Source organism: Nocardia sp. NPDC003979 (assembly GCF_053605015.1).
In genome coordinates this window covers 1-115,343 of sequence record NZ_JBSGIJ010000011.1, presented here as the reverse complement: position 1 = coordinate 115,343, position 115,343 = coordinate 1, and the positions used below count along the sequence as shown (strand labels likewise).

Sequence of the window (115,343 nt, the reverse complement as noted above, 5' to 3'; positions counted from 1 at the left end):
AGACCCGTCTCCGTCCTGATGCTCGCCGGCGCGTCGGTGCTGCTGACCCAGCCGGTCGCGCACGCCGAGACCGGCAGCAGCCAGATCAACGTGGGCTGCATCCTGCAGTCGCTGTCCGGCGAGAGCCCGACCGCCGACTGCAACCCGTCCCCGATCCCGGTCCCCTGATCGGGAACCGTCGTGACCCGGCTTCGAGGGGTGCACGGGTCGCGACGGTCGCGAGCGAAAGATGAAGACGGGCAACGGCGGTAGTGTTCTCGGTGTGAGTGATCTGCCCCGCGCCCGGTTCGGTCATGTCGCCCGGATGGACGAGACCATGAGCCGGGCTGTGTCCCGCATTCCCGAAACCGCCATCGATCGCGGCATGCTGCGACTGACCCGCTCGGCGAACACGGGCGGGCTGTGGTTGGCCACGGCTGCGGTGCTGGCGGCCAAACCCGGTCCGCCGCGCCGGGCCGCGCTGCGCGGTGTGATCGCCCTGGCGGGCACGAGCATCGCGGTGAATCTCGTACTCAAGACGCTGATCCCCCGGCGCAGGCCACCGGCCGAGCTGATGCCGCACGGGCGCAGGCTCGTCGACGCGCCGGTGTCGTCGTCGTTCCCGTCCGGACACAGCGCCAACGCCGCCGCGTTCGCCACAGCCGTCGCGCTGGAGAGCCCGCGCACCGCGCTCGCCGTGGCTCCCGTCGCCGCCGCCGTCGCCTACTCGCGCATCCACACGGGCGCGCACTGGCCCTCCGACGTGCTGGTCGGTGCGAGCGTCGGCACCGCCGTCGCGCTCACCACCCGCCGCTGGTGGCCGATCCGCGAATCCGACGAGGCCGAGGCACACGCCGTGCAGGACGCGCCGATCCTGGCCGACGGCAAAGGCCTTGCGCTGCTCATCAATCCGCGCTCCGGTGACTCCACCTACGACCCGACCCCCGATATCGCCGAGGCCCTGCCCGCCGCGAAACTGCTGCACACCGTGCCCGGTCGCGACGCCGCCGAGGTATTGCAGGAGGCGATCGACCCGTCGGTGCTCGCGGTCGGCGCCGCCGGCGGTGACGGCACCATCGCCGCGGCCGCCGCCGTCGCGATCCGCAACGACCTGCCGCTGGTCGTCGTCCCCGCGGGCACCCTCAACCACTTCGCGCGCGACCTCGGCGTCTACGACCTGCGCGAGGTGGCCGACGCCACCGGTGCGGGCGAGGCCGTCGAAGTCGACATCGCCGCAGTCGAATTCGACACCCCAGAGGGTCCGCACACCCATCACCTCATCAACACCGCAAGCGTCGGCGCCTACCCGGAGCTGGTCCGGTTGCGGGAGAAGTGGGAGGACCGGTGGGGCAAGTGGCCCGCGTTCGCCGCGGCCCTGGTCGTCACTCTGCGCCGGGCCGAACCGATCCACATCCGCATCGACGACCGCTGGCACGACATGTGGTTCCTGTTCATCGGCAACGGCCCCTACCACCCGCACGGCGCGGTGCCCGCGTTCCGGTCCCGCCTCGACGAGGGGCTGCTCGATGTGCGCTGGCTGCGCGCCGACGTGCGGTTCTCCCGGACCCGTGCGGTGATCGCGTTGATGCTGGCCGCGATCGGGCACAGCCGGGTCTACGGCGAACGCCAGACCCATGAACTCACCATCACCTCGAAGTCCCCGATCGCGGTGGCCGCCGACGGTGAGGTGGTCGGCACGGCGAGCACCCTGCGGTTCTCGGTGGCGGGGCGGGTGACGGTGTACCGCCGCGACGAGGAGAACCCGCGCTGGGAGAACCGGGCCCGCCCGCATCACCGTCGCCCGCTGGCCTGGCTCACCGACCGGCGCCGCTGAACCGGGTTTCTCACGAACCCGTCTCACCTCGATCACCATCGCCCACAACAACCTTGCGCCACCGCGCCGGACTGTGCACATGATGGATCATGAGCTTTCCGGACGGTGGACGTCCGATCACCGCGTTCGAAGCAGACCGCCGCTGGGACCCCTGGACTCCGAGCGTGGTCGCCGCCCGTCTCACCGACTGCACGGCGCCGTGGGCGGTGGCAGGCGGGTGGGCGCTCGACCTGTTCGCCGGGACCATCTCCCGGGCCCACGCCGACATCGAAATCGCTGTTCCCCGAGCGGCTTTCCCGACAATCGCGGCGGCTTTTCCCGAGTACGAATGGGATGTCGTCGGTGACGGCACGCTGTGGTCGTTCGCGGCCGCCGCCGAGAACGCCGACCTGCACCAGACCTGGTTGCGTGATCCGTTCACCGGCGCCTACCACCTGGACGTGTTCCGCGAACCGCACGACGGCGACACCTGGATCTGCCGACGCGACCCCACCATCACGCTCACCTACCGCGACCTGATCCGCACCACCCCCACCGGTATCCCCTATCTGATCCCCGAAGCGGTCCTGCTGTTCAAGGCGAAGGCCGACCGCCCCAAGGATTCCGCCGATTTCGACCACGTACTGCCACTGCTCACCCCGGAACGCTCGAACCGGCTGCACAACTGGCTGACCCGAGTACACCCCGGCCACCGCTGGCTCGCCGAACTACCGACCCCTTCGGCTACGCAGTGACGCACCACCCCTGCCGGTAATCGATCCAATCCTGGGGCGTGGCAGCGAAATCCACATACAACGCCACCCCGAAGTTCGCGCGACCCACATCGGTGCGCGTCTGCCCTAATCGGATCCCACGCACCGCCGCCGCCACGGTCTCCGCCGCCCCGTGATGGCCGGGATCGTCGGCCCAGAACGCCGGTGCGCCCATCAGCAGATCGACCTCCGTGGGCGTCACCTCCAGCGCCAGCTCCGTCTGCTGCGCGACGTAGCCGCTGTAGAGCGCGCGCGTCGGCATCGCGGTGTCGTAGGACATCACCGCCACCTGGTCGACCCGCCGCGCCACCTCCGCGAAATACGCCTGGCTCCACCACTTCCCGTGATCGGCCACCACGATCCCCACCGCGTGCAATCCGGGCAGCGGATCGATCACCGGCGCCGACACCGACAAGGTCACCCCTGCGGCCGCGGTCATCACGCGGGTCTGCTCGAGCAGGGCCAGGTATCCCGGCGACCCCGACCGGATGGGTTCCAGGTCGTAGTGCACGCCGTCGAACCCGTAGTCGAGCACCCGCCGCGCCGAGGCGACCACCCGTTCCCGCGACGCCGCCGATTCCACGTCGAGACCGTCGAATTCGGGCAGCACGATGTCGCCGAGCCACGACTGCACCCGGATACCGGGCAGCTTCGTGTGCACCGCGTCGACGAACCACCGCGCCCTGGGTGCCAGGTCGTCGCGCAGCGACCCGTCGTGCTCCAGCGGACCCGTGTGGACGTACAGATCACGAATGCCGGTGCCCGCCAGCAACTTCGCGAGCTCATCGATATCGGCGTCGGTGCGGCGCCCGTCGACCCAGGCGTGGCCGAGCCAGAACGCGTCCTTACCCCGGCTGCGCGCCTGCTCGGATTGCTCGCCGACGTTGTACACCAGCAGCGCGGTGAGTATGCCCGCGACCGGCACCGATACCACCGCCACCAGCGCGAGCACGACGACGACGCCACGCATCCACCACGACCACGCCCGCCACTTCCCCCGCATTGTTCCTCCCCCGATCGACGACGTCCCGATACTACCGGCAGGTACCGACAGGGAAATTTCCGGCAAATCGCCCACGCGTGAAACACTGTGCGCCGCTGTACAACTGAACGGAGCACCACATGAAATTCGCCGTCACCCTCGGGTCCGCCGCTGTCGCGGCCTTCGCCTGCGCGATCGCGACCCCGCCCGTGGCCAGCGCCCAGCAGTCCTCGGACTGCCACGGCTCGTACTCCCCCTGCCTACCCATCGTCAGCGACGTCGACTGCGAGGGTGGCAGCGGCAACGGACCCGTCTACACCGGCAAGGTGAAGGTCATCGGCCCCGACGATTACGGCCTCGACCGCGACGGCGACGGTTACGGCTGCGAGTAGACAGCACGAGGGGCGTGCGATGACGGATCATCGCACGCCCCTCGGCGTAGCTCAGCGGTTCTCGGGCCTGCCCCAACCCTCGTCGTCGGGCTTGCCGAGATCGGGCCCCGAGCCTGGGCCGCCGTGGCCGCCGCCACCGGTCCCCGGGCCACCGTAACCCTGGTCACCGGAACCGGGCCCGCCGTATCCGGGCTGTTGCCCACCGAAACCGGGCTGACCATAACCGGGACCACCAGGTTGCTGACCACCGTATCCGGGCTGCTGACCACCGAAACCGGGCTGACCATAACCGGGCCCGCCGGGTTGCTGACCACCGAAGCCGGGCTCACCGTAACCACCCGCACCTGGAGCGCCGTATCCCGGCTGCTCACCGAATCCACCGGCGGAACCGCCGTACGGCGGGTAACCCGGATCCGCGACGCTCTGCCCACCGACGACCGGCCCACCGGTGATCACCCGGTAGGCGTAGGCCGTCGCCAGCACCGACAGCGGAATCGACACCAACAAACCGAGGCCACACAGCAACGCGCCGACGATATTGATGCCGAACAGCGCGAGCGCCAGCAACAGCAGCGGCCCCGCATTGGCGGAGATCGCGGAAAAACTCGACTTGATCGCGGTGATCGCGTCCTGGTTCCGGTCGAGGACGAAGTAGAGCGTGAACCAGGTGAAGAAGGCGATCACGATGCCGGGCAGGATGCACAGCACGAAGCCGATACCGGTGGCGATACCGACGAGCAGCGAAGCCACGATGACCGCGCCGACATTGGTGAACTTGAAGAATTCACCGAATCCCGGTTTGCGCCCGTCGGTTTCGTCCAGTGCGCCACGCACCATCGCCGCGGAGATCAGATAGCCGACGACGGTGCTCACCACACTGCCGATGAACTGCCAGACACCGAATCCGATGCTGAAGTTGCCGCTGTAATCGGTGTCGGCGGAATTACCGAGCCCGAAGATGAAGTTGAGCGCCACCTGGATCACGGCGAAGATCAGGACGATACCGATCCAGACGACGACGTTGTTCTTGTATTTCTCCCAGGCGTACCCGAGAGCGGCGCCTACGCTGAGATCCGGTCTCGCCGGAGGATATCCGGGTTGCTGTTGTCCATACGTCATCCGAACCGCATCTCCTCATCGTCTGCGGCGACCGCGGCCGCCGTCATGAGTCATACCGATCCGGCGTCATCGCGCTCACGCCGACATCGCCGATCATGGCATATGTCGGCGTCGCTATCAGCTCACATTCTCGCGTTTGGGCAATTTCCATCCCGGACGCGGGAAATGGCAGGTGTAGCCGTCGGGATAACGCTCCAGATAGTCCTGGTGCTCGGGCTCGGCCTCCCAGAATTCCCCCGCCGGGGTGACCTCGGTGACCACCTTGCCCGGCCACAGCCCGGAGGCGTCCACGTCGGCGATGGTGTCCAGCGCGATGCGCCGCTGCTCGTCGTCGAGATAGAAGATCGCCGATCGGTAGCTCGAGCCGATGTCGTTGCCCTGCCGGTCCTTGGTGGTCGGGTCGTGGATCTGGAAGAGGAATTCGAGCAACGCGCGGTAATCGGTCCGCTCGGGGTCGTAGACGATCTCGACGGCCTCCGCGTGACCGGGATGGTTGCGGTAGGTCGGGCGCTCGTTCTCGCCACCGGTGTAACCGACGCGAGTCGACACAACCCCCGGTTGACGGCGGATCAGGTCCTGCATACCCCAGAAGCAGCCACCGGCCAGAATCGCCTTACGGGTCTCGCTCACAGATCCTCCTCGATGAGAACTCGTGGTCGCACGTGTAGCGCACAACCGTGGGAGTAGAACGCCGGATTCATCCCCGGAATTCCGCTCAGTACAGTCTCGCCCCGAGAGTTCACGCAACACCAACCCCAGTGTTACCCACATTCGAGGAGGAATACGGCGCAATGCCACGGTTCGGGGTTTCACAGTGTTCGGCGATCGCAGTGATCGCGACAGCTCTTCTCACGGGCACGGCGGGCGGTGCCCTCGCCCATCCGGGTGGTCCCGACGACACCATCGGCCAGACCACGACCAGCTGCGAGCAGGGCGGTGAAACGCTGTACGCCGACCGGCACACCCGCGCGGCGGTCGGCCAGATCGATGCCGTGCTGGTCGCGGCGGACACGCGCGCACCGATCGCGGGTGGCAAGGTGGTGCTGATCGGCGTCGACGCCTGTGGCGATTCGATCCACCGCCACCTGTTCACCGGCAATTCCGGCCAGGCCAGTTTCCGCGGCCTGCAGCCCGGCCGCTATCAGCTCACCGCCTACACCAGCGACTCCGACGTACAGCCGATCACCTCCACCGAGGTCGCTCTCGACACCCCGAGCACCAAGACGGTCCGCTTCGTCGCAGGCTGACGGTTCGGGCCGGGCATCCGTCCGGCCCGAAAACCGTTGACGCCCAGCGCGTTCACCCCGCCCGTGATAGACATCACCCGAAGTGGAAAAGGGGTGGTTTCCTCATGGAACCGACGGCCGCACAGCGCGCGACGCTCGCAGCGATCTGCAACACGTTCATACCGGGCGACGAGACCGGACTACCCAGTGCGGCCGACCTCGGCGCGGTGGAAACCATTCTCACGATCCTCGGCCGCAACCCGCGCGAGGCCGACCGCAAGCAGTTCGCCACCCTGCTCGACCTGTGGGACACCCGTGCGTTCGGCGCGCTCACCGGTACCGGTTTCCGGCGGTTCTCCACCCTGTCACAGGTGCGGCGCGAAGCGGCCCTGCTGCGGCTCGCGGATTCCCGGCTCGCCCCGCTCCGCGCGATCTTCCAGGCCCTGAAACAGGCCTCCCTGCTGGCGTACAACGTCACCCCCGGCCCGACCGGCACGAACCCGCTGTGGGAGCGGATCGGCTACCCGGCACCGACCGGCCCCGCACCCGACGCCGCCACACCGGAGCTGAAGCCGCAGCGGTTCACCCGGCCGACCACGCTCGACTGCGATGTGGTCGTCGTCGGATCCGGCGCCGGTGGTGGCACCGCGGCCGCCGTGCTCGCGCGGGCCGGGCTCGACGTGGTCGTGCTCGAGCGCGGAAACTACTACGACGACAAGGACTTCGGCGACGGCGAACTCGCCGCGCTGACCACGCTCTACGCGGCCGGTCCCGCAACCACGGCGGAGGGCCAGCTCACGCTGGTCGCGGGGAGCTGCCTCGGCGGCGGAACCGTCGTCAACTGGAGTACCTCGCTGCCGGTTCCCGACCGTGTGCGCGCGGAATGGGCCGACCTCGGGGTCCCCCAGTTCGCCGGTGACGAGTTCGGCACAGCGCTCGATGTGGTGAGTGAGCGGATCGGCGTCACCCGCGCGAAATCGCCGATCTCGGCCCGCGACGGCATTCTCGAACGCGGCGCGCGAGCGCTCGGCTGGGACGTCGACACCCTGCCGCGCAATGTCGGCGACGCCTGCGACGCGGCGATCGAATGCGGTCGCTGCGGCTACGGCTGCCGCCTCGGCGCCAAGCAGTCGGCGACCAAGACCTGGTTGCGCGACGCCGCCGAGCACGGCGCCCGGCTGGTCGTCGACGCCGACGTCCGCACCGTCACGGTGAAAGCCGGTCGGGCGGAATCGGTATCGGCTCGCACCTCCGACGGCGTCGAGATCACGGTGCGCGCCCGCGCGGTCGTCGTCGCCGCGGGTGCCGTGCAGACGCCCGCGCTGCTGCGCCGATCGGGTCTGCGCAACCCGAACATCGGCCGCCACCTGCGCCTGCATCCCGCCGCCGCCGTGTTCGGGGTGTTCGAGGACGAGATCCGGCCCTGGGAGGGCGCGCTGCAGGCGCGGATCAGCAGGCACCACGCCGACCTCGACGGCAACGGCTTCGGCGTCATCTACGAGACCGGCCCGGTGCACCCGGGCCTGGCCACCGGGTTCATGAACTGGCGCGGCGCACGGCAGCATCGCGACGCCATGCTCGATTTCGCCCGCACCACCTCCATCGGCGTCATCACTCGCGACCGGGACCCGGGGACCGTGACGGTGGACCGCAGCGGCGAACCGGTGGTGAAATACCGGCTCTCCGACTACGACGCCGGACACCTGCACACAGGCATCGTCGGTGCGGCGGCCATGCTCGAAGCCGCGGGCGCGCAACGCATCTACTCCGGCCACCAGGCGGGCATCTCCTTCGCCCCGGGCGCCGACGGCTCGCTCGCACAGTTCGAGGCCGCCTGCGAACGGGCCGGATACGGCCCGGGGCGCTGCTCGATGGGCGCGCTGCACATCATGGGCTCGGCCCGGATGGGCGGCACGGCCGAGCAGTCCGCGACGGATCCGGACGGCGCCACCTGGGACGTCGGCAACATCGTCGTCGCCGACGGCTCCTGCTTCCCCACCGCACCCGGGGTGAACCCGATGGTGACCATCGAGGCGATCGGGTACATGAACGCGACGCGGCTCGCGGCCGAGCTCACCTAGCTGTGCGCCCCCGAGCGCCGACCACATAATCTGGGTCGATGACCGCTGTTGCAGATCGTTCACTCGGACCGGAACTGGCACGCATCGAATCCCTCACCGCGGATACCGATGTGCTGGTGATCGGCTTGACCTCCTCGGAGAACGGACCGGCCATCGCCCCGGCCGACCTGTTCGGCGACGTGCTCACCTCCGAGGTCCGCGCGGAGCTGCTCGACGCACTCGGCGCGGTCGGTGCCAAGGGCAAGCCCGAGGAACTCACCCGGGTGCCCGCGCCCGCGGCGCTGGACAACGTCACCAGCGTGCTCGCCGTGGGTCTCGGCGCGGCCGAGAAGGTCGACGCCGAGCAGGTCCGCCGCAGCGCCGGCGTCGCGGCCCGCGCGCTGTCGGGCACCGAACTCGTCGCCACCACCCTGTCCGGCATCGACCTCGGCGCCGCCGCCGAAGGCTTCTACCTGGGTGCCTACACCTTCTCCGCGTTCAAGTCGGCCAAGAGCGCGCCCAAGCCCGACGAACAGCCGGTGCTCCGCGTCGAACTGCTGGTTCCGGAACCGGAATTCGGGGTGCTGGAACTGCTGCGCGCCCAGCTGGTCGCCGAAGCCGTCGCCACCGCACGCGATTTCGTGAACACCCCGCCGAGTGCGCTGTACCCCGCCGAGTTCGCCGACCGGGCCCGCGTGCTCGCCGAAGCCGCCGGGCTCGAGGTGGAGGTGCTCGACGAGAACGCGTTGGCGGCAGCCGGTTACGGCGGCATCATCGGCGTCGGCCAGGGTTCCTCCCGCCCGCCGCGGCTGGTGCGCATCACCTATGCCGGCGGGCCGAAGAAGGTCGCGCTGGTGGGCAAGGGCATCACATTCGACACCGGCGGTATCTCGATCAAGCCCGCCGCGAACATGGAGAACATGACCTCCGATATGGCCGGTGCGGCGGCGGTCATCGCGACCGTGCTGCTCGCCGCGCGCCTCGGTCTTCCGGTCACCGTCACCGCCACCGTCCCGATGGCCGAGAACATGCCGTCGGCCACCGCGCAGCGCCCCGGCGACGTGCTCACCCAATATGGCGGCACCACCGTCGAAGTCATCAACACCGATGCCGAGGGCAGGCTCATCCTCGCCGACGCCATCGTGCGTGCCATCGAGGACGAACCCGATTACCTCATCGATGTCGCCACCCTCACCGGCGCGCAGATGGTCGCGCTCGGCACCCGCACCCCGGGCGTGATGGGCACCGACGAGTTCCGCGATCGCGTCGCCGAGATCTCGCGGTCGGTCGGCGAGAACGGCTGGGCCATGCCGCTGCCGAGCGAACTGCGCGCCGACCTCAACTCCAAGGTCGCCGACCTGGCCAATGTCACGCCGCACCGGTGGGGCGGCATGCTCGCGGCGGCGCTGTTCCTCAAGGAATTCGTGCCCGAGGGCGTGCAGTGGGCCCACCTGGACGTGGCCGGTCCGGCCTACAACACCGGCGGACCCTTCGGCTATATCGGCAAGGGCGGCACCGGTGTCCCGGTGCGCACGCTCATCGCGGTGATCGAACAGATCGGCGCGGAGTAGTCACTCCTCCAGCTCGGCTTCCCTGGCCCGCCGCTGCTCGATGCGGCGGCGGGCGTCGAAGTCGCGCATCCGCTGGGGATAGCCCGTCTTGGTCACGTCGTACACGGGAACCCGCAAGGTGTCGGCCAGGCGGCGGGCGCCGTGCTCGCCGACGATCCGGCGCGTCCATTCGCCGTCCGCCGCCACCAGGACCGCTGTGACATCGGTCACAGTAGTCTTGGGCTCGACGAACGCCTCCACTCCGTGCCGCGCCCGCGCCCACTGCGCGAGCGCGCGCACCTCCGAGGCGTTCTCACGCGCGACTGACCTGCTCCGGCCCCGCACCCCGCGGAAACGATCCAGCAAACCCACCGGCTCAGCCCTTCTGCTTTCCGACGGAATTCTGCTCACCGCCGTACATTCCATGGTGCCAGCTCCGCACGGATTGCCGCCCAGCGCCACAGACGCGGCGGGCGAGTGCAAGGATGGTTGCCGGAACAAGAACCAACGATTCCCGGGAGTCCCGCCACACGGTCGGGGTGGACACACGCCGCGACCCGCGACGTAATGCCCACTGGGGTCGAAGCACTGTTGTATTACCCGTCGAACAGTCAGAGGAGTCAGAGGACATGGCCTTCTCCGTCCAGATGCCGGCTCTTGGTGAGAGCGTCACCGAGGGAACGGTGACCAGGTGGCTGAAGCAGGAAGGAGACACGGTCGAGGTCGACGAACCGCTGCTCGAAGTCTCCACCGACAAAGTCGACACCGAGATCCCGTCGCCCACCGCCGGTGTGCTGTCGAAGATCGTCGCCCAGGAAGACGATGTCGTCGAGGTCGGCGGTGAGCTGGGCGTGATCAGCGACGCCGGCGAAGCCCCCGCTTCCACCCCCGCGCCCGCCGAGGAATCCGTGGCCGCCGAACCCGAGCCGGAACCCGAGCCCGAGCCCGCCGCGCAGGCACCGGCCCCCGAGCCCGCTGCCGCGCCCGCTCAGGCCGACGCGTCGTCCGGTACCCCCGTGAAGATGCCCGAGCTGGGCGAGTCCGTCACCGAGGGCACCGTCACCCGCTGGCTCAAGGCCGTCGGTGACGAGGTCGCCGTCGACGAGCCGCTGCTCGAGGTCTCCACCGACAAGGTCGACACCGAGATCCCCTCGCCGGTCGCGGGCACGCTGCTCGAGATCTCCGCGCAGGAGGACGACGTCGTCGCCGTCGGCGGTCAGCTCGGTGTGATCGGCAGCGGCAAGCCCGCCGCCGCCCCCGCGCCGGAACCGAAGCCCGAGCCCAAGCCCGAAGCCGCGCCGGCACCGAAGCCCGAGCCGAAGCAGGAAGCGGCACCGGCTCCGAAGCCCGAGCCTGCCCCCGCGCCGAAGCCCGCCGCCAAGCCCGCGCCCGCGCAGGCCGCGTCGGCAGGTAACGGCAGCACCCCGTACGTGACTCCGCTGGTGCGCAAGCTGGCCGAGGAGAACGGCGTCGACCTGTCGAGCCTCACCGGTTCCGGTGTGGGCGGACGCATCCGCAAGCAGGACGTGCTCGCCGCCGCCGAAGCCAAGAAGGCACCGGAGCCCGCGCCCGCCGCCGCCCCGGCACCCGCCGCGGCCCCGGCCAAGCAGACGGCGGCTCCGAAGCTGGCCGGTCTCGTGGGTTCCACGCAGAAGGCGAGCCGCATCCGGCAGATCACCGCGACCAAGACGCGTGAATCGCTGCAGACCACCGCGCAGCTGACCCAGGTCCACGAGGCCGACGTCACCAAGATCGCGCATCTGCGGCAGCTCGCGAAGGCCTCGTTCAAGAACCGCGAGGGCGTCAACCTGACGTACCTGCCGTTCTTCGCCAAGGCCGTCGTCGAGGCCCTCGGTGTGCACCCGAACGTGAACGCCTCCTACAACGAGGACACCAAGGAGATCACCTACCACGCGTCGGTGCACCTGGGTATCGCGGTCGACACCGAGCAGGGTCTGCTCTCGCCGGTCATCCACAACGCCAGCGACCTGTCGCTGGCCGGGCTGGCCCGCGCGATCGCCGACATCGCCAACCGCGCCCGCACCGGTGGGCTGAAGCCCGACGAGCTGTCGGGTGGCACCTTCACCATCACCAACATCGGTTCCGAAGGCGCGCTGTTCGACACCCCGATCCTGGTCCCGCCGCAGGCGGCCATGCTCGGTACCGGCGCGATCGTGAAGCGTCCGGTGGTCGTCACCGACGAGACCGGTGGCGAGTCCATCGGTGTGCGTTCGATGGTGTACCTGCCGCTCACCTACGATCACCGGCTCATCGACGGCGCCGACGCGGGCCGCTTCCTCACCACCATCCGGCATCGGTTGGAAGAGGCGGCGTTCGAGGCCGATCTCGGTCTGTAGCAGGTCATTTCGATGAAGGTGGTCATCGCCGGTTCGTCCGGGCTGATCGGGACGGCGCTCGTCGCGGCTCTGCGCCGCGACGGGCACGAGGTGTCCCGGCTGGTGCGCCGCGCTCCCGCGGCACCGGACGAATTCGCGTGGGATCCCGCGCGCGCCCAGCTCGACGAGCGGGCGTTGCGCGGGGCCGACGCGGTGGTGAATCTGTGCGGCGCGAGTATCGGTGCGCGCCGCTGGAACGGCAGCTACAAGCAATTGCTGCGGGACAGCCGGATCACCCCCACCGATGTCCTCGCCACGGCGGTCGCCGCCGCGGGCGTGCCGACGCTGGTGAACGCCAGTGGCGCGCAGTACTACGGCGGCACGACCGGCGACTCCATCGTCGACGAAACCGCTTCCAGCGGAACGGGTTTCCTCGCGACACTGTGTCGCGACTGGGAAGCGGCCACCGCGCCCGCCACCGATGCGGGAGTGCGCACGGTACTGGTGCGCAGCGCGGTGGTGCTCGCCCGCAACGGCGGCATGCTGAGCATGCTGCACCCGCTGTACTGGCTCGGGCTCGGTGGCCGTTTGGGCAGCGGGCGCCAGTACACGCCGTGGATCTCCCTGGACGACGAGGTGGGCGCGATCGTCTTCGCGCTCACCCAACCCGACCTGTCCGGGCCCATCAACGCCGTCGGCCCGGCTCCGGTCACCAATGCCGAATTCACCCGCGCGCTGGGTCGCGCCCTGCATCGCCCCGCCCCACTCATCGTGCCCGCGTTCGCGTTGCGGGCGGCGGTCGGTGAGCTGGCGGACGAGGCGCTGCTCACCGGTCCACGGGCCATTCCCGCCGCGCTGGAAAAGGCGGGCTACACCTTCCAGCATCCGACCATCGGTGCCGCGCTCGCCGCGACCGTCGGCCGATCATGAAGGCGCCCATGCTGATTCGCGACGCCGACAAAGCCGACCTGCCGACCGTGCTGGAGATCCACAACGCCAACATCGCCGAGTCGACCGCGATCTGGGACACCGATCAGGTGGATCTCGACGACCGGCTCACCTGGTTCGCCGACCGCGCCGCGGCGGGGATGCCGGTGCTGGTCGCCGAGATCGACGGTGAGGTGGCCGGTTACGCGTCCTATGGGCAGTGGCGGCCCAAAACCGGCTACCGGTATTCCGTCGAGAACTCCGTCTATGTCGGTGAGCGTTTCCAGCGTCGCGGCGTTGCCACCGCACTGCTCACCGAATTGATCGCTCGCGCAACCGATTCCGGGCGCGTGCACGCGATGATCGCCGCCATCGAGTCCGGCAACGCCGCATCGATCGTTCTCCACGAACGGTTCGGGTTCCGGGTCGTCGGCGAATTGCCCGAGGTTGGTCATAAATTCGGTCGCTGGATGGATCTCACGCTCATGCAGAGGTTGTTCCCTCTCGAACCGCGCTGACATTCCGCAGCCTTCACCGACGAGCCCGGAACTCCGGCAGGCCCGCAGTCACGAAACGATGCTTGAACGCTTCATCGTCTTTCCGGGGAAGGCTACAGTCGGGTCATGGGCATCGACTGTTCGAGCGTTGTCACAGCACCCCGTGCCGAGGTGTTCCGCTGGTTCGAGCGCCCCGGCGCGTTCACCCGATTGGCGCCGCCGTGGCAGCCGGTGCGGTTGCTCGCGGAATCCTCCGACCTGGCCCGTGGCGCCGCGGTTCTCGGTCTTCCCGGCGGCCTGCGCTGGATCGCCCGGCATGATCCAGAGGCCTACGATCCGCCGGCGTCTTTCGCCGACGAGGTCGCCGTCGACGGCCTTGCCTCGGCGCCCCTCGGCCGTCTGCTGCCGTGGCGGCACACCCACGAGTTCGCCGAGGTCGACCCCGAGCACACCGCGGTGATCGACCGCGTCGACACCCCGATTCCCACCCGACTGCTCCAGCCGATGTTCGACTATCGCTATCGCCAGCTCGCCGGTGATCTCGCGGCTCACCAGCGGGCCGCCGCAACAGGTTTCGCCGCCCGGACTATCGCGGTGACCGGGGCATCCGGGCTGGTCGGCACCGCCTTGTGCGCCTTCCTGTCCACGGGTGGGCACCGGGTGATCCGCCTGGTCCGCCGACCGACCAACGATCCCGCCGAACTCCACTGGAATCCCGATGATCCCGCACCGGACCTGTTGCAGGGCGTCGACGCTGTCGTCCACTTGGCGGGCGCCGGAATCGCAGGCCGCTTCACCGACGAACACCGCCACGCGATCGCCGACAGCCGCATCGGCCCCACCCGCGCCCTCGCCGAAACCGCCGCCCGCTGCGGTGTCCCCACCTTCGTCTGCGCCTCCGCCATCGGCTACTACGGCTACGACCGCGGCGACGAGGTCCTCACCGAGAACTCCACGCGCGGAGACGGTTTCCTCGCCGACGTGGTCGCTGCCTGGGAGGCGGCAACCGAACCCGCCGCACACGCGGGCGTCCGCGTGGTCCGCGTCCGCACCGGCATCGTCCAATCCCCCGCAGGCGGCACCCTGCGCCTGCTGCGCCCCCTCTTCACCGCCGGCCTCGGCGGCCGCATCGGCCCCGGAACCCAGTGGCAGTCCTGGATCGGCATCGACGACCTCCTCGACATCTACCACCGCGCACTCTGGGACACCGCACTCGTCGGTCCGGTCAACGCGGTCGCCCCGAACCCCGTCCGCAATACCGACTACACCCACACCCTGGCCCACGTCCTCCACCGCCCCGCCCTGCTACCCGTCCCCTCCTTCGGCCCCGCCCTACTCCTCGGCCGCCAGGGTGCCCGCGAACTCGCCGAAGCCGGTCAACGAGTCGCCCCCACCCGCCTCACCGCCTCCGCCCACCCGTTCCGCACCCCTGACCTCGAACAAACCCTGCGTCACTTGCTCGGCCGCTGACCCGGACCAGCCGTGCGGGCGCGCGGCCGCAGCAGGGATGCCGCTGAGCGATTACGCGCGTCGGGAGCTGATCGCGCTGGCGCGACGCAGCACGGTCGATGACGCGTTGCTCGAATTCCGTGAAGCCATGGAATGGGACCCGGGCCTGGTCATCGACATGGAGGCAGCGGCCGCGTCTGTCCGTTATGCGCGTGGTCTGTAGATGGCCGACCGGCGTCACTGTCGTTGATTCGCAGCGGCTTCGGTGTCGGCGAGTCGAGAGGAGTCGGTGCCGAGCAGGGCGACCGCTTCGGCCAGTCCGCCGACGCGCTGTACCTCGGTGGGCAGCAGCACCTCCTGCCAGCCCGGTCCGCCGACGAAGACCTGCGCCCCGGCGGCCAGGCCGGCGACCACCGCTGAGGTCAACGCGGTGGATTCTCGTTGTGACCAGAGCAGGACCGAGGTCGGTCCGCTCGGCCGTGCGTCGGCGAGGGCGACGGTCGGCACATCGGCGCCGAGCATGCGGGCGCCTACCCCCTGCTCCGCCAGGGCGGCGCGCAGCACTTCGAGAGGGAGCGAATGGGTTTCGCCACCCGTGCAGGCCAGCAGGATGGTGTGGTCGGTGCGGGTATGCGGGGTATGAGTGCGCTGCATGACCGATGTGATGCACCACGACAGCAGGTGTTCGACGTCGATACAGCCCTCGCCGCTGCTCTGACGCGCCACGACATCGGCGAAGGCGGGTCTGCACAATCCGTCCCAGATTTCCACGATGCCGACCGCGCGGACGTGCGCCTCGAGCAGTGCGATCACCCGGCCCGAGTCGAGAGCGAAGGCCGCATCGAGCAGCGGCAACCGATCGCCGGGCAGCACAGCGATGCCGCGCACGGTGGCGGCGGCACCGGCCGGGCTCGCGCCGTCACGAATCAGCGCGAGCATGCGTTCGAGCGCGGCGATGTCGGCCTCGGTGTAGAGGCGGTGCTTGCCCGGGCGATCCTGTGCGGGACCGATGTCGTAGCGCCGATTCCAGCTACGCAGGGTGGCAGTCGGAATCCCGAGCCGGTCCGCCACGGCGCGCACCGTGTAACCGGCCGCATCGGAGACAGGGGCTGAACCGGCGGACATCGCTCCATTCTTGCCGATAACCCGTTCATCCCGCCTTACCGACGTGGTTCGGGGCCTCCGTGCGGACCCGTCACTCACAAAACGCGCGCTCTCCGCTGCCCGCAGGACTCTCGCACAAGCCCAGAATCAGCATCGCCGGGGTCGATACGGCCGAAGTGGTCCGGCCGTCGACGCACCCTCTCCGCTCGATGAATCATTTGTGCATCGTTTCTTGGTACGCTATTGCTACCGACAATTTCGAGGAGCCTTTGTGCGTATCGCCCTAACATCCGCGTTCCGCCGTTCGGCGGCGACCGCCCTCGTCGCCCTTGCGATCACCGCCGTATCCTCGGCCACAGCAGCCGCGGCGCCCCCGGCTCCCGTTCCGTCCCTCGATCTGGACCGGTACCTCGGCGCCTGGCACCAGCTGGCCGCCGTACCCCAGCCGTTCAACCTCGCATGCGCGCGCGACACCACCGCCACCTACTCGCTCGACGAGCGAGGCGATGTCGCCGTGCACAACCGCTGCCACACCTGGTCGGGCGGCATCGACGAGATCCGTGGCACCGCCACCGTCACCGACCCCGCCACAAACGCCCAGCTGAACGTCTCCTTCCCCGGCGTACCCGGTCAGGACGGAGAAACCAACTACATCGTCACCGCGCTCGGCCCGGAGTACTCGTGGGCGCTGGTCACTTCGCCGAGCCGCCTGTCCGGTTTCGTCCTGTCCCGCACACCCACCCTCGACGCCGCCGCATGGGACGACATCCACACCGCGATCGAAACGGCAGGCCAGAACACCTGCCTGTACCTGACCACGCCGACCACCGGCGGGCGCGCCGACATCGCCCCGCTGTGCGCCCGATGACCGTCTCGATCGCCCTGTTCACGCGCGACCTGCGCCTGGCCGACAACCCCGTCCTCGACGCCGCCCGCCGGTCCGCCGACACGGTCGTGCCGCTGTTCGTCGTCGACGACGCCATCGTCCCCGACCGTTGCCCGCCCAACCGGGCGGCCTTCCTCGCGAGCGCCCTGACCGAACTCGACGCGGGCTTGCGCGGCATCGGCGGGCGTCTCGTCGTGCGTCGTGGTCACGTCGCTACCGAGGTCGCGCGGGTGGTCGCGGAAACCGGGGCGGAGTCGGTACACGTCGCCCAGGACGTCAGTGCCTTCGCCGCCCGACGTGAGAACGCTCTGCGCGCAGCACTGTCGACCGATGCTCACTCACCGCGAGCCACGCGCGTCGTGACGACTGCCAGACATCCGGACTGCACCGTTCACCCCCACTCGGCCGTGATCACCGCCGTCGACCCATCGGCCCTGGCGCCGGCCACCGGCCGCGACTACTACGCCGTGTTCACCCCGTACTTCCGCCGCTGGGTAGACACCCATCGACGCCGTCCACTGGCCAGCCCCCGCGCGCTCGCCGTACCCGACATCCCCAGTGCGGCAATACCTTCCGCCGCCGAGCTGTCGCCCGGACAACCATCCCCGAACTGCCCGACCGGCGGCGAGATCACCGGCCGCGCACTCCTGAGCAAGTGGCTGGCGGGCCCGATCGACGACTACGCCGACCGCAACGACGACCTCGCCGCCGATGCCACCTCGCATCTGTCGCCGTACCTGCACTTCGGCTGCCTGTCCCCGGTCGAGGTCGTGCACCGCACCGACCTGTCCACCGACGGCGGTCATGCCTTCGCCCGCCAGCTCGCATGGCGCGACTTCCACCATCAGCTGCTCGCCGCCCGCCCCGACACCGCGTCCACCAGCCTGCGCCCCGGCCCGTTCCCGGTGCGCCGAGATCCCCAGGCTGTCACCGCGTGGAAGGAGGGCCGCACCGGTTACCCGATCATCGATGCGGCGATGCGTCAGCTCGTCACCGACGGCTGGATGCCCGGCCGCGCCCGCCTCATCACCGCGTCGTTCTTCACGAAGACCCTGCGCCTGGACTGGCGGATCGGCGCCGCCCATTTCCTGCACTGGCTCGTCGACGCCGATCTGGCCAACAACCAGCTCAACTGGCAGTGGGCCGCGGGCACCGGAACCGACACACGCCCCAACCGTGTCCTCAATCCCCTCCGCCAGGCCGACCGTCACGACCCCGAGGGCACCTACGTCCGCCGCCACCTCCCCGAACTCGCCCACCTGCCGGGCGGCGCCATCCACCGGCCGTGGCGCGCGGACCTGCCCGGCTCCGACTATCCCGCCCCGCTGGTCGACGTCCCCGGCATGTGACCCCGCGTCCTCTCGGCAACCGTGCGACACGGCGGCCCGACCATCCGTTGGCGTCGTCGGTCGCCGGGCGTAACGTCAGGATCGTGAACGACACGCGCCCCTCCGCGTCCGCCCGATTCGATACGACCCCGATCGTGGTCGAGGATCTCGGACTCATCGACTACCACGCCGCCTGGGAGCTGCAACGGCAGATCGCCGACGAACGCGCCGCAGGCGAGGGCACCGACCGGCTGCTACTGCTGGAGCACCCGTCGGTCTACACCGCGGGCCGCCGCACCGAGGCCGACGATCTGCCCATCGACGGCAGCCCGGTGGTGCAGGTCGACCGGGGCGGCAAGATCACCTGGCACGGACCGGGGCAGCTCGTCGGCTACCCGATCATCCGGCTGGCCGAACCGGTCGATGTGGTGCAATACGTGCGTCGTCTCGAAGAAGCACTGATCGACGTGATCTCGGGTCTCGGTATCACCTGCGGCCGGGTCGAGGGCCGATCGGGAGTGTGGTTGCCCGCCACCGACTACTTCGCCGAACGCAAGATCGCCGCGATCGGGGTGCGCGTGCAACGCGGTGTCGCCCTGCACGGCATCTCGCTCAACTGCAACTCCGCACTCGACGGTTTCCAGGCCATCGTGCCCTGCGGCATCAAGGACGCGGGTGTCACCACCCTGACCCGCGAGCTGGGCCGCGAGGTCACCGTCGCCGAGATCAAGCCGCTCGTCGCCACCGCGATCGTTGCCGCGCTCGACGGAGAAATTCCCGTCCGCCCGCATGACATCGATCGCACCACCGGCCCCGCGCCCGAGCGGGCCCCGAGCGTAGAGTCGGTGCAGTGAGCTCCGTAGACGCCTCTGCCCCCGCCGGACGCAAGCTGCTGCGCATCGAGGCGCGCAACGCGGAAACGCCGATCGAACGCAAACCCAAGTGGATTCGCACCCGCGCCACCATGGGCCCCGAGTACAGCGAGCTCAAGGGCCTGGTGAAACGCGAAGGCCTGCATACCGTCTGCGAGGAAGCGGGCTGCCCCAACATCTTCGAATGCTGGGAAGACCGTGAGGCCACCTTCCTCATCGGCGGCGAACAGTGCACCCGCCGCTGCGACTTCTGCCAGATCGACACCGGCAAGCCCGCCGCCCTCGACCGCGACGAACCCCGCCGCGTCGCCGAAAGCGTGCAGGCCATGGGTCTGCGCTACTCCACCATCACCGGTGTGGCCCGCGACGACCTCGACGACGGCGGCGCCTGGCTCTACGCCGAAACCGTGCGCGCCATCAAGGCCCTCAACCCCGGCACCGGTGTCGAGCTGCTCATCCCCGACTTCAACGCCGACCCCGACCAGCTCGCCGAGGTGTTCTCCACCCGCCCCGAGGTGCTCGCCCACAACTTGGAAACGGTGCCGCGCATCTTCAAGCGCATCCGCCCCGCCTTCCGCTACGAGCGCTCCCTCGCCGTGATCACCGCGGCCCGCGAGGCAGGCCTGGTCACCAAGTCCAACCTCATCCTCGGCATGGGCGAAACCCCCGAAGAGGTCACCGAAGCGATGCGCGACCTGCACGAAGCCGGCTGCGACATCCTCACCATCACCCAGTACCTTCGCCCGTCGCCGCGCCACCACCCCGTGGACCGCTGGGTGAAGCCCGAGGAATTCGTCGAACACTCCAAGGTCGCCGAACAACTCGGCTTCGCAGGCGTGATGGCAGGCCCCCTCGTCCGCTCCTCCTACCGAGCCGGCCGCCTCTACGCCCAGGCCATGACCCATCACGGCCGCGAGATCCCCGAAGCCATGGCCCACCTGGCCCAGGAAGGCACCGCCTCCCAGGAAGCCAGCTCGGTCCTGGCCCGCTACGGCAGCTGACCTAGACTAAGGGTCCCCTCATCCCCCGGAAGGACCCATGTCGAAGTTCGAGAACGTCTCCGTCAGCAAGAAGGCCAATGTCTACTTCGACGGCAAATGTGTCAGCTACAGCCTCGAGCTGCCCGACGGCACCTCGAAGTCGGTGGGTGTCATCCAGCCGTCCAGCCTGACCTTCACCACCAGCGCCCCGGAGATCATGGAACTGGTCGCGGGCGAGGCGAAGGTCACCCTGGCCGGCGACTCCACCCCGATCACCTACCGCGCGGGCGAGTCGTTCATAGTCCCCGGCGACAGCTCGTTCGACATCGAGGTCGTCGACACCATGCACTACATCTGCCACTACGGCTGATCCCCCGGGGTGCCGTCACCACCGACGGCACCCCATCAGTTGTAGTCGAAATACCACCCGGGCCCGCGCTCGTAGTTGCCCTCATGGCAACCGCGCGTGATGAAATTCGCCGACCCGAGCATCACCTTGTCGAGTTCGCTCTGACACACGCGCTCATTGCCGTACGGACCGAAATGCAGCGTCGTCTTGCTCGGCGATTCCGACGGCAGCGCACCGGGGTTCGCGGACGTACCCGATGACGGCACGCTCGTGGTGGCCTGAACGGTGGTAGTCGCGACCGTCGTCGGTGCCGCAGTCGAAGCCTGCACCGTCACCGTCGACACCGGCCCCGTTCCACCCTCCCTGGAATCCGTCGAACACTGCGCCACCCCGACGAGCACCGTAGCCACCACCCCGAGCACTCCCGCCACGCTGCCCACAATCGTCCACAGGTGTGTCTGCCCACCGCCGGTCGGCTGCAGCTCACTCGACAAGGCAACTCCCCCTACGCATTCGGCCTATCGTCTGAAGAAGCAACCTAATTCAGATCCCGGCGCGGCGCAGAGTTCTCACCGAGGACCCGGCGAATCGACCGATGTCAGAAGCTTTTGTGCGGTACGCCGACGGTGAGTCCGCCGTCGACCACGAACTCCGCGCCCGTCGAATACGAGGACTCGTCGGAGGCCAGGAAGGCGACCAGCGCCGACACCTCGTCGGGCTGGGCCGCGCGAGCCAGCGGAATCTGCAGGAAGTCGGCCGGGATTCCCTCGGTCATCGGGGTGCTGATGAGTCCGGGATGAACCGAGTTGACGCGGATCCCCTGCGACGCCAGTTCCAGCGCCGCCGACTTGGTGAGCCCACGGACAGCGAACTTCGTCGCCGTGTACCCGTGCAGCCCAGGACTTCCCCGCATCCCCTCCACCGAGGAGATGTTGACGATCGACCCACCGCTGGTCATGGCGGGGACCGCCGCCTGCATCCCGAGGAAGGTGCCGGTGAGGTTGATGTCGATGATGCGCTGCCATTCCTCGAGCGCGAAGTCGACGAGCAGGTTGCCGTTGACGATCCCGGCGTTGTTCACCAGCACATGCAGCCCGCCGAACTCCTCGACCGCCGTGCGAACCGCCGCCTGCCACTGCTCGGGCTCGCGGACATCGAGGTGCTGATACCGCACCCCGAGTTCGCTTGCGAGAGCGGCACCTTCGTCGTCGAGCACGTCGCCGATCACCACCGCCGCGCCCTCGTCGACGAATCGGCGCGCGTGCGCGGCACCCATGCCCCGCGCACCGCCGCTGATCACCGCGACCTTGCCTGTCAACCGTCCCATGCCACGAATCCTTCTGCCGGCCCCTGCCGTTTACACCGTACGAGCGCAGGGGCGATTCGGGGCTATTTCACGAGGAACTCATCCTTGTACAGCCGGTTCGGCCGGGGGGCCGTCGCTTCGCTGAGCTCGACCTGGTAGTCGCTCTGGCGCACCGTCTTCGGCCGATAGCTGCCGCCGAAGGTCACCATCACCGACCCGCCGACCCCGTTCACGCCTCGCTCGGAGGTCGCTTCACGGCCCGCGTTGAACACCGTCGCCACGTCGCGTCCGTCGTTACCGACCGCGATGGTCCCGTCGTGAAAGAACTGTACGAATGTCCCGTTGTCTGCTGCCACGGTTGCGGCGACCGTGTGTCCGAGTTCGGGTGTCAGGGCGAATTCGGCATCGCAGGTCTGGCGCCGGTCCCCCGGCCCTGGCACGTCGAGTGTGCGCCCGATCCCGAGCAGTACCGTCTCGCCCAACGCGTTGTGCCGTTCGCGACCCATTTCGGACCAGAGATGAGTGGTCGACCAGACCTTCACACGCCCGTCGTCGAAAAGCGACACCCGGTCGTCGGTGCCGTTGCTGAACAAGAATTTCGCGCTGTTGGGGGCCATCCATCGATCATGGTCGATTCAGCACGCCCGTGTCGCCCGGTTCGGCCGATACGGCACGATTCCACGGCGATGGAATTCCGCGAAACCGCTGGTAGCAACCGATTTCAGCAGGAAATATTCGTGGCGCCCGAAGATTCGAACGAGATGTGCACGTGGTCATAGTGATTCTGGGTGGGGCTGCCACGGTCTTCCATGAACGACCAACCGCCGCCGTCGTTGTAGCGCTGCTTCCAGATCACGTAGGTGACGCCGAAGCGCTCTTTGTTGGCCAGCACGAATTCGGCGATCGCGTCGCCGACGCCGCCGCTGGTCATCACGTCGAGCGCGAGCCCGGCACCGTGGTCACCGTCGTAGCGGCCGTGTGCCCCGCCGATATCGCTGATGCCGAACATCTTCTGCAGCAGGTGGCTCACCTGCGCCACGTGCGGCCGCACGCCCTTCCACTCGGTGTCACACGGGGTGGTGGCATGCATCATCGACAGCGTCGCCGACTCGTCGAGGGCGGAAACCGGCGCAGGCTCGGGTTCCACGAACGCGGCCGCGGCGGCGATCGGATCGGGTTCGACTGTCGAGGTTGTCTGCGGTTCGACCGCGGCAGCCTCCTGGACCGCGGTCCCCGGCCGGATCGTCATCCACAGCATGGCCGGGACTGTCGCAGCGACACTCCACACGGCAAGCTGAGCGCGCCCACGCGGCGGCGCCGGTTTGCGATGTTGACCACGCACGATGTCGATCACCAGCTACTCGTAGAGGACAAGGTCACCGCTACATTACGAAATGGTCGCGGAAATGTCACGCCGCACGTATGACGTGCGGTCGGAAAAGCATCCCGCATGCCGGACGATCGCGCAACCAGCACGCTGTGATCTCGATCGGAGGACTTTGTCGGCACCTCACCGTTGCGTCGGTTTCGTGCCGCAACGAAGTCAGAAGACCGGGCCGATCCCCGCCCAGCCTTGCCGACAGCCCGGGTCCGCATCAGCTCGACCCGCACCCTCTGCGCCCTGCGCAACAGGCTTTTCACCCCGCTGGAGCCATCCGCCTCTTCCAGCCATGGTCGATCGAATTCCGAACTGCGGGAATCCTTTTCGAATCCTCACAAATGCCGATCTGTTCCGACCCCCAGTATCGTCACCCGCACCGACATCCGTACCGCATCGAATGGAGACGGCCTGTGCCGGACGCCCTGCACCAGCTCACGACCACGCTCGGCACCCCACCCCCACCCGAGTTCGCCACCCTCACACCCGACGAGCTCGCCACCCTGAACACCTATGTCCAGGCCGCCCTCGACCAGCGCAAAGCCGCCCTCGACGACGCACTCGACTCCGGTATGCGCCTCATCCCCCGCCTGGCCCGCCCCGCCGTGAAGAAGGTGCTCGGACTATGACCGCGTCCCACCACACCGCCGCCGAGATCGCCCGCCTGTCCGCCGCACTCGGCCGCCCCGCCGCCGACCTCGAATTCCTCGCCGCGCTCCCCCCGTCCGCCCTGCGCGCCTTCCGCGAACAGATCAGTGACCAGGTCTCGGCCCGCGAGGCCCGGCGCATGCAAAAGACTGCGGCCGCAGCGAAATTGGTGCCGCCGACCCTCGCCGCCAAGATCACCGAAGCCGCGTTCGGTCCGGTCCTGGCCGCCGCCATCGCCGGTTCCGTCGACCCGGCCCGCGCCGTAGCCATCGCCAGCGCCCTGTCGCCCGCATTCCTCGCCGATGTCGCCGTCACGCTCGACCCCCGCCGCGCCGCCGAGGTGATCGCCGAGATCCCCGACCGCATGGCCGCCGACGTCGCCCGCGAATTACTCAGCCGCCGTGACTATCTCACCATGGGCCGCCTGGCCACCTCGGTCCCCGACGACGTCCTGCGCGTAGCCCTGCCCCACGCCGCCGACATCGACCTCCTGCACGTCGGCTACCACCTCGAAGACCCCAGCGCCGCCGACCGCCTCCTGTCGCTCATCACCGACCGCCTCCCCGGCCTCATCCACGCCACCAACGCCGAAGGCCACTGGCCCGAGGCCATCGCCCTGCTCGACACCCTCGGCCCCACCCAACGCTCCCACCTGGCCGACGAAGTCGCCGCCCAGGACGTCGAAATCCTCGACGGCCTCCTCGCCGCCGTCACCGCCCTGGATGCCTGGGACACCCTGCTCCCTGTCGCCGCGGGAATGAAGACCGCCGGGCTGCGACGACTGGCCACCCGGCCACTGATGCAAGACCCCACCATCCTCACGAAGATCGCCGACCTGGCCCTCACCCACAACCTCTGGCTAGACCTCCTCCCCCTCGCCGAACACCTCGCCCCCACGCAACTCCAGCCCGTCGCCGCCCGGATCTCCACCGAACCCGACGACGTCCTCACCACCCTCATCGAACAGGCCCGCGACCACTGGGAAACCCTCTTCCCCGTAGCCCTCGCCCTCGAGCCCGAGGCCCGCCAACGCTTCGCGTCTCTTGCTGTCGTGCATCGCCCCGACACCCTCACCACCGCCGTCGCGACCGCCGCGACCCACAACCTGTGGCCCGAAGCCCTTCCGCTGCTCGACATCCTCCCCGAATCCACCCACGACACTCTCGCCGCAGCGATCAGCGACCTTCCCGACGACAGCTTCGTCGCCGCGATGGCCGCCGCCCCGGCCGCCGACTGCACCACAACCTTGGTGAAGATCGCCCTGCGTCAAGACGTCGCGTCCCGCTCACGGTCCCTCACCCTCCTCGACCAGTTCGATGACATCGAGGCCCTCGTGTACACGTTCACCTCGACGGACTCTTCGGTATGGAAAGGCTTGTGCAAGATACGAACCGAGCTTCCGGATCGGTTGCGGCAGCTGCTCGCGGTGCAGGCGAAAGAATGCGGGCAGAACGAGTTCGCCGACCTCCTGTCGGGCGAGTAATAGACGCGCCGAATATGCTGAACGAGGCCGAGCAGCCACCTGTGCGCCGGTCAGGAGGGGTTCGTGGGGGACACGGAAACAGCAGTGAGCACGGGGCCGTCCCAGTCGTTGCCGACCTTGACGCGCGACCTAGGACGCACGGCACGGTACAAAGCGCTGGCGGGAGCTGTCGGTGCCGGATTCCTGACCGGCGGAACTGCTCTCGGCCTCTTCAGCCGATTCGGCACAGCGCCGGTCGCGGTGAGGGACACGTATGCGCAAGCCGGTCACGTCGCAGGAGCCGCCGCCGCGGCCGGCGGACTGGTACTGGCCATCGTCGTCGCGGCATGGTTCGCCGGCCGCTCACGACAGGCCGACTTGTGGAGCACTTATCACCGATGGGAACTCGGCACCACCGCAACCGTCGCACTGGTACTCGTCTTCCTCGGCGCGATGTCCTGGAACGAGCATCTACCGAGCAGCTACACCACCCTGCGAACCGAGATGCCGTATTTCGAGCAACTCCCCACCTCGGTCGGCGCGCTCGCACTGGTCGCCATCGGCTCGATCCTGGTACTGCCGCTCGCTTTTCACATGGGTGTAGCAAGAACACTTCGCCGGGGCACCGTGACGGCGGCCGTGGCGATGGGGCTGGCGATCGCCGCTGCGGTGAGCGTGGTCGCCGTGCGTGCCGGCGACGACAGGCTCAACGTCGACCACCGCACCGCCGCCCCCGCCCCGGTGCCGGCAGCAGCCGACAGACTCGGCACCGAAGCATTTCGACTGCAGCTTCCGCCACTGAACAACCGGCCCGAGGCGACCGGACGTGAAGTCATCGCGGCGGGCACCGGTTTCCTCGTCATCGGCGTCGACGGCCTCCGCGCCTTCGACGGCGCGACCGGCGAACCACGCTGGCACTATCTGCGCAGGCCCCAATCCGGCACCCGCACAATGACATACGACCGCGGACCGGCCATCACGGCCGCCGACGGTGCCATCGTCACGACCCGCTGGACGGGTCGAAGCGGCACCCGACGCATCACTTTCGACGCCGTCACGGGCCAGATCCTGTGGACCTCGGACGACCACACGGATTTCACCTCGGACGACCACGACCGCCCAGCGCGCCTCCTCGAGGCCCCCGCGTCGGACACCTTGATCGTGGAAACCGACACCGCTGTCAAGGGATACGACGCCCGCACCGCAGCCCGCCGATGGGTGACACCCGTAGCCGAATCCGGCTGCCGCGCCACCGACGTCGGTACCCGCGTCACCGCCGATGCCGTCTATCGAGTGCTCCGCTGCGGCGGCTCGACATGGCGCGTTATCGCGATCGATACCACAACGGGAGGTGTGATCGGCTACCGCGACTACCCAGCCTCGCCCTCGAACAAGCCCACATTGACGCTGCTACAGAACATGACGCTCATCGACTTCTGGACTCCCGACAACCCCGCATACATGCTCGTCGAAAAACCGGACCAGCTCGCCACCACCCCACTCCGGACCTCGGGTTCACCCTTCGCCGCAGCCACCGACGGATCGGACCTTCTCGTCGGGCTCTTCGACCCGGCGGCCCGCCAGAGCCATGTCGACCTGACCACCTACGACGGCACCTCACGCACCCGAGTCCCCGAGATGTCGCCGAGTAGCCCGAACAGCGGTGCTGTCCACGTACTCGCCGAGGAGATCATCGCGCTGGAATACAACACCTCACTGCGGCTTTCGCGCTGGCCCCGCCGAAACCCGGCTTTCCCCACCGCCGTCCCCATCGATGCCACCTGCCGCCCCAAAGCGACTCAGCCGACACTCCTCCCTGTCCCCGCATCGATCCTGGTCGTTTGCCAGAACAACGAGGAAATCGGCGACGCCACCCTCGACATCATCGGCTACCGCTGAACCCTCACCCGCCGATCGGTAGCGCCTCACTCTCTGCCGATGGACGAGTCAACGCCTTTGTGCCCCAGCAAATATCGCCTGGCAATCCAACCGCCCCCAGCTAAAATCGGTCATCCAGGAGTCATTCTCCGGGGGATACACCGAAGTAGGGGTAGGGAATGAAAACCACGCTCATCGTCGCCATCGCAGCACTGTCCGCCATCACACTCACCGGCTGCTCGTCGGATGCCGACGTGGTCTCGGAGAACCTGTCCAAGGAATCCGACCAGTTCAAGATCAACCGCCGCGTGGTCTTCTTCAACGGAATCACCGACAAGTACCTGCTCTCGGTAGAGGGCAAGTGCTCCATCAAGGACGAGAACAACCAGCTCGAGGTCACCTGCAAAACCGGCGACGACGAATACAAGAAGCACTTCCTCGGCCTGTCCGACAACGTCAGCTATTTCGTGGAACAGCTCGAGCCCGCCGAGGTAGACCGCTACCACTACAAAGTCATCTTCAAGCCCGAGGTCATCCTCCCCGACGTCGACCGCCCCTGACCCAGTGACCATCACCAACGGCAGACTGCCGATCTCCCCGTCGAGATCGGCAGTCTGCCGCGATATCTGCTTCCCGCCGAGCTGTCGGACCGAAGCGTCGATGAAGTCATGGCGCTGTCAACAACTGCAGGAACTCGGCGTTGATAAACACTCTGTCACGCCCGATCTTCACGTCCCGCAGCATCCCAGCGCCGGCCAGCCCACTCAGCCAGCCGGTGGCCGTGGGACGCGATACATCGCACCTTTCCATCACCGTCGCAATCCGGCAGTACGGCTGCTCGAACAGGACAGCCTGAAACTCGGAATGTGATCCCCCCTTGCACACCGTCCGAGCCCGCTGTGCGAAATCTTCCTGCAGCAGACGGATTTTATTGATCTTGGCAACAGTGGCTTCGGAAGTCTGCGCCACTCCCGCCAGGACATACAGCAACCACGACTCCCATGCCGACTCGGCGGTCACCGCTCGCAGCCGACGGTAGTACTGGTGCTTGGTGTCGATGATGTAGCGCGACAGGTACAGCACCGGCAGACGTAGCAAACCGGCTTTCACGAGCATCAGCACGTTGAGAATGCGACCAGTCCGCCCGTTACCGTCCGCGAACGGGTGGATCGCCTCGAACTGATAGTGAGCGGCGGCCATCACGATCAACGGGTCGACGCCATCTTCCGAATGGACGAAGCGTTCCCACTCCGCGAGCTTGCCCGCGATGACATCCGGGCCTTCCGGCGGGCTGTACACAACCTCATTGGTCGTCGGGTTCCCGATCCGTGTGCCAGGCAGGTCCCGCAACCGCATCTGGCGACCTTTGATCGTGCTGCACACCTCGATCGCGGTCGACGTAGTGAGACCCCGCTCGACTGTGTGCTCATAGCCGATTCGCAACGCATGCCGATATCTCAGGGTCTCCCGCGTTGCCGCATCCGCATGGGCGTCATCGTCCACATGCCGGAACAGCGCGTCCGTCGTAGTGACGATGTTCTCGATCGCCGAGCTGGCCTGAGCTTCCAGCAACGGAATCGTGTTGATCAGCACCGTAGGGTTGGGCATCGCGAGCGCAGCCTGGTCCAACTGGGCAAGCGCCCTGTTCGCCCAGATCGCAGCTTTGAGCACGTCACGCGTCTCGAGCTGCTCGCCGGACGGAACAGGCGGAAGATCGTTGTAGGGGATCTCGGGCTGCCACTTGTTCACTGTCTAAACATGCCACACCAGCACAGGGTTATGTAAAGTTTTTTCTGATTTTTTTACACATCACAACAAGATGCGAAGTTTCTTTACATACGCAGGACCTACCGGGCGAACGGTGGCCCCGTGTGGGTCTTCCGCCCGTGCCAGCGTCTCTACTCACGTAACTGCCCATCCTCCACTGCCCAGTCTTCGCAGTTCAGACGGTCTCAACTGCCGGAGCTCCGAGACCGATGAACCGCTCGATTCGTTCCCCTGAAGCAGGCAGGTAGGGTCGATACTCCGCGACGGCGAAGACATAGGTCCAGGCCTGCAAGCGGCTCGGCGTCAGTAGCGGGTGGTGTGCGAGATCATCGAGTCGCTCGGAGATCGTGCGCGGCCCGTCCTGAATCGCCACCCACAACGCGGCTTCAGCGTTCACATCTCCGACTGCCCCCAACGGGTCGATCGTGTACCAGACATCAGGGCCTTGCAAGATGTTCTTGGCCTGCAAATCGGCATGGAGCACATGCCGGCGCCCCGTAGTGCTCAACAACTTTTCGAGCACGCGCTGCGCGGACGCAAGGTGCCGTTTGCCGTCGATACGTTCGATCGAGGCCGCGAACCTCGGATCATCGAATCGCTCTCTCGCCCAGTCCATTCGCATCTCGGCGATATCGGCCATGTCCTTCAGCACCGGCGGCTCCGGCAGGTCGGCAGCATTGAGCCTGCTGAGCAGCGTGGCAAACTTGTCCGATTCGGCCGGATCAGCACCTGGCCAAGCGACAGTGCCCGGGATGATCCGGGTCATCAGGAAGACCCCGGTCTCGGTGTCGTGCTGCAGAACGGTGGGCGCCGCACCACCGACGGCCCACCGCTCGATCATCCGCGTTTCGGTATTGCCGGCCTCCAGATCGACGGGAATCTTCAGCACGGCGGCACGACCGGTCTCGACTTCTGTACAGAAGACACAGCACGACATAGCGCCGTTTTCGGCGATGGTGTGCAACTCCAGTCCCCACCGCGCCGCGTAATCACCGAGTTGGTCGGGCAACGCACCGAGCCAGGCACGTCCGTCCTCCTCTCCGCGCAGGAAGATGATCGCCGCTTCCAGCCGTTCGGGGATTGTCGGGACGTTCATCGAGACAGCACCTCCTTGATTCGGTGGGTGACACGGTCGACGTCGTTCTCGTCGTTGTAGATATGCGTCGCCAAACGCAGCAGGCATTCTCCCTGCGCGCCTTGCCCGACCCACGCCCGGACCTCATCGCCCAGCAGCGAGTTCTTCACCTCGGCTGGGTCGGCTCCGTCCAGAACGAAAGCACGCAGCCGTGGCGGCTGAAATTCTCGTGACGCCGTGCATCGGGCGCCGACCCCGGCCAGCGAATTCTCCGCTGAGTCGGCCAATGTCCGGCACTGCTCGAGCAGGCCCTCCGTTCGCCATTCGCGCCACTGCTCGAAGGCGGTGTCGACGCAGAGGCGTGGAACGGGATCGAATGTGCCAGGCCAGGAGAACCGTTCGACGAGGTTCGCGGAATCCCATGTCAGCGACACCTCGGCCGGCCGGATGAGAGCGTCGAATTCTGGTGTGAGCCACAGGAAACCAACCGGCCTGAGGGTCGGATACCACTTGTGCAGGGTGCCGAAGACCGCCGAGGCCTTCCAATTGTCTGGTTCCAACGGAATGTGTCCGGGGCAGTGTGCTGCATCCACGACGAGGCGGCCACCACGTTGCACCACCCAATCACCGAGTTCCGCGACCGGCAGATGTATCGCGGTCGAGGAGGTGATCGCGCTGACCTGCAGGTAGTCGACTCGCTCCGGGGCTCGTGCATCGAGTGCCGACAAGAGATCAGTAGTGGACTCGAACGGCACCGGCACCGGCACCACTACGAAAGCAGCCCCGGCTTTCGAACAGGCGATCTCCCACCCACGACGGATCGACGAATACTCGACATCGAGGACGACTACTGTGCTCTTCGCGGACAGCGGAACCGAATCGATGATCGCAGCCGCACCCGAGGTTGCATTGGTGCACAGCGCCATTCGTTCTTCGGCCAACCCCTCGGCCCGAGCCACCTGCGTAGTCTGCGCCAGAAGCCGGTCGGTCAACTCAGATCCCAGGTGCACTGTCGGGTCGGATTCGATCCGACGCCGAAGACGTTCTCCTTGGTCGATCACACGCAAGGAGCTGAGCCCGTAGGAAGCGTGATTGAACTGCGTAAGCCTGGCAGCCAGTGGGAACTCCGCTGCCACAGCGGGTTTCATCGCAGTCCCGCGCGCAGTTGAGCCAAGCTCGGAACGTCGAACCGGAAGATGGCGTCGGCGGCACGTGCGTCGTCGTCGGACACCCCGAACTCGCTGATCGCATAGTGCACGGGATCCCAGATCGCCGGCCGCACCCGAAGTCCATCCACCAAACGGCGCAGCAGTTCTCGTGATTCCACCATCAGAAAGTCTTCATCGGCCGCCCTGCACAACTCGTCGAGAAAGCCGGCTGCCGCACCTGAACCGTGCAGCCACTCGATCTCGGACAGCTGACATGCCAATGTCGTCGACACACGCCCCGCCGCAGACACCTGGCTGAGATCTGTGAACACCGCAAAAGCGTTCGCGGCATTGGGAAATTCACCCAGCAGTCCGAGCACACGGCTGAGGTCGCGGACGTGCGGCGGGTTCTCGCTGGCAACCCCGGACGTCTGCGACATCTCGCGCAACTGAGCGAGTAGCTGAGCGGACCGCTCGAGTTCCATGCACGCCATCGTCTTCTTGCTGAGCCAGTGCACGGCCTCGTATTCGGCGTAGGGGTGATCGGCAGCAACCGCGACGTCGATCGCCTTCTGCAACCATTGTTCGGCTTCCATCGGCTGATACGCGGTCAGATGCGCCAGCCCTCGATGGCCGAATGCCCGCGACTGCACTTCGGGGTCCGCGGACATCACCGCTACCTGGTCGCAGAGCTCGATGCATCGTGCACTGTCCTGAACCGGACCGCACAGCGCGACCTCGGCATAGAGATTCAACGTCTCCGCGAGCAACTCGCTGGGTTCCGGGTACGCGGCAGCCAACTGGTCGAGCACGTCGACGGCCTGTGTCCAGCGGCAGGTCATTCGGAGATTGCGCGCCCACAGCAGTCGCACATGTGCCAAGGTCGACGGATCGACTGTCGTGGATTCGGTGAGGCCGAGGGCCGCTACGCAGGCATCGACCCCTGCCACATGGTCACCACCGGCGGACAAACATTCGGCGAGCAAGGCATGGGCATCGAAGCTCGGCGTGTGCTCGACCGCGATTCGGGCGAGGTCGCGCGCCTTGGAGACGGCTCCGAGCGTGAACTGCCGTCGAGCCGCCTGCAACGCCAACGACCCGGCCTTCGCGCGGTTGCGCGCTTCGACGGCGACGGCTGTCGCACGCACCCACATCTCGTCGTCCCAGTCTTGCTCGGCTTCGAGAATCTGCAGCAGTTTGGCGTGGTGGCGCCGCCACCGAGGTCCGTTCGCCACGCCACGCTCACGCAGCACCTGCGCGAACAGCGGATGATGAATCCGGTACCGGTCGTATTCGTTTCGCATTTCCGCCGGACGGACCAGATCGTGCTCGTCGAACAGCACGTGCAACCGCTCGAATACATCGTCCACATCGAGCCGGGCCAGTTCGGCAAGGTAGTCGACTTCGAAGTTGTAGCCGATCAACGCTGCCGTTTCGAGCAACCGCTGATCCTCGGCAGTGAGGTAGGAAAGGCGGTCCTCGATAACCGCTGTGATCTGTCGCGGCGGTTGATGCCCGCTACGGTGATCCACGCGCGCCAACGACTCCGCGAACAATGGATTACCCGCACTCATCCGGACGATCCTCGACACCGCGTGGGGCGCGATCCGCGGACCTGCCACTGTTCGCCGGACCAGTTCCTCGGTGTCCTCGGGCGACAAACGCGGCAAGTCGACGACCTGTGTCTCGGGCAGATATCGGCACAAGCGAAAAACTGTGCGCTGCAAGGGATGTGTCTCGTCGGTCGACTTCAATTGATCGGAGCGATACGCCAGGACGAGGACGAGCGGGCCCTTGACTCTCAGTGCGATCGTCGTCAACAGGTCGATGGTGGCCGTATCCGCCCAATGGAGATCGTCGAGGACCATCAGCAGTGGTGCATCCGTGACGATGTCCTCGATGAGCAGCAGGAGTTGGTCGAGACGGCTGTCCATCTCCGTGCGCTCGCCGCCGCCGCTCGCCGCATAGGACTGCCCCGTTCGCACGCCTGCGGCAAGCACCTGTCCGACTACCGGCACCGACTCGATCCAGTCGGGCGCATTCTCCTTGAACGACTGGGTGATTCGTTGCCAGCGAGTGGGCGATCCGGATCGCTGCGCCGAGGACGCCATCGACCTCAGGCACTCACGCACCGCCTGGAACGAGTCCGAGGCCAATGAATTCAGCATTGCCTGGCCGTAACCGGTCAGCAGGTGTGCGTTCTGGTGTCGGGCTGCCGCTTCGTGCGCGAAGCGGGTCAACAGGCTCGTCTTCCCCACCCCAGCCTCACCGCGCAGGACGATGACGCTCAGCTGACGTTCTTCGACCGACCGATCGACAGTATTCAGCAACGTCGCGAGCTCATCGATTCTGTCCACCAACGGTGCCGGTGCAGCTGTCCCCGCCAAAGCGTTCCCCTCGCTTCTGTGCCTTTGCGCAGCGCACAAGGCTGATACCTGAATCATAAGCCGCTGCATGGCCTCGATCGACGCTGTCGGGCAATCGATCCCGAGCAAAGGACAATAGTTACTGGAAAATACTGGACATCACTGGAACTTCCACTTAACCTCGGCCCCATGTCAGAAGCTGCGGAGCTGCTGGAAGCCCGCATCAACGAACTGCGCGCGGCCGTCAGACGCGCCGTCTCCGCCGGTGACCGCCTGGCTGCCCGGCAGTTGCGCAATGAGCTGCGCGCGGTCGAAACCGAGTGGGACGAAGCGGTTCTCGGTCCCGGCGAAACACCTGCCCCGGACCCCAATGTTCCGGTGCGTGAGCATGTTCACCGCGCACTCACCCTGCTCGGCGCACCGTCGGCACCGAAATTGGTAATGCAGGTCCACACCGCGTTCTTCTCCGGCGATCTGGCCCCCGCAAGGCTGACGAGCTTGCGCCGAGACGAGGAACGTTCCTTCCGCGCAGCACCTTTCGCGCGCCCTTACTACATCTGCGCAGCACTCACCACCGACCTCCTCGCTCCGGCACGCGGACTCCTCGCCCTGAGCAGCTGGACACTCCCCCAACGCATGATCGGACCCCTCAGTCCCCGAGTGAACCTGCTGACCTCGGCAATCCGACTAGCCGACCACGTCAGAGGCCAACCGGGCATTTCTCCGGACGGCATCCGCTTGATGTGGCGCCTGGCGAACTCCATCCCCGGCGTAACAGGCACCCCCGATTCCATCGATGCCGAGGACGTGAAGACCGCCGCACAACGCGAGCTCGCGGTCCACGAAGAAGACGACGCATTCCAGCGGCAACAGGCCGCGACCAGGGCGGCACAGCAGCTCGATCAGCCCGCCCAACTGTTCGGCACCCGGCTGAGCCTGGCCGCCACACGAAAAGAGATGGGATGAAAGAACTTTCGGCCCGCCTGCAGGAGCTGCGCGGTGGTGCCCCGTCGATCCGTCACAATGCCCGCACCATCGCCGCGCTCACCGCGAACCCCGGCTGCGCCCGTCGCGCACTGCTCGACGCCGCCGCCGTCGACAAGGCTGTTGTCGCCCGGGAACTCGGTCACCCGCCGCAGTACGGCCAGTCGTCGTTCGCCATCACGCGCGGCAATGCCTTCGAATCGATGGTCAAGGCGAACGGTTGCGCCGACCTGCTCGCCCTCCTGCGCGACGTCCTCGACCTGACCATCCCCGAAGTGGCCTATCACAACCTCGAGGCGGTCGCCGAGAACGCCGGAAACGCGGTGCGTTATCAGCGAACCCGGCAACTGCTCGGACAGGCGCTCGATACCGGTGAAGGCACCCTGTTCGACCACCCGATGCTGCGCCTGGACATCGCAGGCGCACTCGCCTACCTCGAGCCGGATCTGGTCGCCCTCCAGATCGAGGGCAAGTTCCACATCGTCGAGATCAAGTCGTTCCCCATGATCGACGGTCAAGCCGACCCCGCCCAGGTCGCGGCCGCGGCCCGTCAGTCCGCGGTCTACGTGATCGCATTGCGGCGTCTGCTCGAGGAATTGGGTGCAGACCCCGAAAAACTCGTGTCGCACAACGCGATCCTGGTGTGCACGAAGGACTTCTCGAACCGCCCCACCGCGACCTTCGTCGACCTGCGCAATCAGATCGCCGTCGTCTCACGCCAGTTGTCCCGCCTGACCTCGATCGAGTCGCTGATCGAATTGGTGCCGCCCGGAGCGACTTTCGAACCCGGCCCGCAGCTGGACGAGGTGATCTCCACACTCCCGGCCCGCTTCGCCCCCGAGTGCATTTCGACGTGCGAACTCGGCTTCGTCTGCCGCTCCGAAGCCCGTGCGTGCGGCTCTGTCGACGCTCTCGGCCGCGGCGTTCGCGACGAGCTCGGCGGGCTGCACAACATCGACGACGTCCTCGCCCTCGCCCGTGGTTCGCGCCCGCCGACCGAGGACCAGGCCGACATCGCCGACCTGCTCCGCACCGCCCACCGCCTGTGCCAGGAGATCGCGTGAGCGTGCTGTCGGCCCTCGCCAAGGTAGAGGCGGTCGACGCGGGCCGCGCTGTCCGAACCGCGACCGTCCGGCACTGTCACCTCGCCGAACAACCGCTTGTCCTCATTCCACTGCATCTGGCGGGCGAAGCGGCGGCACCGCTGGCAGTGCTCGTCGGCACCGACCCCGACAATCCGCGGCTCCTCGTGGTCCCGCAGCCACGCGACCGCGTCCTGCGCCTGCGATTCGCCGAGGAACTGGCGGAAATCCTGCTGCCCCACATCGGCCGATATGCCGACGACACCGAACCCGTGGTGATCGACAAGAAGACCAACGAGACCATCGACCGCTGCGTCGACGCCCCGCAGATCTGGGTCCCCAACCAGGCCGCGGTCACCTTCTTGAAGCTCCTCGGACGGTCCCTGCGTTTCCGCCGCACCGAAGGCGAAGACGCTGTCTCCCCGGCCATCCCGCTCGTCGGCCGGTGGCTCACCTGGTATTGCGACCGCGCCGAACATCCCGGATCCACCGCGCTGGCTCCCCTCACCGCACACCTGTCCACGCACTGGACCACGGGCCAATCCGCTCTGGAAGACGCCAACCTCACCGCCCTCCTCGGCTGGATCACACCGCCCGACAACCTGACCGGGCCCCAAGCCGCGGCCCGCGCCGAGGACCCGACCATCTGTCCCCCGGCCGGTCCCGCGACCGACCCCGGCTTCGACAACGTCGTCCTCGCCCCGCTCATCAACGCCTATGACACAGCTGCCGACGACATCGCCCGCACCCGTGCCGTGCAGCGACTCGAACAGGCGCTGCGAACCCAGCTGGAGCCGACGTGGAAGCTGATGTGGCAAGGCATTTCGCTCCTGCGCGCCCTCCCCGAGGGTTCGAGCGTGGTCACCCGCTGGGCCGAGGACGTGCGCTCCTTCTCCTACCACGCCGAGATCGCCGAAACCCAAGCCCAGTCACGCCGCGATTCCCCCACCTCAGCGGTCCGCCGCTTACTCGCCCGTGAACAGGCACTCGAACGCCTCACCGCCGCAATGGCTTACGACGACCCCTATGTCATGCTCGAACGCCGACTGGGAGGCGAGGCGTGTCTGGCCACCGTCATCGACTCCGAACCCACCCGAACCACGATGAGCGACAAGGGCAAAAGCGTCCTGCGCCCCTTGCTCCGCGTGTCAACGACAGACCCGTTCACCCCGATCCCCGGCGAATCACTGCACAACGCTGCGGTCAAGAACCAGCAAGGCAAGGTTCTCGAGGTCGACGAGGACGTCATCGTGCTCGAACTCAGCGGCGGAATGGGCCGCAGCACAAAGGTTCCCGCCGAAGGCACGGTAAACGTCGACGGCGACCGCATCGTCCTGGCCCGGTTCGGCCCGAACGGCAATTTCCGCGCAGCCACCCTCCCGCCCCCGGAGGAAACTCCCTGGACCCACGGCGGCCCACCGGAAACCGATGAGGAGAACTGATGTCCGCCGCCCACGCCGCTGATACCACCGTCACCAACATCCTCACCGACTTGGCCGACACCTCCCACAAGGCGATCGTCGTCGACTCACCGCCCGGCGCAGGAAAATCCACCCTCGTCGTCAAAGCCGCAGGTCAACTCGCCCAAGACGGCACCCAACGCATGATCGTCGCCCAAACCAACGAACAGGTCGACGACCTCATCGCCCGCCTGGCCGCCGCCCACCCCGACCTCCCCATCGGCCGCCTCTCCGCCCAGGACTACCGCCCCAGCGACCGCATCGCCCTCCCGAACGTCCGCGCCGCCGCCAAAGTCGACGACCTCGCCGACCGCACCATCCTCATCGGCACCGCCGCCAAATGGGCCACCCTCACCGAGGGCACCTGGGAACACGCCATCGTCGACGAGGCCTACCAGATGCGCTCCGAAATGCTCCTACGCATCGCAGGCCGCTTCGACCGCGGCCTCTTCGTCGGCGACCCCGGCCAACTAGACCCCTTCGCCACCGTCGAATCCGACCGCTGGGCAGGCCTGGACTGGGACCCCACCCGCAGCGCCGTCCCCGTCATGCTCGCCAACAACCGAGACCGCCACATCCCCATCCACCGCCTCCCCGTCTCCTGGCGCCTCCCCACCACCGCCGCCCCCGTAATCTCCGCCGCCTTCTACCCCTTCACCTCCTTCACCGCAGGCACCGCCCCCGGCACCCGCCAACTCTCCTACGTCACCCACGGCCTGCGCACTCCCCTGGACCGCTGCCTCGACGAAGCCGCCGACCACGGCTGGGCCCTCTACGAACTCCCCTCCCGCAACACCCTGCGCACCGACCGAGAAGCGGTGTCCGCCATCGCCTCCCTCGCCGTCCGCATCCTCGAACGCGGCGCCACCGCCACCTCCGAACAGGGCACCCACCCCGTCACCGCCGACCGCCTAGCCATCGGCACCGCCCACCGCGACCAAGCCGAAGCCATCCGCCTAGCTTTGCGCGGCACCCTCGCCGAACAGGTCACCGTCGACACCGCCAACCGCCTCCAGGGCCGCGAATACGACATCACCATCGTCCTGCACCCCTTGTCAGGCCGCCGCGACGCCAGCTCCTTCCACCTCGAAGCCGGCCGCCTCTGCGTCCTCACCTCCCGCCACCGCCACGCCTGCATCGTGGTCGCCCGAGCAGGCATCGCCGACCTCCTCGACGCCTACCCCTCCACAGAACCGGTCCACCTGGGCGTCCCGGTCAAATTCCCCGACGGTTGGGAAGCCAACCAATCCATCCTCAGCCACCTCGAGAGTCACCGAATCAGCTTGTAGGGCAAGCACATCACAATGGTCTGGGTGACCCGATCGGCCGGATCTCCCGACCACGGGACCCAACCCTTGCAGAGGACTCTCACACTCCGGGGATCACACGAGCACGTGTGCCCAGCAGTTCTGCCACCTCATGCGAACGATCGCTATCGTTACCGCGATGGGCTCGATGAGGATTGCGGCTTCGGCGTTGTCTCAAAACCTGCTGCCCTTGTGGCGGGCGCTGCACCACCGTCTCGGCACTGGGCGACCGGTAGCCTCGGTCAAAGTCTGCGGAATGTCCGTAGCTCAGCGGACGGCACTGGCTGACCTGTTCGGCATGGATGCGCTGCCGGGTGAAACACATACCGTCAGTTGCGCACAGCTCGATGCCGTGCTGGTCGACCTGACGGGTTTGTCCGGGCGCGAGGTGGTCGAGCAGATAGTCGGGCCGATCGAGAACCGGTCGGCAGTGCGGACGGCCAGGGCACTGGAACGAGAGGAATTGTGGGGATGGCTCGCGCGACATCCGGTCATCGAGGCACAGCCGGTGCTGGCGGACTGGGCGGCGGCGATGGAGCGAGCGGGGGTCATCGAGCAGTCGGTCACGCGGACGCGAACGATGCTGGAGCAGGCGTTGCGCGTCCTGCGCGCGATCCCCGCACAGGGGCAGCCTTTGCCGGTCTTCGCCGACCAAACGCTGGACGACCCACACGCCCTCGATGACGGAACTCGCCTGCAGGGAATGGTGATTCGGGCCCTGGCGGTGATGCACGACCGCCCTGTTCCCGCCGATTCCGGCGAGCTACGCCAACTGTGGATGTCGGCCGGCGTAGCCGATGACGAATTGTCCTCCACAGTGCTTGTCGCCGGTATGGGCGGCCTGGACCGGGGCGGAGCCCTCGGGAAGATGTTGCGGGTGTGCGCCGAAGGCGCGCTGGCGGCGTCGGTGACGTTGCAGCAACTGCGCACGGTGGCGGCCCTCGATGATGCGCCGCCGATGGTGGCGGTTGTGGAGAACCCGAGTGTGTTGGCAGTCGCGGTGCGGCGGTTCGGCCGTGCCTGTCCCCCGATCGTGTGCACCGCCGGCTGGCCGAACAGCGCCGGAATCAGGTTGCTCGACCTGCTGAGTCAGTCGGGCGCCCGACTGAACTATCACGGGGATTTCGATGGCGAAGGGCTGCGGATCGCGGCGCATGTCGTGGCCCGTGTCGGTGCCCGGCCGTGGCGGATGAGCTGCCGGGACTATCTCGCCGCAGTGACCGATGGGCCTGGCGTCGGGCGGGTCACCGGAGTGCCATGGGACGATGCGCTGGCGGTCGAGATGAATCGGCTCGGCGTATCGGTTCCGGAGGAACGCGTCATCGAAACGTTGCTCGCCGATCTCATACCGTAGTTGTCGGTGGCCGCGTCTATCGTTGCCGGCACACTGCAGGAGAGGCAACGTGATGGACCCGATTCGTGTACCGGCGGACATGTTCCGATTCACGACTGTCGACCGTTCCGGGCTCTACATGGCAGTCCTCCAGACATTCGGCGAGGCCAACGAACGTTTGGAGACCGCTCTCAGCCTCGACGACCTGCGTCGGCGGCTCGACGCGGTCGGCTTTGCGGAGGCGATCGCCGACGACGACCTGGCCGCTTCGCTCGAGCGGATGCGTCAATGGAACCTGATCGATGTCGTTCAGAACCATTCCGAGAATTATCGGACCGCACTGGATTACGAACGCCGCAACCTGCTCTATTCGCTGACCAAACAGGGCGAGGCCGCCTTTGCCGGTGTCGTGCACGCGATGTCGGTGCTGACCTCCTCCGGTGCGTTGCAGACCGCAGTGCTCGACGCCATCGGTGACCGGTTGGCCGACCTCGTTCGCGAACTCGACAGCGGTTCGGACAAACGAGTTTTCACCGTCGCGTTCGAACTCGAATCACATCTGGAAGGGCTGCGAACCAATACCAAGCAGTTCAATGGTGAGTTGCAGCGGCTGTTGCGTGCAGAAGGCGTCGACTTGGCGGTTTTCCATGAGGTGAAAGCGGCTACAGTCGCCTACCTGCAGGAGTTTCTCAACGACATCGATCGTCGCAGTCATGTCATCGCGAACCGCATCCAGGCCGTCGAGGACTTCGGGGTTTCCCGCATGCACCAGCGTGCACTGCGTGGCGCGGAACTGCCGACCCTCGGCGGAACCGATCCCGCCCCGGCCTGGCTCGAACAGCGCCGAGCCCGGTGGGAGGGACTGCGGGCGTGGTTTCTGCCGATCGATGATTCGCCACCCCGAATCGACCAACTGCGTCAGGTCGGGCGGCGCGCGATCATCACCTTGCTTCAAGTACTCGACCGGCTTACCGAGTCTCGTCGACGCGCCAGCAGCGCGGTGGCCGACTTTCGCGAGCTGGCACGCTGGTTCACGGTGTTGCCCGAGGAAGACGACCTGCACCGGTTGTGGTCGACGGCGTTCGGCCTCGGCTCGGCGAGGCATGCCCATCTGACCCACCCCGATCCCGAGCTGGTCAGCTACTCCGCGACCTGGGCGAGCGCACCGCCGGTCGAGGTGTCTCCCCTGCTACGCAGCGCCGGGCGAACGGAACGAATGGGGCGCACGGGGTCCGTGCCCGATGTGTCCGCGCTCCGAAAGGAGCGGGCGGTTAAAGCCGCTTCCGAGCGGGCAGAGCTGCTGGCAGCGTGGGACCTGCTCGACACCGGCGGGCAGACACGTACTTTGGGACAGTTCGTCGACCTCGATCACGCGATGTTCGAACGACTGCTCGACCTGCTCGGTCGGGCGCTCGGTGCCGCCCCCGATTCGGCCGGTGTGCGCCGATCGATGACATCAGACGGCCGGGTCGAGATATCGCTGTCCGCCGGCGATCCGGGTGCGGTAGCCGAATTGCGCGCACCCCGAGGAGTTTTCCGCGGTCCCGACTACCGGGTCCGGATCCGTACGGTGGGATCGAGACGGTCATGAGCGAATTGACCAACCAGCTGGCGATCGCCGAACGAGAGGAAGTCGGTCGAGGTATCCGGTATCTGCTGGCGCAGCCGATGCTCACGGAGGCGGCAGCGCCGGACCGTTTCGATGTGGTCAGGCGTCGCCGTGACCCGATCACCAAGTGGTTCGACTACTACTGCGGTTGGTCGGTGGTCGTCGAACCACGGCTCGGCTATGCCCGATTGACCAAGGTACGCACAGCCCCCGACGCGACGCGACCCGCAAAACGGGTGCGAACCCAACGCACCGCGTTCGATCGGCGTCGGTACGTTCTGCTGTGTGTCGTCGCGGCCGAACTCTGCACGACGCCCGTCACGACGATCGGTCTGCTCGCGGGCAAGGTCCACGCCGCCACCGTCAACGATCCGGTGCTCGTCGGATTCGATACCGCCAACCGCGCGGAGCGGCGGGCTTTCGTCGACGCGCTGCGGCTTCTCGAATCGTATGGCGTGCTCGACCCGGTGGACGGGACGGCCGATGCCTACGTCGACTCCGAGCAGGCGAAAGTGCTATTCCGCGTGGATGTCACGCGGCTACTGCGGATGTTCGCCATCACGGTCGGCCCTTCACAACTGAACGTGCCGGTCGCCGAGGTCGCTCTTCGGCTCCCGACCATGCTGGGTGAACTCACGCGGGAATCCCGGTACGGTGACGCGGCTGGGCCGCTCGGCCGACACGCGGATGCGGTATCGAGTACGCAACGCAATCTGTGGTTGCGGCACAGTGTGTTTCGGCGGGTCGTCGATGATCCGGTCCTGTATTTCGATGATCTCGATGCGGACGAGCTGGGCTACCTGACGTCGATCACGGGCCGCAGGTTCCTGCGCGAAGCCGCGGAGCTCGGTGGATTCGTCCTCGAGGAACGTGCCGAGGGCGTCATGTTCATCGATCCGGACGCGATCGCGACAGACACGAAATTCCCCGACGACGCGAGCACCGCCAAACTCGCCGGACTGTTGCTGCTCGACGAGATGGTCGGCCCGACCACCGTCGAACAGTTGCGTCGCCGCGCGATGAATCTGCTCGAACGATTTCCGCGCTGGGCGAAGACCTACCAGGCAGCCGACGGCCCCGCGCGATTGGTCACCGACGCACTCATCGCACTCACCGAATTCCAGCTGATCCGCACCACCACCGCCGGTTTGGTCATCCCCCTGCCCGCTACCGCCCGCTACCGCGTGCGCGGAGTCCGAACCACCACCGACGACGAGGAGCTCTGATGGTCGAGCCCGTCGAGCGCTGGATGCCGAGCCGCGCGGGGATTCTCAATGTGTGGCGCTATTACGACGAGGTCCTCGAATTCCACGACGGTCGGCTGCTCCTGCGGGGCGCGAACGGTAGCGGCAAATCGAAGGCGTTGGAACTGCTGTTGCCCTTCCTCTTCGACGCCAGTCTGCGCGCCAATCGCTTGTCGACCTTCGGGACCAGCGAGCGGACGATGCATTGGAACATGATGGGAGAAGGCACTACGGGCGTGACCCGGGTCGGCTACGTCTGGCTGGAATTCCAGCGTGGCGGTCCGGCGGCTGAGTGGCTGACCTGTGGTGCGCGGCTACAAGCGACATCACGGACGCCGAGTGTGCAGGCGGACTACTTCACCACAACCCAGCGTGTCGGCGCCGTCGGCGAAGACGGCGTGCTGGTACTGACGGAAGCTGACCGCCCGATCACCCGTAAGGAGCTCGATACCCGTATCGGGTCCGCGGGCACGGTCCACGACACCGGCGGTGATTACCGAGATGCCGTGCGAACAACACTGTTTCCCGGTCTGTCCGAACAGCGCTACGACGCATTGATCACGGCCCTGTTGCAGCTTCGTATGCCGAAGTTGTCGCAACGACTCGACCCCGGATTGCTCTCCGGCCTGCTCTCCAAGGCACTTCCTCCACTCGGGCAGGACGAGATCGCCGACCTGGCAGAGGGTTTCGAACGACTCGATGCTCAACGGGAACGGCTCGAGCGGCTGGCGATCGAAGCGGCGGCGGTCGGCAAACTCGCGCGCCAGCAGCGCACCTACGCGCAGCAGGTAATGCGTGCGCAAGCCGGTGAGCTCGTGAGCGCGACGACGGACCTATCGAGCTGCTCGGAAGCGGAAAAACGATCCGCCACCCAGCTCGTGGAAACCAGAGATCTGCTCGCGCGCACCGACCAGAGGATTCTCGACCTGCGCCGGGAGTCGGCTCGGCTGACCTCTCACCGCGAGGGTCTGATGAAGTCCGAGGCCTACAAGGTCGGCTCGACTCTCGACGAACTGCGGAACACCCGCCGCGGCGCACAGCGCCGAGCCGATGCCGCAGCAGCTGCGGCTGCGCATGATGATCAGGTCGCATCGGCGGCCGCGTCTGCCCGATCGGCCACCGCTGATGCCGTGCGAACCCGGATACAACTCACCGATCGGAGTGCGGAGGAAGCTCGGCAGTGCGCACAGCGCTGCGGGATGATCGCGGTGCTGGACGAGGTCGCCACCGATCCCACATCCGGCAAGGCGCGCACGGTGATTCGGAATTCTGTGCAAGCCAGAGAAGACCAGCTGCGCCGGATGGAAGCCGAGATACAAGCCCATCAACAGGCGTGCTCGGCCCGGGCTTCCGCCGAAGCCGCCGTGGAGGCGGCTCGGCACGACTTCAGTTCGGCTGATGCAGCGCTGATCAGCTCAACCGAGCGTAGAGAAGTTGCGCTCGACGACTTGCGCACAGAGATCAGATGCTGGGCGAGCGGCTGCCACGAACTGGCGCTCGATCCCGACACACTTGTCGCCGCCGCCGACAACGAACCGCGATTCGCCGCGCGAGTAAGCCAGGCAGTCACCGCGGCTGCTGAATCGGTAGCGTCGGCCTCGTCGGATTGCCGACGTGAGCACACAAATGCCACAGCCGCGCGAAAGGACCTCGAGGACGAACGCGCTCGTGTCGCGGCCCAACCTGATATCGCACCTGCCGCGCCCGCATGGCGAAGCACGGACAGATCAGCGTTGGCGGGTGCCCCGCTGTGGCGACTGGTCGACTTCGCCGACGGAATCTCCACCGCTACAGCGGTGGGGGTGGAAGCAGCGCTCCAGTCGGCAGGGTTGCTGGATGCCTGGATCGGCCCACGAGGCGAGATCCTCGGCCACGACGTTTTCGCCGTACCCGACGCGCTCGAACCGATTTCAGGACCGTCGCTGGCGGACGTGCTGGTCGCGGTCGACGGGACCGCGGTGCCGACGGGCCGGGTGAATCGACTGCTGGCGTCCATCGCGTTCGGCGAGTCTGCTCCCGAATCGGGGATGGTCGCGGTTGGTGCCGACGGGCGGTGGCGGGTCGCGAATATGGTCGGCAGCTGGACGAAGCAGGAGCCCGAATTCATCGGCGCCGAGATCCAGGCGCGCAAGCGGACACAAACACTGGCAGACCTCGACCGCCGGATCGGCGAGCTCGACGCAGTGCTCGACCGACTCGAGGAGCGCATCCGGGAACTGGCGCGTCGGCGCGCCAGAATCGACGACGAATTCGATACGCGCCCCGACAGAAGCTCACTGGCACAGGCGGATTCAGCAGTGCTGGCGGCACAGGCCGCGGTCACCGCCGCCGATCGTGCCGTGCACAACACCACCGACCGGTTGCGTACGGCCGAGTCGGCGGTACGGTCCGCGCTGCAATCGCTCACCGCGTTCAGCGCCAACACCGGGCTCCCGAGCGATCAGCACAGAATCGATGCTGTGCGCTCGGCCCTGCGCGCGTTCGACGGTCAGGCTGCCACTTGGCTGGACCACGTCCGCGATCTCGAGCACGCGCGCCAGACCGAGCGGTCCGCTGCCGAGGCCGCTGATCGGGCGGATGCCGCCGCAGCGCGCTCCCGAGACGCGGCGAGCGGCGCACTGGCGGAACTGGTCGACCTCACCGGCCAGCTGCAGGCAATCGAAGACGCGGTCGGTCGCGAGTACCGCGTGGTGCTCACCGAGATCGCAGCATCGAGAGAGGAACTCATCCGAACCGACGACGAGCTCGAAAAGGCCTGGGCGCGTTCTGGGGATTTGCGAACCGAGGTCGGCAAGTGGGAGGCCCGAACGGCCAACGACCGTCGGGCCCACCTCGCCGCGATCGAGAACAGAGATGCGGCAGCACAACGCTTCAGAGCCTTGGCGAGCACGACGCTTCCCGCTGACACCGAACTCGCCGACCTGGATCAGTTCCGCGAAACCCTCGATGGGTCCGATGGTGTGCGAGCCGCGCTCGACGCGGCCAGGATGCTCACCGCGGCATGGCCGACAGTTCCGCATACCCCCACAAGCGTCGGAAATGCGTTCAACCGACTGTCCAGCTCGGTCCACGAGTGCCGCGCGGTGCTCAGCGCTCGAGCCGACCTGGAACTCGAAAACACCGGAGAGGTCCAGGTGTTCACGGCCGTGATCGACGGAGTTCGCGTCGGCGCCGCGGAACTGAAACGGATCCTGCACACCGAAGCCGAGCAGAGCCGCAACGACATCACCGAGCACGAGCGCACCCTGTTCGACAAGACACTCACTGGCGACACTCGCAGGCATCTCGCCGCGCGCATCCGCCAGGCCAACGAGCTGGTCAAGACGATGAACGACCGGTTGGCCCAGGTGCGCACCGCGTCGGAGGTCGCTGTGCGATTGGTGTGGCGAGTCGGCAAGGACCTACCCGCGGGCACGAAGGCCGCCCGCGAACTACTGCTGAAAGATCCGGTCCGCATCGACGAGGCGGAACGCGAAGCGCTGCACCGGTTCCTGCGTGAACGCATCGACGAAGCCAAGGCCGACGACAGTGCGAATACCTGGGAACAGCAACTGTCACGCGTCTTCGACTACACGAGCTGGCACCAGTTCGTCGTCGAGATCGATCGGGGTAAAGGAGAGGACTTCCAGGAACTCACCAAGCGGCTACACGGTGCGCTCTCCGGCGGAGAGAAGGCCATCGCCCTCCATCTGCCGCTGTTCGCCGCCGTTGCCGCACATTACGAAGCGACGCCGACCGCACCACGGCTGATCATGCTCGATGAAGTATTCGTCGGCGTGGACACAGTGAATCGTGGCCAGATCTTCGCGTTGCTCAGCGCCCTGGACCTCGACCTCGTACTCACGTCGGACCACGAATGGGGCATGTACGCCGAACTCCCCGGAATCGCTATTCACCAGATCGTCACAGGAGATGGCAACGACGCCGTCACCACGGCCCGGTTCACCTGGAATGGAAAGAAGCTGGAAGCAGCGTAATCACCCTTTTTCGCCGGTCATCGACTCCCAGCTCGGATCTGAGCGATCATCTCAGCCAACTGGCCCACCCTCGGATCATCCTCCCCATGCCAAGCAGCCAACTGCTCGTGCAACCGTCGCAATCGAGTCAACGCCGCACGCACCTGCCCGTTGTGCACCTGACAGTTCGCCATTTGCCGCTGACAGAACATCACCTGATCGTCGTAGGGTCCCCGTTCGGCGGTGAGGTCGTCTATCAGTTCGCTGTAGTGAGCGATGGCCTGCTTGTAATCCCCTGCCTCCATGCACAGATCAGCCAACCGAACCCGAGCGTCGACGACATCGGCATCCCGCGCACCGAGTTGCGGCACTGCAACTTCGAGCACAGTGTTCAGCTCACCGATGGCCGGCACGTACCGTGATTCGTCGGCGAGATCGCGCGCCTGCCGAACGGCCCGCTCGAGGTCGCCCCGAGTGAAGTCCGACTCAGCCGGGGACTTCGGGGGACGATGATGGTGGGCAGCTGCCGTCCTCGTCGATGCCGAAGCGCCGACCGCTGTGGCGTACAACCGAGTAGGACTGGCGGGATCGGGGTTTTCATGCAGCCCGTCCAAGGCGCCGACATAACGCATCACCACCGAGTACACGGCGGTCGCATCGGCCGGACGGTGCGTGTGATCTTTGGCGAGCATGCTCGTGATCAGCACGCTCAGTTCCTCGGGTACGTCACCACGCACGTGGTGGACCACCGGCGGGTCCGCATTGATCTGGTTGATCATGGTGTCGATCTCCGAAGCACCGAGCATGGCTCGCACCCCGGTGAGCAGCTCGTACATGACCAGCCCGAGCGAATACAGATCAGTCTGCGGCACAACGGTTTTCCCTCGCACCTGCTCCGGTGCCATGTACTCGGGCGTCCCGATCCCCGATCCGGTTCTGGTCAGCCGGGTCTGGTTCGCGTCCATCGCGACGGCGATCCCGAAGTCCAGAACCTTCACCGTCCCATCGGGACAGAGCATCAGATTCGACGGCTTGAGATCGCGATGGAAGATGCTGTGGCTGTGAGCCTCCGCAAGCACCGCGGCGGTTTGCGCGGCAATCGATGCGACCGCCCCGGTGGACAGGCTCCCCCGCTTGGCCAGAACGCTGTCGAGCGTAATCCCCTCGATGTATTCCATGATCAGGAACGGCTGCTCCGGGGGGCCGTCGTCGATACCCGCATCGAAGACGGTTGGCATCCCGGGATGACTCATACGCGCCATCAATTCGGCTTCCCTGACGAACCGCCGCTCCCACTCTTCGCTCTCGGCCAGACCGGGATGGATGAACTTCACCGCGATCCGTCGTTTGAGCTGCCGGTCGAATCCTCGATAGACCTGCCCCATCCCACCTCGACCGATGATTTCGATCAGTTCGTATCGCCCAGCGACGATGCGGGGTGTCATGTTGTCTGCCCCGGTGACAGCCGGCCTCCGGCGAGCCCGGCGATTCCCTCGCGAACCAGCCGCTCGACTGCGGACCGCTGACGCCGCCACGCGTCGTCGAGCGCCATCAGCTCCACAACGCTGTCGCCTGTCAGGCGTTGCTCGGCGAGCGGCATGCGGGGAAAGCCCACGGCGAACAGATCCGACAGCTTGCCGTCGTCATTGTCCGCTGCGGCCTGTAGTACACCGGCGAGAAATCGGTGGTCGACTACTGCCGGGTTGGCCCGCACCAGCGCCACTCGCGGCGCAAGCAGGGCTGAAACCGCGCATACCCGAACGATTGTCGGGCCACTGCCGGTGACCACAAGGACGTCGCCGGGACGGGTGGTGACTGCGCCGGGAACACTGGGGTCGCCCGATGTGGACGGCGTCCTGTCGACCCGAATATCCTTGGCGCTCAACATCGGACTTCCGGTGTCGACGGGGAGGAGCGTGGGCGGTGATTCCAGTACCTCCACGGTGCCCGCTCCGACGAGCTCACCGATCGTCACTGCGGGCAGCACACGAGGGCGGTGCTCGAGCTCGGGTACCGACGGGGTGGAGAACGCAACAACATCGGCGCGACGAGCGACATAGGAGTTGTCGCCAGCCTCGGTCGGCGCGCTGGCCGAGTCTCTAACCACCGATCGCTCACCTTCCTTTGGATGCACAACGGTAGCAGCACCAGGTGCGTCTGGCGGGCGTCGGCCACGTCGGATGAATGCGAATACTTTGCCATGCTGTCGATTGACATAGTTTTCACCGCCACGTACCGTAGCTACCAGCAACGCCTCCACCAGCCAAATCCCACATAACGCGAACCTAAACATGCAGAACGGCGAATTACTCCCGAATGGGTACTAAATTGAACCGTTCTACCGTCGACCACCAGGAGTACCCCTGATGACCAACGCCGTCGAGCCTCGCCCGCTCAACGTCGCCCCCGGCTCGATCGTCGTGGTCCGTGACGAGGAGTGGCTGGTCACCTCAGCGGAACAGGGCTCCGACGGTTGGCTGCTGCGCGTGCGCGGCCTGTCCGAACTCGTCGCCGACACCACGGCGACGTTCTACAACAGCCTCGACGAGATCGAAGTCCTCGACCCGGCTCGAGCACGGGTGATCGCCGACGGGTCCTCGGGATACCGGGATTCCCGCCTCTGGCTCGAAGCATTGCTGCGCAAGACCCCCTTCCCCTACGGCGACCAAACCCTCACCGTTTCGACCCGGATGCTCGCCGATTCACTCGGCTACCAGCGCGCCGCGGTAGCCAAAGCCCTTGACCCCCAACACATTCGTCCACGCATCCTGCTCGCCGACGCGGTCGGTCTCGGCAAGACCCTCGAGATCGGCATGATCCTGTCCGAGCTGGTGCGCCGCGGCCGCGGCGAGCGCATCCTGATCGTCACCCCCAAACACGTGCTCGACCAGATGCAGCACGAACTGTGGTGCCGCTTCGCCCTGCCGTTCGTGCGCCTCGATTCGACGGGCATCCAGAAGGTCCGCCAGAAGCTGCCCGCCACCCGCAACCCGTTCACCTATTACAAGCGGGCGATCATCTCGATCGACACCCTCAAGAGCCCCCGCTACAAGGCCCACCTGGCTCGCCAGCACTGGGACGCGGTGGTGATCGACGAGTCGCACAACCTCACCAATGTCGGCACCCAGAACAACGAGCTGGCCCGCGTGCTCGCCCCCAATACCGAGGCCCTCATTCTCGCCTCGGCGACCCCGCACAACGGTCGCGAGGAGTCCTTCGCCGAACTGCTTCGCCTGCTCGACCCCACCGCCGTGGCCGCCGATGGTTCGTTCACTAAAGACGATGTGCAGAACCTGCTGATCCGCCGCCACCGGCACCACGACGAGGTCGCCGCCGAGGTGGGTAGCGACTGGGCCGAACGCGCGGAACCGGTCCACAAACTCGTCACTCCCTCGCCCGCCGAAGACGCTGTCGCCCGGGAACTTTCGCAGGTCTGGCTGCACCCCGAGAACGGCAGCCCGTACTCCGGTGAGACCAAGGGCCTGTTCCCGTGGACGCTGGCCAAAGCCTTCCTGTCCTCCCCTGCCGCCCTGCGCGAGTCGATCGACCAGCGCCGCGCCAAACTGCGCGACGGCACCCCGGAGCAGCTCGTCGAATTGGAAGCGCTGAACACTCTCGCCGACCTCAACGACAAGGCGTTCACCGAATCAGCCGGCAAGCAAGCGGCATTGGTAGATCGGCTGCGTGAGATCGGTGTCGGTCCGAAGTCCGCGATGCGCGCCGTGGTGTTCGCCGAGCGGGTCGCAACGCTGAAATGGCTCACCGAATCCCTCCCCGCCGCACTGGGTTTGAAGCCGGAGAACATCGCCATGCTGCACGGCGGCCTGTCCGACGTGGAGCAGCAGGAGATCGTCGAGAGCTTCAAACTGGAGACCTCCCCGATTCGCGCGCTCGTCACCGGCGATGTCGCCTCGGAGGGTGTGAACCTGCACGCCCAGTGCCACCACCTGATCCACTACGACATCCCGTGGTCGCTGATCCGAATCGAACAGCGCAACGGACGCGTCGACCGCTACGGCCAGAAGTTCCCGCCGGTGATCTCCTCGCTCATTCTCGAGCCGTCGGACCCGGAGTTCTCCGGCGACCTGCGGGTGCTGTCACGCCTGCTGGAACGCGAGAACCAGGCCCACACCACCCTCGGCGACGTGGCCTCGCTGATGGGCAAACACAGTGTGACCGAGGAGGAATCGGCGATCCGGGACGTCCTCGCGGGCAAGGCCGAACTCGACGCGCAGGTCCGAACCATCGACGACGTCCTCGACGGCGACGATTTCGATTCCTTCTTCGCCCAGCTCGACACCGACTTCACCCCTGCCCTCCCCGAGCTCCCCCGCCAGAGCCTCTACCCCGACGACGTGAGCTACCTCGACGAGGCACTGCGTGCCGCGTTCGACGATGTCCCCCAGGCCGAACCCGGCAAGGGCGGCGTCGGCTGGACCGTGCACGCCAATCACGGTATCGCCGAGCTGATTCCCCCCAAGGACCTTCGCCAGCGTCTGTCCCAGCTCCCGCAGAACTACCGCGAGAAGGGCCAGATCGACAAGCGCCTCAAGCTCGCCACCTCCACCCAGGTCGGTGACGCCCAACTGCGCGCCGCCCGCCAGGGTAAAGGCATCAACGACACCACCTGGCCCGAGGCCCACTACCTCGGCCCGCTGCACCCCGTACTCGACTGGGCAAGCGACCGCGCCCTGTCGGCCCTCGGCCGCAATCAGATCTTCGCCATCCGCGGCGAGGTCGACGCCGTCACCGTCGTGCTCATGGGCACCCTGATGAACCGCCGCGGCCAGCTCGTGTCCCGCGTGTTCTCCACCGTCGAGTTCCCAGACCCCGCCCGGCCGAATTTCGCGATCGCCAGTCCGCTGGAGAGCCTCGACTTCTTGCTCACCGAGACCGGTTTGAAGCCGAACACCGCCAACCCCGGTCCGATTCCCGAGCCGGACCGCTTCCAGCACCTGATCCCGGTCGCCGTCGACAAGGCCACCCAGTCGATGAAACTCGTCCTCGACCAGCAGGAACGCTCCGCCAACGAGCGTCTGGCCCAGTGGCGCCAACGCGCCGACCGCTGGTATTCCGGCGCCGAACAACTCGAACTGTTCGGCAGCCAGAAGAAGAAGGTCGACACCTACGCCCGCCGCATCGCCGAGGAACAGCGCCTCGCCGAATCGCTCGCCCCCACCCAGCAGCTGGTGCGCCCGCTGCTGGTGATCGTCGCAGACAAGGACCAGTGATCATGGCCTCTTTCGATTCCATCGTCGTCGGCGAGGATTGGATCAGCGAGCACTACTTCACCACCGATTCGGTGAAGGAGTCGTTCCACGGCAAGGTGATGGAGTTGCGCAAGGGTTGGGACGCCGAGGCCAAAGAGGGACGCAAGACCGTGCGCAGTTCCCTGCTGGCCAGCGCAGGCGAACTGCACACAGCACTGGGCGCGCTCGCCGAGAACCCCGACTCCGCCCCGAAGGCACACGCACAGGTGCGCGCCGTATTCGGTTTCGACGGCGAACTCACCCCCTTCGCCGCCGAACGCGCCGGTTCGGAACTGCTGATCCCCGACGCTCAACTCGCTAGCGCGCCGAATGTGCTCTTCTTGCAGGCGAACCCCGTCGAATCGATCGAAGACTTCCTCGGCACCGGCACCCTGATCGCCGAAGCCACCGAAGACGGCAAACCCCTCGAATCGGCCTCGAAAACGGTCTCGGCCGCCTTCCGTTCCGACACCCCACCTGCCTTCGTCGTCGTCCAGGCCGGCCGCTGGCTCCTGCTCGCCGAAGCCGAACGCTGGGCCGAAGGCCGCTACCTCGCCATGGACCTACTGGTCGTCGTCGAACGCCGCCACGAGGCGCGCGGCGGCGAAATCGACCGCGCCGCAGCCATCTTCGGCCACCAGTCCCTGCGCCCCGACGCCGACGGCAACATCTGGTGGACCGGCGTGCTCGAAGACTCGGTGAAACACACCGTCGGCGTCTCCAAGGACCTGCGCGAAGGCATCCGCCTGTCCATCGAAATCATCGCCAACGAGGTCGTGCGCCGCCGCCACGACCGCAGCCTGACGATGGACGGCATCGACGGCAACGAACTCGCCAAACACTCCCTGCGTTTCCTGTACCGAATCCTGTTCCTGCTCTACGCCGAAGCATCACCGGAAATGCAGGTATTGCCCACCGGCGCAGCCGAATACGAAGAGGGCTACGGCCTCGACCGCCTCCGCGAACTCACCCTCACCGAGCTCGTCTCCCACCACGCCCGCACCGGCACCCACCTGTACGAGTCGCTGAAACGCCTGTTCGACCTGGTCGACCAGGGCCACAAACCCGCCGTCCGCGAGAACGTCACCGACGACCCCGCTCCCGGCCTCGAGTTCAACCCCCTGCGCGCAGACCTCTTCTCCCCCAAGGCGACCGCCCTCATCGACGAAGTCGGCCTCGGCAACGAAGCCACCCAACAGGTCCTCGCCCACCTGCTGCTCACCAAGGAGAGCAAGTCCCGCAAGGGCGCCGACCGCGGCTTCATCAGCTACGCCGAACTCGGCATCAACCAGCTCGGCGCCGTGTACGAGGGCCTGATGTCCTACACCGGCTTCTTCGCCGAGGAAGACCTCTACGAAGTTGCTAAAGACGGCAACCCCGAAAAGGGCTCCTGGGTGGTCCCGGTTCACCGCGCCGACCACCTCTCCGAATCCGACTTCGTCCGCGCCGAAGACCCGACCACCGGCGAACTCAAACCAGTCCTGCACCCCAAGGGCACCTTCGTCTTCCGCCTCGCCGGCCGCGAACGCCAGCAATCAGCCTCGTACTACACCCCCGAAGTCCTGACGAAGTTCGTCGTCTCCCAGGCCCTCGAGGAACTCCTCGACCAAAACGGCCACCGCACCACCCCCGACGAAATCCTGTCCCTGACCATCTGCGAGCCCGCCCTCGGCTCCGGCGCCTTCGCCATCGAGGCCGTCCGCCAACTCGCCGCCGAATACCTCAAGCGCAAACAGGAAGACGTCGGCGAACTGATCGACGCCGACCAATACACCATCGAACTCCAAAAGGTGAAGGCCCACATAGCCCTCCACCAGGTCTACGGCGTCGACCTCAACGCCACTGCTGTCGAACTAGCCGAAATCTCCCTCTGGCTCGACACCATGGTCGCAGGCCTCCAAGCCCCCTGGTTCGGCCTGCACCTCCGCCGAGGAAACTCGCTGATCGGCGCCCGTCGCGCCGTGTACGCGCCTTCTGATCTCACCAAGAAGGCATGGCTGACCACGGTCCCCAAGGACGTCCCGCTCGGCGAGGGCATCGGCGCGGGAATCCACCACTTCCTCCTGCCCGCCCAGGGGTGGGGCGCGATCGTCGACACGGCCGAGGCCAAAACCTACGCCCCCGAGGCACGCGAACAACTCCGCTTGTGGCGCAACGAGATCCGCAAGTCTCCCTCGAAACCGCTGGCCAAGCGCCTCGCCGCCCTCGCCGAACGAGTCGAAACCCTCTGGAACTTCACCCTCCGCCGCCTCACCATCGCCGAATCCGAAATCCGTCGCGACCTTCATCTGTGGCGCAGCGACCCTGTAGACCACGTTCCGGCGGTGACTCGCGAACAGATCGAGACAGTTCTCAACGACGAGAACGGGTCCTACCAGCGTTTGCGGCGCGTAATGGACGCCTGGTGCGCGCTCTGGTCTTGGCCGGTCACCACCGACATCCCCGCTCCCGACTGGGACCAGTGGGTCGGCGCCCTCGAAGCCCTGCTCGGCAACACTCCCAAAGCGGGCAAGTTCGAGAGGTACGGCCAAACCAGCTTCGCCTCTGACCTCGACTGGACCGAACTCGATATTGCCGAAGACCATGATCGAGTCTTTGCACAGGCCAAATCCATCAGTGTGGCGACCAATGAGTTCCCCTGGCTTACTGTGGCTTCCCAGATTTCCCGCGCGCAAGGTTTCCACCACTGGCAGCTAGACTTCGCATCAGTATTCGAACGCGGCGGATTTAGCTTGCAAGTCGGAAATCCGCCATGGGTCCAGCCTGATTGGAACTTCGAAGCAGTCCTCGCCGAATATGACCCGTGGTGGCAACTCTCCAACAATACCGATAACCAGATAGCTTCCATTAGATTAGAAACGGCGATGAACCATTCGAATATCAGCCGAATGGTTCTCGATGTTCGCGCACCCCAGTCAGGGGTATCGGAATTTCTCAAATGCCCAAACTTGCACCCCGATCTCGACGGTTCTGACACAAATCTATACCGATCATTCGTCACTCATTCCTGGCGCATCTCCGAACTGAACGGGGTAGTCGGGCTCATACACCCGGCCGCACATTTCTCCGATACGCATGCACGGAGGCTAAGGAGCGAATCTTACCGACGGCTACGTAGACACTGGGACTTCAGGAATCAATTGAAGCTATTCCCAGAAATCGGCAATACTCGTCAATATAGCGTGAATGTGTACTCCAAGCGCTTAATGTCACCTTCATTTATTCAAGCATCGTTCATATTTCATCCAACAACTATTCTTCGCTCGTTACGTCATGATGGCTCCGGTCCAGCCCCCACCGTCAAGTCCAACTCCGACGAATGGTGCATCGATCCGCACTTGGATAGGATCTTGCATATAGATATCGAGTCCATTCGAGCTTGGCGGGATGTTCTTGAGCGTCCAGAGACTCCCGAACTAGAGAGTCGAATGATCTATATGGTCAACTCTCGTAGCCTGTCGACTCTCCGGAAGCTTGTAAATGCACCGCGAACCGCACTTTCTGACGTCTTAACAGCTACAGGCTGGATGGAAAAAAGCCAGGTAGACAACGGGCTGGTCCGCATCGATCCACTTGTCCCGCCGTCATGGCACGAAGTCTTACTCCAAGGCCCAAACTTGTCGGTGGCAAACCCAATCAGCCAACAAGTAAATCCGTCCGCCCGCAATCATCGCGACTACAGCAAGATCGACCTGACAAATATCAATGGAGAGTTCATCCCGCGAACCAAATACCAAATGAATGTCGTTCGAGAAAACTTCCTGTGCGAGGTCCCCCATTGGGATAACGTACCCAGCACTAGTTATTTCAGGCTTATATGGCGCCGTCGACTGGATGGGAACATGGAGCGCACATTGCTGTCAGCGATAGTCCCTCCCGGTCCATTTCATTTCGATCAAGTAATGACCGCAGCGTTTTCGAATCATCGACTACTAGCGATAACTGCAGGATTTTGGTCGTCGATACCCGTGGATTTCCTACTTAAATCAGCAGGGTTCTCAGATCTCCGAAAAGGAGCGCTTGCGACGCTTCTCTTCACCTCGAACTCACACACGCTTGATTCGTCCCTAATCCTAAGAACCCTTCGTTTAAATTGCCTGCTGACGTCACACGGCCCGCTCTGGGAAAGCTTGTATGATCCGATTTGGCAGCTTGAAGAGTGGGTGCCACGAGTCGGGATCAAGATTAATGATTACCCAGAACTGGGGGAGGTCAGCAAGACCTGGAGTAGCCGCACAGCGCTGCGGTCGGATTTCGCCCGGCGCCAAGCCCTCATCGAAATAGACGCCATCGTCGCCGTAATGCTCAACATCACCGCCGAAGAACTCCTAACCATCTACCGCACCCAATTCCCCGTCCTCCAAAAATACGAACGCGAAGCCCTCTACGACGCCACTGGCCGCCAACTCCCGACCAAACTAGCCTCCGAGTACCGCAACAAGAAATCGCTCCGCCCATCTGACCTCACTATCGACGGCACTACATACGTGGAGCCTTTCATCGCAGTCAGCCGAGAGCGTGAGATGAAAATGGCACACGACCACTTCACCAAGCTCACACTCGAAGCCATGACCTAACGTGGCCATACAGATTCTGCACTTGTGAGCGGGTGGCGCTACCAACGGAGTGGGTCGTTCGTCGTTCCTGGCTCAGTGAGGATGAGGATCGGAGCCGTCTGGCAGTACCGGAGTTGGGGTTCGGGACCGTACCGGCGGCTCATGGCTCCCGATCGCTCGGCGTTGATCTATCTTGTCTTGTATGACAGACAACCACGCGAACTCAGCTGGTTCCGACGCCCCAGACGAGGCGCTGACTCCCGAAGAGGACGAAGCGCTGACTCCCGAAGAAGTTGAAGATGTCACCAGCGCTGAGGCCGATTCTGAGCCAGTCGCCTACACAGGCACCGATTTCGATGTTGAAGGTCTGGTACGCAGACTGAAGAGGGGCGACATTACAATCCCGACCTTTGGGCACGGGGACAGCTCGCTTGAGGTGGCTGGATTCCAAAGAGGTTTTGTATGGCGGCGACCCCAAATGGACCGATTTATAGAGTCACTATTGATGGGATATCCTATACCCGGTATTATGCTTGTTCAACAAGTCGACCGCAGATATCTAGTCCTTGATGGACAGCAGAGGCTGCGAACGCTTGAGGCTTTTTACCAGGGCGTCCATGCCGGAAAAGAGTTCACGCTGGAGAATGTGGCAGATGAATTCAAGGGGCTGAACTACCGCAGCCTCTCCCCGGAGCAGCGGCGCCAGCTCGACAACACTTTTATTCAAGCAACGATTGTCAAGACCGACGGAACAAACCGGTCACTTGAAGCCATCTACCAGGTGTTCGAACGCCTCAATTCTGGCGGAACGCAGCTTACCCCGCACGAAATTAGGATTGCCCTGTACCCAGGCGCACTGGTGGACTTTCTAGAAGAATTGAACAAGCTACCTGCATGGCGATTCCTCTATGGGTCAAGATCTCTTAGACTTCGCGACCAGGAATTGATACTCCGAATAATCGCGCTGTACTATTCATCTTCGAATTATTTTCGTCCACAGAAGAAATTTCTTAACGAATTTCTTGGCGAGCACCGGAATCTGCAGGGAATTGATCGAGCAAAGGTCTTGGAGCTCTTTACAACTTGTTCAGACCTTCTAATCGAAGGCCCAGGCAGGGCCGCGCTGAGATACCAGAGCTCTCAAGTAAACGCCGCCCTCACCGAAGCTCTATATGTCGGTCTCATGCGCAGGCTAACTGTCGGCGCAACCCCCTCACCGAACGAGGTTTCGACGGCAGTTCAAACGTTCACAAGAAATCCGGAAACCGCTGCAACTATCTCGGGGTCAACTGCGACGGAAGAATACGTTCGAAAGCGCCTTGAAATGGCAACTCACGCGTTCTCGTCAAAATAAAGGGGAGATTGTGTCCTCGTCATGGCCTCCGAGGAGCCTGATATCTCTGCGCCAGTCCCTGGATTCCATCGCCGACTGGGTCGAACATCCGCCAGAGAAAAGCACCGATGATGAACGTATCTGGATCGTAAGATTTTTCGTGGTTAGGACGTGCGGCTATCTTGAGCAAGTCATTTATGAGGCCGTGCGCGCATATCTCGACGCAAAAGCAGGCGGTCCCGTGCGAGCCTACGCCCAGTCATGGGTCTCTAGAAGCAAGAACCCGTCACCAGACAGCATGTTGGAAATAGCTGGCCGATTCGGGGGGCAGTTCGAGGAAGATTTCCGAAAGCTCCTAGACGATGACGACCAGCGCCTGAATCGAGAAATTTCACTCTTAGTAGACCGGCGCCACAAGATTGCCCATGGCCTAAACGAAGGACTGACAGGAACCAAGGCGATCAGTCTGTACAAATGCGCAATAGAAATATCAGAATGGTTTCTGGAAAAATTCAATCCAGACAACAGTCAAACATGGCCGAAGAGATGATCGGCTAGCGGAAATATTCAGACTTGGCAGGGTCTATGAGATTCCGCCCATAGACTTAATCGGACTGACGAATCGGCGACGCGGTTCAATACCCGCCGCCGATCAGCACCTTAAACATCGTGCATGAGCAGCTGTCAAGGAGTTGACATGGTCGATGGACGGTCCGGCACACATCGCCGACCTCAGCTAGAACAGCTCCTATCCTCATACCCCCGGGGGCAGGCTGGCAATGGATCTCTAGAAAGGGCGTTATGACATTGCAAACTGGTATCGAGTTCGCGCGATGCGGACGGCCGCCCTTCGGCTCACCAAGACAGAATTCGCGGAGCGACTCGGGTTCATTGAAACGGTTGTCCGGAAGCGGGAAAGGCGTGGCGCGACAATCACTCTCACTGGCCAGCGAACGGCAGCGATGGACACCCTCTTACAACGTCGGCGAGGACCAGCGCATTCGGCTCGAAAATGCCCGCGGGGTGAGCCAGCCGATGACGCAAGTCGCCGTCGGATTCGAGCAGACCGATGCAATTGTTGGACACCAAACTTTGGCAGACGTCCGCAGCGACGTTGAGCTCGTGGGCGCGCTCAGTCTCGCCGTCGACAGCATCGTCGTCCGCTATGAGGCCGAGGCCCACGCAATTTAGCCGGTACGACACGGGAGCTGCGCGCCGACACCGCTAATGGTGACATGGAGGGCATCAAGCGGCACTGGGTCGAAACGATCGATGGCAAAGCACGCCTGGACTCTGCGGCGAGATCCATCAACTCCGGATGGCCGAAAGTCAGGTACAGCTGTAGCCCGTCCGACCCGGCGCCCAAGATTTGACTGTCCAGTGGTCTCGAAGCTGTCCGATCCCGGAGAACGCGTCCCACTCGTTACGGGTGTTGGCATCCGGGTCCGATGTCGACTCCGGCGAGTGCACGGTAAACGGGCCGTTTTGCGTCATCCTGGATTCGTCTGCCTTTCGCTGTCGAGCCGTTTCGTGCAGCTTATGGAGCGCCTTCGGCCGGCCGCACCGTTGCTGTGATGTGCCCGGCCGCTCGGTCACATACGTTGCGGTGCTGCGATCCCCAGTTGCCCCAAACCGAGTTCGAGCGTCCGGGCAGTCAACTGACACAGCGCGATTCGGTTGGTACGAATCGGCTCCTCCGCGGCGACGACGGGGCACGCGTCGTAGAACGCGGTGTAGCTACGCGCCAGTTCGTAGAGGTAGCCCGCCAGCCGGTGCGGTTCGAGGGAGTCAGCGACTTCTGTGAGAACATCTGCGTATCCGTCGAGCATCAGAGAAAGCTCGCGCTCGGCCGGTTCCAGCGCGACGCCGGTGTCAATCTAAGGCAGGGTTGTCGAACCGACTTTGCGCAGAATCGAACGGACACGCGCGTGCGCGTACTGCAGGTAGACACCGGTGTTGCCGTTGAGCGAGGTCATCCGCACGGGGTCGAAGGTGTAGTCCTTGACCCGCGAAGTCGACAGATCCGCGTACTTCACCGCTCCGATGCCGGCTTGTTCGGCGATGGTGTCGAGTTCCGCCGACGGCAAGTCCGGGTTCTTCTCCGTGACCACCGCGCGCACGCGAGCGACGGCTTCATCCAGCAGATCCATCAACCGAACTGTGCCGCCCGCACGGGTTTTGAACGGCCGACCGTCCGGCCCGAGGATCGTGCCGTAGGCAACATGGTCGACCTGGATTGCCTCGGTAAGCCAACCGACCCGACGTGCGGCCTCGAATATCAGCTGAAAGTGCAGTGCTTGGCGGGAGTCCGTGACGTATAGCAGACGATCCGCATGGAGCGTGGAAATCCGGTACCGGATCGTGGCCAGGTCTGTGCTGTCGTAACCGTAGCCACCGTCCCGTTTGCGGGCCATCAGGACGGCGGGCTTGCCGTCAGGGCCGTTGACCTGCTCGGACAAGACGACGACTGCGCCGTCACTGTCGATCGCCACTCCTTTGTCGACCAGTTCGGTCACCGTGTCGGCCAGCAGATCGTTGTAGAACGACTCGCCGACGTAGTCGTCAGGGGTGAGCAGGACCCCGAGGCGGTTGTAGATCGCTCCGAACGCCTTCTCCGATTCGGTCACGATCTCGCGCCACCGTGCAACCGTCGCTGGATCGCCCGCCTGAAGCGCAACCACCCTGGTCCGTGCTCGGTCCGCGAATTCCTTGTCGGCATCGAATTGCGCGCGGGCGGCCTTGTACAGGCTGTCCAGCGCCGACACCGAGCTTGTGTCGGGATCGAGTTCCTCTGTGTGCCAGGGCGATTCGGTGTGCTCATCGATGTATTGGATGAGCATCCCGAACTGGGTTCCCCAGTCGCCGAGGTGATTAGCTCGCACCACGTCGGCACTGAGAAATCCGAAGACCCGGGCGAGGCTGTCACCGATGATGGTGGTGCGCAGGTGTCCCACGTGCATTTCCTTGGCCACGTTCGGCGCCGAGTAGTCGATGACCACCCGACGCCCTTCCTCTGTGGCCGGTACGCCGAGCCGATCGTCGGCCAGCCGCGCAGCGACCGATTCCCAGATCGCCGAGTCGGTCAGCGTGATGTTGAGAAATCCGGGACCTGAGACCTGCACGTCGGCAATCACGTTATCGGTCCGCTCGACATCGGCAGCGATCTCACTACCGAGCTGAGCAGGCGGCATACCGAGCCTCTTGGCCAGCGGTAACGCGGCGTTGGACTGAAAATCAGCGCGGTCGGATCGTCGCACTACCGGGTCCGCATCCGTCACTTCAGGACGGACTCGGACGATCGCCTCCGACACAGCGGCAGCGACACGTCCGAGCAGCGGTACAACACCGGCAGAGCTCACCTTGGTTCCTTTCGAATGAGGGACTGTGCGGCCATTGTCGCAGTGCCCGATGCCTTTCGACACCACGACCGCCAGTCGGTCGGGCGCACGACCCAGCCCAGCCTCCCCGCGGCAGCCGTGTCATGGAATACGCTGTCCGTGTGGTCTTTGTCGTAACACTCAGTGACAGAGCGCTTTTGGCGGAGCAGTCGCAGTTGCGGACGACGCAGCGGCTGACCAAGGCCTTCGCGAAAAACACGGCCGAACCCCGGCACTACTCGCGTCTGGCCATGATTCTCCGCGAAGACGACAGCGGCAACCGTCACCTGGCCTGGCTCGGGGTGGTCGCACAGCAAGGAGCATCAGGACGATTCGACAGAACGATCACCATCGACCCGCTACGCGAGGTCTTCGATGATATTCCTGTCAGTGGTCATGCCGGCATTCTGAAAGACGCGGCTCCAGCGCTGCAGCGAGAGTTTCAGTCTGCCTGCAGGATCGGTGGTGTAGGCGTGATCAGCAATCACACGTGGGCTGCCGTACGTGCAGAAATAACACGTCGAAGCGCAGGACTCGAGGTCCTCGTGGGCTGGTTGATGGCGGTCGCAAACCCTGTGATTCTGGACAGCCGCAATGAAGCTGAAGCTCGGTGGCAGGAAGAACGTGATGCACTCGGTATGACGGCGCGCATTGTCGGCATCCAGCCGACCGAACTCGCGGGGCGGCAACGTCCTGCGTCGAACGATGAGCCCTATCTCGCCGGCCTGATTCCAGCCCCTGTCGAGCACAGCTTGATCGACCATGATTCCCGAGTGTTTTTCGGCAATGCCGTTTTTCATGACTGGACCCAATCATCTTCGACACGCTGCGACATCCACGTATTCGCCGATGCATCGGGCCGACGGGTAGAGATCGCCAATGTCAATGCGACCCCTGTAGAAGCCCGCCTCGGCACCGACCTCATCTACTATCACGAGCAAACCGCGAGCTTCGTTCTCGTGCAATACAAGCGCCTCGACCCCGACCGTTCTCTTTCGGTGGACGACCGTCTCATGGAGCAGCTGACGAGGCTCGAACAGGTGCGCACACTCAGTCGGACCGCTCAGGAGCCCGACGACTGGCGCCTGAGCCACGACCCGTGCTTCGTGAAGCTGGCGCATTGGCCTGTCGGACCGTCACCATGCCCGGCAGACGAACTCGTCCCAGGAATGTATGTCCCGGTCTCGTATGTTCGTCTGCTGCTATCGCATGAGTCGACCCTCAGCGGTCGCACCCACCAGGATGGCATAGCCGGCCGGTTGCTCGGCTACAAACAAATTGATCGATACCTGAACAACACTCAATTTATAGACCTCGTCAAGAATGGTCTGACCGGCACAGTGGGAGTTGCAGCAGAACAGTTGCGGGAACTGGTGAGGAGTCGACTCGAAGCCGGAAACGGCGCTGTCGTCGCTGTCGAGCGGGGGAACGAGACGACGCGTGAGCGCCAGACCAGGATCAGACGGCGTTCGAGCACTTCTGGCGGGCGTAACCGGTTGCACCGCATGGAGAGTCCAATGAGCGACTGAATCACCAAGCTGTTCAGAAACCCTAATCGCCTCAGTCTCAGCGACTGATCGTCGACCGGAGTCCGGACGACGATCTCCAGACCGCTGATAGCAGGCGAAGACTGAGCCTGTCAGCGACCGCCGTCAGTCAGTGGAGGGCAAAGCCCACCATTCCCAGGAAGTCGGGACATAGTCGTCCTGCGGCCAGGCGGCATCGGACTCGTCCGCCGGATCGCCCCACGCGGCGATTGAGTCCATGGGCTCCGAATCGGCAGTGTCACGATCGGCCTGGCCTACGTCACTCATCTGCGCGGCAATGACCCGATCGACTTCCGGTGAAGTCCGATCCGCGACGTCAGTGAATTCCGAATCGACGAGCGGGCTTCGGTCGGTGCCACTTACGTGCGGTTCGGAGTTCTTCACATGACGACTGGCCGTCGGAAGGAATGTGACCGGGTCGAACGGGGAAACCGAGCTCGTCCAGGTGCCAGTGCGACTTGGTAGCCGCGATTCCGGTGCGGTGCGAGATGCCGAGGGGGACGGTGGTCGTACCAACCCGGGCCCGCCTTTGCGATCGTGGTCAAAGCCTCTGTCCTGCGTCAGCCCGGGCAGGGAGACCCGCTGCGGTGACGCAGACCTGGTGTTCTCCGCTGCCCAATCGTTCGGTGGAACAGCCGGGGCGGAGGGCGCCGCGTGGCTGGAGCCTTCATTCGGCGATGGTGGCCGGGCCAGCTGGTCGACAATCTCTTGACGGTCTTCCCGCAAACGGGGGTCGCTACTCAGCGAAGCAACAGCGTCGCGCACCGATGCCGCCGCGTCGACAGTGGCTTGTCGATGTAGTTCGACGATCGTCTCGACCAACCGCCGCGGTTCGAGATCCTCTCCACCAACGCCCAATTCGATACGGTGCAACGTACCGTTCGCGCCGACTTCCACCCGCACTGTTCCGTCGGCACTGGTCGCCGTACCGCGGGCATCGGTGAGGGCGCGTTGGAGCCTTTCGATCTGCCCCGAGACCGGGTCGACATCCCCCATACAGCAACCTTCTCTAGCTACTCCACCGCTGAGCCTACCGCTTCCGCACCGACGCGGGGCGGGCTGAGATGATCACCACGAGTTGAGTGTTCGTGTTTGTCGGCCTGATCCGTCAACTGTTGCGACGGCGTTGAGCAGCGGATAGCGTAGCCGCCGACCGGGGAACGTGCGAAGGGGGGAATCGTGTCTGATTCAAAGGGTCTGGATCTCGATCCGGTACGAACACAGGAGCTCGCGGCAACTCTTGCCAAGGCCGAGTCGGAGATAACGGCAGTGTTCAGCGGGGACACCGAGAATACGGCGCTGATGTTTCCCGGCACAAAGATCCCAGATGCGGCGACCACAGCGCTCGGCAAAATCGCACAGGCAGCGCAGTCGTTGGTCATTGAGTACGCGGCATTGTCGACAGCTACCTCGACCGCAGTCACGGAGTTCCAGAGCAAGGACACCCAGAACGCCGGCAACATTGCAGCAGCACAGTCGGCGCTGTCGTGACGACACTTGGCACCACCGAGCAGCAGGCAGTCGCCGAGGCCACCGGGTTGACGGTTGCGCAGGTGCTCGCGTGGGACACCGCAACTTTGACCGCGCGGGCCGATGCCTGGTCCGCCCAGGCGACGAAGCTGCTCACCTTCGACGACAACCAAGATCGCGCTGTCGATGCGGGACGAGATTTCTGGGCCGGAACCGCGGCAGAAGCAATGCGAACCAAGCACGATGAGATCCGCACATCAGCCAGGACCTTCATAGCGGCCCTACAGGACGGCGCGGCGGCGGCCCAGTCGGGTGCGAGCAGCTTGGAGTCGGCCAAATCTGCCGTCGTGAACGCGGTGAAAACCGCAGAGGCAAACGGCTATGAGGTCGCTGACGACGGCACAGTGACGATCTCGGCCAGTACACACCAGACGTTGCTGTCGCAGTTGCCGGACGCGTCGTCGTACTCGACCGCAGCCGGAGCACTCCAGGTGGACGCGGATGCGTCGACAGTCACGGTGAAACAAGCACTGACGCAGGCACGCTCGGCTGCGGCAGCCGTCGCCGAAGCGATCACAACAGCGTTCACGAATCTGCCCGACGCGTCGCCGATCATTGCTACCGGCGCACCGCAGTCGATAAACCGGGACATCTGGGATACCACGTCCGATGAGCAAGGCCGCGCGATCCTGGCGCGATACCTGACCGGTGGCGGGGATTGGTACATCAACAGCGACCCCAAGTGGTCGGAATACATGATGAACAACCAACTGCTCCGCAGCCAGCTCGAAGAACCGGTCACGACAGCTGCGGCGGCAGCACTGCAAGGGTATTTGCAGAATGGCAACGCATCCCAGGCAGGCACACCACAACGACTCCAAATGGAGATCGAGAATGGTGAGCAGATCATCGGATACCAGTATCTCCATGGCACCAACGACGACGTCGGCGGCTTCACATTCGTTCCTAATTCCACCGTCCGCGACAGAGGCGACGGCACGTACGAAGTGACGATGTTCAACAGCTACACCTGGAACGACACGATCGATGCAAACAAGCAGTACGAGTCCGACCAGGACAAGAACAGAGTTGCAGAAGCGATCAGCCTCAAACAGGCGGATCCGTACGACATCCACATCAATTGGAATGCCAACACGACCCTGATCATGGACGCTTCGGAGCGGGTAATCAGCCAGACCGGGTACCCGAAATGAGTAGATTTCGGCTGATCGCCTCGTTGTTGGTGCTCGCCACGGTGAGTGCGACTGCGTGTGCAGGCCCGGATCATTCGCGAGCCAACAGTGTTGAGACGACGACAGCGACGCCTCTGCACAGCATTTTTGCGCAGCCAGGCAAACCCGCGGTGTCGCCGAGTGGGCGGTTTCAGGCCGAGGTGAACCCGAGTGAGCCGCTCTCGATGTTCGTGTCCATCACCGACACTGGAACCGGTCAGATCGTCTTCCGTGACACTGACCGGTACAGCACCAGTCGGCATCACCGCTATGTCGTCGGCTGGCTTTCGAGCGAACCCGAGCAGCTGTGGGTCTATTCAGGAGACGTGGGGACCTCCCGATTCGATCGTCAGGCCGATGGCAACTGGCTTAAGATCCGTAGTCCGCAGCGCATTCCGGCTGAGATCGACAGCTGGTAGCACGTGATACCCAGGTGTAGGCCACAAGGTGTCTACGCTCTCGATCAGCGCCACCCACGACGGTTTTGCTCCTCGAAGTAACGATCCTCGTCTTCCTCGGTCCACGTTGGTGCAGGACTTTTCGAGTTCGCGCGCACAAATGCCGAGACCGATTCGAATTGGGGGTCAGCCATGATCTCGCGGGTCGCTTCTGCGATCCTCGGTTGCTGGTCTGCGACGGCTGCGCTGTAGGCAGCGATGATCGCATCGGTGGTGTCCAGATCAAGCCCTGGAACGAACACGTCGAGAAGTTTGTTGTTTGCGTCGACAACAACTCGAACCTTCCCAGAGGTGCCCACGCCGCGAATCTCGGCCAACGCCTCTTGGGCTCGGCGAACCTTTAATCCGAGTTGGTCCTCGCTCCCTGGCACACTCATTGCTCCTCCTTCAGTCCACTGTGTCGATGAGGAGCGTCTGCCCATCAGCTTGTAAGTACACGCTGGACTTCCATCCATTCACGCTGAATGCAGAATTTATTTCAGGGCCGGACACATAACTCACCGATGGCACACTCGGTTCCAGCGCGGGCTCGAACGGCTTCGGTTGCGAGGAGGAGAGTTTGAACGTCGATCGCATCTCGTCGGCAATCTCGGGTCGCAACTCTACGACAGCTTGGATCCAGTAGGTAGTCGGGCCAGGCACACGACCCCGCTCGTTGTTCCAAGTGATCCAGCTGACCGATACAGGTTCATCTATCAACGGGAACCGCTTCGTCAGCGGCTCTTGGTCATGACGAACCTCGGCGGAGGGCTCAGATGATTCCGAGGCCGGTGAGCTACAACCCATTGCAGCCAAGAGCATCGCCGCCAGAAGCGGAATGAGGTGTCGTGCAGTCATTTTCGCGGCCTTCCCGATTCGTCGTTGTTCTCGACCGGCGTTCGGGGTCCACTAGAGTCACGGTTGTCTACTCGATCTTCTCGCCCCGGATTACGCTCTGTCACGGATGTTTCCGACACGGTCGCAGTCGACGGAGGTTGACCAAGCTCCCATGACACGGTCCTCGTCACCTTGCCATTGGTCTCGAAATCGTGAGCCCATCCCAGCTCGGCAAATCTACCGTTCTCATTATCGGATGCTCCGGTCGCCAGGTCCGCAGCACCTTGATTGAAATTGTAGTAGTCCATCGCTTCGACCGTAACATCCATTACCACACGGTCGCCTTCCACCCGCACATTGGAATGACTCCATTGCTGATAGGCCCCGATCGTCTTCTGCCAATTCTCAGTGGCCGGATAGTCTCCCCCAGCGCCCCCGATGTCTGCCGCAGTGCCGGTCATTTGAAAGTTGGTGTTTCCCTCGCGCGCAAGAGCATCAGCTGCCATCGCAGCACGAGTGATCTCGCTGTCTACCGCCGCTTTGATGTTCGGGTCCTCACGGTATGCCTCCTCATAGTCGAATTCGAACGGTGTGCCGCCACCTTCCCAGTAGTGGCGGTAAGCTGCAGTAGAGTCATCCAAGTCCGAGCGGCCCAGCTCCCCACCATTCAACATCGCCTTCCATTTGGCCGCTGAAATATAGTCGCCGATCCCAGGCGTTGCCGAGCCAGGAACGAACCCTTGGTCGGTCGATAGATGTGGCGTCTCAGGCAGCCCAATCTTGTACGTCTGACCATCCACTACTACCGTAGGTGGTTCAGGGATAGGGGCTGCGGGTGACTTTGCCAACACTTGCAGAGCGCTCACCTCAATTTGGATCGCCTGTACGGCACCCAACTCTGCCAGGCCAAAGTCGTGAAGTAGTTCCTTTATGCGCGTCTGATATCCTGCGGCTTGGCCATCAAGTCGCATCTGCAGGATTAACGTCGTGGTATCTGCGGCACTGCCCGGTACCGTCGGAGCAGTGACAGTGCCGTCGTCGGAAACGGTCATGCCCGCCTGCGGAACCTCATCGTCGACGATCCGGAGCAACGCGGCCCGAATGCCTTCCATATTGCCGCCGAAGCTTTTGTAGTGGCCGACCAGCCGCGTGGTTACCTCATCGATGTTAGTGGCAGACAGCTTGTCTGCTACAGCACGTCCAGACGCCGCGGCAGCGGCGTCACCTTGCCATCCGTCCATCGCCGAGTCGACATCTCGCTCAACCTGCTCAGCAACCTGTGCGAAGAAAGTGTTCTGCGCAGCCAGGTGTGAGCCATAGGTCACCATACTGAGAGGCTGGCAGGCGCGAACATGACTGATCGTCGCCATCACTGTCCGCTATCGAGAGCACGGACTTGATCAGCAAACCACCCATCGACATTCTCATATGGGGCTGCTGCAGGGGTAGGTGACAACCGAGATGGCTGGCCAGGAGGCCAGCCTGAGAGGATGACGATGTCGTTCGGGTCGCCCGCAACCGCGACGGCGGCGTGACGTTGGATCAGATCGCAGCCGATTTCGGGGTCCATCCGATGACGTTGTCGAAATGGATGCGACAAGCCGAGATCGACGAGGGGAACAAGCCCGGGACCACTCGCACTGAGTCGGTCGAGCTACGGGATGCTCGCCGCCGGATCCGGTTGCTCGAGCAGGAGAACGAGGTCCTGCGCCGCGCCGCGGCGTATCTGTCACAGGCTCAGATCCCGGGAAAAGGCTCTACCCGCTCGTGAAAGAGCTTGCCGCCGAAGGGATCCCTGTGGCGGTGACGTGCCGGGTGCTGCAGCTCGCTCGCCAACCCTACTATCGGTGGCTGGCCAATCCGGTCTCGGTCGGCGAGGTCGCCGAGGCGTACCGGGCCAACGCGTTGTTCGACGCCCACCGCGACGACCCTGAATTCGGCTACCGGTTCCTGGCCGATGAGGCCCGCGAAGCCGGTGAATCGATGGCCGAGCGGACGGCGTGGCGGATCTGCTCGAGCAATCGGTGGTGGAGCACGTTCGGCAAGCCCCGGCGCGGCAAGAACAGCAAACCCGGGCCGCCGGTCCATGACGATCTGGTTCAGCGGAGCTTTACCGCTGATGGCCCGAATCGTTTGTGGCTCAGCGATATCACCGAACACTGGACCGGTGAAGGGAAGTTGTATTTGTGTGCGGTCAAGGACGTGTTCTCCAACCGGATCATCGGTTACTCGATCGATTCGCGGATGAAGTCTCGGCTGGCGGTGGCCGCGGTGAACAATGCCGTCGCCCGGCGAGGAGATGTCGCCGGTTGCATTCTGCACACCGACCGCGGAAGTCAGTTTCGCTCGAGGAGATTCGTCGGCGCGCTCAATCGCCATCGAATGGTCGGATCCATGGGCCGCGTCGGTGCGGCCGTTGACAACGCGGCCATGGAGAGCTTCTTCAGCCTGCTGCAACGCAACGTCCTGGACCGGCAGCGCTGGGACACCCGCGATCAACTGCGGATCGCGATCGTCACCTGGATCGAACGCACCTACCACCGCCGGCGTCGACAGGCCCGCCTCGGGCGGTTGACCCCGATCGAATTCGAAACCATCATGTCCCCAGCAGTCCGACAGGCTGCTTAACCGCTGTCACCTGATCCTGCAGCAGCCCCTATGAATTGGCGGCGACATGCGTGACCTCAGCCATATGCCTGATATTCGACGATAGCGCACGGTATGCACCAAGAACCGCCTGCTTGGCGGCAACCTCGACCTGAACAATAGGAGACCCCGGCATGATCAATTCGAGTGAAATGCCTATTCCATCGATCGCGGTCGCATGCGCCTCGAGCGCTGTGCTCATCGTACTCAGCGCGGTGATATCCGCCTGCAACATCTCTGTCAATTCGCCCCCAAGAGACAGTTGTACTTGGCCGACACGATAGCATCCGGTTGCCCAGAGGACACTCGCGCCGAGGACGGCGAACACCAGCTCTGGTGAACAGCGGTATGACTACCGCAATGTCGACGCCGAGGCTCAGGCCACCTGTGTGGTGACGCAGCGCCGCTGTGCCCCGCAGCCCCGGTGTACGCCGTTCGTCCATCTCCTTGCGCTCAGCTAGAGTCGCTGTCCAACAGCACCTTTCGACGCCCCGAGGGACGGCAGAGGAAGCGATCGATCAACGTCGACGGCGATCGCGGTATCATCCTCAGGGGTCGGGGCGCGGCTGCGTCCAGGTGACGAGCTGGGGGTGGTTCGGGTGATCAACGCAGGCAACCGGTTTCGCAGCGAGATACGGCACGGGACCATTCAGGAGCTCGCGGGGAAGGTTACGAAGGAAAGCTATGGGCAGTATCTGCGCAAGCTCACGCTCGCAAAGGTCCGTGGCTTCAGCAACATCGAGGTGAGTTTCGACTTCCCGGTTACCGCGGTTGTCGGGCCCAACGGCGGCGGCAAGTCGACCATCCTCGGCGCTGCCGGCCTTCCCTACAGCTCGGTGCCGCCGAGCCGGTTCTTTGCCAAGAGCGGCAAGTACGACGACAGCATGCAGAACTGGTCGATCGAGTATCAGCTCATCGAGAAGGGGCTGAATCGGAAGCTTCCGGTCCTGCGAACAGCGAGTTTCAAACGCCTCAAGTGGAATCGGACCGCAGTCGACCGGAGAGTCCTCATCTTCGGGGTGGAGCGGACGGTCCCCGCCAGTGAACGGCAGAACCTACGGCGAGCCGTTGGCAGTGCCTTCGAAGCCGTTCGTGAGACCTGCCTTCCTGATCACGTCATCGATCAAGCCGAGAAGGTACTCGCCAAACCATTGGCCGGCTTCCGGCAACTCTTCCTCGATGACATCGATCGGCTGAGCATCTTCTCCGGCGTCACCGCGCTGGGCGACGGCTATTCCGAATTCCACTTCGGCGCCGGCGAGGCCAGCGTCATCAGAATCATCGCGGAAGTCGAAGCCGCAGAGGAGAACAGCCTCATCCTGATCGAAGAGATCGAGAACGGGCTGCATCCGGTGGCAACACAACGGATGGTCGAATATCTGATCGATGTCGCCCACCGCCGCAAGTGCCAGGTGGTGTTCACCACCCACTCCAACGATGCCTTGGCTCCGCTACCGCCGGAGGCCATCTGGGCTGCGCTCGGTGATCGGGTGATCCAGGGCAAGCTCGATGTGCGATCGCTTCGAGCCATTACCGGGCAGGTCGAAGCGGACGTGGTGATCTTCGTCGAGGACAAGTTCGCCCGGGACCTGGTGGCGACCGCGTTGCGCAGGGACGGCGGTGTGGAACTGGACATGATCGAGATCCATGCGATGAGCGGCGCCGCGGTAGCGAAGAACGCTACCCTGCACCACAATTCGATTCCCACGACGTGGCAGCCGGCGCTCTGCTTTCTGGACGGCGACCAAGGCGAGCTGGCCGACGAGGACAAACAGATTCATCTCCTGCCGGGAAATTCGGACCCGGAACGCACCGTTCTCGACGATATCTGTTCCAACCTGGATGAGCTCGCGGCCAAACTGACACTGTCGCTGCGACTGCCGTTGGATCGACAGCAGCAGGTCGTCTCGGTGATTCGCACCCGCAGGACCACGAACCGCGACGTCCACCTGATCTTTCAACAGATCGGCGAAGACCTCGGATTCTTGTCGGCGCACGACGTCGCGCATGCGTTCCTTGCCTTGTGGGCGAACGAGTTTCCCGAGCCGACCAAGATGATCGTCGATCTGATCCGCCAGGCACAGCAGCGCGGGCGACCGACTCCGGCATCGGCGTGACCGGGCGGGTGCGATAGTGGCGAGGATCGTCCTCACCTCCACCGCTGCGGCACAATCACACGACCCGGCACTCAGACGACGGGTGTTCGACCTGCTGTCGCTGTTCCAGGGCGATCTACACGACGAACCATGGACCGAGCGGGTGCCGGGCGCGAAGGATTCGCGGGTGCGCACTGCGTACGTGGACGGCACGCATCGCGCTGTGGTTTTTCGCGTCGACCCAGAGGGTGGTGAGACCACCTACATCTATATGGGCACGTGGGCAGCGAACGAAGCCCGCCGACAGGCGACCAGAGCGACCTTGCGGGTGAATCCGGTGTCCGGCGCCCTGGAGGGTACGGTCGGCCAACTGCCGCTCGTGAGCCACCGACCAAGAACCCCCGCTCACCCTCTCCTCGAACGTGCCGGGCACTCGCCGGCCGAACTCGCCGCCGATCTGGGACTCGATCGCACAGTCACCGAACGCGCCTACCTCATCACCGATCGCACCGAATTCTTTCGGTTCGCCGGGGAAGTCACCGCGAAGCTGGGGTGGCAAGGCCAAGCGTTGCTGCAGCTCCTCGACGGGGCGTCGCCGGAACTGATCCGCGAGCAGCTGGAACTGCACACGCCGCCCGAGACAGCCGCGGACGAGGACGACCGGATCATCGCGGCCCTCGACCGCCCCGCTTCCCGCCTGCTGTTCACCTATGCCGACGATTCAGCCGAGTTGCGCCGTGTGATCGACAGCGGCGATGCCAACGCGTGGCGGACGTTCTTGCATCCGGAACAACGACGCTTTGCCGAGCAGAGCTATCCCGGCTCGTTCCGCGTCTCGGGTGGGTCCGGCACCGGCAAGTCGGTGATTCTGGTCCATCGGGCACGTAATCTCATCCGTCGCAACCCGGATGCGCGCGTGGTGCTGACGACTTTCACCAAGGAACTGGCGACTATTCTCGAACAGAACCTGCGCGTCCTCGACCCGGATGTCGCCTTCGCAACGAAGCTCGGGCAACCGGGAATCTATGTCGGCGGCATCGACAGCCTCGCCGTCCAGGTCTTGCAACAAAGCTCAGCAGAAGTCGAAGTGGCGTCACAGGATGTTCTGGGCCACCGGAAGTTCCAATGGCGAGGGCATCGACCGGACCGTTACGTCTGGCCACGGATCGCCGCCGAGGTCGACCATCGCCTGCCGCCGCACCTGACCACACCGTGGTTCTTGGAGAACGAATACGTCGCGGTAGTACTCGCACGACGCATCCGAACGGTCCGCGAATACGCCACGGTGGAACGGCGCGGACGCCGGATCCGGCTGGACAGAGCAATGAGGGTCGCGCTCTGGAAAATCTTCGACGCTTACCGGACGTTCTGCGCCAGGTTCAACTGGTACAGCTATCAAGAGGTCGCGGCCGTGGCTGGACGTCACCTCACGCATGCTGCCGCTGCAGGTGAGGCCGCACTCGCGGACCACGTACTGGTGGATGAGGGCCAAGACCTGCACGCAGTCCATTGGCGATTCGTCCGCGCGCTCGTCGACGAAGGCCCCGATGACATCTTCATCGCCGACGACCCCCACCAGCGCATCTTCAACGAACGAATTGCGCTCTCGGATCACAATATTGCGCTCAGTGGCCGATCACGTCGACTGACGTTGAACTACCGGACCACAGCCGAGAACCTCGATTTCGCCCTCGGCTTCCTGCTGGGCACCGAGTTCCGGGACCTCGAAGACCGGATCGAGCCGGGGTCCGGCTACCGATCTGCCCGTCTCGGCCCCGAACCGAGCCTCGTGCCGTGCACCAACGAGAAGACGATGCTGAACTGCGTCGTCGACACGGTGCGCGAATGGCAGCGGTCGGGCACATCGGTGACCACAATCGCGGTACTCACCTTCGACAACGGTACGGCTAGCACGATCCGCTCCCGCCTCAGGGCTGCGGATTGCCCGGTCGACGATGACCAGTGCGGCGATTCGCGGATGCCGGTTGCAGTCCGGACGATGTCCGGCGCCAAGGGTCTCGAGTACACGAACGTGATCGTCGCCGGCGTCGACCCGAGCCAGCCGCCCATAGCCGCACTCGACCAGCAAGGCTCCCCCTACGAAACCGCGGACGCGAAGCAGCGTGCCAAGGCGCTTGCCTACGTCGCGGCCACGCGCGCACGGGATCGGCTTGCATTCATCTGGCATTGAGAACCGTTAACGCGATGGCAAGGTTTCACGGCACCTTCCGATTGACATAGCTTTCAGTCTGCCGTAGCTTGGACGACATCATCACAAGGTAGCTACTGGATCAGCCAGAACCCCAGAGCTCCAACACTTTCCGTCGCCATCTCGGCGCCGCACCATCGCCTTATCAGAGGGAACCCATGCGTCACTCACGTGTCATCTCCGCCTTGCTCGCTGCGGGCACCGCCACCGCCGTCACCGCACTCGCCCCGCAAGTTGAGGCGAAGCCGGCGACCGGCTCGTCCAGCGGCTCGTCGGAAACCTGCGCAGCCCGCAGCAACGCGGATCGAATGTTCCTGCGGCGTGCCGATTTCGACGACGAACCGTGCCGAACCCAAGACGCCGCAATCCGGTTGGCGTTGTCCAACTGCCAGTGGCTGGCCACTCATGGGCACAGCGCGTCCAAGCACATCGAATTGGCGGAGATCAACCGCGCCTCAGTGCGCTACCCGTACACCTTCCTCGACGCCGCTGTCACCAGCTACTGTCCGCAATACGACATCTGATCCACTCGATCCATGGCCCGCCCCGGCGGTGGCCGAATCACGAAATCGCCTCGAAAACAAGACATTTCAAGCCTTCTCCTGCCACACTGTTCGCCGTGCCGGCAGCTCCGATTCGCTGTCAGTTCGAGACGATCCCACTTGTCGTCGCTACGCCGTTCACTCGGTCCACACCTCGCCTCTTCCGAATGAAGAAAGCCACATCACTTGAACTCGCCATCGTTGCCCCTTCCTCCACGCCGCAGGAACCTTCAGATGCTGAAGACCGCCATGTCGGCGCTGACTCCCGGCAAGCCTGCCGCCGCGACGTTCCGGTCCGAGCTCTACGGGACTTTCAGCGTGCACGGCGCGGTGGTTCGTTCCGGCGCGAACGGCGGCCTGCTGATCGGTGGCCATGCCCTCGATACGGCCTCGTCGACGCTCAACCCGGTGCCGGATCTGCTGGAGCTGATCGCCGACGCCTCAGACGTTGCTGATCCACCTACAGGATTGGCGTCCGCGTTGGCCGAGCTGACCCACGGGGATCCGGTGGTCGGGTATTTCCAGGAACCTGCCTACGGCGTGTACACGGTGACAGGCTTCGCGGTAGATGCGCCGGTACACGGCGGTTTCCTGGTGGGCGCACGGATTCTGACATCCCGCGTCGACCGGATGCCCGGTGCGTATCTCGTTGCACTCCAACGGTTTACGGATGCGAATGCCGGCCCCGGTCCGGCCCGGATCACACGCTGGCCCGACACCGTCAACGATTGACCCGAGAGCTGTAGCAAGGAGAATGGTGTTGGGTTTCGCCGTAGTCGATCGGCATCCGCCGTACGAGTTCACCGCGATATGGCTGACCGATCGCACTACCGACGATTTCGTGCGCAATACCAACGCTGTCGTCATTCCGCACGATGACCCCGACCACGACAAGAAGGTCCGCTCACTCACGTGGGGTCGTGCGGTGGTTCTCACCGAAGGTACCGACCCACCGCTGGTATTCTCGCACGCGCTCCGCATCGAAGCGTTCGACGATTTGATCCGACAGACCGCTGACCAGCAGGAGCGGATCTGCGCGGCGATCACGGACTATTCTCGACGCAAACGCACCAAACTGGTCGTTCCCAGTTTTCTCCCGGTGCCCGAGATCGGTACACCTGAGCGCGACGAACCACAGTGTCGCGCGCTGTGGGTCGCCGATTACATCGGCGCAGTGTGGTCGGCTTGGCTGTTCACCGAGGAGCAGCGTGTGCGCCGAACGACTTCTCCGAAAAGCCGGGAAACACCATGGATCATGCCGGCGGACCTGAACAGCCCGACTATCGCCGACTTTCCCGTGGACTTCGCCGAGCGAGTGAAACCCGAGACCGTGCCATGAGTAATCAGCCGACCGTGGCGTCGCTCACCATCACGCCGGAGTTCGCCGAAGGACTTCACCGCTTGGAAAGTGGGGAAAACCTGTTCCTCACCGGCCGTGCGGGCACCGGCAAATCGACGCTGATCCGCGAGTTCCTCGCTACGACGAACCGTAATGTCGTGGTCGCGGCACCAACGGGAATAGCCGCGCTCAATGTCGGTGGCTACACCATCCACCGGTTGTTCTCGTTCTGGGCGAGCACAACCGTCGACGATGTCCGTTCGAGCGACTACTTCCCTGGCCGCTTCGCGAAAACCCTGGCCAGACTCGACACGCTGATTCTCGACGAAGCATCAATGATCCGGGCCGACCTGTTCGACTGCCTCGCCGTCGCGCTCGAACGATTCGGGCCCAAGCGGGGCAGGCCCTTCGGCGGTGTGCAATTGGTGTTGGTAGGCGATCTGTTCCAGCTTTCACCTGTGGTCAGCGAAGGCGAGAAGGACTACTTCACGCAGCGCTACACCTCGCCGTACTTCTTCTCAGCCGACCACTACGTTCACGAGCAGTTCCCAGTCGTCGAACTGAGAACCGTCTTCCGGCAGATCGGGGACACCCGTTTGGTCGAAATCCTCAACGAGGTCCGAGACGGCGCCCTGGCGGGAACTGCTCGAGCAGAGCTGAACAATCGAACCAATCCGGATTTCGAACCGCCGCTGGACGAATACTGGCTGACTCTGGCCACGACCAACCGGATCGCCGAGGCGCGCAACCGGACGATGCTCGCACGTGTTCCCGGTCGAGAACTCACCTATCGTGCCACCACATCCGGCGACATCGACGGCTTCGACCGACCAGCCGCGGAGGTGATCACCTTCAAGGTCGGCGCTCAGATCATGCTGCTGACCAATGATCCAGCCGATCGCTGGGTGAACGGGACCATCGGGCGGATCACCGGTCATCGCACCGAGCACGGCTCCCCGGTCGTGACCATCGACCTGCCCGACGGCAGTCGGGTCGATACACGACCGCACACGTGGGAAATCACGCGACCAGAAGTCGTCGACGGCGCCCTCCGGCATCAGATCGTCGGCACATACAAGCAGCTGCCGTTCCAGCTGGCCTGGTCGATCACGATCCACAAGAGCCAAGGACAGACCCTGGACCGGCTCGTCGTCGATCTCAGCGGCGGCACCTTCGCCGATGGTCAGCTCTATGTCGCACTCAGCCGGTGCACGTCGATGGAGGGGCTGGTCCTCAAACGCGATGTCCTGCCGAAGGATTTGAAAACCGATATCCGCATCCGCCGTTTCCTCGCCGCCAGCCGCGCGACGTCCACTTCACGCGGTAATGTCTATCTCGGGATCTGCACTGTCGGCGACGAAGGGCGGATGTGGCGGCCGCGCCCGATCGAGATCGCGTTGGTCACGGACGACGGAATCGAACTCAGCACCCTGGTCAATCCCCTCCGCGACCTCGGTGACGCCCGCATCACATATGGAATCACCGCCGGCGACGTCGCACTGGCACCCACCCTCGACCAAGCCTGGGCAGCACTGGCTCCGGATCTGGCCGGCCGATGCCCCGTCGGACTCGACATCGACAATCAGCTACGCAACCTCGACTACGAGCTCAAGCGCCTGGGCGTGGTTGTGCCGATGCCCCTGGGCATATCTCTCGATGCCGCCGACTTGTCAGAGTCCGAGATCGCCGGCCTCCAAGCTCCGAGCGCAGTCACCCGTGCCCGGGCCACACGAGCGTTCGTCACTCGAGCAGCGTCAGCGATCCGCACCGAGGGCGAGGCTTTCGCCGCCCCGCGCGATGGATTCGGGTACACGCTCGAACGGGGAGAAACACCCGACTGCTTCCAGCCAGGTGGCATGACGCCTGCCGAGGCGACGCCCGAAGCGGCACTCACCGAATTGCTCCGCCACAACCTTGCCCGCATTCAGCTCGACGAGCGGACATGCGCTCGACTGGCCGACCTCGGTCAGGCTCTCGGTCATCCCATTCTCGACGACGAATCCCGCTGTCACAGTGTGTCGATAGCCGACATCCTCACGGCTGGTGCGCGAATCTGCTTCACCGGTTCGGTGATCGATGACGCCGGTACCCAGTGGAGTCGCACCGACATGGAACAACTGGCGGCCAGCTGCGGTCTCGTCCCGGTGCCGAACGTGACGAAGAAGCGATGCGACGCGCTGATCGCGGCCGAAGCCGGGACAACGTCCGGCAAAGGGCGCAAGGCCACCGAGTTCGGCAAACCGATTTTCACTGCGGATCAATTCCTTGCCTGGACCGCGGCTGCCACGACTTCCTGACCCATGGAGTCTCCCGATCCCCCGCCCCGGGCCGGCCTTCGGACACTGAGGCCCGCGACCACGAGATCCGCTGTCAGTCAGGGAGATAGCGGATGGGGACCGGGATGGGGATGTCGGCGGCGCGGAGCTCTTCGAGCATGAAGGTTCGATCGAGATTCTCACCGTAGAGGCCGCGCAGGAGAACGGCGATCAGCTTGTGGTGTTCACGCTCCGATTCCTGAGCTAGCCGGCTGATCTCACGGCTGATGGACATGGCGGGTTCGGTGATTCCGGCGGCGTCGAACTGCCGAACGATGAGGCCGCCCTCGAGGATCCCGCTCCACGGTGTCCTGATTGCATGATAGGACTCGGCAGTTCGGAACAGCATGTGACGCAGCATGTCTCGAACATCGAAAGCTGGTCGCTCCACAGGAAGATCCACTTCGAACAATCGCTGTAGCCCCTCGAAATGGGCACGGCGATCGCCCTTGCCTGGGAGGCCCTCTCGGCGTAGGTCGAGGATTGCGTCCAAGTACGATTCGATGAGCTGTCGTTGACCGAAGACCGCGGGTGGGGGTGGAGCGAAATCGTTGGCGTCGAACGACATTCGGTAGATCCCTTCGAGGCACACAGGCTCCCATCCGGGCACCTGCGGTGATGTACAACCAAACCGTAGATCTACGCGAAAACATTGTCAATGCCCCACTGATTGGTGTACGTTCACTGGCAACGGCCGTTCTGGGTCATCCTCCGTGGGCGGTGGGCCGGCCGACCGCGATCCAGGAATCTCGGATCTCGTAATCAACTAGCATCCGAACCCGATAGTTCCAGATGAACACAGGTCGACACCCGACCGAACCGCATGCCGGTCACGCACGATGAGGAGCACACACGTGGGGGCGCTGCTTCCGACACTGCAGGCCGAACGGCTGAGGGAAGGGTTGACCGACTACCTGACCACCACCTTCGCCCTGACCGATCCGGACACCCAGGGTGCGTTGACCGACTTCATCGGCGACCCGAAGGACGGGCTCTTCAAGGGTCCGTATGTGCGATTGCGGCTGCCTTTCGCCCCGGCACGCGGCAATTGGGGCATGCATCTGGACTGGTGGCCGAAGTACTTCGAGCCTTACGGGCATCAGGCCTCGGCATTCGAGCGGTTGTCGACCAAGTTCCATCGCCGACCGCTGCCTACTCTGGTCACCACAGGCACCGGGTCCGGTAAGACCGAGTCGTTCCTCGTTCCCATCCTCGACCATGTGCTGCGGGCCAAGAAGGCCGGCGTGGTCGGGATGAAAGCTTTGATCATCTATCCGATGAATGCCCTGGCCAACGACCAGGAGCAACGGCTGGCGAAGATGATCACCGAGCATTCCGAGCTGTCCGGAATCACGGCCGGTCTGTACACGGGTGAGCAATCCTCCGGCGGCCGCACGATGGTGTCGGAGGCGGGGCTGATCACCGATCGCCGGCTGATGCACGATTCGCCGCCCGACATCCTGCTCACCAACTACAAGATGCTCGACCACATGCTGCTGCGGCCGGACCGGGCGGCGATGTGGCGGCAGTCGGCGGACTCGCTGCAGTACGTGGTGCTCGACGAGTTCCACACCTACGACGGCGCACAGGGCACGGATGTGGCGATGCTGTTGCGACGGCTCGGTCTGACCATCAAGTCGCACTGGACCGCCGGTGCTCCTGTCACGGAAGCAGATCGTGCACGGCCTCTCGGGAAAATCACGCCGGTTGCCACCTCCGCGACATTGGGTTCCAAAGGATCGCCGACGTCGATGCTCGACTTTGCGAAAACCGTTTTCGGCGAGACATTCACACCCGAGACCCTGATCGGCGAAACACGGCTCGAGGCCGAGGACTGGCTCGCACAGCGCCGTCGCGACCTGGATCGCACATTCTCACCAGTCGAGCCGGTGATCGATGAGGCCCTTGCCGAACTCGACCGCACCACAGCACAAACCGTGACGAACAAGCGACTCACGGCGGCGGTACTCGCCACACTGTTCCGGCACACCTCCGACATCGACGACACCCACGAGCGGATCACCGCGAGCCTGCACAAGCTCGACGAATCCGAGATGCTCGATCTGATCAAACGGCACGGAACCTTCGCACGGGTCCTTCGTAGTGCAGTCGACGCCATCTCGACCGCGAAATTGGCCGCCACCGTTCTGCCCGCCCAGACCGGCGAACGCGACCTCACCCGTGGCCTCGCGAACCGAGAGCGCTACGTCGGCTACCTCCTCGCCGCGCTCTCGCACGTGCGCGCCGAGGTCGGCCGGTCGGCACTGAATGTCGATGTGCACCTGTGGCTTCGGGAGCTGTCCCGGATCGATCGTGCGGCCGCGGTGACCCCGCAGTTCCGCTGGCCGGACGACGGAAAACTCGACGGAACCACCGTCGACTACTACCCCTCGCTCTACTGCAGGCATTGCGGCCGGTCGGGTTGGGGTGTTCGACTGGGACCGACCGGCCACACCTTGGATGCCGGTGACGAAGACGTGCGCAGTTACCACGCGACCGGTGGTCCACGGTTCCGAGCGCTGATCTCCGCGCCCGCCGAGGCCGAAATCGACACTCCGGTCGAGGGATTGCGCTGGTTCCGCGTCGACGACCGGGAGATCGTCGACGAACGACCCGATGCCGACAGCGATGAGGTACTCGACGGGCGGGTGCTGCCGGTCTTGTTCCTGAGCGGCCCTGAGGCGGACGAGAATTCGCGCAGGGACGTGTGCCCGGCGTGTGGTGCCGACGACGGCATCCGCTTCCTCGGCAGTGCTATCGCCACCCAGCTGTCGGTGGCGCTGTCGAACCTGTTCGGTGACGCGAAACTGGCCGACGGCGAGAAGAAGGCCCTCGTCTTCACCGACAGCGTTCAGGACGCCGCCCACCGTGCCGGTTTCGTCCAGGCCAGGTCGCACACCCTCAGTCTCCGCTCGACTCTACGGAACGCATTGGGCGACAAGGTGAGTGGCGAGCAGATGCTCACCCTCGCCGAGCTCTGCGATGCGGTACTCGACCGGGCAGGTGAAGACGCGCGACGGCGCTATCACCTCCTCGCGCCCGACATCGTCGAGCGTGACGAGTTCGCTCCGTTCTGGGACCCCGAGAGCACCGCCCAGGCTCGACGGAAGGCGGCCAGGACTGTTGCCCGGCGCCTGCAATTCGATATCGACCTCGAGTTCGGCCTCCAGTCTCGCCTCGGTCGTACGCTCGAGCTCACCGGCAGTGTGGTGTCGGAGGTGGATCTCGGCTCTCCCCGGCGCGTTGCGCAGCTGGGCGCCGACGCGCTGAAGCGAACAGAACATCAGCTCGCCTTCTCCGAGCCCGACGAGGCCGCGGTGACCCAGTGGGTTCGTGGTGTCGCCGAACGCATGCGCACCCGTGGCGCGATCGCCCACGATTGGTTGACGAAATACGTTCAGCGGGACGCGAACCGACGCTGGGTGTGGGGCGGCCGCCCCAAGGGTCAGGGCATGCCCGCCTTCCCCAAGGGACGCCCCGCACCCGCCTTCCCGGCGCTCGGCGGCCGGACCATCCCTGACGGCTTCGACCCGATCACCGTCTCCGCCTCGTGGTACGCCCGCTGGGCTTCGCGCTGCCTGAACGTCTCGCCCATCGAGGGTGGATCACTGGCACGCGCGCTGTTCGAAGTGTTCGCCGAAGACCGTGTGGTGATCACCGAGAACACCGAGAAGTCGCTGACCGCTTATCTTTTGACGCACGACTCGGTCCTGGTGGGTATCCCCGACCCGGCCGGGCTCACCGGGATGCGGTACCTGCTCGTCTGCGATGTCTGCCAGACGCCCACGCCGGGCAGCGCGGCCGTCGTCGACCAGCTCGACGGTGCTCCCTGCCTGTTGACCCGATGCCCGGGCAGGCTGGCACGGGCCGCCAAACACAACAACTTCTACCGCGACCTCTACGACAACTCGGAGATGAAGCGGGTGGTCGCGCGTGAACACACCTCCTTGCTTCCCACCACGACGCGGCTCGAGTACGAGAACAAATTCAAGGCCACGGCCAGCGAACCCACCGCACCGAACGTGCTTGTCGCGACGCCGACTTTGGAGATGGGTATCGACATCGGCGACCTGTCGACGGTGATGCTGGGTTCCATGCCGCGAACGGTGTCGTCGTATCTCCAGCGAGTCGGCCGAGCGGGGCGCCTCACGGGTAACTCACTCGCGCTCGCCTTCGTCCGCGGACGCGGCGAGCACCTGCCGAAACTCGGTGACCCGACGTCGGTGATCCAAGGGGAGGTGCGTCCCCCGGCAACCTTCCTCACCGCGGAGGAAATCCTGCAGCGCCAGTACATCGCGCACATCATCGACCGGCTCGCGCGGCGTGCGGGAGCCGAAGATCCCGGCAACGCGACCAACGTGCTGTCGAGTTTCGACTCCGGTACCTGGATGGGCACCCTCATCGAGACCGCTGACGACGACGCCGACCTGTTGGTCGACGAATTCCTCGGGCAGTTCGGCGATCTGCTCCGGACGGAAACCGCAGCGAACCTCCGCGACTGGGCGACCCCGCCCGGGCTCGGTGAGCACAGCGGCCTCGGAGCATTGCTGCGCGACGCCGTGCATCGCTGGAATCGAGACGTGAACGAGTTGCGGCACCGGCGAACGGCAGTGGACGCCGCCATTCCCGACTTCGAACAGCGTGCCAACTCCCCTGCCGCCACCGACGACGACAAGCGTGACTTGCGCACGGCCCGAGGCACTTTGCGTCTGTTGTCGAAGTCGATCAGCGCGCTGACAACCGAACATTGGGTCGGCGTTCTCGAACGGTACGGCGTGCTGCCCAACTACACGCTGCTCGACGACGCGGTGCTGCTGGATGTCGGCATAACCTGGATCGATCCCGACACCAATCAATACGCCGAGGACACAGCGAGTTACCAGCGCGGCTCTCGGGTCGCACTCACCGAGCTGGCTCCTGGCGCGACCTTCTACGCGCAGGAGCTGGCCGTGGAAATCGACGCGATCGATCTCGGCGCGGGCGAATCCGCGATTCAGATCTGGCGGCTGTGCCCGTCCTGCGGCTGGGCAGGCATCACCCACACCGCAGACCCGACACCCCCACCGAATCAGTGCCCTCGATGCCACACCAGCGCAATCGCGGACGTGAGCCAACAGCTTCAAGTGGTCGAGATGGCCAAGGTGTCCGCCGAGGTGCGACGCGACGAGGCGGCGATCAACGACATCCGTGACGAACGGCGTAAGGAATCGTTCACGGTCTTGGCCGCAGCCGATATCAACCCCGACAACGTCACCAAACGGTGGTTCGTCGCCGAGCAGGACTTCGGCGCGGAGTACTTGCGGCGCATGGACATTCGCTGGCTGAACATGGGCAGGCGAAACTCGCAGGGCGGCAAGCGAACCATTGCGGGCAACACGACCACAGGTTCGCTGTTCCGCGTGTGCTCCGGTTGCGGGCAGCTCGACAAGGTGGCGGGCAGGAACGAGCCACATGAGCACCGCAGCTGGTGCCGGTATCGCAAAGCCGATGACGAGAAGCACGTTCGCGAGATCGCGCTGGCTCGGACACTACGCACCCAGGCTGTGCTGCTGCACCTGCCGAGCTGGCTCGAGTACGACTCGTTCGCCCACCCGAGCCTCAGCGCTGCGATCCTGCTCGGCCTGCGACAGGTGATCGGTGGCTCCCCGGAGCATCTCGATGTCGCCGCGATCACCGACGCCCTCCACAACCCGAACCAGCGCGCCCTGCTCATCCACGACACCGTGCCCGGTGGCACCGGCTACCTGGCCGACTTCGCCAACCCACGTCAAGTGTGGGAGGTACTTGCGGCGGCCCGCACAGTGGTCAAGAACTGCGACTGCACCGACCGGCTCGCCTGCCACAAATGCCTGCTGCCGTTCGCACCGCCACGGGAACTCGACAAGGTTTCCCGGATCACGGCAGCCAAGGTGCTCGATGATCTGCTCGCATGCCGCGACGGCGAGCCGGACGCGAAAAGCTGGCTGGACTCGGTCACCGAAGAAACCCCGGTACCGAAAGGCAGCGCCGAGTCGCCGTTGGAACGCGAGTTCTACCGCGCGTTCACCGAGCGGCTCACCACCATGGGCGCCACGGTCACCGAAAAACCGGGCACCTACGGCCCGACCGCGACGATCAAACTGCCCGGCACCAAGATCCGGACCTGGCAGCTCGAGCCACAAGTGCTGATGGGCAACAGCCAACCCGACTTCCAGCTGCGCACCAGCGATCCCGATATCCCGCTCATCGCCGTGTTCGCCGACGGTCGCCGCTACCACGCGACACCCGAGCACAACCGAGTGGCCGACGACGCCCATAAACGTGAGATCCTGCGCTCCGGCGGCGTGGTGGTCTGGTCGTTCTCCCACGATGACCTCGAGCGCTTTCGAGCCGCACGGACAGAAAAGCCGACCTGGTTCACCGAAAAGCTGGAAGGCCCGACCCGCAAACACGGCAACTTGAAGCCGAAACTGTTCAAGTTGCTGCATGCCGACCCGATCACCCAGCTGATCGAGTACATGCTCGAGCCTGAACGCGAGCCATGGGAAGCAGTGGGGCGATGGCTTCCGCTGATGTTCCTCCTCAACGGCCGCCACCAGGGCGACGCCGACGCCATCGCGAGCTGGGCGCTCGACCTCATCGACGGGACCGCTTCGACTCCAGCGGACGGCGAGTACAACTGCTGGTCCTACAGCGACGGCCCGTTGACCATTACTGCCGCCACGAACAAGGGCATGAAGACGCTGGACGCGGTGCTCGCGTTCGATGACCGGGACGAGAAGCTCGAACTCGACGGCGGTCGCGCGTGGAAGGAGTGGTTGCGCTTGTCCAACTGGTTCGGACTGGCCGACCACGTGATCACCACCCGAACCCTGCTCCAGGCGAACTCCACCGTGCCGGAGCGGGGACCGGACGTAGGCAGCGCCGAGCTCACGCCCGACTGGCAGGTGCTCTACGACGACACCGTTTCCGATGCCGAACGCGAACTCGTTCTCGCTCTGGCCGCGGCAGGCGTCCCGGTGCCGGTGCTCGGTGTGGAGACCGACCGTGGTGACGTGATCGACATGGGCTGGCCCGACGTCCGTCTCGGAGTTCTCCTCGCGGAGCCCGAGGCGGCCAATACGATGACCGAACAAGGCTGGACGATCTGCCCAGCCGATCCGGCGGAACTCGTCCGAGCACTGCAAACGAACGGGGTGATGTGATGGCGCACGTCATCATGACCAAGACCAGCGGGTCCGCGGACGAGCTCGAAGGTGCGATCAAACGGCGCGCGCACGATTTCCTCTACAGCGTGCAGGACGACGAACCTGCCGCGTCCACACTCATCGAGGAAGTTCCCGGAGCCACGGACGAGCGCGTGCGGCTCGGACGAATCGGCCTGGGGCACAGCGCGATTCTGTTCTACGTAGCGCCCGCGGGTGGGGAGGGATCCTACGTCTACATGGGTGCGTGGCCGGACGCTACCGCCGCCGAGCTCGCACCCCGGGCGGGACTGAAGGTGAACCCGGTCAACGGCGTCCTCGAGCTCATCATCGCCGACACCGAAGAACCTGCGCCGACCCAGCAGCCGAAACCGGCCGTGAAGCCCGGGTACCTCGCCGACCTCGGGATCACCACCACCCAGCTCACCGACGACCTCGGCTTGGACGCGAAACTCGCCGAACGAGTGCTTGCGGCTTCCGACGACCATGTGATCAACGAGATCGCCGCGGAGATCGATGGGTGGCAGGGGGACGCGGTCCTCGAATTGGCCTGTGGCACAAGCATCGACGAGATTCGCGCCAAGCTCCGACTCACGGAGAATCCGGTCGACCCGACCCTCGGCGAGGACGAGCAGATCCTGCAGGCGCTCGAGCACCCGGCATCGAAGATCCGGTTCGCCTACATCGGTGACAACACCGAGGAACTGCGTCGCGTGATCGAGGGCGGCAGTTTCGCCGCATGGCGCACCTTCCTGCATCCCGAACAACGTGCGTACGCGGAAAAGCGGTACAACGGCGCATTCCGGCTGTCGGGCGGCGCGGGAACCGGCAAGACCGTGGTGGCGTTGCACCGCGCGCGCAATCTCTGGCGCCGCAACCCGAATGCCCGCGTCGTCCTCACCACCTTCAACCGGACGCTCGCGCGCCAGCTACAGGCCGATCTCGAGGCACTGGATCCGGGCGTGCAGATCGCGAGCAAGCCCGGCGAGGTCGGCATCTACATCGATGGTGTCGACAAGCTGGCCAGCGATGTACTGGCACGGGCAGGCGATCTCGCCCCGATCTCCGCGACGGTTCTCGGGAGCGCGACGTCGCTGCCGCCTCGTCGCACCGACACCGGCAAGGTCTGGCGCGAGATCACCAGAACTGTTGAGACAGATCTGGATTCGCGCCTGGTAACGCCCGGTTTCCTGGAGAGCGAGTACACCGCGGTGGTGCTCGCCAACAAAGTGACCACCGTCGCCGAGTACGCGAAGGTCGCGCGCGCCGGGCGTGGTGTACGGCTCAACCGTGCGCAGCGCATCGCCGTCTGGAAACTGATGGAGGCGTTCCGCCGCCGCAGCCGGATGGATGGAACCGTCAGCTTTCCCGAACTGCTCGCGTTGGCGGCCGAATACCTGCGGCAGCGCAGCGCCGCAGGTGAATTCATTGCCGACCACGTCATCATCGACGAAGCCCAAGACCTGCACGCCACCCACTGGGCGATGCTGCGCGCTCTTGTCGCGGAGGGGCCGGACGACCTTTTCATCGCCGAGGACTCCCATCAGCGGATCTTCGGGCAACCGGTGGTGCTCGGTCGGCTCGGGGTGAAAATTGTCGGCCGCTCACGGCGGCTCACGTTGAATTACCGTACGACGGCACAGAATTTGCGGTTCGCCATCGACATCCTCTCCGGCGGCGAGTATCACGACCTCGAAGAGGCCGAGGAGTCCACGCACGGATATCGCAGTGCTCGTACCGGGCCCGAACCGATGCTGCTGGCCTGTGATTCGCTGGCAGCTGAGCTCGAGCAGGTCGCCGGGCGGGTTCGGCAGTGGCTCGACGGGGGCGAGGAGCCCTCGAACATCGCTGTGCTCACCCGGGGAAAGAACGACCGGAGCCAGTTCGTGCGGGCCCTCGGGGAACGCGGCATCGAAGCCCGGGTGCTCGACGACAATCCCGCCGCCCCCGGCCACGTGCAGGTGCTGACCATGCATCGCTCCAAAGGCATGGAGTTCGCGAAGGTGATCCTCGCCGGCGTCGACGACGCGCACGTGCCTGCGAAGTCCGTGCTGAACGAAGCACCGGAAGAGGAACGGGGCGAGGCCGAGCTACGGGAGCGGTCCCTGCTGTATGTGGCGGCAAGCCGCGCGCGCGACCAGCTGGTGGTGACATGGAACGGGCGCCGTTCGGAACTGCTGGCGAACACCTGAATCCTCGAATACCACCTGCATACCCGGAGCAACAGATGAATCCCCCAGCGGCACCTCGCCAGCCCTACTCACTGTGGACGACCAGTCGTGGCTGGGCCGCGCAGGACGTCGTCGGCACCCAGTCGTATCTGCCGAACTTCCTCGGAATGCTCGGCGACGACTTCGATCCGCGCGGAACCGAAACCCGCCGCACGGTCGAGCTCGTACCGGAACCGGACAACCCATACGACCGCAACGCTGTCGCGGTCCGATTCGCGAACCAGACGATCGGCTACCTTCCACGCGAGGACGCCATCCGCTACCACCGTCCGTTGCTCGAGTTGATGAACCGCGGGTACATCCCCGTCGCGCAGGGCCGGATATGGGCACGTGAGTACTCCGAGTGGGACGATCACGGGCGCGAGCAACGACGGCTCAGCACCGATGTCCATCTCTACGTGGCGAGCCCGGAAACGATGTTTCCGCTCAACGACCCACCGGTCGTGCCGTACACAATGCTGCCCGAGGGCAGCGCGGTACAGGTACTCAGGACCGGCGAGCACGCCGATGTCCTGACCCGCTTCCACACCGATGGTGGCGAACGGCCTGTCATCGTCAGCCTGGTCGCCGTGGATCAGGCGAGCGCGCGTTCGACGAAACGTGTGGTCGAGGTGCGCATCGATGGTGACCGTGTCGGGCAGCTCTCCCCTGCAATGAGCGAGAAGTACCTCCCAGCGATCGACCATTTCGGCGCACGCGGATGGGTCACCGCCGCCCGGGCGATGCTCACTGCGTCGGCTGTTTCGGCCACGCTGTCCTTGCGCGCGCAAAAGGCTCATGAACTCTCCGGCGATGCACTCACCGGACCGCCCGCCGTCGTGCCGCCACGTGGAGTGTCAGGGCCGGTTGCTCCGAGCACGCGGTCGGCGTCGGCGGTCGAAGTGCAGTCCGGTGTCACCGGCAACGGCAGCAAGATCACCGTGCGTGAGTCGGGCACCGAATCGCTGATCACCGTCACCATCGAATTCGCCAGGCCCCTCACCGCCTGGCAATCCAAAGTCGCGCAAAAGGTTCAGGCGACTGCTCAGCAGCTACTCGCGCGCGAGCAGCTCACCGCTCCGCCGGTCACCTTGACCAACCAGACGTTCGCAGCATCGGCGCCGCTGGCCATCGGACAGGAATTCGTCGACGCGCTCATCGGCATCGACGACTCCGATTTCGGTGCGGCTCAGGAGTTCAACCAGCTGACCGAAGGGGCGCTGTAATGGCAAATGTTGTGCTTGCCCAGAACACGAAGTCGATGCCGAAGCTCGACGGATCGATCAAAGCCAAGGTCTACGACTACTTCAAAAAGGTCTGCGCGGACGACACCGCACCTGGCCTGCACATCGAGCCGTTGAAGGGCGCGGTCGACCCGCGGGTACGCACCGGGCGGGTCGACCTCAACTACCGCGCCATCATGTTCCGCATCGATGACCGGTTCGGCGAGGCGACCTACATCTACCTCGGCACGTGGAAGCACGACGTGGCGAACAAGCTCGCCGAGAAGTCCACACTGCGGGTGAATCCGATCAACGGCGTTCTCGAGGGGATCGTCGGCCAGCTCGACGGCAACGCCGACCGTAAGAAGCGGACCGTGATTCCCGACCCGGGCGGGGTGCTGGCGGCAGCGCTGGCGGCCGAACCAACGGTTGGATACCTTGCCAACGCCGGCTACACCCTCACCGAACTCACCGACCGCCTCGGCCTGGATGCCGAACTCGCCGCCCAGGTGCTGGCCGCCCCGGATCAGGACGCGGTCTTCGCGGTCGCGCAGACCACCGACGTTGCCTGGCAACAGAATGCCGTGCTCGAATTGGCCGTCGGCCGGGCGATCGACGACATCCGCGACGCACTCGGTTTCACCGAGCAGCCGGTAGACCACTCCCTCGACGAGAACGAGCAGATCCTCGCAGCCCTGGAGCATCCCGCGACCAAGATGCAGTTCACCCTCGTCGACGACAACGACGAGCTGCGTCGTGTCATCGAAGAGGGCGATTTCAAAGCCTGGCGCACCTTCTTGCATCCCAATCAGCGCCGGTTCGTCGAGAAAGATCACCGCGGGGCGTTCCGGCTCTCGGGCGGAGCCGGTACCGGGAAAACGGTGGTCGCCCTGCACCGTGCGCGGCATCTCGCCGCACGGAATCCCGGCGCCCGGATCGTTGTCACCACCTTCAACAAGACGCTGGCCAAGTCGATGCAGGACGACCTGCTCACGCTCGATCCGAACATCACCATCGCGGCGAAGCCGGGCGATCCGGGCGTCTATGTAGCCGGCATCGATAGTCTTGCGTCAGCGATACTCAGCCGTCGCAAAGACCTCGATGCGGCGTTCGACGCGGTGTTCGGTCCTGGCACGCCGACCCGGATCGGAGTGCGCACCAATCCGGATGTCGGCTGGTCCGATGTCGTCGTGGGCAGCACATTGGATCCTCGGCTGCTCCCTGCGGGCTTCTTGTCGACTGAATACACCAGCGTGGTGCTCGGCAATCGGGTCACCACACTCGAGGAATACCTCAAAGTTCCCCGAGCCGGTCGCGGTGTGCGGTTGACCAGACAGCAGCGCGCCGCGGTGTGGAAGCTCGTCGAACAGTTCAGAAAACAGGGGCGGGCCGGCGGGCGCATCAGCTTCCCCGAAATCCTCGCGGTCGCCGCCGCCTACTTGCAGTGGCACGCACAGACGACCGGTGAAACATTGGCCGACCACGTCATCGTCGACGAAGCGCAGGACCTTCATGCGACACATTGGGCGTTGCTGCGCGTACTCGTCGCCGAGGGACCCAACGACCTGTTCATCGCCGAGGACTCGCATCAGCGCATCTACGGTCAGCCGGTGGTGCTGAACCGGCTCGGCATCAATATCCGCGGTGGCCGGTCGAGCAAGCTCACGCTCAACTATCGAACCACCGCGCAGAACCTGCATTTCGCGGTGAGCATTCTCGCCGGTGCCGACTATCGCGACCTGGAGGAAGGCCAGGAGTCGACCGCTGGATACACCAGTGCTCGGCTCGGTCCGAACCCAGAGCTGATCGAATGCCGGTCGCTGATGGAGGAGTTGCAGACGATTGCCGATCGGATCAAGGGCTGGCTCGCCGACGACGTGCCGCCGTCGAGCATCGCGGTGCTCACCCGTGGCGTGAGCGAACGGAACCTGATCGTGCGTGCGCTGGTCGAGCGCGGTGTCGATGCCACCGTGCTCGATGCCGAGCCCGCCGGGGGCGAGCACGTGCAGGTACTCACGATGCACCGTTCCAAGGGCATGGAGTTTCGCTGCGTCGTGCTCGCGGGGGTCGATCGTGAGCATGTGCCGTCGCAGGCGCAGCTGCGGGGAATTCCCGAGGAGGAACAGGCCGAGGCGCAGCAGCGCGAACGTTCGCTGTTGTATGTGGCGGCCAGTCGTGCGCGCGACGAGCTGGTTGTCACCTGGAGCGGGCAGCAGTCGGAACTGCTCAATCGCTAGAGCGTCCGGGGCAGCGTAACCCGCTGCCCCGGCGGCATTTACACGCCGGCCAAGATCGCAGCCAGCTCGTCGACGTCGGCCTCATCCACCCGCACGACCCGGAAGCCGTCGGCCGCCAAGCCGGAATCGCGATCGTCGTCCACGCCTTCGACGACCACGACCTTTTCCGCCGGCCAGGCGATGTCGACCATCCAGTAGGCCCGTCCGGCCTCGATCCCGACCTCGGGCTTGGGAACACCGGCCTGTTGCAGCTCCGCGAGCAGGTCCCGGACGGCCTGGGAGGAATACAGCGGGTCCTCGTCCCAGGATTCCGGTGCCTTGTCGACTGTCAGGTCGGTGACTTCGGTTACCAGTCCGAGCTGCTGGAAAACCTCCAGCGCGCCCGCTCTGGTCAGCTGATCATGGAACCGGGCATTGCGATAGGACCGCAGACAGCCGTAGCACGAGGTCTCCACACCGCAGTCGCAGCTGGCGACTCGTTGCGCGGCGACCCGCAACACCCGATCCAGTTCCGCGGCAATCTGTTTCGATGCCCCGGCACCGGCGGGCACGGTGTCGAACAAGACAATGCTCCGGCGGTGGTCGGCACTCCAGGACAGCGTTCCGTCGATGTCGTCGCGGCTGATCTCCAATGCCTCCGAAGCACCCTCGAGCAGGGCGTACAGCACCGACAGCCACTTGTCTTCCGACTCGGTGTAATGGAAATCTGCGAAGGTGAATTCCGCGACGTCGGTTTCGTAGCGATGGGCCAGGTTGACCTGGTCGAGCGGTCCGCCGCACGGACTGCCGGTCGCCGGGCGCTCATGCGTCTTGCTCGGCGCGCGACCGAACCTGATCGGCTCGGCCCATCCGCACCAGGCGCACAGCCGGAATCCGTTACCCGCGCCTTCACCGATGACAGCGAGTTTGGCGCGCGTACCCGATCGTGCCCACACCTGCATATCGTCTTTCGACGGCCAGGCTTCCGGCTCCGAGCCCTCCCCGACCGTCTCCACAAAACTGGCGCCCGACCATGCCCGTTGCGGCGCTTCGGCTTTCACATCCTCGGGCTTGCGATCGGCAACAAAGCCGAACTCCGGCAGGACGCAGGTTTTTGCCGCATCGAACTCCGCACCGCAGTTCGGACAGGTCGAGAACGGGTCGAGCACATGACCGGACTCGAAGTGATTGCACTCCTTGCACACCCGGTACTGCAGTGTTTCCAGCTCACGTTTGGGCAGTTTGTGCAGACCTCGCGAGGTCCACAACTTGCCACCCGCGACCACCTGGTTGCCCGGTGCGTAGTCGTAGATCGCTTGTCCCAGGTCCCGGGAGAGTTCCAGCTTGGCACCAACGGTGCCTTCGCAGTGTGTGGTGCGCAGTTCCACGGTGTCGACGGGAAACCCGTACTTGGGCAGCACGTTCTTGTTGGCGAGATAACCGAGCAGCTGGCGGCTGCGGACAGTGTGCAGAGTCTTCTGCAGACGGCTGCCGAGCGCCAGGTTCTTCGCGTCGATCGCCTGTTGGATCAGTTCCTCGAAAGTCGCTATGTCGGTGCGGATGTCGCTTTCCGCATCAGCGAGCTGGGCACACAGACGCTCGACCCACGCGTCGGTTTCCACTCCGATCTCGCGCTGCACGTACGGAGGCAATGCGGCCCGCAGCGAGCTTCGCACCGCAGCGGGGACAGGGGTCAGGAAATAGCGCACTCGGGCGGCTGCCGACTCGGTCTCGTCTTTCTCCGGCGTGAAGAAGTCCCCGGCCGTGACCCACTCGCGGCCTTCTTTGTCATAGCAGTCCCGGAAGTAGGCGGCCAGCGCGATGGAATGGGCGTGCCTGCGGCCGATTCGGTCGTTGTCGATGGGAATCCAGGGAATCCGCATCTTCCCGGCGATCATCGATTCCGGTTTCTGGAACTTCGCCAGATCGTGCGAACTGCGCTTGGCATAGGTCACCACGAGCGCCGCCGATGCGGCCCGGCGCCCGGCGCGGCCGGCTCGCTGCACGTAGTTCGCCGTCTTCGGCGGCATATTGCGCAGCATCACCGATTGCAGATCACCCACGTCGACACCGAGTTCGAACGTCGTGGAACACGACAGCACGTTCACCTCGCCGGAGATGAACCGTCGTTGGATGTCCGCGGCCGCGGTGGCCTCCCACTGCGCGGTGTGCTCGCGCGACGACAGCGGAACCATGGCCAGAGACCGGTACGCGGTTCGATAGTGATTGATGTCTTCGTCGCGGTCCGGAATCCGGCGGGGCACGAGCCGGCCGTCACAATTGCCCTGCGGACACAGGCCGCGCACATTGTGGACGGTGATGCGACGACACGCATCGCACTGGAACCATTCGCAGTCGGCGCCGCGACGGATACGCAGTTGCTCCTGGTCCAGCTGATACAGCACACCGGCGACGCGGTCGCTCTCCTCGAGGAAATACTTGTTCTGCAGCAGGAAGTTCCAGCACGCGTCGAGCACCTTCTCGGCCGGTTCCGGTCTACCCAACTCGGCGAGCACCTTGCGCAGGAACAGGATTCGATTGTTGGCCGTGCCCGGTCTTCCGCCGGGAAGCCAGCTGATGATCCGGCGGTCCCGATCCGAATCCCTGGAACGAATTCGGATGCGGCTGGCGCGCGGCTCGAAGATCGGGAGCGTGATGTCGACTTCGGGAAGCAGACTCATCGCACCCTGCAACCGGATCGTCTTCACGAGTTCGTTCAGCAACGCCCACACATCGTCATCGCTCAACCCCAGATTGCGGAATCCCTTCGGAATCGGCGTATTTCGGGAACGAAACAACGAAACCGCCATCAACCCGAGGCCTTCCAGCGACTGACGCTGGTCCATTGCCATCAGCTCCGCCATCACCCACGGATTGACCGCACGCATGATCGTGGCCCGGGTGGCGCGTTCCTCGAAGTGCTGCGCGCGTACCGCGACCGCTTTCGCATCAGCAGCCAAGTCTTCGGGTGACAGGGCCTCGCCGGCATTCTTCGGCTGCCCCAGCGCCTCGGCGAGATAGCGTCGTTCCAGCATCCGGCCGTAGGTCTGCTCGAGATAGGGAGCGGCGAAGGCCGCCGCCTGCCGGGAGTCGGAGAACATCAACAGCTTCCGCCCGCCGCCTACGAAGTCGGCCGTACCGTCCGCGGCCGCCGGAAGGTGCTGGTAGAGCGCGGTCGTGATGACTGCCGGCGCGGCGTTCGTGTCGGTCCGCAGCCGCCGGATGACCTGCCGTGATCGTGCGCCGCACTCGGTGCACTTGCTCATCACCCGCGCGGCGGCACGGTGCTCCCGAACCCGTAGAACCCGGCCGCCGGGGCACTTCGGCGAGCAACTGCCGCGTGCACCACAACCGGTGCACAGCGTGCCGACGCCGGTGCTGGCGGCGCTGCTCTGCTGCTCGTCGAGGGTTTCGTCGTCCTCGTCGATGAGGTCGCCGATGTCGCTGTCGGTGACCACCAGCCAGCTCACCTTGCGTTCCCCCTTGGCTGGGCGGAAATACTCGCGGCCGTCGACCAGCTCCCGCTGGCCGGCGAGGTGCACAGCGCCGCACCGCTGACAGGTGCCGAACTCGAAGACCGCGCGTCCGGTGTTCGGATCTACTTCGTGGCGGCCGAGCAGAACGGTCGGGCCGTTGTCGTCGTAGCTGACGTAGGCGCCCTCTGTCGCCCGGACGAACAGGTGGTATCGCGCCGACAACACCGGATTCCCCGTGTCGTCGGTGACTTTGGATCCCAGCGCGACAAGGGCTTCGAGTTTCCGCGGGGCGTGGTCGTCGCCCGGCCACAGTTTCGCGGCGAGCTCACGCACGCTCTGCGGCCCGGCGGCCGCGTAACTCTTGAGATCGGCGATTCGGCGTTCGCTGTGCAACGCCTCCGCGATGTCACCGGAGGGCGACTTCGTACCGATCCAGGTCAGATCGGTGTCCGGCGCGGCCAGGGTCAGCAGCTTGTCGTCTTCGATCGTCCAGGTCGCCGGTGGACGGCTCGGCATCCGGGTGGCGGTCACCAGGTCCTGGCGGCTCGGATCGTCGGCGACGAACTCGAAGGGGACATCGAACAATTTCTGCGCGAACGCCGTCGCCTCGACCCCCTGGGCTTCGGGTGTGGTTCCGGACAACGACGCCGAGGTGGCGATGCACTGCAGCGAGCGCGCTCCGGCGACCCGGTCCCGGAGCCGGCGCAGCAGCAGCGCGACTTCGCTTCCCTGGGCCCCGTCGTAGACGTGGGCTTCGTCGAGAGCGATGAATCGCCAAGTGTCCCGGTGCTTTCCGTCGAAGAGCTCCAAGTCACGCGGGCGCAGCAGCAGATATTCCAGCATCGCGTAATTGGTGAGCAGGATATGCGGCGGGCTCGCCCACATCTCCTCCCGGCTGAGCAACTCGTTCGGCAGGCGCTCGGCGCCGGGGAACATCGCGTGGTAGCCGTCTTCGGCATCGGCACGGCGCCGTTTCGTTTCGCCCGTGTAGCGCCCGAATGTGATCTCGGGTGTGGCCGCGAGTAGTTCGCGTAAGCGCTTGAGCTGGTCATTGGCCAGCGCGTTCATCGGATACAGCAGCAGAGCCCGTACACCTGGCCCCAGGGTGCCCGCGGACTTCTCGGCGATGAGGGAGTTCAGGATCGGAAGCAGGAAGCTCTCCGTCTTACCCGATCCGGTGCCGGTGCTCACGACGAGATTGCGACCGTTCACGACCTTGCGAACGGCGGTCTCCTGGTGCAAGTACAGCGGCCGGTCCAGGTCCACGGTTGTGCCGAACCCGGTGAAGCCGGGGTGCAAGACGCCCTCGGAGATCAGGGACCGCAACGACGCACCCGGTGCGTACGGTGGCGTGAGCTCGAGCATCGGCCCCTTCGTGAGCAGCGAGGTCTCGTCCACCGCCTGGTCGAACGCGCTCGCCAGCGCCGGATCACGCGGCGCCAGCAACGTTTTCAGATAGCGTTTGTAGCCTGCTTCGATGTCGGCACTGGCGGCAAGGGGATCCAGCCTGTCGGTCACCGATGGTCTCCGATCTTGTTGATGACATCGTGGTGCAAAACGTAGGACGCGAGCGCATCGGCGATCAGCAGGTCGGCAGCGACCAGTCCTGGACATAATTCGGCCAACCTGGCCCAGCACTGCCGCATGGGCGCGGTGAAAACCGGATGCGACATCAGCGAGCGAGCGCGCAACCGGGCGACGACGGCGAACAGCAGCGACTGCATCGACATCAGCATCCAGGGGAATTCGCTGGTGTCTACCCCTGTCAGCGCATCACTGCGCGCTTTGACCACGTCGTATACCCATGGCGAGGCGCGTCGCAAGGGGGTCGTCAACGCAGCCGAGTGGGTGGTCATGGCATGCGAGGCCGGATCGGACTGCCAGTCGAGCCGCCGGGCGAACGCCTCGAACATCGCAGCCCTTCGGGTATCCGGATCAAGCAACGCCCCGGGCACGATCTCACACGCGTCCCTGAGCGCGGCGATCTGCTCCGGCGCCATGCGATGCATCCCGATGGTGTTTCGCTCGAAGTAGCCGGTGTAGACCTCCCGCAATTTCCCCGACAGCAGCTCGACCAGGGCTGGACCGCCGTGCGTGGCCAGGTCGGCACGAAGCGCTTCGGCACTCCCCTCGGCCGACTGCAACACGACATTCGGAAGGTCGGCGATATCGATCAGACAGCCGAGCCACGGATTGGCGTGCTTACCCAGGCGGAAGTACGAACTGAAATCCTTGTCCACCAGCCCGGTACGGATCAGCAGTGCTGGAAGCTGGGCCTGCGGAAGAGCACTGCGTTCCAACGCCTCGAGTGAGCTTCGAGGATCGGCGCCGAGAACTCGCAGCAGTCCACCGCGAACCAGCGGGCTGAGCGAGCTGTCGGAGTAACAGTTCGCGTAAGCGGACCACACCTCGGCGAGCGCACTGCCCGAGACGGGCGGATCCCCCGCCCCGGCCAGGAATTTCGCCAGCTCTGTGCGTGCCGGGTCCGAATCCTGCAACCAGCCGTGCTGCGGAACGTGGTACGCCGTATCGTCAGGGCGGCTCGGGGCGGTGATCACCGCCCATGGATCATCGACGAAAACCTGCACGGTCAGCGGTCCAGCATCGACGAATTCGACGGGCAGGCGTGCTTTTCCCTCGACGATCTCGACCTGTGTCGGTGGCCGCCACGGCGCGGTCTCCGGCCAGACGAACGCGGCGAGGTCATCGCTGTCGGTGCCCTCGAACACCAGCACACCGCCGTCCAACCGGATTCCTGAGCACAGCAGGCGCGGCTGCACACGGGCCACGGTGACCTGAGTGGTCCGACCGTCCGGGGTATCTATCCGGGCCAGCAGTGTCGCGGTGCGCAGCGAGCGCGCGGTGTCGGCAAAGGTCCGGCTCGACACCTGGAAGAGATTGTCGCGGTTGACCTGTGGCTCCTCGGTCTGCCGAATCCGGCCCACCGAATCCGACAGTGCGATGTCGACTTCGACATCGCCGGGGACCCGAACCGCCACGATCAGGTGCTCGGTGAGATCGTCGACGGTCAGCACCGGCGCGACCGTGCGCCAGCGGGCGGCGGCGCCGATGTCGTCGACCCGGAACTCGATATGTGGCGGACGAAGGACCAGGCGTTCGACCGTCTGCCCTGCTGATACCCGAAACTCCGAATCACGCTGCGCACTGGGAAACTCGACGAACGCACGGTCGAGGGCCAACGGCGGCGCGATCTCGAGCGCGGTCGCCGCCGGGGACAGTCCGTCCGGGGTCGGTATGCGGAAGATGCTGTCGTGCTCGACCGAGAGCCCTTCCACCATGAACATGCTGTGTCGAATGTCTTGCCCCAGTGGCCCACTGATGACGATGTCGAACATGCCGAGCAGGCCCGGCGCGAGACCGTCGAACGGGTCGAGCTCGGTGAGTTCGGTATCCGATTCCCATTCGTCGTCGGCCAGCCAGTCGGTGGTCCCCGACCGGCGCACCCGCACGCGCCAGGCAACCGGCTCGGCACCTGCGACGGGCAGCGTTACGGCGGGCCGTTCGCTGTACACCGGCAAGCCCGATCTGGTGACGACCCCTTCGACCGGGTCGGCTAGATCGAGTCGGGCGGCACCGACCCGGCGAACCTGCTGCACCGGGCCGAGAAGGTGATCCCGACGCAACCGCACCGAGTCGACCGCCGCCAGGTCGTAGACCCGTGCTCGCCAGTCGCGCCAGCCCGCCGGGACAGCTTCGGCCGTGAACGACACCGGCGCCCCCGTGTGCCCGTCGACCAGCGACGCGGTCGCCGGATGGACACCGATCACCTCGCCACGCGGCAGGGCGAGATGCCGGGAGATCGGTTTGCCGTTGTGATCGAACAGCAAGAGCGGATTGTCCTTGTCCACCAAGGAAATCCGATGATGCGCCTCGGAGGTGTCATGGCGCAGGACCACTTCGCGCACTCGATGTGGGACCCGAACCTGAGTCGGCGGGTGCACCTCGCCTTCATTCAGGCCCCAACCTCGTTCGGCGTACACCTCGGTGCTGTCGCCGTCGAAAGAAACCAACCACGGAAATTCGGAGCCCCGGTCCGGAAACGGAACCTCGACAACGACTTGGTCATCGGATCGCGAATAGGCGATCACCGGTCGGCGTGATCGACCGACCCGACCGGACTCGGCAGTGCTCGACCCGAACGGCCGCTCCTCGAACCGGTCGATCAACGCTTCGAGCATGACACTCGGCAGCCCGGTGGTCGAGGTATCGAGATCGAGGTCGTTGGCGACCTCCGGATGCTCGCGGGCGTATTCGGCGAACTCGATGATCCGGTCGACGATGTCGACAGCGGCCTCACCACCGAACTGCAGGAAGTTGCGGACGGGAACATCGAGGTGGTTCATCCGGTACTCGAGACCAGGCTGGGTGAGCCACTCGAACACGGCAGCACCACTCGGTTCACGTCCGAGCGAAATGTGCTGTTCGATAACGTCGACCAGGTCGTTGAGGCAGTGCACCGGGACTCCGGCATGCACCGCCATGGTCTGCACGTACTGCTGGTTGCTGATCTCCGGGAATTCGCGCAGCTTGAACTTGCGCAGCAGCGAGGTGAGCTTGGTCCGCAGCAGGTTCTCGAACTCCTGCTCGCGCTCCATCGCCAGTTCCGCCCAGAAACTCTCCCAGTATTTCCCCTGCTCATAGGACAGACCCGCATGGCCGATCAAGGTGGTCAGCGTGAGCGCGGGAAACCGGTCGATCAACCGGGCAAGACCGTGGGTGCGTCGGTGATCCCGGATGAGCTGGCCGAACAGGTCGCGGGTCCGGACGATTTCGTCGTGGTCCAAGTTGAGCTCGACGAACAGCGACACCCGCTCCAACTGCCTGGCGCGAGCAAATTCTTCGTCGCCGGCCTGGACCCACACGAACGACTCGGCCATTCGTGCCACACCCCCTCCGCACCGCGCCTGTACCCATTTCGGGCGCCTGGCAAACCTCCATCAACCAATTCTCATCATCTCACCGATCGGAAGTTTCCGGGCGCAGACCGAAGCTGCTGATTTCGAGCCGCTACCCTCGTCAGCGGAGGCCCCGTTCGGGCCTGGCGAGGAGGGTGTGAGGGTGCTGCGCCCGTGGCAACAGGCTGCCTACGACGAGTGGAACCGTAAGGGCCGCAGAGGCATCGTCGAGGCCGTGGCGGGTACGGGGAAGACCGTGCTCGGTGTGCGAGCCGCTGCGGAAGCGGTCGAGGCGGGCAGCCCGGTCGTTGCCGTAGTCCCCGACGACGCCGCCCGTGAACGCTGGCTCGCAACGATGGAAGAGACGATGCCGTCGTGTCGGATCGGCAGCCTCGCTATGCCGAGCCGAACCTGGCACGTAGCGGTGCTCACCGCCAACACAGTGGCGCGCCTGCGCACCGCCGACCTCGATCACCACAGGGCCCTGCTGATCGTCGATGACCTGCATCGATACGGCGCGGGTTTTTGGCCGACGGCATTGACGGAGCGCTTCCCACACCGGCTCGGCTTCACCGATGCCCTCCCGCCCGGGGACCGCACCGTCGACTCGGTGCTTCTCCCCTACTTCGGCTCCGTGATCGCCGGCTGTGATTACCCGCGTGCCCGCGCGGACGGACATCTCGCGCCGGTCACGGTCGTACAGGTCGGTGTCGAGCTGACGCCCAAAGAACGTGCCCGCCTCAATCAGGCACAATCACTGGTCGAGCGCGAGATCGACACATTGACCGGCAGCTACGGCGCACCGGATCGCTCCGAGGAATTCCACGTTTTCGTCGAACAGCTCCGGCAAAGCCGTGGCTCCGGAGCCCACCATGCCAACCGCTATGTGCAAGCGCTCGGCGACCGGGCGACATTGCTGGCGGAATGCCGGGCGAAGATGGACCTCGTCCGCTCGCTGCCGATCGACGCACTCCGCGATACCCAGACCGTGGTTTTCGCCGGCCGAGCGGTGGCGGCGGGGACAGTGGCACAGATTCTGAGTTCCGCCGGAGTTACCGCCGCCATCTCGGGCCCCGCGCTGCGGCCGGAGCAGCGATCGGCGCTGTCGGCCGGCTTGCGTGATCTGTCGGTGCGGGTGCTCGTCGAACAACGCGTGCCCGACGAAACGGTGCTCGTGCCGCACGCCGAACTCGGGTTGTTCCTCGCCCGCAGCCACGACCGCACCGAGATGATCCGGCGGCTGGGCCGCGTCGTGACTTCTGCCCATGCTGTCCGGCCCCGCGTCATCGTCATCGCCTACGTGGTCGGATCCATCGAAGATCCGGCCGCTGGCGTCGATGGTTCCTTCCTGTCGGTTGCCCATCGACTGGCAGACAACACTGTACGCACGGATGTCGCCGGATTGACGCAGTTCCTGACCGAATGGGCCGGTCAGGCAGCTGCCGGCGCGGCAGAAGACCATGCGGTCGGAGCGGCCGCGCCATCCGGCGTTCATCTGGTGGCGCACGACGACGCATACAGCGAAGACGCCGACACGCACCATCCCGACGACGATGACTCTGTCGAGGACATGGCCGAGGCGGTGCCGGAGTACGCCGACCTGCTGGACCAGTTGACCAAACTCGAATTCGTTGCCACCGGAGACGAAGTGGGCGACCTGATCGGGGTCACCGATCCTCGTGAGCTGCTCGACGAAGTCCAAGCCGCGGCCGACGCCGGGCTGCTGACCTACCGCTCACTCGGCGAACCCACTGAGGACCTGCTGCTCGTGTCGGCAGCCGTGGGCGGCACGAGGGCGACACGTGAGCAGGCCGCAGCGGCGATCGCACAATGGGCGGCCGGATCCGATGATCCGGTGGGCGAATTGCGGTCAGTGATGTCGCGGGTCGGCGCGCTCACCGTGCCGCCGCACCGGCTCATCCAGATTGCCGCGTTCCTCCGGGGGCGAACACCCTCGGGCCTGCTCTGATCTCACCTCATCCGGCGGGCGCCGTACGCGCGCTCGAAAGCACCAGGGCGAACATCGAGATGGCCCGATCGGTCAACTGCGCCTGACCCAGCTCGCTCGCGGCTGTCTGCATCAGTCCACGCCGGTCGCCCCAACCGGTTGTCTCAGCAGCATCGGCCAGGATTCGGGCGAGTTCGCGCGGCGGCACCTCCTCGATGGAACGGGCGCCCAGCGTCCGCCGTCGCACCTCCGGTTGGCTCGGTGATCGGTAGGTGAACCATTGCGGCTGAGGTAGTTCCAGAAAGTCGTCCACGATCAGCTCGCCACGCTCGACAGCCACCGACAGTGCACGGTCCAACGCTGCCCTGCCACCTCGCTCGTCGTCGTCCGCCACGTTGCGAAAGAACACCGAACGCAGACGACCGGCGGTCACGGGGCCCTCCACCTCGACAACGCGCAGCAGATCACTCACGACCGTGTCGATCGGCGACGCGGCAGACAGCGGTGACACCAATCCATTGAACGCCGAATATTCTTGCTCACCAGCTTCTTCCGTGATAACAGAGGGTGCGGGGACAGCGTTCGGAGGCTCGATCGGGACGTCGATGTCGACGTTCTCCTCGACTGGACAGACCTGCTCGTTTTCGCCAGCCCCGGTATCGGGTTCCGGTTTGCGCCAATCGAAGTCGGCCAGTGGATCCACGACAGGCTGCTGTATCACCGGCTCAGCGGTTTCGACACTCGTCGCCGACGCGATCGGTGCCGCATCGGCTTGTACCAAGTCCTCGGCCGACACCGGCGTCAGGCCGACCTCGTCGAGCAGTTGCCAAAGTGGCTCGAGGCTCGACTCCGGATCGGACACGAAGCGCGACTGCCGAATTCGGAAGAACGGCCAACCACACCGTTGCAGATCACGCTGCCACGCCATCGACCGCTGGTATTCGATCGGCCCCGCCCACCTGTCGCCGTCACACTGCACAGCGACCCGGATATGGCCTCCGACAATCACCATGTCGAGCGCGTGTCCGCCGACGTCGTACTGTGCGACCACCCGGTAGCCGCGACCGACGATCCGGTTGAAAACGCATTGCTCGAACAACGAACGGAAAGGTGCCACCGGCCTGCTTTCGGGGACTGGCTCCGAAACCCCGGTGGTGATCTCCGGCGGCGTGGTCTCGATCGTTCGGCAGTAGTCGAGCAGTTGGTAGCGCAGGTCGGCCGGATTCTTCAGTTGCTCGGCGGTGACCGAGTGGAACAACCACAGCTGATCGGCCGCACGCGACACCGCGACGTTGTACCGCTGGGTCGCCGGTTCGTCGGCTCGGGCCACCAGCCTGGTCTCCGGTCCGGCCGACTTCACCATCGACAGGAACATCACATCCCGTTCGGCGCCCTGGAAGTCGGCCGCGTCGCCACAGCGCAGCCGACGCCGGTCGATCTCCTCCGGAGACACCTTGACCAGCATCTTCTTCCAGATGACTTCCGCCTGCGCGGTGCCGAGCAGGGAGATCACCCCGAAGGTCTTCCCGTCGTATCGCGAATCGGCCAAGCACTCCAGGACGCGGGCGACGATCCGATCGGCTTCGATCTCGTTCACATTGCCCGGCGTGCTGACGCCGTCGGGGACGTATTCGGTCCGGATCGGCGGTAACCGATCGACACCGTACAACCGCACGGGCACCAAACGCACATCGTCTTTTTCGTAGGCGATCTTGTTCGAGAAGCCGATGATCTCGGGCACACAGCGGCGGTGTTCGAGCAGGGTGAGCCGCGACGGAAAGCGCATCGCGGCCTCGTCGAACAGGCTCCGCTTGGGGTCGGTCCACGTGGCCCGGTGCAGGTTGTCGGCCAGAAATTGCTCGCCGAGCCCGTTCACGGTGTCGATCTTTACGCCCACACCGGACGGCGAAACCTGACGGTTGTCGCCGATCACCACGATCCGTGGCGCGAGGTACTGCAGAAACACCGCCTCCACACCCGCCTGTGAGGCCTCGTCGACAACGACGACGTCGAACATGTCTTGTTCGATGTCGAGCTGCTCGACCACCCGGTAGATCGGCATGATCCATACCGGTACCGCGGAGCGGCAACGAGCCAGGGTCTCCCGGATCTCGGCACGACGGCGATCCGCGTGCGCGCCGGTGCCCTTGCCGAGGCGCCGGACCAGCTGGGCGTACTGACGCAGATCCACCCTGGTGTTCGCGGTGAGCCGCTCGGGTCCGACCGCGTAGTCCCAGGCCTTGGTCACCGCGAGCTCGCATGCCTCGTTGCGCAAGGACGCCTCGATGTCGTCGAGCCGGCCGAACAGCTCGTTGACGGTGTCGTCTTCGTGCGCCGCGAGCCATCGGCCCAAACCTGCCCATTCCCAGGCATTTTCGAGCTCGACGAGGCGGGTGTCCCACGCGGGATCGGAAGCCGTTGCCGCGATCGCGTCCCGCAGGCGCGGCAACGATGCCATTCGCGCCCCGAGCTCGTGTCGATGAACGAACCTGCGCCGCACCGTGTTCAGCTCACCTAGGCGCTGATAGGCGCGACGGTAGGCTTCGACATCGCCGCGTTCTATCGCGGCATGCAGCTCTTGCAGATTCGCCGTCGCGTGCGGCTGGAATCGCACTGCGTTCAGCTTGACCGACACCGTATCGAAAAGATGTTGTACTGCTCGTCTTTCGTCGATCGCGGTGACGGCCTCGAACGACGCGAAGATCGGCTTGCGCGCGTTCGCGTCGGCCCAGTCCGGTTCAGGGAGGCCGAAGGTGCGCAGTTGCCTGCCTGCCTCGGCCAGCTCGGCGCCACAGCTCAGCAACCGCCTCAACTGTTCGGCATGTTCGCGATGCCACGTCAGCCGGATCGTCGGACTCCCGGTGACAGGCATGGCCGGAGTTCCCACCCACACCTCGTCGAGCTGCCCGAGCAGTCGTTCGATCTCTTCGAAACGCAGGAATACATCGAGTTGCTCGGCCGTGGTCGGGATCCGCCCGTCGACCCGGACGTGCTCGAACAACGGCGCCGCGTCCTTGAGCACCCGGCTCTTACCGAACGCGAAACCGGCCTTCGGCATTCCGTCCGCACCGACCTTGAGCGGACCAGCCGTCTCGATATGCGCGCGAACAGCTTCGGCGAGCGACACCAAGGCAGCGGTATCGCCACCGTTCACGCGCACTTGCGATATTCCGACCTGTGCGACCAACTGCTGCGCCGGCTGGGTGAGACCGGCCAGGCGCATCGCCCGGTCCTGCCACAGGGCGGCGCGCCCAAGACTGATGTCGGCCAAGGCTTCTCGAACCCAGGCGTCTCGACTCGCCGCGAGGTCACCCAACTCCCGGTCCAGCCGCCGTACCATCGCCAGCAATTCCGCACGCGTCGGCGGATTCAACGCGGCAATGCGCTCTGTCCACTGCGGCGCACCCTGTTCCGAGCAGGACCTGACGCGCGCCTCGGCCTGCAGCAGTCGTTCGGACCACAGCGCAATCTGATCGACCGGCGGGACATCATGAGTGGAAATCAGGTCCGGTGCCCGCGCTTCGGGGTCATCGAGCGCGGAATCCAGGAGCAACGACCGCCACTGCGCGACGTCCGCCGCCGACACCGGCAGCGCGGTGCCGGGTTCGACTGGATCCAGAGCGCTGATCCAGTCGAAACGCGAGGCTTCGTCGCGATGGCGCGTCACCAGTTCGGTGAGCGTCCCCCGATATCTACCGCACTGGTGCTGCACAACCTCGATTTCGCGTAGCCGCAGCAGTTGTTTCCGGATATCCGCCCGCTCAGCGCGCAGGTCGGCAATGCGGGCCTGCGCGGCTTTCACCGTTGTCTGGGCACGATGCGGGTTGTGGCGGTCGGCTTCCTGCGCGATGCGCTCCATGGCACGTTTCAGGTCGTCGAAATTGTCGCGTGACGCACCGGCCACCGAGACGCACAGCCCACGCATCTCTTCGCGCAACTTGCCGCGAACTTCTTCCAGCGCACGATCGGTGTGGGCGGTGACAAGCACGCGTTTGCCCTGGGCGAGCAGGTGGGTGATCAGTGCGGCGGCGGTGTGCGTCTTGCCCGTGCCGGGCGGTCCCTGCACGATCGTGTGCGCATGCGAATCGACGTGCTCGAGGATCTGGAGCTGCACGCTGTTCAACGGCAGCGGCAAGAAGCAATCGTCCCCGTCACGAACGATCGCGCCGCTCTCCTCGGACCTGACCATGGTCGGCGCATAGGCGGGGTCGACCAGATTTCGAATCCCGCTCGGCACCTCCCGCTGGTCCTGGATCCGGTCGGAAATCGAGTCCAGAACCCTGGTCAGGCCCCGCTTGCCGCGCGACCGCATGATCAGCGCGGGGGCATAGAAGCCGACCGGCTCGTCAGTGGCCGTGGCGGGCACGTCCTCGTCTCGGTAGCTCGACGAAGGACCGAGGCTGTGTAGCAGGCGGCGCATCAGTCCGGCGATCGTCGCTCGATCGAACGGTTCGAGTCCTTCGTCGACGAGCTCACGTTCGGCCGTTCGGAGCAGACCCGGATCAGCGATCTCGGACGGATCCAGGAAATCGGCGAGTTCCACCGCGGCCCGGCCGCCATCACGGTCCACCTGTACCGTCAACCGCCCCGAATCGGTGTCGAAATCCAGCTTGACCGGCAAGGTCAGCACATGGCGGCGGGCAGTTCCCCATCCTGGCCTGCGCCAGACCAGGCAGCCGAGCGCGAGCACCGCTTCCTTGGATTCCGCCGAGGCATTCACATCCGAATACATCTGGTAGACGGCGCGGTACAGGCGCAGCGCGGCTTCCTCGATGCGCGCCCCAGCCGCCCATTCCCGCCATCGAGCAAGCCAGGCGTCGAACTCCTCCACAACGTTCGGATGGTCGCTCAACAGCAACGTCCGAGTACCTGTACCGTCCAGTCGACGCTGAAGCAAGGACGGCTCGTCATCGGGGTCGTCCAATCGGCCAGGTGCCAACCAAGCCCGGACTGCTACCTCAGGTGCGTCGACAGCCGGAGTTCGACGCACCTTGTCCAGCAAGAGAAATGGGGCGTCGGCGTTGTTCGGCGTGAACCGGACAGAGGGATGGTCCGGTATTGCACCGAGCCACTCGATCACGCCGAGGTCGGCAGCATCTTGGACTCTCGTCACCCCCACGCCCTGCACTCGAGCGAGGAACCTGAACAACCGCGCCGCGCGATCTACGAGATCCGCATCGTCCACCACGCCCCGCACCGCCACTCCTCGCCCTGACCATCAGCCCTTGAAACGCTATCGTCTGGAAGGTCCTCGGCGCTACAAATCGACAGGCTGAGCCGGTGGCGATTTCGGCAGGTCATGGGCGATCCGAAGGTCGGGAGCATCGAGGGCGGAACCGCGGCTGTCCTGCGGTCATCGAAACCCACCCGTCGAACGCTGTTCTTCGACTGGAGCAACGATGAAGCGCAGGTGTGCGCGATCTCCGAGAATCCGCCACCGGGATGCCGGTGGTACGCCGAAGGATCAGGTCTGCACTGCTTGCGGACGGGCTCGACCAGGTTCGACGCGATCGCCGACATCGCCGGCGAACTTCGCCGAAAGCATGGGCTCACAGTCGACTTTGGCTACGAGAAAGATGAGGGGGACAACGATCCGGACCGGATCGCACATCTGCTGCTGAACGCGGTCAACCGGGCGGGATCCAGCGGGATCGATGAGCACCAGCTACTGCGCTTCATTACGCTGACGCTGGGCGGGACTGTCGGTACGACGATGGAGACCGGTGAGGCATTCACGAGTTACCGGCTGCCCGTCTGACGAAAGGCCGCCGTCGAATATGCGGCCCGTCGAATTTCACCCTATCGCAAGGTGCATGATGCCAATCCACACTCCGGGCCTGCCCGGGAACATTCCGCCAGCTGACGTGTTGTGGGCTCGGTGGGCATTGTTGGCCGCGATCGACGCAACCACCGAGGCCGAGGCAAGCACCTATCGCACTGGCATGTGGGTCGATCACGATGGCCTTCACTACGAAGACGGTGGTTGCACCTGGTGGGCCATGTCGCGGGTCGGCGAAGGGCGGTTCGTGCTCTATGGGGAGGACGAATCGAGCGGGGTGAAGTGGCACAAGCCGCCGATCGACATGCTGGCGGGTGGGCCGGACTGGCTTCCGTTCGATGAACTACGCGAGCGAATCGGCGCGTATGAGTTGGGTTGCGTCTACTGGTTCGAGGATGGCGTCTGGGCCCGTGCGCCCTATCCCGAGGATCTCCGAGACGACGGTCTGAGCTGCGGGATGAGCCTGTTCATCGAGAGGGAGCAGGTGCTCGACGAGCTGTCTTCGCGTCTGCTCGAGTCGGCAGGCAGGCTCGGCGCGGAGGGCATTCTGTCCGATGCTGAGACACGGTCCCTGACCCCTGATCGGCTGGTCGACGTGCTGCGCCCGGAGACTCCGGGCGACGAACCACCGGACCGGCCTGCCATTGTCCGTGTCCTTCTTCTCGCGGGGATCGCGGTCCCAACAGCCCAGTGAACGACACTGACAGCCGCACTGGTTCATCAACGAGCCGCGGTCGAATCAGCATCGACGGACAGTGTCGAACAGCATCCGAGATTCAGCCCTCCCAGGTGGCTGGATAGCCTGCGACGTCACTAGGCTGGGCGGCATGACAGAGTCCGTTCAGGTGAAGATCTGTGGCATCAGGTCAGCAGGCGATCTGCGCCGGGCTCTACGCGCCAAGCCTGATGCCGTGGGCTTCATCTGCGGGGTTACCGCCTTCAGCGAGGACGAGGTCAGCGCGGAGGAGGCTGTGGAGCTGTCCGCGCTGGTGGCCGAGCTCGCGCTGCCGGTGAAGCGCGTGCTGGTGACTCATCTCGAGGACGCCGATGACATCCTTGCTCTCGCCGACCGCATAGGCGTCGACGCGATTCAGGTTCACGGTTTGGTGAGCACGGACAATCTGCAAAAGGTGTATGCGCGCACCGACGGACGCCACGAGATCATTCGGGCGGTGCATGTTCTCGATGAAGGCGCGTTTGCCGATGTGGAGGCAGTCGCGGATTACTGCGACGTGATCCTGCTCGATTCGCGGACACCGGACCGCCTCGGCGGCACAGGACAAACCCATGATTGGCGCATCAGCAACAAAATCGTCGAGTCGCAAAAGGATCGGGGCAAGCGGGTAGTCCTGGCCGGTGGGCTCGATCCGGACAATGTTCGTGCGGCGATCGACGCGGTCAAACCTTTCGGTGTCGACGTCAACTCCGGAGTCGACGACGCCGAAGGCGACAAATCCGAGGCTGCCTGCGTCGCGTTCGTCGAGGCCGCTAGGGAAGCTGCCTCGACTTATCGTCCAGCACAACAGCACTGAGGACGAGCACGCCGCCGACCACCGCGCCGAGAGTGATCGGTGTATTGGTGAAGATCGCGCTCACCACTGCGGCGAAGACTGCTTCGTTGAGGCCGATGATACTGGCCTTCGTCGCGTCGAGTCCGCGCAGACCCCGCCAATACAGCACAAATCCCGGGGCTAGCAGCAGCGCGCCGACGAGTACGAGCGAGCCGGCTGTGCGCGGGTCGGGCGGATCGGTGAATATCAGTGCGGCACCGAGGAACCCGGCTACAACCAGTTGCCAACCCGCTGATGCGATCGTCGGCCGTTGCGCCGATTCGCGGGCGATGAGGCTGACGAGCATCGCGACGCACACGGCGCTGCCGACCGCCAACACGCAACCCAAGAGCGCTCTGTCCATCCGGATTTCAGCTGAACTACTCGGCACTGCAACCGCCACCGCAGCACCGACCAATAGAAACTCGAGCGCTACCAGCGGCGTGAGCAGGCGTCTCCCCCGCACGATCTCGGTGGCGAGTAAAAGCAACGGCGCAATCAGATGCAGCGCAACGACAACGGGCAGCGGGCCACATTTCAGAGCGGCGACGAAGAGCATGAGGTTGGCCGCTTCGAGTGCGCCGAGCCGTAGGTAGAGAGCCGGCGATTCCATCAGGATTCGCAGCGGACCTTGACCACGAACTCCCGCGATGAGCAGCAACGTCGCGCCACCGCCCGCGGCAACCAGCGCCGAGGAGGTCAGGGCACCTTCAACGGCTGCCAACGCGGCGCTCGAGGCACCCCACACCAGCGTCGCCGTGAGCATGATCCACGGCGACGCTTGGGTGTAGGAAGACCGGGCTACGGTCAAATCGCATAGGTCACGATGGGCAGCACCACAGCAGTGAACCCGCCGAAGACGGCCGCCGCAACCACCCGCGACGACGACGCGGGAAAACGGCTGGTGAGCCAGGTGAGCGTGCCGAACGCGATCACCGTCGTCCCCCAGATCACGAGCGCCCTTGCTGCCAGTTTTACCGGCCAGTCCGGGTTTTCGTACCTTGCATTCAGCTCCGCACCATGGGCCACAATGGTCAGTCCTGCTGTCATGGCCAAGAGGAAGACCGCGAAGCCGGCAAAGCTGTTCATGATCAACCGCTGCCGTCCCCATTTCGCCAGCACCTGCCCGTCGCTGTGATGCGCGCCGTCCGCTCGGCAGATCAGGTCGAAAATCTTTCCGGGATTGGCTGTTTCGCCGACAGCGGCCCGGGCGTGCACCATCGCCTCGAATGCCGAGGTCGTCGAGTAGGCGGTGACGAAACCCTCGCTCGACGTCCTGAACCCACCACGGCTCGGGAGCCGCACCGACATCTCCTGCAATTCGAACAGTGAAGTCAGTGCGGCACGAACCGCCGGATGAAAGATCAACTTGCCGTCCGCGCCGAGCAGGGCACCTACCGCCGAGTGCAGGCCGAGATGACGCCATGTATGTGCGATGTCGCCGCGCAGAAAGTATTCGTCCCCATTGCAATTCACTCCGTCGGCCAGGGAGTCGAGGATCCGTTCGATCGCCAGTTCCGATGCTCGCCTCGCCCGTTTGCCGCCGACCGACGCGAATTCCGAGCGGGCCAGGACGGACACGATGTGCGCAGCGGTATACAGCGGTTCGGCGCGGACGTCGTCGGACAGCATCGTCAACGCCAGAAACGTGACACCACGCAGCGTGACCCTGGCGACCTCTTCGTTCTGCGCCGCATAGGGCGCGAGGGCGTGCATCACGGCGGACGTCGCGGTGAGCGACACCGGACCGATCGACCCCGACATCCGGTACCCGCCCGACTCCGCGTCCTGTTCCTCGATGAGCCGTCGAATACATTCGGCCACATCGAGATCCGTGTCCGGCACTCCGAGACAATGCATCGCCCGCAACTGCCACGCGATGTCGATCGGCCCGGTGAATTCACCCGCGCCTGCCGTGGGCGGCACGATGCGTTGCCTGCGCACCAGGTGCAGCACTTCGTCGGCCCGCGGCACCGGGATCCCCGCCGCAGCCAATGCGCACACCACTTCGGCCGTATTCTGCGGATTCGGTGGCACGTCGTGAATCCAGCCCCACCCGGCCCCACCTGCCTCATCGGAGAATTGGTAACGCTCGAACCATTCGACCGCCAGCCTCATCCGTTCATCGAGATTGGACATGTCTTTCCCCTTACCGATCTGCACGGAACCCGCTTCGCCCCAGGTCCTTTCACTTATACAGACGCAAAACAGACCGCTTCCGGATCGGACGAGGCTCCTGACACGATGATCCGGTGATGCGATGGAGATGGCGGTCGAGTACTTCCGATGATCGTGTTGGACTTATGCTCGCTTCGCTCGACGGGTTCTCGGTCGGCGATGCGCTGGGGGCCCAGTTCTTCATCATTGGCAGGTCGCTTCCGGACCTTCGGTCGGGTAGGCCGCCACAGGCTCCGTGGGACTGGACCGACGACACCGAGATGGCGTGCGTGCTGGTCGCCGAACTGCGACGTCACCAGCACGTCGACCGGGATCGACTGGCCGCGGAGTTCGCGCGCCGGTTCTCCCCCGGAACGCGACTACGGGCATGCGACGGCCACGACGCTTCGTCGGATCCGCAACGGAGCGCCCGGGCGCGAGACGTCCGCAGCCACCTTCGAAGGTCGTGGTTCCTGCGTCAACGGCGCGGCTATGCGGGTCGCGCCGCTCGGCGCCTACTACTGGGACGATCCGCAACGAGCTGTTACCGAAGCAGTACGGTCCGCCCCAGGTGACTCACATGCACCCCGACGGCGTGGTCGGGGCGGTCGCCGTGGCCGTCGCGGCCGGGCAGGCCGCTTATGCCCGCCGCATCCACTCTCAGCCCACCGCCACAGGATTCCTCACCGCCGTCCTGGAACGTCTCGAACCGGGCGAGACGACGCATGGCATCTACCGGGCGCGTGAGCTGTTCGGCGCCACTGTTGCCGAAGCCGCACACGAACTGGGCAACGGATCGCGAGTGATGGCACAGGACACCGTGCCCTTCGCCTTATGGTCGCCGCAACATATTTGGACGACTACCCGGCTGCTGTCGCCGCGTGCATCGAAGCGGACGGCGACATCGACACCACCTGCGCGATCACCGGAGGGATCGTCGCCGCGTACACCGGAATCGGCACGGCGAACGGAGTACCCCAGGCTTGGCTCGACGCCCGCGAACCGCTGCCGTCCTGGCTCACCTCGATCAGGGTTTGACGAGCGGGCCGATCAGCGCGGTGGGGTCGACGGTTGAGGGCAGGTCGCTGACCTGGGCGTCTCCGACTTCGATCACCCGCCACACTCCGTCGGCGCGACGGGCGACGTCGGTGGTGATGAAACGGCAACCGAGGCGGGAGACCGCCGACGCTATTGCGGTCAGGTCCGGTTCGACGTGGGCTGCCGGGTTGTCGGGGTGTGGGCCGATGAGGATGGGTTCACCGTCGAGCCACCAGACTCGGGCTTCCGATGCGGGGGTGTCTGCCGTGTCGGTGAAGTCTTCGAATTGACGTAGCACGAGACCACCTGCCAAGAACTCGCCCTGTAGTTCGACGAAATTTTCGACCACCCGTCTCAGGGTGGCGGAATCGCGCAGATCGGGGATGTAGCAGGCGGTGTCCCACTCATGTTTTCGGGATTTCACGTAGTCCTTGATGATTCCCGCTCCGTCACCGAGTGGCGTGACCAACTGTGCGAGCGCTGATTCATCGGGGATCTCGCCAGGCCTTGACGGCGACCACACAGTTCGCGGCGTAAATTCCTCGAATGAGGGATACCAGCCAGGCAATTCGTGAGCTGAGGCGTACTGGTCCGGCGCGACCGCCAGGCTGCAGCCGCGCGATGAAAGCGCTTGGGCCAGTTCGCGATATCGTTGCGACGGAATCATCCAGCCCCGGTACCACAGCTCTCCGCTGTCCCGGGCCACGCGGCTGACGGCTGCGGCGGTCTGCCCGGCCAGCAGCGCGTCATGGTCCAGCAGCGCGACAGCCGCGCCGGCGGCTCTGGCGGTGGCCGCTTGCTCGGCGAAATAGTCGTCGACCTTTCGCGGGCTCAGTGGGTCACAGCAGAACAGCAGTGTGGTGGGCACTCTCACCACATTATTCCGTCAGATATAGGCGCGCTGGACCTCGGCCGGGCCGGATTCTTCCGCTGCAGGACGGGCGCTGAACGGGCACTGCCAGTCGAGGGGCTTGGGGCGGCCGGAGTAGCGGCGGGCCTCGGATAGGGTTTCGTACTCCATCAGGTTCGGGTTGATGTCGCCCTGGAGCATGATGTCCTGTTTACGGATCTTGTCGGCGAGGCGGTCCCACATGCCGTCGGCTTTGATGCGGGCGAATTGTTCGTGAGAGTTGAAGGCGAGCATCGGGAAGGGTGGGCGGCGGCCGAGGCGGCGGTGGGTTTCGTGGAGGCCGATCACGAAGAATTTGTGGCCGGCGACGCTGTATTTGAATTCTTCGGACTGGGGGTTGGCGGAACAACCTTCCGCCCAGGCGAAGCGGTCCGCGTCGGCCTCGTGGAGGAGCTGTAGGTGCTGCCACAGGAGCTCCTCGAAGCGGAGTTCGTCCACGCCGCGGGGCTGTTCGAAGGTGGCGATGAAGCTTGAGAACTTGCGTGAGCTCCAGTCGGCGGCGCCGACGAACTCCGCCAGATCAGCGGCCATCAGCCGAGCTGCTTCGGCGCCGCCGAGCACGTCGTAGTGGCAATGGGTGATTCCGCCCTGACGCCAGGCGGAGCGACCCGCCAGACAGGCGAATCGGTCGCCGAGCAGGAAATTCGCCAGCTCAGCTCGCGCGTCCGTCGTCACCCCTGTGTTCCTTTCCGTGCGTACGCGCGTGATCCTGTCAGGTGACCAGCGCGGTGCGCGAATCGGGCGAATTGTCACCGATGCCGGTTTGCCCCGCTCGAAGGCCGGATTCAGGAAATGCCCATGTCCGAAATCACACCCGGCCGCTCGGTGCCGTGAAGCTCAGTGCGCTGTTCGCTCAGGTCAGGTCGCGGCTCAGCCAGAAAGTTGTGCAGCCCTCACCGGTCACTATTCCGGTGAGGGTTGTGGCGCTGTCCGTGCGGTCGGCTATCAGGTCGACCATCCGGTAGGAACCCGGTCTGTCGATCCACGACGTTTGGCGGAAGACAAAACGGGTCGGCTCGGTGTGCCACTGCATGGCGAAGCGGCCGTTCGGGACCGTGGGGTTTTCCGGCAGCGGATAGAACTCGAACTCTGCGCGGTCAGGCGATCGCACGGTCAAGGTGAGGCCGGTCGCGCCCTGCGCGCAGGTATACGAACCGGTCCATGTCCCCTCGAGAGCCTTTGCCTTTGTGGCGTCGGGGTCTGTTGCTATCGCAGTTCCCTCGATCGAGCGCCCGCATCCCAGCATTGTCGCCACCACGAATAACCCTGCGGCATAAACGAACTCGCGCATTCTCATACTCCCCCTCCGCTGAGTCGAGATCAGGACCCGGAGATATTATGCCGAGCCTCGCCATCCCCCGTTTCCACCCGAATGACATTCCGATTGTCGGTGGTCCGGAGTAGCGTGACGGACGTCGGCGTTGCGGTTACCACTGGAGGTCTGCGATGGACGTGTTGCTCGGGATAGGGACTCGTAAGGGGCTGTTTCTGGCGCGGAGCCGGGACGGGCGCAAGACCTGGGAGGTGTCGCCGCCGCAGTTTCCGGTCGCCGATGTGAAGGCATTGGCGATCGACACGCGATCGGAGACGCCGCGAGTGCTGGCGGGGGTGTTGAACAGCCACTTCGGGCCGACGATGGTGGTCAGTGACGATCTCGGGCAGACGTGGAGTGAGCCCGACGACGCGCCGCTGGCCTTTCCGGACAACACGGACGCTGCGCTGCAAGGGGTTTGGCAGATCAAGCCGGCGACCGCGGCGGAGCCGGATGTGGTGTACGCGGGGGTCGAACCGTCGGCGTTGTTCCGTTCCGAGGACGGTGGGCGCAGTTTCGAATTGGTGCGCGGGTTGTGGAACCACCCGCATCGGACACAGTGGCAGCCGGGTGGTGGCGGGCTGGCGCTGCACACGATCCTTCCGCATCCGCAGGACACCCGGCGGATGGCTGTCGCGATGTCGACCGGTGGGGTGTATCAGACCACCGATGGTGGCGAATCGTGGCGGCCGACGAACAAGGGGGTCACCGCGGATTTCATGCCGGGCGAGTTGCCGGAATGGGGGCAGTGCGTGCACAAGGTGGCGCTCGATGCCGCGGATCCCGACACGATGTATCTGCAGAACCACGGTGGGGTGTTCCGTAGTACCGATGCCGGGGAGCGCTGGCAATCGATCGATGGTGGGCTGCCGCCGTCGAATTTCGGATTCCCGATCGTCGCGCATCCTCGGCGGCCCGGCGTGATTTACACGTTTCCGCTGGTCGCGGAAATGGATCGCTTTCGATTTCCGCCAGACGCCAAATGCGCCGTGTACCGCAGCGAGGACGGTGGGCAGACCTGGTCGGCGCTCAGCGATGGGCTGCCGGAGGTGCCGTTCTGGGCGGCGGTGATGCGTGATGCCATGTGTGCTGACGATGCCGATCCGACCGGCATCTATTTCGGCACTCGCAACGGCGAGGTGTACTGCAGTGCGGACGAAGGCGACCACTGGCAGCCGGTGGCCGACAAGCTGCCGGACGTGCTCTGTGTGCGCGCCGCGGTGATCGGATAAGGGCCGTGGCGCGCGTCTGTCTGCCGTCGGTGCTTCGCACATACGTCGACGGCGCAAGGGAACTCGACATCGACGGGGCCGATCTGCGCCAGGTGCTCGATGTGCTGCGCGAGCAGTATCCGGGGCTGGAACGGCGCTTGCGCGATGAACGCGGAGTATTGCGCCGTTATGTGAACTTCTATGTCGACGGTGACGAATGCCGGACTCTCGACGGCCAGGAGACTGCGGTTCAGAAAGGGACCGAGGTGATGATTATTCCGGCCGTTGCCGGCGGGTGAATTGGTCTAGAAACGACGAAAGCCCCCTGACCGTAGTCAGAGGGCTTTCGTGAATGATTGTCCGGCGGTGTCCTACTCTCCCACACCCTGTCGAGTGCAGTACC

At 65.0% G+C, this 115,343-nt stretch carries 87 protein-coding genes and 1 pseudogene (1 of these 88 running past the window's edge); 57 read left to right on the top strand and 31 right to left on the bottom strand.

The window, feature by feature from the left end; genetic code table 11:
* The 3 genes from ACWEVR_RS22605 to ACWEVR_RS22595 all read left to right on the top strand — a co-directional run.
* Positions 1 to 168, top strand: the 3' portion of a protein-coding gene (locus tag ACWEVR_RS22605) for a hypothetical protein (protein WP_452468611.1). It extends 12 nt beyond the left edge of the window; only the last 168 of its 180 coding nucleotides appear in the window; the start codon falls outside the window, past its left edge; it ends in the stop codon at positions 166 to 168.
* 94 nt (positions 169 to 262) lie between these two features.
* Positions 263 to 1,813, top strand: coding sequence for a bifunctional phosphatase PAP2/diacylglycerol kinase family protein (locus tag ACWEVR_RS22600; protein ID WP_225282211.1), 1,551 nt, complete (start codon positions 263 to 265; stop codon positions 1,811 to 1,813).
* 89 nt (positions 1,814 to 1,902) lie between these two features.
* A complete protein-coding gene (locus tag ACWEVR_RS22595; RefSeq protein WP_452468610.1) occupies positions 1,903 to 2,547 on the top strand; it encodes a nucleotidyltransferase domain-containing protein in 645 nt (214 codons plus the stop codon).
* On the opposite strand, the gene ACWEVR_RS22590 is transcribed toward ACWEVR_RS22595, so the two are convergent.
* A complete protein-coding gene (locus tag ACWEVR_RS22590) occupies positions 2,537 to 3,568 on the bottom strand; it encodes a hypothetical protein (RefSeq protein ID WP_452468609.1) in 1,032 nt (343 codons plus the stop codon). The two genes, ACWEVR_RS22595 and ACWEVR_RS22590, sit on opposite strands and share 11 nt — an antisense overlap.
* Before the next feature lie 119 nt (positions 3,569 to 3,687).
* Here ACWEVR_RS22590 and ACWEVR_RS22585 point away from each other — a divergent pair, with 119 nt between their 5' ends.
* On the top strand, positions 3,688 to 3,939 hold the full coding sequence (locus tag ACWEVR_RS22585; protein ID WP_452468608.1) for a hypothetical protein: 252 nt from the start codon (positions 3,688 to 3,690) through the stop codon (positions 3,937 to 3,939).
* A 51-nt stretch (positions 3,940 to 3,990) separates the two neighbouring features.
* Here ACWEVR_RS22585 and ACWEVR_RS22580 read toward each other — a convergent pair whose 3' ends face one another.
* Both ACWEVR_RS22580 and msrA read right to left on the bottom strand, forming a co-directional pair.
* Entirely contained in the window at positions 3,991 to 5,058 is a 1,068-nt protein-coding gene (locus ACWEVR_RS22580; protein ID WP_452468607.1) for a hypothetical protein, read from the bottom strand.
* Positions 5,059 to 5,175: 117 nt separating this feature from the next.
* Positions 5,176 to 5,688, bottom strand: a complete 513-nt coding sequence (gene msrA, locus ACWEVR_RS22575; RefSeq protein WP_452468606.1) for a peptide-methionine (S)-S-oxide reductase MsrA — start codon at positions 5,686 to 5,688, stop codon at positions 5,176 to 5,178.
* 200 nt (positions 5,689 to 5,888) lie between these two features.
* Between msrA and ACWEVR_RS22570 the strand changes: the two genes are divergently transcribed.
* The 3 genes from ACWEVR_RS22570 (at position 5,889) to ACWEVR_RS22560 (ending at position 9,915) form a co-directional block, all read left to right on the top strand.
* A complete protein-coding gene (locus tag ACWEVR_RS22570; RefSeq protein ID WP_452468605.1) occupies positions 5,889 to 6,305 on the top strand; it encodes a carboxypeptidase-like regulatory domain-containing protein in 417 nt (138 codons plus the stop codon).
* 104 nt (positions 6,306 to 6,409) lie between these two features.
* Positions 6,410 to 8,365, top strand: coding sequence for a GMC family oxidoreductase N-terminal domain-containing protein (locus ACWEVR_RS22565; protein ID WP_452468604.1), 1,956 nt, complete (start codon positions 6,410 to 6,412; stop codon positions 8,363 to 8,365).
* A gap of 38 nt (positions 8,366 to 8,403) precedes the next feature.
* Positions 8,404 to 9,915: a leucyl aminopeptidase gene (locus ACWEVR_RS22560; RefSeq protein WP_452468603.1), complete on the top strand. Its 1,512-nt coding sequence runs from the start codon at positions 8,404 to 8,406 to the stop codon at positions 9,913 to 9,915.
* Here the strand turns inward: ACWEVR_RS22560 and ACWEVR_RS22555 are convergent, their stop codons facing one another.
* Positions 9,916 to 10,266 carry an oxidoreductase gene (locus ACWEVR_RS22555; RefSeq protein WP_225282203.1) on the bottom strand — a complete coding sequence of 117 codons (351 nt, stop codon included), beginning with the start codon at positions 10,264 to 10,266 and terminating at the stop codon, positions 9,916 to 9,918.
* Between the two features lie 257 nt (positions 10,267 to 10,523).
* On the opposite strand from ACWEVR_RS22555, the gene sucB reads away from it, so the two are divergent.
* The 5 genes from sucB (at position 10,524) to ACWEVR_RS22530 (ending at position 15,326) form a co-directional block, all read left to right on the top strand.
* A complete protein-coding gene (sucB, locus tag ACWEVR_RS22550) occupies positions 10,524 to 12,251 on the top strand; it encodes a 2-oxoglutarate dehydrogenase, E2 component, dihydrolipoamide succinyltransferase (RefSeq protein ID WP_452468602.1) in 1,728 nt (575 codons plus the stop codon).
* A gap of 12 nt (positions 12,252 to 12,263) precedes the next feature.
* Positions 12,264 to 13,160 (top strand): TIGR01777 family oxidoreductase, encoded by an 897-nt coding sequence (locus tag ACWEVR_RS22545; RefSeq protein ID WP_452468601.1) that lies wholly within the window; start codon positions 12,264 to 12,266, stop codon positions 13,158 to 13,160.
* An 8-nt stretch (positions 13,161 to 13,168) separates the two neighbouring features.
* A complete protein-coding gene (locus tag ACWEVR_RS22540; protein ID WP_452468600.1) occupies positions 13,169 to 13,675 on the top strand; it encodes an N-acetyltransferase family protein in 507 nt (168 codons plus the stop codon).
* Between the two features lie 105 nt (positions 13,676 to 13,780).
* On the top strand, positions 13,781 to 15,124 hold the full coding sequence (locus ACWEVR_RS22535; protein ID WP_452468599.1) for a TIGR01777 family oxidoreductase: 1,344 nt from the start codon (positions 13,781 to 13,783) through the stop codon (positions 15,122 to 15,124).
* Positions 15,125 to 15,161: 37 nt separating this feature from the next.
* Positions 15,162 to 15,326, top strand: coding sequence for a hypothetical protein (locus ACWEVR_RS22530; RefSeq protein ID WP_452468598.1), 165 nt, complete (start codon positions 15,162 to 15,164; stop codon positions 15,324 to 15,326).
* 14 nt (positions 15,327 to 15,340) lie between these two features.
* Here ACWEVR_RS22530 and ACWEVR_RS22525 read toward each other — a convergent pair whose 3' ends face one another.
* Positions 15,341 to 16,228: a MerR family transcriptional regulator gene (locus ACWEVR_RS22525; RefSeq protein ID WP_452468597.1), complete on the bottom strand. Its 888-nt coding sequence runs from the start codon at positions 16,226 to 16,228 to the stop codon at positions 15,341 to 15,343.
* A 250-nt stretch (positions 16,229 to 16,478) separates the two neighbouring features.
* Between ACWEVR_RS22525 and ACWEVR_RS22520 the strand changes: the two genes are divergently transcribed.
* The 5 genes from ACWEVR_RS22520 to ppnP all read left to right on the top strand — a co-directional run bounded on the left by ACWEVR_RS22520 (position 16,479) and on the right by ppnP (position 20,643).
* Positions 16,479 to 17,075, top strand: coding sequence for a lipocalin family protein (locus ACWEVR_RS22520; RefSeq protein WP_452468596.1), 597 nt, complete (start codon positions 16,479 to 16,481; stop codon positions 17,073 to 17,075).
* Entirely contained in the window at positions 17,072 to 18,442 is a 1,371-nt protein-coding gene (locus tag ACWEVR_RS22515) for a cryptochrome/photolyase family protein (RefSeq protein WP_452468595.1), read from the top strand. Before ACWEVR_RS22520 ends, ACWEVR_RS22515 begins: the two co-directional genes overlap by 4 nt.
* A gap of 83 nt (positions 18,443 to 18,525) precedes the next feature.
* A complete protein-coding gene (gene lipB / locus ACWEVR_RS22510) occupies positions 18,526 to 19,275 on the top strand; it encodes a lipoyl(octanoyl) transferase LipB (protein ID WP_067643319.1) in 750 nt (249 codons plus the stop codon).
* Positions 19,272 to 20,294 carry a lipoyl synthase gene (gene lipA / locus ACWEVR_RS22505; RefSeq protein WP_067496062.1) on the top strand — a complete coding sequence of 341 codons (1,023 nt, stop codon included), beginning with the start codon at positions 19,272 to 19,274 and terminating at the stop codon, positions 20,292 to 20,294. Before lipB ends, lipA begins: the two co-directional genes overlap by 4 nt.
* A gap of 37 nt (positions 20,295 to 20,331) precedes the next feature.
* Positions 20,332 to 20,643 carry a pyrimidine/purine nucleoside phosphorylase gene (gene ppnP / locus ACWEVR_RS22500; protein ID WP_452468594.1) on the top strand — a complete coding sequence of 104 codons (312 nt, stop codon included), beginning with the start codon at positions 20,332 to 20,334 and terminating at the stop codon, positions 20,641 to 20,643.
* Between the two features lie 35 nt (positions 20,644 to 20,678).
* On the opposite strand, the gene ACWEVR_RS22495 is transcribed toward ppnP, so the two are convergent.
* From ACWEVR_RS22495 to ACWEVR_RS22480, 4 genes are all read right to left on the bottom strand, one after another.
* Complete coding sequence (locus ACWEVR_RS22495) at positions 20,679 to 21,116, bottom strand: hypothetical protein (RefSeq protein ID WP_452468593.1); 438 nt, start codon at positions 21,114 to 21,116, stop codon at positions 20,679 to 20,681.
* A 104-nt stretch (positions 21,117 to 21,220) separates the two neighbouring features.
* Complete coding sequence (locus tag ACWEVR_RS22490; RefSeq protein ID WP_452468592.1) at positions 21,221 to 21,949, bottom strand: SDR family oxidoreductase; 729 nt, start codon at positions 21,947 to 21,949, stop codon at positions 21,221 to 21,223.
* Between the two features lie 62 nt (positions 21,950 to 22,011).
* Entirely contained in the window at positions 22,012 to 22,545 is a 534-nt protein-coding gene (locus tag ACWEVR_RS22485) for a hypothetical protein (protein WP_067643090.1), read from the bottom strand.
* 104 nt (positions 22,546 to 22,649) lie between these two features.
* Positions 22,650 to 23,186, bottom strand: coding sequence for a hypothetical protein (locus ACWEVR_RS22480; RefSeq protein WP_452468591.1), 537 nt, complete (start codon positions 23,184 to 23,186; stop codon positions 22,650 to 22,652).
* 533 nt (positions 23,187 to 23,719) lie between these two features.
* On the opposite strand from ACWEVR_RS22480, the gene ACWEVR_RS22475 reads away from it, so the two are divergent.
* The 4 genes from ACWEVR_RS22475 (at position 23,720) to ACWEVR_RS22460 (ending at position 27,854) form a co-directional block, all read left to right on the top strand.
* A complete protein-coding gene (locus tag ACWEVR_RS22475; protein WP_067496080.1) occupies positions 23,720 to 23,935 on the top strand; it encodes a hypothetical protein in 216 nt (71 codons plus the stop codon).
* Positions 23,932 to 25,437, top strand: a complete 1,506-nt coding sequence (locus ACWEVR_RS22470; RefSeq protein WP_452468590.1) for a hypothetical protein — start codon at positions 23,932 to 23,934, stop codon at positions 25,435 to 25,437. Before ACWEVR_RS22475 ends, ACWEVR_RS22470 begins: the two co-directional genes overlap by 4 nt.
* Positions 25,438 to 25,500: 63 nt before the next feature.
* Positions 25,501 to 27,315: a hypothetical protein gene (locus tag ACWEVR_RS22465; RefSeq protein ID WP_452468589.1), complete on the top strand. Its 1,815-nt coding sequence runs from the start codon at positions 25,501 to 25,503 to the stop codon at positions 27,313 to 27,315.
* A gap of 158 nt (positions 27,316 to 27,473) precedes the next feature.
* Positions 27,474 to 27,854, top strand: a complete 381-nt coding sequence (locus ACWEVR_RS22460) for a beta-sandwich lipoprotein (RefSeq protein ID WP_067496090.1) — start codon at positions 27,474 to 27,476, stop codon at positions 27,852 to 27,854.
* A 106-nt stretch (positions 27,855 to 27,960) separates the two neighbouring features.
* Here the strand turns inward: ACWEVR_RS22460 and ACWEVR_RS22455 are convergent, their stop codons facing one another.
* The 4 genes from ACWEVR_RS22455 to ACWEVR_RS22440 form a co-directional block, all read right to left on the bottom strand.
* Entirely contained in the window at positions 27,961 to 29,043 is a 1,083-nt protein-coding gene (locus ACWEVR_RS22455; protein ID WP_452468588.1) for a Fic family protein, read from the bottom strand.
* A 193-nt stretch (positions 29,044 to 29,236) separates the two neighbouring features.
* Complete coding sequence (locus ACWEVR_RS22450; protein ID WP_452468587.1) at positions 29,237 to 30,157, bottom strand: aminoglycoside phosphotransferase family protein; 921 nt, start codon at positions 30,155 to 30,157, stop codon at positions 29,237 to 29,239.
* Complete coding sequence (locus ACWEVR_RS22445; protein WP_452468586.1) at positions 30,154 to 31,284, bottom strand: aminotransferase class V-fold PLP-dependent enzyme; 1,131 nt, start codon at positions 31,282 to 31,284, stop codon at positions 30,154 to 30,156. The genes ACWEVR_RS22450 and ACWEVR_RS22445 overlap by 4 nt, the downstream gene beginning before the upstream one ends.
* Positions 31,281 to 33,641: an ATP-binding protein gene (locus tag ACWEVR_RS22440; protein WP_452468585.1), complete on the bottom strand. Its 2,361-nt coding sequence runs from the start codon at positions 33,639 to 33,641 to the stop codon at positions 31,281 to 31,283. Before ACWEVR_RS22440 ends, ACWEVR_RS22445 begins: the two co-directional genes overlap by 4 nt.
* Positions 33,642 to 33,839: 198 nt before the next feature.
* On the opposite strand from ACWEVR_RS22440, the gene ACWEVR_RS22435 reads away from it, so the two are divergent.
* The 8 genes from ACWEVR_RS22435 to ACWEVR_RS22400 all read left to right on the top strand — a co-directional run bounded on the left by ACWEVR_RS22435 (position 33,840) and on the right by ACWEVR_RS22400 (position 46,646).
* Complete coding sequence (locus tag ACWEVR_RS22435; protein WP_452468584.1) at positions 33,840 to 34,616, top strand: hypothetical protein; 777 nt, start codon at positions 33,840 to 33,842, stop codon at positions 34,614 to 34,616.
* Entirely contained in the window at positions 34,613 to 35,698 is a 1,086-nt protein-coding gene (locus ACWEVR_RS22430) for a hypothetical protein (RefSeq protein WP_452468583.1), read from the top strand. The genes ACWEVR_RS22435 and ACWEVR_RS22430 overlap by 4 nt, the downstream gene beginning before the upstream one ends.
* Positions 35,695 to 37,158 carry a hypothetical protein gene (locus ACWEVR_RS22425; RefSeq protein WP_452468582.1) on the top strand — a complete coding sequence of 488 codons (1,464 nt, stop codon included), beginning with the start codon at positions 35,695 to 35,697 and terminating at the stop codon, positions 37,156 to 37,158. The genes ACWEVR_RS22430 and ACWEVR_RS22425 overlap by 4 nt, the downstream gene beginning before the upstream one ends.
* Positions 37,158 to 38,465: an AAA domain-containing protein gene (locus ACWEVR_RS22420; protein ID WP_452468581.1), complete on the top strand. Its 1,308-nt coding sequence runs from the start codon at positions 37,158 to 37,160 to the stop codon at positions 38,463 to 38,465. Before ACWEVR_RS22425 ends, ACWEVR_RS22420 begins: the two co-directional genes overlap by 1 nt.
* Before the next feature lie 130 nt (positions 38,466 to 38,595).
* The gene (locus tag ACWEVR_RS22415; protein WP_452468580.1) at positions 38,596 to 39,837 is read left to right on the top strand and encodes a TIGR02679 family protein; all 1,242 of its coding nucleotides are present in this window, start codon (positions 38,596 to 38,598) and stop codon (positions 39,835 to 39,837) included.
* Positions 39,838 to 39,889: 52 nt separating this feature from the next.
* Complete coding sequence (locus tag ACWEVR_RS22410; RefSeq protein ID WP_452468579.1) at positions 39,890 to 41,407, top strand: TIGR02677 family protein; 1,518 nt, start codon at positions 39,890 to 39,892, stop codon at positions 41,405 to 41,407.
* Entirely contained in the window at positions 41,404 to 42,651 is a 1,248-nt protein-coding gene (locus ACWEVR_RS22405) for a TIGR02678 family protein (protein ID WP_452468578.1), read from the top strand. Before ACWEVR_RS22410 ends, ACWEVR_RS22405 begins: the two co-directional genes overlap by 4 nt.
* Positions 42,651 to 46,646 (top strand): TIGR02680 family protein, encoded by a 3,996-nt coding sequence (locus ACWEVR_RS22400; protein WP_452468577.1) that lies wholly within the window; start codon positions 42,651 to 42,653, stop codon positions 46,644 to 46,646. The genes ACWEVR_RS22405 and ACWEVR_RS22400 overlap by 1 nt, the downstream gene beginning before the upstream one ends.
* 17 nt (positions 46,647 to 46,663) lie before the next feature.
* Here the strand turns inward: ACWEVR_RS22400 and ACWEVR_RS22395 are convergent, their stop codons facing one another.
* Positions 46,664 to 48,070 carry a protein kinase domain-containing protein gene (locus tag ACWEVR_RS22395; protein WP_452468575.1) on the bottom strand — a complete coding sequence of 469 codons (1,407 nt, stop codon included), beginning with the start codon at positions 48,068 to 48,070 and terminating at the stop codon, positions 46,664 to 46,666.
* Positions 48,067 to 48,885: a hypothetical protein gene (locus tag ACWEVR_RS22390; RefSeq protein ID WP_452468574.1), complete on the bottom strand. Its 819-nt coding sequence runs from the start codon at positions 48,883 to 48,885 to the stop codon at positions 48,067 to 48,069. The genes ACWEVR_RS22395 and ACWEVR_RS22390 overlap by 4 nt, the downstream gene beginning before the upstream one ends.
* Before the next feature lie 106 nt (positions 48,886 to 48,991).
* On the opposite strand from ACWEVR_RS22390, the gene ACWEVR_RS22385 reads away from it, so the two are divergent.
* The 5 genes from ACWEVR_RS22385 (at position 48,992) to ACWEVR_RS22365 (ending at position 58,954) form a co-directional block, all read left to right on the top strand.
* The gene (locus tag ACWEVR_RS22385) at positions 48,992 to 51,856 is read left to right on the top strand and encodes a helicase-related protein (RefSeq protein WP_452468573.1); all 2,865 of its coding nucleotides are present in this window, start codon (positions 48,992 to 48,994) and stop codon (positions 51,854 to 51,856) included.
* A 2-nt stretch (positions 51,857 to 51,858) separates the two neighbouring features.
* On the top strand, positions 51,859 to 56,451 hold the full coding sequence (locus tag ACWEVR_RS22380; RefSeq protein ID WP_452468572.1) for an Eco57I restriction-modification methylase domain-containing protein: 4,593 nt from the start codon (positions 51,859 to 51,861) through the stop codon (positions 56,449 to 56,451).
* Between the two features lie 181 nt (positions 56,452 to 56,632).
* Positions 56,633 to 57,784 (top strand): DUF262 domain-containing protein, encoded by a 1,152-nt coding sequence (locus tag ACWEVR_RS22375; RefSeq protein WP_452468571.1) that lies wholly within the window; start codon positions 56,633 to 56,635, stop codon positions 57,782 to 57,784.
* A complete protein-coding gene (locus tag ACWEVR_RS22370; protein ID WP_452468570.1) occupies positions 57,750 to 58,313 on the top strand; it encodes a HEPN domain-containing protein in 564 nt (187 codons plus the stop codon). Before ACWEVR_RS22375 ends, ACWEVR_RS22370 begins: the two co-directional genes overlap by 35 nt.
* A 251-nt stretch (positions 58,314 to 58,564) precedes the next feature.
* Positions 58,565 to 58,954, top strand: coding sequence for a hypothetical protein (locus ACWEVR_RS22365; RefSeq protein WP_452468569.1), 390 nt, complete (start codon positions 58,565 to 58,567; stop codon positions 58,952 to 58,954).
* A gap of 401 nt (positions 58,955 to 59,355) precedes the next feature.
* On the opposite strand, the gene ACWEVR_RS22360 is transcribed toward ACWEVR_RS22365, so the two are convergent.
* Both ACWEVR_RS22360 and argS read right to left on the bottom strand, forming a co-directional pair.
* Positions 59,356 to 59,622: a DALR anticodon-binding domain-containing protein gene (locus ACWEVR_RS22360; protein ID WP_452468681.1), complete on the bottom strand. Its 267-nt coding sequence runs from the start codon at positions 59,620 to 59,622 to the stop codon at positions 59,356 to 59,358.
* An 18-nt stretch (positions 59,623 to 59,640) separates the two neighbouring features.
* Positions 59,641 to 61,074 carry an arginine--tRNA ligase gene (argS, locus tag ACWEVR_RS22355; protein ID WP_452468680.1) on the bottom strand — a complete coding sequence of 478 codons (1,434 nt, stop codon included), beginning with the start codon at positions 61,072 to 61,074 and terminating at the stop codon, positions 59,641 to 59,643.
* A 188-nt stretch (positions 61,075 to 61,262) separates the two neighbouring features.
* Between argS and ACWEVR_RS22350 the strand changes: the two genes are divergently transcribed.
* The gene (locus ACWEVR_RS22350) at positions 61,263 to 62,669 is read left to right on the top strand and encodes a hypothetical protein (protein ID WP_452468568.1); all 1,407 of its coding nucleotides are present in this window, start codon (positions 61,263 to 61,265) and stop codon (positions 62,667 to 62,669) included.
* A gap of 123 nt (positions 62,670 to 62,792) precedes the next feature.
* On the opposite strand, the gene ACWEVR_RS22345 is transcribed toward ACWEVR_RS22350, so the two are convergent.
* Positions 62,793 to 63,683 (bottom strand): YbaB/EbfC family nucleoid-associated protein, encoded by an 891-nt coding sequence (locus ACWEVR_RS22345; RefSeq protein WP_452468567.1) that lies wholly within the window; start codon positions 63,681 to 63,683, stop codon positions 62,793 to 62,795.
* 183 nt (positions 63,684 to 63,866) lie between these two features.
* Here ACWEVR_RS22345 and ACWEVR_RS22340 point away from each other — a divergent pair, with 183 nt between their 5' ends.
* Genes ACWEVR_RS22340 through ACWEVR_RS22330 form a run of 3 tightly spaced genes read left to right on the top strand, consistent with a single transcriptional unit; the run spans position 63,867 to position 65,808 of the window.
* Positions 63,867 to 64,178: a hypothetical protein gene (locus tag ACWEVR_RS22340; RefSeq protein WP_452468566.1), complete on the top strand. Its 312-nt coding sequence runs from the start codon at positions 63,867 to 63,869 to the stop codon at positions 64,176 to 64,178.
* Positions 64,175 to 65,371: a hypothetical protein gene (locus ACWEVR_RS22335; RefSeq protein WP_452468565.1), complete on the top strand. Its 1,197-nt coding sequence runs from the start codon at positions 64,175 to 64,177 to the stop codon at positions 65,369 to 65,371. Before ACWEVR_RS22340 ends, ACWEVR_RS22335 begins: the two co-directional genes overlap by 4 nt.
* Positions 65,368 to 65,808, top strand: a complete 441-nt coding sequence (locus ACWEVR_RS22330) for a hypothetical protein (protein ID WP_452468564.1) — start codon at positions 65,368 to 65,370, stop codon at positions 65,806 to 65,808. Before ACWEVR_RS22335 ends, ACWEVR_RS22330 begins: the two co-directional genes overlap by 4 nt.
* A 44-nt stretch (positions 65,809 to 65,852) precedes the next feature.
* On the opposite strand, the gene ACWEVR_RS22325 is transcribed toward ACWEVR_RS22330, so the two are convergent.
* Genes ACWEVR_RS22325 through ACWEVR_RS22315 form a run of 3 tightly spaced genes read right to left on the bottom strand, consistent with a single transcriptional unit; the run spans position 65,853 to position 67,991 of the window.
* Entirely contained in the window at positions 65,853 to 66,224 is a 372-nt protein-coding gene (locus ACWEVR_RS22325; protein ID WP_452468563.1) for a hypothetical protein, read from the bottom strand.
* Between the two features lie 10 nt (positions 66,225 to 66,234).
* A complete protein-coding gene (locus ACWEVR_RS22320) occupies positions 66,235 to 66,684 on the bottom strand; it encodes a hypothetical protein (RefSeq protein ID WP_452468562.1) in 450 nt (149 codons plus the stop codon).
* Positions 66,681 to 67,991, bottom strand: coding sequence for a hypothetical protein (locus ACWEVR_RS22315; protein ID WP_452468561.1), 1,311 nt, complete (start codon positions 67,989 to 67,991; stop codon positions 66,681 to 66,683). The genes ACWEVR_RS22320 and ACWEVR_RS22315 overlap by 4 nt, the downstream gene beginning before the upstream one ends.
* Positions 67,992 to 68,194: 203 nt before the next feature.
* Between ACWEVR_RS22315 and ACWEVR_RS22310 the strand changes: the two genes are divergently transcribed.
* Positions 68,195 to 69,291 (top strand): IS3 family transposase gene (locus tag ACWEVR_RS22310; RefSeq protein ID WP_452468560.1). Its coding sequence is split into 2 segments (ribosomal slippage): positions 68,195 to 68,410 and positions 68,413 to 69,291, totalling 1,095 coding nucleotides; the frame shifts between segments, so codons are not numbered across the junction.
* Positions 69,292 to 69,319: 28 nt separating this feature from the next.
* Here the strand turns inward: ACWEVR_RS22310 and ACWEVR_RS22305 are convergent.
* Positions 69,320 to 69,637, bottom strand: a complete 318-nt coding sequence (locus tag ACWEVR_RS22305) for a hypothetical protein (RefSeq protein ID WP_452468559.1) — start codon at positions 69,635 to 69,637, stop codon at positions 69,320 to 69,322.
* A 271-nt stretch (positions 69,638 to 69,908) separates the two neighbouring features.
* Between ACWEVR_RS22305 and ACWEVR_RS22300 the strand changes: the two genes are divergently transcribed.
* From ACWEVR_RS22300 to ACWEVR_RS22275, 6 genes are all read left to right on the top strand, one after another.
* The gene (locus ACWEVR_RS22300; protein ID WP_452468558.1) at positions 69,909 to 71,426 is read left to right on the top strand and encodes an ATP-dependent nuclease; all 1,518 of its coding nucleotides are present in this window, start codon (positions 69,909 to 69,911) and stop codon (positions 71,424 to 71,426) included.
* Positions 71,427 to 71,508: 82 nt separating this feature from the next.
* Positions 71,509 to 73,596: a UvrD-helicase domain-containing protein gene (locus ACWEVR_RS22295; RefSeq protein ID WP_452468557.1), complete on the top strand. Its 2,088-nt coding sequence runs from the start codon at positions 71,509 to 71,511 to the stop codon at positions 73,594 to 73,596.
* A gap of 176 nt (positions 73,597 to 73,772) precedes the next feature.
* Entirely contained in the window at positions 73,773 to 74,138 is a 366-nt protein-coding gene (locus ACWEVR_RS22290; protein ID WP_452468556.1) for a DUF732 domain-containing protein, read from the top strand.
* 252 nt (positions 74,139 to 74,390) lie between these two features.
* Positions 74,391 to 74,888: a hypothetical protein gene (locus ACWEVR_RS22285; protein WP_452468555.1), complete on the top strand. Its 498-nt coding sequence runs from the start codon at positions 74,391 to 74,393 to the stop codon at positions 74,886 to 74,888.
* Entirely contained in the window at positions 74,833 to 75,495 is a 663-nt protein-coding gene (locus tag ACWEVR_RS22280; protein ID WP_452468554.1) for a hypothetical protein, read from the top strand. Before ACWEVR_RS22285 ends, ACWEVR_RS22280 begins: the two co-directional genes overlap by 56 nt.
* Positions 75,492 to 77,792 carry an AAA family ATPase gene (locus ACWEVR_RS22275; protein ID WP_452468553.1) on the top strand — a complete coding sequence of 767 codons (2,301 nt, stop codon included), beginning with the start codon at positions 75,492 to 75,494 and terminating at the stop codon, positions 77,790 to 77,792. The genes ACWEVR_RS22280 and ACWEVR_RS22275 overlap by 4 nt, the downstream gene beginning before the upstream one ends.
* 73 nt (positions 77,793 to 77,865) lie before the next feature.
* On the opposite strand, the gene ACWEVR_RS22270 is transcribed toward ACWEVR_RS22275, so the two are convergent.
* Positions 77,866 to 78,159: a hypothetical protein gene (locus tag ACWEVR_RS22270; RefSeq protein ID WP_452468552.1), complete on the bottom strand. Its 294-nt coding sequence runs from the start codon at positions 78,157 to 78,159 to the stop codon at positions 77,866 to 77,868.
* Positions 78,160 to 78,664: 505 nt separating this feature from the next.
* On the opposite strand from ACWEVR_RS22270, the gene ACWEVR_RS22265 reads away from it, so the two are divergent.
* The 4 genes from ACWEVR_RS22265 to ACWEVR_RS22250 are packed head-to-tail and all read left to right on the top strand — an operon-like array spanning position 78,665 to position 90,664.
* Positions 78,665 to 84,994, top strand: a complete 6,330-nt coding sequence (locus tag ACWEVR_RS22265; RefSeq protein WP_452468551.1) for a DEAD/DEAH box helicase — start codon at positions 78,665 to 78,667, stop codon at positions 84,992 to 84,994.
* Positions 84,994 to 87,186, top strand: a complete 2,193-nt coding sequence (locus tag ACWEVR_RS22260) for a 3'-5' exonuclease (RefSeq protein WP_452468550.1) — start codon at positions 84,994 to 84,996, stop codon at positions 87,184 to 87,186. Before ACWEVR_RS22265 ends, ACWEVR_RS22260 begins: the two co-directional genes overlap by 1 nt.
* A gap of 35 nt (positions 87,187 to 87,221) precedes the next feature.
* The gene (locus tag ACWEVR_RS22255) at positions 87,222 to 88,430 is read left to right on the top strand and encodes an HIRAN domain-containing protein (RefSeq protein ID WP_452468549.1); all 1,209 of its coding nucleotides are present in this window, start codon (positions 87,222 to 87,224) and stop codon (positions 88,428 to 88,430) included.
* Positions 88,430 to 90,664 (top strand): 3'-5' exonuclease, encoded by a 2,235-nt coding sequence (locus tag ACWEVR_RS22250; protein WP_452468548.1) that lies wholly within the window; start codon positions 88,430 to 88,432, stop codon positions 90,662 to 90,664. Before ACWEVR_RS22255 ends, ACWEVR_RS22250 begins: the two co-directional genes overlap by 1 nt.
* Positions 90,665 to 90,702: 38 nt before the next feature.
* Here the strand turns inward: ACWEVR_RS22250 and ACWEVR_RS22245 are convergent, their stop codons facing one another.
* Positions 90,703 to 95,637, bottom strand: coding sequence for a DEAD/DEAH box helicase (locus tag ACWEVR_RS22245; RefSeq protein ID WP_452468547.1), 4,935 nt, complete (start codon positions 95,635 to 95,637; stop codon positions 90,703 to 90,705).
* Positions 95,634 to 99,017: a hypothetical protein gene (locus ACWEVR_RS22240; protein WP_452468546.1), complete on the bottom strand. Its 3,384-nt coding sequence runs from the start codon at positions 99,015 to 99,017 to the stop codon at positions 95,634 to 95,636. The genes ACWEVR_RS22245 and ACWEVR_RS22240 overlap by 4 nt, the downstream gene beginning before the upstream one ends.
* A 175-nt stretch (positions 99,018 to 99,192) precedes the next feature.
* Between ACWEVR_RS22240 and ACWEVR_RS22235 the strand changes: the two genes are divergently transcribed.
* Positions 99,193 to 101,004 (top strand): DEAD/DEAH box helicase, encoded by a 1,812-nt coding sequence (locus ACWEVR_RS22235; RefSeq protein WP_452468545.1) that lies wholly within the window; start codon positions 99,193 to 99,195, stop codon positions 101,002 to 101,004.
* Positions 101,005 to 101,011: 7 nt separating this feature from the next.
* Here the strand turns inward: ACWEVR_RS22235 and ACWEVR_RS22230 are convergent, their stop codons facing one another.
* Positions 101,012 to 105,835 carry an AAA domain-containing protein gene (locus tag ACWEVR_RS22230; RefSeq protein ID WP_452468544.1) on the bottom strand — a complete coding sequence of 1,608 codons (4,824 nt, stop codon included), beginning with the start codon at positions 105,833 to 105,835 and terminating at the stop codon, positions 101,012 to 101,014.
* A 447-nt stretch (positions 105,836 to 106,282) separates the two neighbouring features.
* Between ACWEVR_RS22230 and ACWEVR_RS22225 the strand changes: the two genes are divergently transcribed.
* The 3 genes from ACWEVR_RS22225 (at position 106,283) to ACWEVR_RS22215 (ending at position 108,294) form a co-directional block, all read left to right on the top strand.
* Positions 106,283 to 106,741, top strand: a complete 459-nt coding sequence (locus ACWEVR_RS22225) for a hypothetical protein (RefSeq protein WP_452468543.1) — start codon at positions 106,283 to 106,285, stop codon at positions 106,739 to 106,741.
* Positions 106,742 to 106,871: 130 nt separating this feature from the next.
* A complete protein-coding gene (locus tag ACWEVR_RS22220; protein WP_452468542.1) occupies positions 106,872 to 107,456 on the top strand; it encodes a hypothetical protein in 585 nt (194 codons plus the stop codon).
* Positions 107,457 to 107,589: 133 nt separating this feature from the next.
* Positions 107,590 to 108,294, top strand: coding sequence for a phosphoribosylanthranilate isomerase (locus ACWEVR_RS22215; protein WP_452468541.1), 705 nt, complete (start codon positions 107,590 to 107,592; stop codon positions 108,292 to 108,294).
* On the opposite strand, the gene ACWEVR_RS22210 is transcribed toward ACWEVR_RS22215, so the two are convergent.
* Positions 108,251 to 109,078: an EamA family transporter gene (locus ACWEVR_RS22210; RefSeq protein WP_452468540.1), complete on the bottom strand. Its 828-nt coding sequence runs from the start codon at positions 109,076 to 109,078 to the stop codon at positions 108,251 to 108,253. The genes ACWEVR_RS22215 and ACWEVR_RS22210 overlap by 44 nt on opposite strands.
* 41 nt (positions 109,079 to 109,119) lie before the next feature.
* Positions 109,120 to 110,451 (bottom strand): hypothetical protein, encoded by a 1,332-nt coding sequence (locus ACWEVR_RS22205; protein ID WP_452468539.1) that lies wholly within the window; start codon positions 110,449 to 110,451, stop codon positions 109,120 to 109,122.
* Between the two features lie 116 nt (positions 110,452 to 110,567).
* Here ACWEVR_RS22205 and ACWEVR_RS22200 point away from each other — a divergent pair.
* Positions 110,568 to 111,216, top strand: a pseudogene (locus ACWEVR_RS22200) (ADP-ribosylglycohydrolase family protein).
* 87 nt (positions 111,217 to 111,303) lie between these two features.
* A complete protein-coding gene (locus ACWEVR_RS22195; RefSeq protein WP_452468538.1) occupies positions 111,304 to 111,507 on the top strand; it encodes an ADP-ribosylglycohydrolase family protein in 204 nt (67 codons plus the stop codon).
* On the opposite strand, the gene ACWEVR_RS22190 is transcribed toward ACWEVR_RS22195, so the two are convergent.
* The 3 genes from ACWEVR_RS22190 to ACWEVR_RS22180 form a co-directional block, all read right to left on the bottom strand.
* Positions 111,497 to 112,375 carry an ATP-grasp domain-containing protein gene (locus tag ACWEVR_RS22190; RefSeq protein ID WP_452468537.1) on the bottom strand — a complete coding sequence of 293 codons (879 nt, stop codon included), beginning with the start codon at positions 112,373 to 112,375 and terminating at the stop codon, positions 111,497 to 111,499. The two genes, ACWEVR_RS22195 and ACWEVR_RS22190, sit on opposite strands and share 11 nt — an antisense overlap.
* 18 nt (positions 112,376 to 112,393) lie before the next feature.
* Positions 112,394 to 113,092 (bottom strand): guanitoxin biosynthesis heme-dependent pre-guanitoxin N-hydroxylase GntA, encoded by a 699-nt coding sequence (gene gntA, locus ACWEVR_RS22185; RefSeq protein WP_452468536.1) that lies wholly within the window; start codon positions 113,090 to 113,092, stop codon positions 112,394 to 112,396.
* A gap of 178 nt (positions 113,093 to 113,270) precedes the next feature.
* The gene (locus tag ACWEVR_RS22180; protein WP_452468535.1) at positions 113,271 to 113,708 is read right to left on the bottom strand and encodes a hypothetical protein; all 438 of its coding nucleotides are present in this window, start codon (positions 113,706 to 113,708) and stop codon (positions 113,271 to 113,273) included.
* A gap of 155 nt (positions 113,709 to 113,863) precedes the next feature.
* Here ACWEVR_RS22180 and ACWEVR_RS22175 point away from each other — a divergent pair, with 155 nt between their 5' ends.
* Both ACWEVR_RS22175 and ACWEVR_RS22170 read left to right on the top strand, forming a co-directional pair.
* The gene (locus ACWEVR_RS22175) at positions 113,864 to 114,961 is read left to right on the top strand and encodes a WD40/YVTN/BNR-like repeat-containing protein (protein WP_452468534.1); all 1,098 of its coding nucleotides are present in this window, start codon (positions 113,864 to 113,866) and stop codon (positions 114,959 to 114,961) included.
* Positions 114,962 to 114,990: 29 nt separating this feature from the next.
* On the top strand, positions 114,991 to 115,239 hold the full coding sequence (locus ACWEVR_RS22170) for a MoaD/ThiS family protein (protein WP_245655502.1): 249 nt from the start codon (positions 114,991 to 114,993) through the stop codon (positions 115,237 to 115,239).
* Positions 115,240 to 115,343: the final 104 nt, after the last annotated feature.

Coding starts and splice junctions, on each gene's coding strand:
- ACWEVR_RS22595 (WP_452468610.1), top strand. CDS start 1,903: ATGAGCTTTCCGGACGGTGGACGTCCGATCACCGCGTTCGAAGCAGAC.
- ACWEVR_RS22590 (WP_452468609.1), bottom strand. CDS start 3,568: ATGCGGGGGAAGTGGCGGGCGTGGTCGTGGTGGATGCGTGGCGTCGTC.
- ACWEVR_RS22585 (WP_452468608.1), top strand. CDS start 3,688: ATGAAATTCGCCGTCACCCTCGGGTCCGCCGCTGTCGCGGCCTTCGCC.
- ACWEVR_RS22580 (WP_452468607.1), bottom strand. CDS start 5,058: ATGACGTATGGACAACAGCAACCCGGATATCCTCCGGCGAGACCGGAT.
- ACWEVR_RS22565 (WP_452468604.1), top strand. CDS start 6,410: ATGGAACCGACGGCCGCACAGCGCGCGACGCTCGCAGCGATCTGCAAC.
- ACWEVR_RS22560 (WP_452468603.1), top strand. CDS start 8,404: ATGACCGCTGTTGCAGATCGTTCACTCGGACCGGAACTGGCACGCATC.
- sucB (WP_452468602.1), top strand. CDS start 10,524: ATGGCCTTCTCCGTCCAGATGCCGGCTCTTGGTGAGAGCGTCACCGAG.
- ACWEVR_RS22545 (WP_452468601.1), top strand. CDS start 12,264: ATGAAGGTGGTCATCGCCGGTTCGTCCGGGCTGATCGGGACGGCGCTC.
- ACWEVR_RS22540 (WP_452468600.1), top strand. CDS start 13,169: ATGCTGATTCGCGACGCCGACAAAGCCGACCTGCCGACCGTGCTGGAG.
- ACWEVR_RS22535 (WP_452468599.1), top strand. CDS start 13,781: ATGGGCATCGACTGTTCGAGCGTTGTCACAGCACCCCGTGCCGAGGTG.
- ACWEVR_RS22530 (WP_452468598.1), top strand. CDS start 15,162: ATGCCGCTGAGCGATTACGCGCGTCGGGAGCTGATCGCGCTGGCGCGA.
- ACWEVR_RS22525 (WP_452468597.1), bottom strand. CDS start 16,228: ATGTCCGCCGGTTCAGCCCCTGTCTCCGATGCGGCCGGTTACACGGTG.
- ACWEVR_RS22515 (WP_452468595.1), top strand. CDS start 17,072: ATGACCGTCTCGATCGCCCTGTTCACGCGCGACCTGCGCCTGGCCGAC.
- ppnP (WP_452468594.1), top strand. CDS start 20,332: ATGTCGAAGTTCGAGAACGTCTCCGTCAGCAAGAAGGCCAATGTCTAC.
- ACWEVR_RS22490 (WP_452468592.1), bottom strand. CDS start 21,949: ATGGGACGGTTGACAGGCAAGGTCGCGGTGATCAGCGGCGGTGCGCGG.
- ACWEVR_RS22485 (WP_067643090.1), bottom strand. CDS start 22,545: ATGGCCCCCAACAGCGCGAAATTCTTGTTCAGCAACGGCACCGACGAC.
- ACWEVR_RS22480 (WP_452468591.1), bottom strand. CDS start 23,186: ATGCTGTGGATGACGATCCGGCCGGGGACCGCGGTCCAGGAGGCTGCC.
- ACWEVR_RS22470 (WP_452468590.1), top strand. CDS start 23,932: ATGACCGCGTCCCACCACACCGCCGCCGAGATCGCCCGCCTGTCCGCC.
- ACWEVR_RS22460 (WP_067496090.1), top strand. CDS start 27,474: ATGAAAACCACGCTCATCGTCGCCATCGCAGCACTGTCCGCCATCACA.
- ACWEVR_RS22450 (WP_452468587.1), bottom strand. CDS start 30,157: ATGAACGTCCCGACAATCCCCGAACGGCTGGAAGCGGCGATCATCTTC.
- ACWEVR_RS22445 (WP_452468586.1), bottom strand. CDS start 31,284: ATGAAACCCGCTGTGGCAGCGGAGTTCCCACTGGCTGCCAGGCTTACG.
- ACWEVR_RS22435 (WP_452468584.1), top strand. CDS start 33,840: ATGTCAGAAGCTGCGGAGCTGCTGGAAGCCCGCATCAACGAACTGCGC.
- ACWEVR_RS22430 (WP_452468583.1), top strand. CDS start 34,613: ATGAAAGAACTTTCGGCCCGCCTGCAGGAGCTGCGCGGTGGTGCCCCG.
- ACWEVR_RS22420 (WP_452468581.1), top strand. CDS start 37,158: ATGTCCGCCGCCCACGCCGCTGATACCACCGTCACCAACATCCTCACC.
- ACWEVR_RS22415 (WP_452468580.1), top strand. CDS start 38,596: ATGCGAACGATCGCTATCGTTACCGCGATGGGCTCGATGAGGATTGCG.
- ACWEVR_RS22410 (WP_452468579.1), top strand. CDS start 39,890: ATGGACCCGATTCGTGTACCGGCGGACATGTTCCGATTCACGACTGTC.
- ACWEVR_RS22405 (WP_452468578.1), top strand. CDS start 41,404: ATGAGCGAATTGACCAACCAGCTGGCGATCGCCGAACGAGAGGAAGTC.
- ACWEVR_RS22400 (WP_452468577.1), top strand. CDS start 42,651: ATGGTCGAGCCCGTCGAGCGCTGGATGCCGAGCCGCGCGGGGATTCTC.
- ACWEVR_RS22395 (WP_452468575.1), bottom strand. CDS start 48,070: ATGACACCCCGCATCGTCGCTGGGCGATACGAACTGATCGAAATCATC.
- ACWEVR_RS22385 (WP_452468573.1), top strand. CDS start 48,992: ATGACCAACGCCGTCGAGCCTCGCCCGCTCAACGTCGCCCCCGGCTCG.
- ACWEVR_RS22380 (WP_452468572.1), top strand. CDS start 51,859: ATGGCCTCTTTCGATTCCATCGTCGTCGGCGAGGATTGGATCAGCGAG.
- ACWEVR_RS22375 (WP_452468571.1), top strand. CDS start 56,633: ATGACAGACAACCACGCGAACTCAGCTGGTTCCGACGCCCCAGACGAG.
- ACWEVR_RS22365 (WP_452468569.1), top strand. CDS start 58,565: ATGACATTGCAAACTGGTATCGAGTTCGCGCGATGCGGACGGCCGCCC.
- ACWEVR_RS22345 (WP_452468567.1), bottom strand. CDS start 63,683: ATGGGGGATGTCGACCCGGTCTCGGGGCAGATCGAAAGGCTCCAACGC.
- ACWEVR_RS22330 (WP_452468564.1), top strand. CDS start 65,368: ATGAGTAGATTTCGGCTGATCGCCTCGTTGTTGGTGCTCGCCACGGTG.
- ACWEVR_RS22325 (WP_452468563.1), bottom strand. CDS start 66,224: ATGAGTGTGCCAGGGAGCGAGGACCAACTCGGATTAAAGGTTCGCCGA.
- ACWEVR_RS22320 (WP_452468562.1), bottom strand. CDS start 66,684: ATGACTGCACGACACCTCATTCCGCTTCTGGCGGCGATGCTCTTGGCT.
- ACWEVR_RS22315 (WP_452468561.1), bottom strand. CDS start 67,991: ATGGTGACCTATGGCTCACACCTGGCTGCGCAGAACACTTTCTTCGCA.
- ACWEVR_RS22290 (WP_452468556.1), top strand. CDS start 73,773: ATGCGTCACTCACGTGTCATCTCCGCCTTGCTCGCTGCGGGCACCGCC.
- ACWEVR_RS22285 (WP_452468555.1), top strand. CDS start 74,391: ATGCTGAAGACCGCCATGTCGGCGCTGACTCCCGGCAAGCCTGCCGCC.
- ACWEVR_RS22280 (WP_452468554.1), top strand. CDS start 74,833: ATGCCGGCCCCGGTCCGGCCCGGATCACACGCTGGCCCGACACCGTCA.
- ACWEVR_RS22275 (WP_452468553.1), top strand. CDS start 75,492: ATGAGTAATCAGCCGACCGTGGCGTCGCTCACCATCACGCCGGAGTTC.
- ACWEVR_RS22270 (WP_452468552.1), bottom strand. CDS start 78,159: ATGCTGTTCCGAACTGCCGAGTCCTATCATGCAATCAGGACACCGTGG.
- ACWEVR_RS22260 (WP_452468550.1), top strand. CDS start 84,994: ATGGCGCACGTCATCATGACCAAGACCAGCGGGTCCGCGGACGAGCTC.
- ACWEVR_RS22255 (WP_452468549.1), top strand. CDS start 87,222: ATGAATCCCCCAGCGGCACCTCGCCAGCCCTACTCACTGTGGACGACC.
- ACWEVR_RS22250 (WP_452468548.1), top strand. CDS start 88,430: ATGGCAAATGTTGTGCTTGCCCAGAACACGAAGTCGATGCCGAAGCTC.
- ACWEVR_RS22240 (WP_452468546.1), bottom strand. CDS start 99,017: ATGGCCGAGTCGTTCGTGTGGGTCCAGGCCGGCGACGAAGAATTTGCT.
- ACWEVR_RS22225 (WP_452468543.1), top strand. CDS start 106,283: ATGGGCGATCCGAAGGTCGGGAGCATCGAGGGCGGAACCGCGGCTGTC.
- ACWEVR_RS22215 (WP_452468541.1), top strand. CDS start 107,590: ATGACAGAGTCCGTTCAGGTGAAGATCTGTGGCATCAGGTCAGCAGGC.
- ACWEVR_RS22210 (WP_452468540.1), bottom strand. CDS start 109,078: ATGCTCACGGCGACGCTGGTGTGGGGTGCCTCGAGCGCCGCGTTGGCA.
- ACWEVR_RS22205 (WP_452468539.1), bottom strand. CDS start 110,451: ATGTCCAATCTCGATGAACGGATGAGGCTGGCGGTCGAATGGTTCGAG.
- ACWEVR_RS22195 (WP_452468538.1), top strand. CDS start 111,304: ATGGTCGCCGCAACATATTTGGACGACTACCCGGCTGCTGTCGCCGCG.
- ACWEVR_RS22180 (WP_452468535.1), bottom strand. CDS start 113,708: ATGCGCGAGTTCGTTTATGCCGCAGGGTTATTCGTGGTGGCGACAATG.
- ACWEVR_RS22175 (WP_452468534.1), top strand. CDS start 113,864: ATGGACGTGTTGCTCGGGATAGGGACTCGTAAGGGGCTGTTTCTGGCG.